Raw genomic sequence first — 88,803 nt, forward strand, 5'->3', positions numbered from 1 at the left:
GCCCAGAGCGGCCCGTTTTCGACCGCGGCGACGAAGTCGTCACCGTGGTTGGCCCAGGTGACCTTCGGCTCCTGGCCGGGCAGCCCGGAGTCGAGCTCCCACTTCCGGTTGGCGTAGGAGTGCACGAAGTAGAAGCGCTCCTCCGGGTCGAGGCCGGCGAAGAGCTGCGAGTCCGCCGGCGCGCGCACGGTGTTCCAGCCCATGTGCGGGAGGACGTCGGCGCTGAGCTTGTCGACGACACCCGGCCACTCGCCGGTGCCCTCGGTCTCCTCGCCGTGCTCGACGCCGCGGGTGAAGAGGATCTGCATGCCGACGCAGATGCCGAGCACCGGACGGCCGCCGGCGAGGCGCTTGCCGATGATCCGGTGGCCCTTGACCGACAGCAGCCCCGCCATGCAGGCGGAGAAGGCGCCGACCCCGGGCACGACCAGGCCGTCGGCTTCGACGGCGGCATGCGGGTCGGCGGTGACCTCGACTTCGGCCCCGGCGCGCGCCACAGCGCGTTCGGCGGAGCGGAGGTTGCCGGAACCGTAGTCGAGGATCACCACACGAGACACGCACCCAGCGTAGCCGTCGCCCTCAGCGGCGCTCGAACGAATAGACGTCCGTCACGGTGTTGCACGGCGCCGGCGGCACGACCTCGACCCGCAGCACACCCGCGTCGTAGTCGACGCCTTCCGGGGTGAAGGTGCCGGTGCAGGTGCTGACCAGCGGAACCTGGCTGATTTCGCGCACCTTCGCCGTGACGTCACGGCCGTTGAGCGGCCGGGCGAGGTCGACCTGGAGCAGCTGCAGGTTCGTCGGGTAGAGGTCGTTGTTCGGGTCGCTCGTGGCACAGATCAACCGCGTCGAGCTGACGAAGTCGCAGCCCTGGGCGCTGCGGATGTGGTGGTCGAGGTGGATGCGGGCGGCGATCGGGAGGTCACCGGCGGTCTTCGGGCCGCGGGGGTTGAGGAACGGCGTCGCGGAGACGTAGAGGCGGTCGATCTCGCCGAGCGGGCCGGAGACGAGCCACTGGCCGTCGGGAGTGGCCGCGACCTGGGCGTTCGCGTTCGCCGCGGGCTCGTCGGGCTGGAGCGGGTGGACGAACTCCGTCGTGGTGCCGTCCGGCTTCGTGACCAGGTACATCTTCTTCGTCGGGGTCGGTGTGACGGTGTCCTGGTAGACGTCGAAGACGTACCCGCGCAGGGAATCGGGGTCGCCGACGTGGCCCCAGCCCTCGTCTTTGAGCGGCTGCGGGATGGTCGCGCCGTTGCGGTAGACGATCTCGGGGGTGCGCCCGGGCAGCCGGAGCGTGGTGAGGCCCTCGCCGCTGACCCGGTTTTCGGCGGTGGTGTGGCCGACCTGGCGCCAGCGGGCGTCGTGCGCCGACGCGACGCCGGTGGTGGTGAGCAGGGCGGCGGTGGTGAGAGCGAGCAGACTGGCCGCGCGCATGTGCGCTCCTCGGAAGTAGAGGCCATGGCGGCGGCCAGGCGATTCTGCCACGGGCGGGTGACGGCCCGGAAGAATCTTGAGGAGACACGTTTCGCCGTCCCGGCCACTGGGTATCAAGCAATCCGATCGTGTGAGGTCAGCCTCCGCGACCGGACGCCAGGGAGGCGTACATGGCCGAGGACGACGTGCTGTCCCAGATGCTGCACGCCTGGCGTGACGACATCGAAAGTGTGCCGTTCCCGCAGTTCAGCGAGCTGCTGATCCCCCGCCAGCAGATCCGGCAGCGATGCACCGCCCGGCCGTCTGCTGTCCGCGTGACGAACGCCACTCAGGGAACAGACGCCTGACTGTGGTTTCCTGCGGGGACCGCACCGACGCGTCCCCTTGGAGCCCTCATGAGCCGCACTCCGGACCCGCACGACTTCCTCGACCTCGACGCCGGGCTCGCCGAGGAGGACCGCGCCATCCGCGACGCCGTGCGCGCGTACGCCAAGGACAACCTGCTCGACGCCGTCGCCGACTGGTACGAGACGGGTTCGCTGCCGGCCGCGGAGCTGGCGAAGGGGTTCGGCTCGCTGGGGTTGCTGGGCATGCACCTGGAGGGCTACGGCTGCGCCGGCACCAGCGCGGTCGCCTACGGCATCGCGTGCCGTGAGCTCGAAGCCGTCGACTCGGGGCTGCGGAGCTTCGTCTCGGTGCAGGGCTCGCTGGCGATGTACGCGATCCACCGGTGGGGCACCGAGGAGCACCGCCAGGAGTGGCTGCCCCGGATGGCCACCGGCGACGCACTGGGGTGCTTCGGGCTGACCGAGCCGGACGCGGGCAGCGACCCGGGCTCGATGCGGACGCGCGCGGTGCGCGACGGGTCCGACTGGGTGCTGTCGGGCACGAAGATGTGGATCACCAACGGAACCGTCGCCGACGTCGCGGTCGTCTGGGCCCAGACGGACGACGGGATCCGCGGTTTTGTCGTCCCGACGTCGACACCCGGGTTCACCGCGAACGAGGTCAAGCACAAGCTGTCCCTGCGGGCTTCGCTCACCGCCGAACTGGTGCTGGACGGCGTCCGGCTGCCTGATTCGGCGGCGTTCCCCGAGGTCAGGGGGTTGCGCGGGCCGCTGTCGTGCCTGAACGAAGCCCGTTACGGGATCCTGTTCGGCGTCGTCGGCGCGGCGCGGGCGTGTTACGAGTCGGCGTTGGAGTACACGCTGTCGCGTTCGCAGTTCGGCAAGCCGCTGGCCGGGTTCCAGCTGACCCAGCGCAAGCTGGCCGACCTGCTCGTCGAGGTCAACCGCGCCGGCCTGGTGGCGCTGCAGATCGGGCGGCTGAAGGACGCCGGGTCGCTGCACCACAACCACGTGAGCTTCGGGAAGATGGCGAACGTCCGCTCGGCGTTGGACGTCGCGCGGACGGCGCGGTCGATGCTGGGCGCGAACGGGATCTCGCTGGAGTACCCGGTGATGCGGCACATGGCGAACCTGGAGACGGTGCTGACGTACGAAGGCACCGAGGAGATGCACGCGCTGTCGCTCGGCCAGGCCGTGACCGGGCTGGCGGCGTTCCGCTGATCCGTTTTTGTCGGTGGTGCGCTTTATGGTGCCGGCATGACCTTTGTCGAGTACGAAACGGTGCTGGAGCTGCGGCGCTACACACTGCACCCGGGGCGGCGTGACGAGCTGATTTCGCTGTTCGAGCGCGAGTTCGTCGAGCCCCAGGAGGAGGCGGGCGCGCACCTGTTCGGCCTGTTCCGGTCTCCGGCGTCCCCGGACCAGTTCGTGTGGCTGCGGGGATTCCAGTCTCTCGAAGCCCGGAAGGCGGCTTTGGAGGAGTTCTACTTCGGCCAGGTGTGGAAGGCCCACCGAGACGCGGCAAACGCCACGATGATCGACTCGGACGACGTGCATCTGCTGCGCCCGGTCCGGCGTGGTCTGGCTTCGCCACCACCGGGTTCCGGCCTGTACTTGACGGTCTCTTCCACGCCGTCACCCTCGGCGTTCGCTGTGTTCGAGACGGAGCCGTCACCGAACAACTTCCCCCAGCTGCCGGTGCGCGAGGACGGGCCGGTGTCGGTGTCGTTCAGCCGCTCGGGCCCGGGAGAGCTGCTGGAGCCGACGGCGCGGTCACTGCTCCGGTGAGAGCAGCTCGGTGAGCCCTTCGGGGTAGAGGATCTTGCTGCCGTTCTTGAAGTCCTCGACGTCGACCCAGCGCGCGGTGGCTGGGTCGTCGAGGATCTTCATTTCGTCTAGCTTGTAGAAGCTCGGATCGACGAACTCGGCGGTGTAGAGAAAGACGATCTCGTGCCCGGGCCGTGCCTGCCAGCCGAAGACGTTCTCGAGCACCCCGACCAGCTCCTTGACAACCACGTCGGCACCGAGCTCCTCACGAAACTCGCGCACGAGCGCGTCCTCACTGAGCTCACCGAACTCGATCCCACCCCCGAGCGGCCGGTAGAAGGTCTCACCCTTGACGTCGTCGTGCCCTTCAAAGACGAGAAGCGCGTTCTTGCGCCGGATGACCCCGAGCGCGAGCGGCCTGATCGTGGACCCCATACCGCCCACGCTATTCCCTCCAGAGGATCCAGCCCAGCCACACCACGCCCGTCACCGCGAACGCCACGGCCGCCCCGCTCGCCCACCCAGGTCCGAACACCCCCGCCACCGCGATCACGACGATCACGACGGGCGGCACCACCCACGGCGAAACCGTCATCCCACCTGCCTCATCTTGTCGACTGAGCCAGCATGCTGACCTAACATGGTCGGATCCTGGAGGGCGGGGTGAGGGCCATGCAGACTCTGCGGCTCGCCATCGCCCTGACAGGTTGGATCATCGGCCTCGGCTTCACCGACCCGCCGGCTCGCATGCCTGGCCGCCGTCGCCGTATCGGTGGCAGGTATTGCCCGCTCGAAGACTGCGGCGGAAGTATGCGCAAGAACAACGACGGCGGCTACACCTGCACGAGGTGCGGTCACCGCATCAGCGGTACGGACCGATGACCGCGCCTTCGTTCGCCGAAAGCACGCTGAACATCGGCAACCGCATCGGCCGCTACTTCGGGCTGGTGAGCATGCTGCCCGCGCTGTTCCTCGTCCTCTGGTCGGCAGCGCTGGTGGCAAGCGGCGCCTGGTACGGACCGCCGCACCCGAACTGGATCGGCCCGAAGGTCGGCAGCTGGTCGATCACCGGCGTCGCCTGGTTGCTGCTGGCAAGCCTGGCAGCCGGGCTTTTCCTACATCCGCTGCAGTTCGCCATGACCCAGGCGCTCGAAGGCTATTGGGGATATTCCCGGGTGGCACAAGTCTTCTTGAGGATACGAATTCGGCATCACCGCAAGCGAGTGCAGGCCGCTCACAAAGCGCTCGAGGATCTCGACTCGATCTTCGAAGATCGGATCACGAAAGTTCTAGAAGAGCTCAAGCTGTCGAAACCTTCTCATCTGGCTGGAAAAACCAACGACGAACAGCGTCGAACGGTCTTGCACACAAAGTACGGCAATGAACTCGGCGGTCTCCTGGCAGCGGCGGAGGCCGCCGAGCACGCGACTGAACGGTATCCCGAAGTGGACCGCATCATGCCCACCCGTCTGGGCAACGCATTGCGGCGCGAAGAAGATCGCCTGGGCCAGCAATACGGCCTGGACGCCATGTTGACAGCACCCCACTTCGTCCTGGTCGCAGCGGACAAGCACGTGCAATATCTCCGGGACACACGCCAGCAAATGGACACGTCGGTGCGACTCTGTGTCGTTTCTCTGCTCGGCGCGCTGGAGGCGGTGACCTGCATGTTCACCGACGGCTGGTGGCTGTTGACCGCGCTCGCACCGTACGCGCTGGCGTATCTCGCCTACCGCGCCGCGGTCGCGGCCGCCGACGAGTACACCACAGCGGTGAAGACCGTGATCGACCTGAACAGGTTCACGTTCTACGAAGCCCTCAACGCCACACGCCCCCACGACACCCGGGAGGAGCGGCGCACCAACAAAAAGCTCATGGAGCTACTCAAGAGCGTGCCGGACGACGGTCCCGTGAACCTCCGGTATCGCAAGCCCGCCACCGATACCCCCAGCACCGGCGCCGCACCGCCTACTCCCCCAGGAACTCCCTGATCGACAACCCCAGCGACCCAGCATCCAGCCCATGCGCCAGATCATGGTCCGCGATCTCCCCGTAAGTCCGCACCTCCGCATCCCGCCGCACCCCCAGCGACTTCACCCGATGCGGCAGATCCGCCAACGCCTCCGCAACCCAATACGCCGACGTCCCAACCAGATACGGCTCCACCACCACAACCGAGGAAGAAGCGGAAAGCACCGCCGACCGCAACCCCGCCCCATCGAACGGCCGGATCGTCGACGCATACAGCACAGTCACATCCAACCCCGCAGTAGCCCGCAGCACCCGATCAAGCATCGGCCCCACAGCCACGACAACCCCACGAGAACCCGACCGCAACCGCGTGAACCCCACTCCCAAATGCGGCGAAGCGTTCGTTTGAGCCGACAGCCGCAGATACACGCGCCCATCCCCCGGGATCGACTCCAGCAGCAACCGCCGCGCCTCAGCAGAATGCCCCGGCACATGGACCGTCCAGCCCGGCAAGGAATCGATCAGCGCCACATCGCCCGGCGACTGATGTGTCCGGCCCGCCGTCGGCATGTCGTACGACGCGCCGTACGACACCAGCACGCCGCCGACGTCCTGGTGGGAAAAATCCAGCTTGATCTGCTCGAACCCGCGCTCCACCAGGAACGACGGGAACGTGTGCACGATCGGCCGCAGCCCCGCCAGGGCCAGGCCGGCGCCCGTGCTGACCAGCAACTGCTCGCGGATCCCGACATTGAGCACGCGGTCCGGGTGCCGCCGGGCGGCGCCGGCCAGCTGGGCGGCCGAAATGTCGGCCAGCACGATCGCGACGTCCGGGTCGGCGTCGAGGATCTGCTCGGTGGTGGCCAGGAACGTATCGCGCATCGACAGCATGGTCAGCCCTTCGGTTCGACAACGGCGACCACCGCGAGCGGCCGGCCGGGGTGGGCGGTGGTGAACGCGCCGTACAGCGCGTCGTGGTCGCGGCCGGACACCGTGCGGGTCTCCCAGCCTTCGACGTCGAACCGGCGCGCGATGCCGCCCGGCCAGCCGCGCGTCGACGACTGGTTGTCGATCACCACCGTGGTCAGGTTTTCGAGCCCGAACCGGGCGGCGACGACGATCGCCTCGTGGTTCGAGCCCTCGTCCAGCTCGGCGTCCCCGATCAGCGTCACGACCTTCGAAGTCAGCCCGCGGGCGCGCAGGCCCAACGCCGTGCCGAGCGCGATCGGCAGGCCGTGGCCGAGGGAGCCGCTCGAGATCTCGACGCCGGGGATCCGCCGCCGATCCGGGTGGTGGCCGAGGCGCGACACCGGGTCGGACCACGTCGGCAGCTCGGCTTCGTCGATGAAGCCTTTCGCCGTCAACACGGCGTAGTACGCCATCGGACCGTGCCCTTTGGACAGCAGGAACCGGTCGCGGTCGGGCTCGCGGAAGTTGTCGGGCGTGATGTCGAGCACGCGGTCGTAGAGCACCCAGAGGACGTCCACAGTGGACTCGGCGGCGGCGCGGTGCTTGTCGTCGCCGGTCATCAGCGAGATCAGCCGGGGCAGCTCGGCGTGGGCCGGTTCGGTCGCAGTGGTCATGCTTCCGACGATGCAACCTCGACTAAACTCGAAGTCAAGGATAGCCTGAGCTGGTGACGAGGCTCGCCGAACATCTCAGCATCGGACAGGTGGCGGACCGCAGCGGGGTGCCGCACACGGCACTGCGGTTCTACGAGGAGAAAGGGCTGATCAGCTCGGAGCGTTCGGCGGGCAACCAGCGCCGCTACTCACGCTCGGTGCTGCGGCGGATCGCGTTCATCCGCGCCGCGCAACGGGTCGGGCTCTCCCTCGAGGACATCAGCTCCGCGCTGGCCACGCTGCCCGTCGACCACGCGCCGACGAAGGCCGACTGGGCGCGGCTCTCCCGCGACTGGCAGCACGAGCTCGACGCGCGAATCGACGCGTTGCAACGGCTTCGCGACCGCCTCACCGGCTGCGTCGGCTGCGGGTGCCTGTCCCTGCGCAGCTGCTCGCTCTACAACAACGACGACGAGCTGGCGCGCTTCGGCCCGGGCGCCGGCAAACTGCGTCCCGCGGTCGAGGGCGGCATCTAAATCGTTTGCCCCCGGCGGGATCCTGGGGAGGAAATGAACGAGAAAGAAATGATCCGCATCTCGAAGCGGCTGGCGCTGCACCTGCGCCACGATCCCGCCGCCCTCGGCCTCACCCTCGCCCCCGGCGGCTGGGTGGCGGTCGACGCCCTGCTGCGCGCGCTGAAGATCACCCGCGAACAACTCGACGAAGTCGTCGAGACGAACAACAAGCGCCGCTTCGCCTTCGACGAAACCGGCACTCGCATCCGCGCGAGCCAGGGCCACAGCGTGTCGGTCGACCTCGGGCTGGCGGACGCGGTCCCGCCGGACGTCCTGTACCACGGCACGGTCCCGAAGTTCCTCGACGCGATCCTGCACGAGGGCCTGCGCCCGATGAAGCGTCACGCGGTCCACCTCTCGGCGACGGTCGACACCGCGCGAATCGTCGCCGCACGCCGCGGAAAGCCGGTGATCCTGCGGGTGGACGCCGCCGGCATGGCCGCTGCGGGCCACGCGTTCCAGGTGAGCGCCAATGGAGTCTGGTTGACCGCCACCGTCCCGCCCGAGCACCTTTACCGAGTCGGCTGAGGCACGACGCAGCGGCCGGGCCGTGTACCCGGACGGTCGGCTCGCGTACCGGAAGGGTCGGCTCACGTACTTGGACGGTCGGCTCACGTACTTGGACGGACGACTCGTGTACCTAGGCGGACGACTCGCGTACCTGGACGGTCGGCTCACGTACCTGGACGGACGACTCGCGTGATCGAGGCCGGATCTTGCGTGATTGAGCGCGTATCTCGCGTGATCAGAGACGGAACTCGCGTGATTGGGCGGGCATCTCGTGTGTCTGGGCGGGCATCTTGCGTGATTGGGCGGGCATCTTGCGTGATCAGAGGGGCGACACGGGGCTCAAGCGGCGGCGGGGACGGCCGAGGAGGCGGCGGCCGACGTCCAGCAGCTCCGTGCGGAGTTCTTCGTCGCCGAGGCGGGCCAGGTCCGGGGAGCCGCCGGCCATCGCGATGCCCGTCAACGTCACCATCGCGTTAACCCGGGCCGTCGCGTCCGGGGCTGGGCCCGCCAGGATGGCCAGCAGCGCCTGGCCGAAGCCCTCCATGCCGCCGTGCGCCGACTTCTCGATCGCCCGGATGAGACCCGGGTCGCTCGAGAACAACGCCACCAGCGCGCGGTGGCGGATCACCAGGTCGACGAAGCCCTCCAGCAGCAGGTCCACCTGCGCGCCCCGGCGCTTCTGCGCGCCCGCGCGCAGCACCAGTTCGTCCAGATCCCGGACGCCCGGCTCGGCGACGGCTTCGGTGATCTCCGCCTTCGTCTTGAAGTGGTAGTAGACAGCCGCCTTCGTGATCCCCAGCGCGTCGGCGATCATCTGCAGCGACGTGCCCTCGACCCCGTGTTCGGTGAACAGCCGCAGCGCGGTGTGCAGCAGTCGGGTCCGGGTGTCCTCGGCCGGGCCGGCGGTCATTCTTCCTCCTCAGCGAGCCGTCGGAGCGTACGTCACTCCCTGTCGATCGGCAAACCGCTTACTTGCCGATCGGCTGGGATAAACCTTGCTGTTCGGCAAGTCACATACTTGCCGATCGGCTTGGAGCAGCCCTTGCCGATCGGCTAGCGTGGGTCGTAACCAGATGGAGTGAATCGACCCCATTCGGGCGAAACGGAGCTGACTCGTGGCGACCTTCCTGTACCGGCTCGGCCGGTTGTCCTTCCGGCGGCGGGCGCTGGTCGCCGCCGTCTGGGCGGCCGTCCTCGTGGCGCTCGGGCTGGGCGCCCTCACGCTCTCCGGCCAGCTGTCGAACTCGGTGACCATCCCCGGCACCGAGTCCCAGCGGGCCGTCGACCAGCTGACCGAGAAGTTCCCGCAGGCCAACGCCGGGGGCGCCACCGCGCGCGTCGTGATCGAGGCGCCGGCCGGCACCACGGTCACCGACGCGAAGGGCAAGGCCGCCGTCGAGGCCCTGGTCGGGCAGCTGAAGACCGCGCCCAAGGTCGCGTCGGTGCTCGACCCGTTCCAGGCGCAGTCGATCTCGCCGGACAAGCGCGTCGCGCTCACCCAGGTCAGCTACGGCGCGAAGGCCTACGAGCTCACCGACGAGGACCGCCAGGCGCTGCTCGACACCGCGAACGCCGGCCGTGCCGCCGGGTTCACCGTCGAGTTCGGCGGTGACGCCGTGCAGGGCGTCCCCGCCACTGGCGCGACCGAAGGCCTGGGCGTCGCCGTCGCCGCGATCGTGCTGATCATCACCTTCGGGTCGCTGATCGCGGCCGGGATCCCGCTGCTCACGGCGCTGATCGGGGTCGGCATCGGGATGGCGGGCATCCTGCTCGCCTCCGGCGTCACCGAGCTGAACTCGAACACCCCGATCCTGGCACTGATGATCGGCCTGGCCGTCGGCATCGACTACGCGCTGTTCATCGTTTCGCGCTACCGGCACGAGCTCAGCATCGGCCGCGAACCCGAGGAAGCCGCCGGACGCGCCGCCGGCACCGCGGGCTCGGCCGTCGTGTTCGCCGGGCTCACCGTCATCATCGCGCTGGCCGGGCTCACCGTCATCGGCATCCCGTTCCTCGGCCAGATGGGCGTCGCCGCCGCGGTCACCGTCGCGATCGCCGTGCTCATCGCCCTGACGCTGCTGCCCGCCATCCTCGGCTTCGCCGGCCACCGGGTCGCCGGTGACCGCATCCGGCTGCGCCGCAAGCCGGTCGGAACGACGCACGGCGAGCGGTGGGCGCGGTTCGTGGCCCGCCACCGGATCCCGGTGCTGCTCGTCGCGCTGGCCGGGATGGCCGTGGTCGCGCTGCCCGCGCTCGGCATGCAGCTCGGCCTGCCCAACGACAGCACCGCCGCGCCGGAGTCCACGCAGCACAAGGCGTACGAGATCGTCAGCCGCAGCTTCGGCGAAGGCGCGAACGGGCCGCTGCTGGTCGTCGTCGACACCGGCGCGAGCACCAACCGCCAGGCCGCGCTCGGCCAGGCCGCGGCCGACATCCAGAAGCTGCCCGACGTCGCCGCCGTGACACCGGCGAAGGTCAACCAGACCGGTGACACGGCGTTGCTCTCGGTGATCCCCAAGAGCGGCCCGAGCAGCACCCAGACCGAGGACCTGGTGTCCGCGATCCGCACCGAGTCGGGGGTGCTGGAGAACGCGACCGGCGCGAAGCTGGCCGTCACCGGGCAGACCGCGGCGAACATCGACGTCTCCGAGAAGCTCTCGGACGCGATGCTCCCCTACCTCGGACTGATCGTCGGGCTGGCGTTCATCCTGCTGATGCTGGTGTTCCGCTCGGTCGTGGTGCCGCTGAAGGCGACGATCGGCTTCCTCGGCTCGGTCGCGGCGACGTTCGGCGCGGTGGTCGCGGTGTTCCAGTGGGGCTGGCTGACCGACCTGCTCGGGGTCGAGTCGACCGGGCCGATCATGAGCATGCTGCCGATCCTGCTGATCGGCGTGCTGTTCGGGCTCGCGATGGACTACCAGGTGTTCCTGGTGACGCGGATGCGCGAGGAGCACGTCCACGGCGCCGAACCGCAGGAGGCCATGGTCACCGGTTTCCGCCACGGCGCGCGAGTGGTCGTCGCGGCGGCGCTGATCATGATCAGCGTGTTCGCCGGGTTCGTGCTGGCCGAGTCGTCGCTGATCCAGTCGATCGGCTTCGCGCTCGCCTTCGGTGTGCTGGTGGACGCGTTTGTGGTCCGGATGACGCTGGTACCGGCGGTCATGTCGCTGCTCGGCCGCGGCGCGTGGTGGCTGCCGAAGTGGCTCGACCGGATCCTGCCGGACGTCGACGTCGAGGGCGAGAAGCTCACGAAGCAGCTCGACGACGCCCCCGGTGACGACCCACGCGAACTGGTCGGCGCCGGCCGCTAGCCCGATGCCATGAAGGGCACCCTCCTGGACTTGAAGCCCAGGAGGGTGCCCTTCATGGCGTTCAGGCCGGGGCGGGAACACCTTCGAGGACGATCACCGGGAACGTCCGGTCGGTGTTCCGCTCGTAGGCCGAGGTGCCGTCGGAAACCTTGCGGTAGAGGCGGTCGCGTTCCTCGCCGGTCGTCACGACGGCCCGGGCTTGGTAGGTCCCGTCACCCAGCTCGACGGTCACGGCCGGGTTGGCTCGCAGGTTGTGGAACCAGGCCGGGTGCCGGGGCGCGCCCGCCTTGGAGCCGACCACGAAGACGCGGCCCTCGTCGACCGCGAAGCCGAGCGGCACGGTGCTCGGCCGCCCGGTGCGCGCCCCGGTCGTGGTCAGCAGCAGGATCGGGAACGGTGGTCGGGCGACCGTGCCGCGGTTGGCGCGGAACTCGCTGATGACGCCTTTGTTGTAGGTCCGGAACTCCTCGTCGGCCGGCACGGCGGTCATGGTTCTCCTCGTTTCTCGTGGGAAGAACCATGCAGACCGCCGGAGCCGGCCAAAGGAATCGGTCAGCTCATGAACCAGAAGATCGCGCCGCCGATGGCCAGCAGTGCCGCGACGGCCAGCACACCGGCCATGAACTTGGCCGTCTTCCACGTCGAATAAACCCCGCCCACCAGGAAACCCCCGAGGGCGAGCAGGAGGACGCCGACAACTCCGCTGTTCACAGAACGCCCTTCGTGGAGGGGATACCGCCCGCGCGCGGGTCCGGCTCGGTCGCCGCGCGCAGGGCCCGGGCCACCGCCTTGTACTCCGCCTCCGCGATGTGGTGCGGGTCGCGGCCGTGGATCACGCGCACGTGCAGCGCGATCTGGGCGTGGAACGCCAGCGAGTCGAACACGTGGCGGGTCAGCACGAACGGGTAGTTGTTGCCGATCGTGAAGGTGTTGAACTGCTCCGGCTCCCCCACGTGCACGCAGAACGGCCGCCCGGAGACGTCGATCGCCGCGTGGGCCAGGGTTTCGTCCATCGGGATCCACGCGTCGCCGAAGCGGCGGATGCCGCTCTTGTCCCCCAGGGCCTGGCGGATCGCCTGGCCGAGCACGATCGCGGTGTCCTCCACCGTGTGGTGCGCGTCGATGTGGACGTCGCCGGTCGCCTCGACCTTCAGGTCCAGCGAGCCGTGCACGCCGAACGCCGTCAGCATGTGGTCGTAGAACGGCACGCCGGTCGAGATGTCGACCTCGCCCGTGCCGTCGAGGTCCAGCTGCACGGAGATCGAGGACTCCTTGGTGGTCCGCTCGACCTTGCCGATGCGCGTCATCGCGAAACTTCCTTACTCGCCTCGAGGAAGGCGTCGTTCTCTTCCGGGGTGCCGATGCTGACGCGCAGGTGCCCTTCGATGCCGGGCTCGCGGACCAGCACACCCTTGTCCAAATAGGACTGCCAGGCCGCGTGCGGGTCACTGAACCGTCCGAAGAGGACGAAGTTCGAGTCGCTCGGCACCGGGTCGAAACCCAGCCCCGCCAGCGCTTCCACGACGCGGTCGCGTTCCGCGGCCAGCTTGTGGACGGTGCTCAATGTCGCGTCCGCGTGACGCAGCGCCGCGCGCGCGGCCGCCTGCGTCAGCCGTGACAGGTGGTACGGCAGGCGCACCAGCTGCAGCGCGTCGACGACCGCGGGCGCCGCCGCGAGGTACCCCAGCCGTCCACCGGCGAAGGCGAACGCCTTGCTCATCGTGCGGGACACAATCAGCCGGGCCGGGTAGTCGGCCAGCAGCTCCACCGCGCTCGGCTGCGACGAAAACTCCGCGTACGCCTCGTCGACCACAACGATCCCGGTGGCCGCGTCCAGCACCACGCGCAGCTCGTCCAGCGGGATCGACCCGCCGGTCGGGTTGTTCGGGCTGGTGACGAACACGATGTCCGGCTGCTTCGAGCGGATGACCGTGGCCGCCGCGGCCGTGTCGAGCGTGAAGTCGTCGCGGCGCGGCGCCGGGACCCATTCGGTGCGGGTGCCCGACGCGATGATCGGGTGCATCGAGTACGACGGCTCGAAGCCGAGCGCGCTGCGCCCCGGCCCGCCGAAGGCCTGCAGGATCTGCTGCAGCACCTCGTTGGACCCGTTGGCGGCCCAGACGTTCTGCTCGGTGAGCACCACCCGCGTCGACACACTGAGGTAGTCGGCCAGGTCGTGGCGCAGCTCGAGGGCGTCGCGGTCCGGGTACCGGTGCAGCTCCGCGGCTTCCGCGCGGACCGCCTCGGCGACGTCGGCGACCAGCTCGGGCGGCGGCGGGTACGGGTTTTCGTTGGTGTTGAGCCGGACCGGGACGTCCAGCTGCGGCGCGCCGTACGGCGACTTGCCGCGCAGGTCCTCGCGCAGCGGGAGCTCGTCCAGCGTGACTTCTTCGCCGATGGTCATCGGGCCTCCCCCGCAAATCGAGCCGTCACGGCCTCGCCGTGCGCCGGCAGATCCTCGGCGTTGGCCAGCGCGACAACGCGGCCGGCAACCTCGCGCAGCGCGTCCTCGGAGTAGTCCACGACGTGGATGCCCTTGAGGAAGCTCTGCACGGACAGGCCCGAGGAGTGGCGGGCGAACCCGCCGGTGGGCAGGACGTGGTTGGAGCCGGCGCAGTAGTCGCCGAGCGACACCGGGGCGTACGCGCCGACGAAGATCGCGCCCGCGTTGCGGACCCGGGCGGCCACCTCGCGCGCGTTCGCCGTCTGGATCTCGAGGTGCTCGGCCGCGTAGGCGTCGACCACCTTCAGGCCGTCGTCCACAGTGGACACCAGGATGACACCGGACTGCTTGCCGCCCAAGGCCTCGGTGACGCGCTCGGTGTGCTTGGTCGCCGAGACGCGGCCCACCAGCTCCTTGTCGACGGCGTCGGCCAGCTCCTCAGAAGTCGTCACCAGGACACTCGCGGCGAGCGGGTCGTGCTCGGCCTGGCTGATCAGGTCGGCGGCGACGTGCACCGGGTCGGCCGTCTCGTCGGCGAGGATGGCGATCTCGGTCGGGCCCGCCTCGGAGTCGATGCCGATCAGGCCGCGCAGCATCCGCTTCGCCGCGGTCAGGTAGATGTTGCCCGGCCCGGTGACCACGTCGACCGGGGTGAGCTCGGTGCCGTCGGTGTCCGTGCCGCCGTACGCCAGCAGCGCGACGGCCTGCGCGCCGCCGACCGCCCAGACCTCGTCGACACCGAGCAGCTCGGCCGCGGCGAGGATGGTCGGGTGCGGCAGCCCGGCGAACCCGGCCTGCGGCGGCGAGCAGACGACCAGCGAGCCGACGCCGGCGATCTGCGCCGGGACGACGTTCATCACCACGGTCGACGGGTACACCGCGAGCCCGCCCGGCGCGTACAGCCCGACGCGCTCGACCGGCACCCACTTCTCGGTGACCGTGCCGCCGTCGACGACGTTCGTCGTGACGTCGGTGCGGCGCTGCTCGGCGTGCACCTTGCGGGCGCGGGTGATCGACTCCTCCAGCGCGGCGCGCACGGCGGGGTCGAGCTGGGCGAGGGCCTGGGTGAGCCGCTCCCGCGGCACGCGCACGCTCATCGGGCGCACCTTGTCGAACTTCTCGGTGTACTCGAGGACGGCTTCGACACCGCGGTCACGGACCGCCTCGACCACCGGGCGCACGTGATGCAGCGCCGCGTCCACGTCGTATTCGGCACGCGGCAGCGTGGCGCGCAGTTCGGCGGCGGTCGGGACCTGCCCGCGCAGGTCGGTGCGGTTCAACATGCCCCCAGGGTACGAGGTCACGCCGAGCGGGTTTTCAGCGATACTCCCTGGTGACGGCAGATCCCAGGATGCAGGAGGCAGCGGTGGCGCGAATCGCGTTGTGCCAGGTCAACTCGGGTGACGAACCGGAGGCGAACCTGAAGCTGGTTCGCACCGGCGTCGAGGCCGCGGCGGCCGAAGGCGCGCGGATCGTCGTGTTCCCCGAAGCGACCATGGCCCGCTTCGGCCGTCCGCTGGAGCCGGTCGCGGAGCCCCTCGACGGGCCGTGGGCGTCCGCGGTCGCCGCGGTGGCCGCCGAGCACGACGTGGTCGTCGTCGCCGGGATGTTCACCCCCGCCGACGCCGGGCGCGTGCACAACACGCTGCTGATCACCGGCGGCGGCCACCACCGCGGGTACGACAAGATCCACCTCTACGACGCGTTCGGCTTCGCCGAGTCCGACACGGTCGCCCCCGGCGCCACCCCGACCACCTTCGAGCTGGACGACGTCGTCTACGCCGTGGCGACCTGTTACGACGTGCGGTTCCCGGAGCTGTTCCGCGCCCTGGCCGACGACGGCGCCGACGTCGTGCTGCTCCCGACGTCCTGGGGCGCCGGCGAGGGCAAGCGCGACCAGTGGGAGGTGCTGGTGCGGGCGCGCGCCCTGGATTCGGGTTGCTGGGTGCTGGGCTGCGGCCAGGCCGACCCGTCGGCGACGGGCACCACGGTGAACCCGAAGGCGCCGACGGGAATCGGGTATTCGACGGCGGCCGACGGCTTCGGCCGGGTGGTCGCCCAGGCGGGCGCGGCCCCGGAGATGCTGCTGGTGGACGTCGACCCGGCGGTGTCGGCCAAGGCCCGCACCGCGACGGGAGCCCTGGCCAACCGCCGGCTCTGACCGACCCGAGCCGGGGAGGCTAGCGGAGCAGGCCTTCGCGGATCGCGACCCGGACGAAGCCCGCGCGCCGGCGCTCGCCCGTCTTGTCGCGGATGCGGTCCAGGTAGGACCGCACCGTCCGGACGCTGATGTTGAGGATCTCCGCGACGTCGACGTCCCGCTCGCCCGCCGCCACCAGCCGGAGCACCTGCTTTTCGCGCTCCGACAACACGATCTTCGGCCCCGCGTGGCGCTCTTCGCTGTCCTGGATGATCATCCCGGCCAGCGTCGGCGACACGTACGCGTTGTCGTCGGCGATGGTGCGGATCGCGCGAAGCAGCTCGTCACCGTCGACGTCCTTGGACAGGAAGCCCTTCGCGCCCGCCTGCATCGCGCCGAGCACCTCCGGCTGTTCCGCGTGCGCGGACACCACCAGCACCTTGTGCCCCATGTGCCCCACTTCCAGGACCGCGGCCGCGTCCTGGACCCCGCGGAGCTTGAGGTCGAGCACGACCACGCTGCCCGCCGGCTGGTCCTGGACCGCGAACCGGGCCACCGAGTCGGCGACCGCGCCGAGCTCGATGTCCGGGGCCTCGGTGAGCACGCGGGTGAGCGCGTACCGGTAGAGCGGGTGGTCCTCGATCACGCCGACCTGGATCCGCTTCGGCGCCGGTGACTCCGCCGCGTCGCTCATTTGCGGCCCCCGCGCCGCGGGCCGGAGCCGCCGATGAGACCGCGCCGGATGGCCTCCTTGACCAGACCCGGGCGCCGCCGTTCACCCGTCTTGTCGCGGATCCGGTCGAGGTAACCCCGCACGGTCCGGACGCCGATGCCGAGGATCAGCGCGATGTCGACGTCCCGCTCCCCCGCCGCCACCAGCCGCAGCACCTGCTCCTCGCGCGGCGACAGCTCGACGTCGGGCGAGGGGGCCCGCCGGTCGGCGTTGTCCTTCATGATCATCCCGGCGACCACCGCCGAGACGTACGCGCCGCCGCCGGCGACCGTCTTGATCGCGATCAGCAGCTCGTCGGCGTCGACGTCCTTGGACAGGAAGCCCCGCGCGCCGGCCGCGATCGCGCCGAGCACGACCTCCGGTTCCGCCTGCGCGGAGACCACCAGGACGTGGTGGCCGAGCTCGCAGACCTCCAGCACGGCCGCCGCGCCCGCCACCCCGGGCAGCCCCAGGTCCAGCAGGACCACGCTGCCCGGCGGCTGCCGGTGCACGTGGAACCGGGCGACCGAGTCGACCACCGCGCCCAGCTCGACGAAGTCGGCTTCGGCCAGTACACGCTCCACCGAGACGCGGTACAGCGGGTGGTCCTCGATGACCGCGACCCGGACCCGCCCCGCGCCCAAGTCGTCTTCGGTCGAACGCTCTTCTGTCATGTGCACGACTTTCACCCCGTTCCACCCGACGGAGCCGGCTGCCCGGCCGTGGCCGGGTCCAGCGCGGGGCCCGTCGGCACCAATGCCAGCAAACTACCTGCGACCGGCTGTCTGGCCACTCCTCCGTAGCCGAGCGAGGCCAACGCCTGCGCGTTCACCACCGGGTACTTCCGGCCGGTGTCGGTCACCAGGTAGGTGGTGGCCGAGCCGGACTCGGAGACGACCGCGCCTCCCGACGGGGGCACGTACACCTCGTCCGCCACCCTTGCTTCGGTCCTCGTCGCGACCTGGATTGCCTTCGCACCAGGGGAAAGCGGGAATTCGGCCGAAACGAGCAACCGGTTGCCCTGGATGCACAGCACGACGGAGTTCCCGGTGATCGGCGCCTTGCCGGGAATGCGGTCGGGGTAGGCCGCCGGGTCGGCGCCGCCCGCGCGGGGCGCGCCGATCTTCGGCGCGGCGGCGACGTCGGCGGCGCGCACCTGGACCGGCGCCGGCGGGCCGGGGTAGGCGGCGGCGTTGGCCTCCGCCGTCACGATCAGGCTCGCCTCGGTCTGGCCGATCGGCTCCAGGCCGTCCCGGCGGACGACGTAGTACGACGTCGCGGTGCCGGGCGCGGCCATGGCGTCCACGACGGCGAGCACTTCGCCGACGCGGGTGTCGCGGCCGCCGACCGCGGGGCCCCGGTCGCCGGCGCCGTCGACCGGCAGCGCGGTGAGGTCACGCCCGGCCGGGACGGTGTCGATCCAGCGCGTGGACACCGCGATCGTCGGGTAGCTGTCGAACTGCAGCGCGGTGGTGGCTTCGTCGCTCAGCTTGTAGCGCCGGCCGCCGGTGAGCAGGAACTTCTCGCCCTGCGGCAGCCGGACGAGCACCCCCTGGTCCCGCGGCAGCTCGACCCCGGACGCGGGTGCGGCGAGCAGGACGGCGGTGCGCGGCTCTTCCGACGCGGGCGCGTCCTGCGTGGTGCGGCTGCAGCTCGTCCACGGCGTGGTGACCAGCGCGGCCGCCGCGGGCACCGAATCGGGCGCGCCCGGGATGCCGATCTGGGCGCCGCGGCCGGCCTTGCCGAGGTTCTCCGAGGAGACGGACACGGTTGCCTCGCCGTTGCCGCCGGCCAGCAGCCGCGCGGAGGCGTAGTTGAGGACCGGGTGCAGCACACCGTCGGCGCCGAGCACGAACCGCGCGCCGGTGCCCTCCTCGACGATCACCTTGCCGCCCCCGAGCCAGTCCTTGCCGCCGGAGGGGTTCAGCAGGCCGATGATGCCGAAGACGGCGGTGACCAGCAGCGCGGCCACGAGCCCCAGCACCGTGCCGAGCACGAGCCGGCGGCTGGGCGAGACGGGGTGGTTGGCGTCGGCGGCGACGAGCGCGGACACGAGCCTGCGGCGGAGGAACTGGTACGCCTGGATCTGATCCCGCTGCGTCCACACGCTGCTGTTCCCCCGGCTGTGTGCGTCGTGCCTCCGAGTGCCCGATGCTAGGCACCCGGTTGCGGCAAGGGGAGGGTAATTTTTACGCCCACGCGGCATCTGGGGAGGCAGTAGCGTCGCAGACCCGGGGAAAGGGGAGCCCGTGTCCGTCGAAACCGCCGGCGCCGTCCGCCCGGCACCGGCCCGGCCCGCGACCACACCGCTGCCCTGGCTGCTGCCGATCCGGCCGCTGCAGGCCGCGGTGTGGGAGATCGCCGCGATCGCCGTCCTGCTCGTGTGGCTGGTGGACGGCGTCGCACAGCCCGTGCAGATCGGCGTCAGCGTGCTCGCCGGGCTGGTGGTGCTGCTGACGTCCGTGCGCTTCGCCGGGCGGCACCTGGGCGGCTGGGCGGTGACCTGGACGGGCTACCGGCTGCGCCGCCACGACACCCGCCGCGACAGTCCCGACCCGCTGCACAACGTCGCCGGGCCGGTGCAGGTGCGCCAGCACGTCGACCGCGCGGGCAACCGCTTCGGCGTCGCCGAGGTCGACGGCGGGTGGAGCGCGATCGTCCGGCTGACCCCCGGGACGGGCTCGCCCCGGGCCCTGGTGGACATCCTGCACGAGGCCTACCGGCGCACCGACGTCCCGCTGGCCTCGGCCCAGCTGCTGACCTGGGCGATCCCGCGCGGCGAGCAGGTGCTGCGGGTGCGCTGGCTGGCCGTGCGCTACCGCCCGGACCAGGCGCCGATCGCGGCCTTGGCTCGGGGCGGCGGAGACCTCGGCGCGCTGCGGAGCACGGCGTCGGCCGCGTTGAGCCTGATGGGTTCGCTCGCCGAGGCGGGGTACCAGAGCACGGTGCTGGAGGCCGGGGAGCTGGCGAAGGAGCTTCGGGTGGCTTTAGGCGTCCAAGGGTCCACGGATGCTCCGCCCGACCGCTGGCGGTCGTGGACGTGGGGCGGCGCGGCCCAGATGTGCTTCCGGCCGCGGTCACCGCGGACGCTGGAGGTTTCGGTGCCGGGAGCGGCCTTCACGGCGACGTCGTACACGCTGACCCGGACCCCGGGCGGGCGGGAGAAGGCCGAAGTGACGATCCGGGTGGGGGCTCGGCCGGGGGCTCCGGTGCCGGCGCCGGGATCGGTGGTTCCGCTGCACGGGCGGCACGGGGCCGCGGTGCGGAAGACTCTCCCCCTTGCATTGGATTCTTAAAGATCATCACTCCCTGCCGCAGCTGTGCGCCAACTCAGGACGCTGCGATCACGCTGGCATCGCAGGACACTGCCGACACTCACTCAGTCCCAAGTCGTTCCTGATCCACTTGTGGATTTCGTCAGCGCAAGAATCATGCTGAGTTAAGTCGACCAACTTGTATATATGACCGACAAGATCAGATGGCATCTTGGGAACACTTTTATCGAGCAAGATCGCACATCGACGCCCAGACATCAGCATTCCACCGATTTCGATCAGGACATTCGAATTTAGAAAACCGTCGACGTTGTCCATAATAACGATGGCATACTTGCACGCCCACATGTAAGTGACCACATTGGACCAAAGCATATCCTCGGCGTTTCCGTCACTTGCCATCTGCAAAACCAGGCCATGCGCCGAAACAGCTTCTTTTAGCCTCGCGATCAGCTTGAGGTAATGATCTTCAGGTCCTCGCGGAAATCGCGTGATAAGCATCACATTATTTTCGAACGAGCTTCGGGTCAATATCTTGGAAAGTCCTCCCGCGACACCAGGCGGTCCAAGAAATGCAGGAATCAAAGCGTGACGTTGCTGACCGAGCTCAGATCCCGCGCCGCGACTGAGATCCGCAGCCAGCGTCTCCACCTGGACATGCGAAGCCTTGGAATCCAAGGTGGCTTCCCCGAGAGGAGTCAGCGCCCAAGTATCAGGGGTGGGGCGCATCAGAAGACCCCCCATTCGCAAGCGCCCGAGTGCCGCACTCAAGTTGCCAACCGGAGGAAGACGTAGCTCCCTCATAAGTTCCGAGACATCTCTGGTACTGAATCGCCCAGCAGCCGCTCGCAGCATAACAAGGGAACCGATAGCTAGCACTTTGACCTGGATCGGCAGCTCCTGCAGACGGAGCCTGATGCTCTTACCGGCGTCCGACTGCCCATTCACCTCAGTCAACGATCAACCCCAGCCAACTCTTTGACCAAGTCCGCCGTACCTTCCAACCCGGGCCTGGTGATTTTAACCTCCCGCTGTTGCCCTTTCCCGCGTACCACTGCGACGTTGTCCATCTGCGTCAGCGTGGCGGCGAAATTATTCACATCAAGACGACCATAGTCGCTGACTACATTTCTGATGACCGCAGCAGCCGTCCACTCATCAACACCAGCGGCCTGCCGACCCGCAGACACAAGCTGCGCCAACTGCCGAGTTGCCAATGCCTTATTGGGAGCAAGCCTTTTGGTCGACACAACAACCTGCAACTCGTCATCCTTACAGGCGTAAACCACCTCGAGGGTGTCGCGATCCACCATGAGGACACGAGAAATCTTGTCAATCAGGTCGCCGTTCGAGCCCTCAAAGCCGCCCATGTCCCGACTGACCCCCTCGCCACCCGAGTCGCCAGACGGCAGATGCGGCTCAACCGCCTTGAACCCGCCCAGCCTGGCCTTTAGAAGCTCCCTGAGGACTATCCTGCGGTCGTCGCCTGTAAGCCTGAGCGCCTCGACGTCCGCCAGAGCTTGCGCGGCAGCCAGGCGGACAGCGTCACCATCCATATCCTCTGACATGATCAATTCCTCCCATGTAAATTGATATGTCGAACTCTCCTCAGACAGGTTCACACAGCCACTCCATCGCGTCAACGGTCTGTAACACGACTGGGTGACCTCGACGATCCCCGCAGCTCAAAGCGATACTTTGAGCACTCATAAGGTCACTCAAAGTGGTAGACCTCAGTCCAATCGCTTTGTCATGTCGGTCAGGATTTTGCCATGTGGCACTTCAGGTCTTGCGATATAGATGATCATGATCCTGAGCTGGTAGTTTCATCACAACATGAGCATGTCCTGAACTGGTCCATGATGAAATGACATCGAGCATGGAAGCTTAGAGGTCGTCTGTTCCGGTCGGTGGCTGTTGCAGGCTTCGCAGCAACTTCCGAAGCGGACTCTTGCTGATCGCATCCACCTGCAGACCATGGTCCTTGCGACTTGCCCATGTGCGCAAGAATTGAGCCGAACCTTCAAGACTCTGGAACTCGCGGTGGACTCACGACAGTGACGGAAACGACGGAGGCCGCCACGATCGCTCGTGACGGCCTCCGGAGGATCGAACCTCAGCCGCGGACGGCTTCGTAAACCCCCGCGATCATGCCCACGAACGGGACCAGCGACAGCAGCACCAAGAACTCCGACACGTCCAAAAGCCGTGACCAGTAAGGGGAACGCAGCCCGCGCGCCACCCGCGTCGCGTACACCAGGCACACCGCCGCCGCCAGGACGACCGCGCAGCCGGCCGCGAAGATCGTCGTCCGCTCGCCCGAAGCCACCAGCCACACCCCGGCGGTCACCAGCCCGACGACGCCGAAGCCCACCAGCACCAGCCGTTGCGCCTTACGCGCGTACGACCTCGACCGCAGGATCCACGCGACCCCGAGCAACCCGGCCAGGCCCGCTTCCCACGGACCTCCCGACGAAAGCACGACGGAAGCGCCGAGCACCACCAAACCCAGGCCCACCAGCAAACCCGTCAGCACACCCTGCGCGTGCGACGTGCGGCCGTACATCTCCGTGCCCAATGACGGCTGTTCGTCCGCGCGGAACGCCTCCATGTCGTCCGGCACGCGCGGGAGGGGCAGGCGGGCCAGGCGCAGCGCCATCATCGGGGCCACCGCCGCCAGCGCCGTGCACACCACCGCAACGACCGCCGCCGCCGAGAGCGCGGTCACGCCGGCCAGCAGGACCACTCCCGCCGTCACCGCGCCGAAGCCGGCCGCGACGGTGATCGCCACGAACCACGGCAGGCGGTCGGCCACCGAGACTGCCGCGAGCACGCCGTACACCGTCACCGCGGCGAGGCCGGCGGCGAGCGGTCCCACCGACAACGAAAACAGCGGGTGCGGCGGCAGCACGGACATCCCGGCCAGCAGCGCGACACCGACGCCGGCCACCGCCCCGGCCGCGCCGGCTTCCGCGTCGCCATAGGCCCGGCTCAACGCGCCGCCGCCGAGCAGCAGCACCAGGGCCAGCAGGCCGGTGCCGACCGGGGCCAGCACGCTGCCGGACGCCGCCGCCTGCACCAGCAGCCCGCCGGCCAGCAGCAGCACGACCGCCGCGACCAGGCCGGACCGCCGCGCGACCGACGGGCCCCACCCGCCGGTCGAATCGGCGACGCTGGCGATCGAGTCGACGACGTCGTCGAACAGCAGCGGACCCCGCGGGCGTTCCCGCGGGGTCAGGTGGAGCACTTCGCCGTCCCGGATCTGGGCCGCGGCAACACTCAGGCCCAGGGCCAGTGGCGCGCCGCCGAGCCGGGAGAGCACCCAGCCGGGATGCTCGGCCGACGCCTGCCCGGCGGCCCCGGCCAGCCGGACCAGCTGCGGCACCAGCTCGGCGAACGTCGACTGCTGCGGCAGCGCGACGTCCACGCGGGCCCTCGGCGTGACCACCGTGACCCGGCGGGTCGTGCCCGTCAAAGACGCGGTTGTCATCAGACGTTCTTCGCGGCCGAGATCACCGGAGCGAACTTCGCGTTCGAAGCCTCGGCGAGCTTCGAGAGCCCCGCGTTCACCGCCTCCAACACGATCTCCGAGAGGTTTCGGGCGTCGTACTCGCGGATGGCACGGGGGTCGATGTCGATCGAGGTGAACCGGCCGTCCCCGCGGAGGGTGACGGTGACCTCGTTCTGCCGCGAGTGCGCCTTGATCTCCATCGCCTCGACCGTGCGCTGGATGCGCTGGACCTCTTCGGTCTGCTTGCGCACCTGAGCGAGCAGTTCGTCCATGTCCGGCACCGCGTACGGATCGGTCACTGTTGCATCCCTTCGTGCTGGCGGACGTGGACGCTGCCCACGAACCGCTGGAAACCGGGTGAGAGCCGCCGCGCGGTCGCGGGCGCGGCCGTGCAGGCGAGCTCGAGCACCAGCCGCTGGTCCGGCGCCGCGCCGGGAACGGTCAGGTGCACCTGGGTCTGGATCAGCTCGTCGCCTTCGCCGGTGCGCAGCCGCAGCAGCTGCATGACGCCGGGCGCGGCCGGGCCGCCGATGTCGCGGCGGCTCAGCACTTCGATCCCGGCCAGCGTAAGGGAAAGGCGTTCGACGGCTTCGGCGGCGATGGCGTCGATCGACGCCTCGTCCGGCCGCTGCTGCACGCTCACCGTGATGTTCGGGACGAACTCGTCGCCCGGCACCGGGTGCACGGCGACGAACACCGCGCCCGAGTCGCCCGGGTCGACGGCCGTCCAGCCGTCCGGGATGACGAAGTCGAGGGGAAGGGTCATCACAGCCCCACGTACGAAACGGCGTCGTCCCAAGCGGATCCGACGGCGTCGGCCGCGTCGTGCGCCGCGCTCCCGACGGCGTCGACCGCCGCCCCGCCGTACTCGCCGATGGTGTGCCCGAGCTTCGGCAGGTCGATGTCGATCTTCGCGCCGACCCCGGCGCCGAAGCCGAGCGCGGCGCCGGCCTTGAAGTTGACCTTGAGGTGCCCGGCGTCGTAGACGGCCTGGGCGTCGAGCTGCGCGCCGATGCCGTACTGCAGCGTGCCGTTCGCGCCGACGCCGATGCCCGCAACGTCCGCGGCGACCTCACCCTCGATCTTGCCGCCGGCGAAGACGTTCGCGTGCGCGCCCACGCCGTGCGCACCGATCGTGCCGGACGCGCTCGCCTCACCGCCGGCGAACACCGTGCCCTTGGCGTGCGCCGAAGAGACGCCCCAGTCGCCCTTGAGCTCGCCCTCTTCCTTCACCGCGGCCAGCTCGGTGTGCCCGGACGCGCCGACGTCCCAGCCCTTCGATGTGATCTTCCCGTCGTACTCCGGGGTGAGCCCGTCCTGCTCCTGCTTGAACTTGTAGTAAGTGATCTCGGTGTTGTTGCCCAGCTTGTCCTTGAGGCCCTCGGGTTTCGGCTGCCCGAACGGCGTGTCCGCCTTCTTCGGCGCGCGGGTGCCCTCCAGGCCGTCCCAGGTGAGCTTCTTCCAGCCCGAGTTCTTGAACCACGACGGCGCGTCCCGTGGCCGCTTGCGCCCGTCGAGCGGGCTGCCGTTGAGCCAGCCGAGCGGGCCCGCGGTCTTCTTGCCCAGCTTGTGTTCCAGCCGCTGGGTGCCCTCGGGCGGGAACAGCTCGGCGAGCGCTTCGGAGAACTCGTCGACCACCTGGCGGGCGGCCTGCACACTTTGTTCGCCGAGCTGCCGCGCGGCCTGGATGAACGCGCCGACCGAAGCGGAGTTCACCGCACGGGCCTGCGCGGTCAGCTGCTGGGCGTACTGGTCGAACTGCGCGAGGACCGAGTCGACCGCGGCCTTCGCCGACTGCACCAGCTGGGACGCCGTCGCGAGCCGTTTCGCCTGGTCGTCAAGCTTCGTGGCGGCGTCGGTCAGTTCCTTGCCGAGCTCGCCGGCCGCCGTCGCGAACGCGGTGTAGGCGTCGCCGTCCCAGTCCGCGTGCAACGTCTTCGCGGAGTCGTCGATTTCGCGGGCCTTGCCGGAAACCGTCGAAGCCTGGGTCGCGACCCGCTGCGATGCGGCACTGAGCGCACCGGGATCCCCGGTGACGCGTCTCTGGCATTCGACCAGGACCTGCCGGTAGCCGGACAGCACGGAGCTGACCACCCCCGACGCGTCGACGACCCCCGAGCCCCACATCGGCTAGTTCCCCGCCGCGTCGTAACCGACGTGCTGGCTGAAGTGCTTGCCGTTGTAGTCCAGGTTGATGTCGAGGTCGAAGTCCTGGCCACCCGGAGCCTCCACAGTGGACTCACCGGTGGTGAGGTTGGTGTGGATGGTGACCTCGTTCGCGCCGCCGATCGCGCCCGCGCCGCCGGTGACCGGAGCGGGCTGCGTGACCGGGGCAGGCTGCGTCGGCACGGTGGTGCCGTTCTGCTGGCCCGGGTTCACCGCGATCCAGCTGTTCGACGGGTCGAGCGGGGTGCCGTTGCCGGTCACCGGCACCCCACCGGCGCCGGTCCCGCTGGAACCGCCGCCGGTGGCGAGCGCGGGCGGGGTGTAGTCGGTGAACGAAGGCTGCTGCGGGATCCCCCCGCCGCTCCCGCCCGCCACCGCCTGCTGCCCGGCCGGACTCGCCACCGACGACGGGGCCTGCGGCGCCGTCACCGGGGTGTTCCCGATCGACGGCGTCGTCGCGCCCGCGCTGCCGGAGTCGTGGTGGAAGAGCTTCTCGATCGCGCCGATCACCTGGGCGAGCTGGGTGATCTGCTGCGCGAGGTCGCCGGCGCCGAGCGCCTTGAGCAGCGCGCCGATCGAGGTGATGAACGCCCGCAGCGACGCGCTCGTCGCGGTCGACAAAGCGACCGCCGCGCCGTAGGTCCACGGGTTCGACATCAGCGAGGCGACCGTCGGGTTCACCGCGGCCACCACCGAGCGGTAGGCCTGCTGCGCGGTCTTGATCAGGGTGCCGGAGATGCCGAGCAGCTCGGCGCCCTTCTGGACGACATTGATGATCGTCTCGAGCTGCTTCAGGGAGTCGCCGATCTTCTTCAGCGCCGACTCGCTCGCCGCGCCCGACCAGATCTTGCCGAGCTGGTCGGCGGCCTTGGACAGCTCGGTGTACATGCTCAGGAACTGCTCGGCCTTCTTCACCAGGTCGAGCACGTGCTGGGCGATCTGCTCCGGCTGGCCGGTGACGATCTGCGGCAGGATGGTGATCGGCCCGCCCGAGGACGCGGTCGCGTCCATCGCGCTGGAGTTCGGGAAAGTCAGCATCGGACGACCTCTCAGAGTTTCAAGGGGCGGCGGACGATCAGACGACGGACGCGGGCCGGTACACGCTGACCTTCGCCAGCCCGCTGATGCGGGCGTCGAGGAGCCCGTGGTTGTACAGGTGGCCGCCGTCGCCGGCAACGCCGATGACCGGTTGGCGGTCGGAGAACAGCAGCGGCTCCACGACCACGACGTCACCGCTGTGCACCCCGCCGGGAACGTCGGAGAAGCCGCGCGCGGTCCCGGCGTAGACCTCGATCAGCCCGACCCGCGCCTGGTTGTCGGCGTCGCCGGCGAGCCAGTCGTTGAAGTCGGCGACACCCTGGAAGCGGGCGTCGGTGATCGGGTGGTCGCCGAGCTTGCCGAAGCTCGCGTCGCCGAGGTAGCGCAGCACGTTCCCGACCGACGACGGCTCGCCGTGGGCGCCCGCGCTGTCGTTGATGGCCACGGTGGCCAGCTCGGAGGCGTGCGAGCTCCCCCAGATCGACGACGCGGACGTCGCCGACCCGTTGCCCGAGCCCCCGCCGTAGCCGGCGGCGGCGTCCTGGTCGGCCGCCTGGTAGGCGTCGGCGCTGGCCTTGACGAGCCCGTTGACCTGCTGCAGCAGCTGCAGGAGCGTCCGGACGGCGGTGACCTGGCTGGAGTGCAGGGCGGCGTTCGCGGCGGCGACGGCGCTGCCGAAGCCCGCGAACGACGTCGGCTGCACGATGAGCCGCTCGAGGTCGCCGACGGCGTTGATGCCGTGGGCGATGATGCCGCCGACGTTGCCGACGGCAGAGCGCATCGCCTCGGGCTCAGCCCGGTACTCGCCGGCCATGGCTCTCCTTCCGCGGGTGGCTGCTCGGCAGAGCGTAAGTTCGGCCCCGGAAGCGGGCGGACGGCAAAAGTACCCACCGCGGCCCGTCGGCAAGTGGCCAAAATACCGGTTGGAAGCACCCCGATCTGGAGCCCAGCCGCATGAGTCTCACGCCAGAGCGCCCGTCCGAGATCGTGCTGCAGTCCCCGCCGATGCTCCCGAAGAGCTCGTCCGGCGGGATGATGCAGCTGATGATGTTCCTGCCGATGATGCTCGGCATGGGCGCGATGTCGTTCGTCTACATCGGACGCGACGGCGGGGTGATGACCTACATCTTCGGCGCGTTGTTCATCTGCGCCATGGGCGGCATGGTGGTGATGTCGCTCGGCCGCGGCGGCATGGCGAAGAAGGCGCAGATCAACGACGAGCGCCGTGACTACCAGCGCTACCTCTCCGGGCTGCGCGCCCAGGTGCGCGACATCGCCGACGGCCAGCGCGCGGCCATGATCGCCGTCCAGCCCGACCCGGCCGACCTGTGGGCCTACGTCGAGAGCGGGAAGCTGTGGGACCGCCGGCGCACGGACTCGCAGTTCGCGCAGGTCCGCGCGGGCACCGGGCCGCAGCGGCTCGCGACGCCGTTGAAGGCGCCGCAGACGGTGCCGCTGGAGGACCTGGACCCGGTGTCCTCCACCAGCCTCAAGTACTTCATCCGCACCTACTCGACGGTGGACGGCCTGCCGGTGGCGTTGTCGCTGCGCTCGTTCGCCGCGGTCACCGTGGCCGGACGGCGCCCGGCCGTGCTCGGCCTGGTGCGAGCGCTGGTGTGCCAGCTCGTCACCTTCCACTCCCCCGCCGACCTGCGGGTCGCGCTGTGCGTGCCGGCGGACCGGCAGCACGACTGGGAATGGGCGAAGTGGCTGCCGCACGCGACGGCGGCCGGCGCGACCGACGCCGTCGGCTCCCGGCGCCTGGCCGCCGACTCGGCGGCCGGGCTGGCCGAGCTGCTCGGCCCGGACCTCGGCGAACGCCCCGCGTTCAGCCGCCGCGCGGCGGCCGAGCTCGACCTCCCGCACCTGGTGGTCGTCGTCGACGGCGGCAACGCCCACGGCGAGCCCCGGCTGATCGGCGAGGACGGCCGGCTCGGCGTCACGGTGATCGAGATCGGGCAGGAGCACCCGCGGACGTATTCGACCGAGCGGTTGCTGAGCCTGCACACCGCGACGGACTCCCTCGGCATGGTCGTCGGCGACGCGACCGAGCAGCGGCTCGGGTTCCTCGGCCGGCCCGACGTCCTCGACCGCGGCGCCGCGGAAGCGCTGGCCCGGATGCTGACGCCGTTGCACACCGCCGCGGCCGTCGTCGGCGAGGCGCCGATGTCGGCGACCTTCGGGCTGTCCGGCCTGCTCGGCATCGGCGATCCGCGCGACACCGACACCGCCGTCACCTGGGCGCCCCGCCCGGCCCGCGACCGGCTGCGGATCCCGCTGGGCGTCAACCCGGAAGGCCGGCCGGTGGAGCTGGACCTCAAGGAGTCGGCCGAAGGCGGGATGGGGCCGCACGGCCTGGTCATCGGCGCGACCGGGTCCGGCAAGAGCGAGCTGCTGCGGACGCTGGTGACGGCGCTGGCCGTGATGCACTCGTCGGAGACGCTGAACCTGGCGCTGATCGACTTCAAGGGCGGCGCGACCTTCGCCGGGATGACCGGGCTGCCGCACACCTGCGCCGTCATCACGAACCTGTCCGACGACCTCGCGCTGGTCGACCGCATGGCCGACGCACTCAACGGCGAGCTGCTGCGGCGCCAGGAGCTGCTGCACGCGGCCGGGAACTACGCGTCGGTGCGCGACTACGAGAAGGCCCGCGCGGACGGCACCCCGCTCGACCCGCTGCCGTCGCTGCTGGTGATCATCGACGAGTTCAGCGAACTGCTGTCCGCGCGCCCGGAGTTCATCGACCTGTTCGTCGCGATCGGCCGGCTCGGGCGGTCCCTCGGCATCCACCTGCTGCTGGCGTCCCAGCGGCTCGAAGAGGGACGCCTGCGCGGGCTGGACTCGCACCTGTCCTACCGCGTCGGCCTGCGGACGTTCTCCGCGGCGGAAAGCCGCGCGGTGCTCGGCGTCGCCGACGCGTACCACCTGCCGCCGGTGCCGGGGTCGGCGTACCTGAAGGCCGACACCGACACGCTGATCCGGCTCAAGGCGGCCTATGTCTCCGGTGAGCTGCCGCCGCGCAGCACGGTCGTGCGCGAGGACGGGCAGGAGCTGGGCGTCCTGCCGTTCTCGCTGGCGCCCGTCGAAATCCCGGTGACGACCGAGATCGAGGACGCGCCGAAAGCGGACGGCACCGGCGAGACGATCATCCACGCGATGCTCTCGCGGCTGGACGGCAAGGGCCCGGCCGCGCACCAGATCTGGCTGCCGCCGCTGAACGAGCCGCCGACGCTGGACCAGCTGCTGCCGCCGCTGGGCGAGGACGCCGCGCGTGGCCTGTGCCCGCTCGGCTGGGGCGGCAACGGCAAGCTGACGATCCCGGTCGCGCTGGTGGACAAGCCGTTCGAACAGCGTCGCGACATGCTGTGGGCCGACTTCTCCGGCGCGGGCGGGCACGCGCTGATCGTCGGCGCCCCGCAGACCGGCAAGTCGACGCTGATGAAGGACATCGCGGGCATGCTCGCGCTGACCCACACCCCGGCCGAGGTGCAGCTGTTCGTGCTGGACATGGGTGGTGGCGCGCTGGCCCCGATCGCCGGGCTGCCGCACACATCCGGCTACGCCACCCGCCGTGACGCGCAGCGCTGCCGCCGGGTCGTCGCCGAGCTGACGACGTTGCTCGAACAGCGCGAGGAGTTCTTCTCCGCCAACGGGATCGAGTCGATCACGACGTTCCGCCAGCGGCGTGCGGAGTTCACCGAGAGCACCGACGGCCGCGAGTTCGGCGACGTGTTCCTGTTCGTGGACAACTGGACCACGATCCGGCAGGAGTACGAGCAGCTGGAGGAGCAGATCACCGGGCTGGCCGCGCGCGGGCTCGGGTTCGGCATCCACGTGATCGTCTCGCTCAACCAGTGGATCGGCGTCCGCGCGCAGCTGCGTGACGCGATCGGCACGCGGTTCGAGCTGCGCCTCGGTGACCCGATGGACTCCTCCATCGACCGCAAGGTCGCGGTGAACGTCCCCGCCGATCGGCCCGGCCGCGGCATCACCGCGGAGAAGCTGCACTTCCTCGCGGCACTCCCCCGCATCGACGGCGACCAGCGCCCGGAGACGATCGGCTCCGGCGGGGTCGACCTGACACGCCGGATTTCCGAGGCCTGGAAGGGACCTCGCGCACCGCAGGTCCGGTTGCTGCCGCCGGAGGTCCCGCTGGACACGCTGGCCGCGGGCCCTGGCAAGCAGGTCACCTTGGGCATCGCGGAGTCGACGTTGCGCCCGGTGTACCTGGACTTCGCGGCGGACCCGCACTTCGTGGCCTTCGGCGACGTCGAGTCCGGCAAGAGTTCCCTGCTGCGCGCGATCGCCCAGGGCATCACGAAGGCGTACACACCGGAGGAAGCGGCGATCATCGTCGCGGACTACCGCCGCGGCCTGCTCGGCGCGGTATCCGATGCGCACCTGCTGGGCTACGCGGGTGCCGAGGGCAAGCTGACGGACCTGATCGGCGAGTGCGCCACGGCGATGCGCAACCGCCTGCCGGGCCCGTCGGTGACCCCGGAGCAGCTGCGCAACCGCTCGTGGTGGCGCGGACCGGAGCTGTTCGTCCTGGTGGACGACTACGAACTGGTGGCGACGGTCGGGCGGAACCCGTTGCAGCCGTTGCTGGAGTTCCTCCCGCAGGCCCGCGACATCGGCTTGCACGTGATCATCGTCCGCGGCTCGGGTGGCGCCGGGCGGGCGCTGTTCGAGCCGGTGCTGCAGCGGTTGCGGGAGCTGGGGTCGCCGGGGCTGATCATGTCGGGGACCAAGGACGAGGGTGCGCTGCTGGCGGACGTGAAGCCGTCACCGCAGCCGCCGGGCCGCGGGACGCTGGTTTCGCGGCGGCACGGGACCGGGCTGGTCCAGGTGGCGTGGACCAAGCCGGTGGAGAGCTGATCAGCCGCGCGCCAGGTCCCTGAGCTCACCGACGGACTTCCGCACCGCGGCGCCGTCCGGGCCCGGGAACTCGGCCGCCACGGCCGGCGGCAGCGGGCCGAGGACGAGGTCGAGCACCTCCTGCCGCTGTTCGGGCGTGACGGCGCCGAGGTCGAAGGTGCGGAAGCCGTGGACCGACGCCGCGTGCAGCTGCTCCGCCAGTTCGCGGTCGGTGACCGCCGCGGCGAGGTGGTCCACGACCCGGTAGTAGACGCCGCTGGACGCGGACCACATCCGCCCGTCCGGCAGCAAGATGTTCCCTGACACGGCTCTCCTCAGCGCGCCGGCGCGGTCATGTCGGCGGCAAAGCGGTAGTAACAAACCGCCCGATGCCGGCCTTCGTTCCAGTTGTCCGTCGTCGGTGTCACGACCTGGACGCGGACACCCGGGATCGGGCGAGCGTCGGCTTCGCACCGGGCCAGGGTGCGGTGGTACACCTCGACGATGTCCGGCATCGGGCCGTTCTCCAGCGGGAGCACCTCGAACGCCTCGCCGGTGTGCGTCTCGGTGCACGACCGCCGGACCACGTCGATGTTGCCCGAAACCGGCGGGGACCAGAAGCAGTCGCCCGCGGTGAGGTCCAGCCCGTGCGCCACGTTCTCGGGCAGCCGATCCTGACGGGACTGCTGCCACCACGCCGTCCCGGTGGCGGCCTGGTACGCGACCACACCCGCCCAGCCGGCGAAGGCCACCAGCCCGCAGATCACCAGGACCCGGCCCCGCTGCCCGCGCTTCCGGATCTGGACCAGCGCGACCACGGCGAACACCGGGGCGAGCAACCCGCCGAGCAGACCCGACACGAGCGTCACGATCGCGAAGCGGTTGACCGGCTGCTGGCGTCGTTCGGACCGCATCAGCTCGTCGAAGAGCTCAGGATCGTGCTGCGGCGCTGACATGGTTCCCCCTCGTGCCCGAACGGGAACCTTAACTCGCGTGGATCACCGAGCCGATCGTCGGTCACGGTCGGCAAGTTACCGACTTCGGTAGGTTCCGAAAAACCTCCCACGGAACTTACTTTGTGCTCGTCGCCCGAATTCGGGACGGACATCCGGATCACCTGGCCGAAGGGCATTTTCATGCGAATGTCGAGGGCTGTTGCCGCGGTCGGAGCGGCCGCCGCGGCGCTGAGCCTGGTCTCAGCGGGGGTTGCGGACGCCCAGGAGGACATCATCGGCGGGAGCACCGTCTCCTCCGCGCCGTGGGGCGCCCAGATCTACTGGAACAACGTCACCACCTACGGCGGTTTCGAGTGCTCGGGCACGATCATCGCCCCGCAGTGGGTGCTCACCGCCCAGCACTGCCTGAACGCGCCGGGCATGCACGTCAAGGTCGGCAACGTGACGCTCCAGCAGGGCACGAACGCCAACGTCGACCAGCAGAAGGCCTCGCCCAACGGCGACATCGCGCTGCTGCACCTGACCACCGCGGTGAACACGACGTTCATGAAGCTCGGCACCGGCAACCCGCCGTCCGGCTCCACCAACCAGATCTACGGCTGGGGCCGCACGCAGGGCACCAGTCCGCCGTCGAGCACCCTCAAGACCGCCAACGTCCGCGTCACCGGCACCAGCACGGACGCGTTCGGCGGCACGGCCATCGCCAGCGTCGGGGTCAACGGCGCGGCGTGGCACGGCGACTCGGGTGGCCCGGAGCTCTACAACGGCGTCCAGGTCGGCGTCTGCTCCACGGGCAACAACTCCGGCTCGAACCCGCAGGGCACGCAGAACTACGCGAGCATCGCGTCGAGCCGCAGCTGGATCCGCACCACGGCCGGCGTCTGACGGCCCGTGCCGGCCTCTCCGCCCGGGAGGCCGGCACGCGGCATACTCGCGGCCATGAAGTTCCGCACGCAGGTGCTGCTCGGCGGCAAGACCGCGACCGGCCTGCCGGTGCCCGCCGACGTCGTCGAGGCACTGGGGTCCGGCAAGAAGCCCGCGGTCACCGTCACCTTGGGCGGCCACAGCTACCGCACCACCGTCGCCAGCCGTGGCGGGCAGTTCCTCGTGCCGCTCAGCGCCGAGAACCGCGAGCAGGCCGGGGTCGCCGCCGGGGACGACGTCGAGGTCGAGATCACCCTCGACACGGCGCCGCGCGAACTGGAGATCCCGCCCGATCTCGCCGAGGCGCTCGCAGCCGATGAAGAGGCTCGAACCCGGTTCGAAACCCTGTCCTACAGCGCAAAACAGCGGTTCGTGCTGCCGATCGGGCAGGCGAAGACCGAGGAGACCCGGAAGCGGCGGGTGGCCAAGGTGATCACGGACCTGCGCGCCGGCAAGTGATGGACGCCCGCACGGTCCTGCGGGTGCTCGCCGCCCTGGCCGGGGCCGAGGTGTGGCTGGCCGGCGGCTGGGGCATCGACGCCCTCCTGGGCCGGCAGACCCGCGAACACCGCGACCTCGACCTGCTGCACCGCCTCGAGCAGGAATCCGATGTCCTGATGCGACTCGACGCGCTCGGCTACCGCGAAACCCTTGACCTGCGCCCGGTCCGGTTCGTCGTCTCCGACGGCACCACCGAGCTGGACCTGCACCCGCTGGTCTTCGCCGAAGACGGCTCAGCCGTCCAAGCCGCTCCCGAAGGGACTTTCCCTTACCCGGCGGACTGTTTTGTCCACGGGCACGTCGACGGCGTCGAAGTGCCGTGCGTGTCCGTGGCCCAGCAAGTCTTCTTCCACCAGGGGTACCCCCCGCAGCCGCACGACCTCGCGGACATGCGCCACCTCCGCGAGGCCTTCGGGGTGCACACCCACTTCTAGTCCACGACGGACGCCCGCAGCGCCGCCTTGTCCGGCTTCCCGGACGGCGCGACGGGCACCGACGAAACCACGCTGAAGCGCGCCGGCACCGCGGCCTCCCCCAGCTCGGCCGCCACCGCCTTGCGCACTTCGTCCAGATCCGGTGAGTGCCCCGGAACCGGCACCACGAAGGCGACCGCGGCCTCGCCGGTCTGCAGGTCCGGCACCGCCACGACGTACGCCTGGTCGACGTCCGGGTGCGCGGCGATCGCCTGCTCGATCGGGCCGGTGTAGTGGATGATCGCATTGACGATCACCACGTCGCGCGCGCGGCCGGACAGGTGCAGGTACCCCTCGGCGTCGAGGTGCCCGAGGTCCTGGGTGCGCACCCAGCCGTCCTGCCGCACCTCGGCCGTGGTCACCTCGTCGTGCCAGTAGCCCGCGAACGCCGACGGCGTCCGGACCCAGATCTCGCCTTCCGTCCCGGCCGGCACCGGCGCCCCTTCGGGGCCGCGGACCTCGATCTCGACGGTGTCACACGCTTTCCCGACGGACCCGGGTCCCTCGGCCGCCCGGGAGATCGTCAGCATCCCGGTCTCGGTCTGCCCGTAGGCGTGGTGCATCGCGGGCCCGATCAGCTCGGCCGCCTCGGCCAGCTTGTGCGGCGGCACCGGCGAGCCGGCCACGATCAGCGTCCGGAGATCACTCAGGTCGACGTCCTCGGCGCGCAGCACGTCCAGGACCTGGTGCAGGCGTGGCACGGTCATCAGCGCCGCGGTCACCTTCAGCCGCGGTAGTACCCACGGGAAGTCCGGCAGCTCCGCCGGGATCACCGCCGTCCCGCCGGCGAACAGGCACAGTGCCAGCTGTTCGAGCATCACCGCGCTGGTGAGCGTGCCGAACAGCAGGAACCGCCCGAACCCCGCGCCGAGCCGTTCGTGGGCCGAGCCGGGCACCGGGGCCTGCCACACCCGGGCCTCGCTCAGAGCGCGGTAGCTGAAGGCGACCCCCTTGGGGACGCCGGTGCTGCCGCTGGTGAACACGACCGTCGCGATGTCGTCCGGCCGCCCGCACGGCACGGGTTCTTCGTAGGCCCCCAGCAGGTCCGGCCCGATCCGCAGGATCAGCGCCCCGGCGACGGTGCCGAGCAGCTCCGGCGACTCCGAAGCCTCGTCGACGACCAGCGCCCGGACGTCGCCGACGACGTGCCGCAGCTGCGGCACCGGCAGGCCCGCGCGCACCCCGACGACCCGGCAGCCGAGCACCTGCGCGGCGATGATCGCCGCAAAACCCTCCGCGGTGACGGCGGTGGCGATGCCGACGCCGTCACCCGGCCCCAGCCCGGCCGCCCGCAGGCCCGCGGTGAGCCGGCCGATCAGCTCCCGCAGCTCGCCGCGTGACGTGACGCGCGAGCCGTGTTCGAACGCGGGAACCTCCGGGGCGCGCCCCAGCTCGTCCAGCAGTGCCTGCGGGTGGATCATCTCGGGCCGCCTTCCGTCCGGGGCTCCCGGTCTACCGGGCGGATCTCAGAATTTCGGCAGAGGAACCGGCCGGGGTGTTGACCACCGTGCGATCATCAACCGTCGACGCCGCGCACGGCACCCCCGGTCACCCCCGGCGAGCGGTGCCGCGGCCGGCGCGTGACCAGCGGATTTCCCTTGTCCGCCAGGGCTTACCGCCGGGCTGGGACCGCGTCGGCGGGCACTGGAGCGCGCCCCCGTCCGGAGGCGGGACCACCCCTGTGGGTATAAGTGCCGTCAGTGCGACCGGCAGTTGTGCCGTTTGACCACACCATGCTCTTTCCTAGCGTGAGTTTCACACCGCGGCGGACCGCCGCGCCAGGGGAATTCGCTTCAGGAAGGAGGTGGCCCGTCGATGTCCAGTCCGGGATTCCAGGCAGATTCCGCTGCCATGACGCGCGCCGTCCAGGGTTTCGAGGAAACCGCGACGAACGCCAAGTCCACGATGGCCAGCTTGGAGTCCGAGCTGACCGAGGCGCTGCGCAACTACAAGGGTGACCAGGCTGTTGCGTTCTGGGACCTGCAGCGCCGGCTCCAGGAGAAGATGACGGTGGCGGTGAAGGAGCTCGACACCATGTCGCAGCTCGTGCACACCAGCCACCAGAACTACGGCCGCGGCGACGCCGACGTCCACCAGAGCTTCCAGGGGGTCGGCAACTCCCTCGAGGGCTCGGGCGTGATCCCCCGCCTCAACCCCTGACCCGAGAGGACGTACCGATGGCCGACGTCGTCGAAATCAACTTCGCCGCGCTGCAGCACAGCTCGGCGTCCCTGGCCGCCAAGGCCAAGGCACTCACCTCGCAGCTGGAGCAGCTGCACCAGAACCTCCAGCCCATCACCGCGACCTGGTACGCCTCCGGCAGCTCCGCCGGTGACGCCGCTCGCCAGTCGGAGACCCGGCTGCGCCAGGCCACCGCGGACATCGTCGCCATCATCGCGCAGTTCGGCGGCAAGGTCGGCGAGGCCCACGACCTCCAGCAGAGCCTGGAGAACCGCAACCAGGGGCTGTTCGCGGGCTGATCCGCGCCCAGACGTCGGTCGGCCGGTGCGGGAAACCCCCCGCTCGCACCGGCCGACCGGCTTTCCTCCGTACCTGAGAAAGTGCGACCAGAGAGCCGGGACCCGATGCACGACCAGTCGTACTACGTCCACCTGGAATCGCTGAAGGACTTCGTGCGGGAGCTGGAGACCCAGATCCACGCGATGTCCAAACCGAACGACTTCCTGCTCACCCTCGGCCAGGAACCGCTGCTGTTCGGCGAGTTCGGCGAGGCCGGGTCGCTGGCCGACGCCCACCGGGCCGCGGTCTCGGAGATGCAGGGCCTGCTCGACCAGGTCCGCAGCGCGATCGGGTTCGCGCAGGACGTCACCACCACGGTCGCCGACGGTTACCAGAACGCCGACCAGTCGGTGGCCGGCGACCTGCACAGCTCGGGCGCGGTCACCGGCCTGCTCGACCCGGTGCTCGGCCTGCTGGGACTCGGTGACTCGGACGGGAGCCGCAAGGGATGACGAACACCGCGCACACCAACTTCGCCGCGTACAGCCACCAGCAGCTCTACGCGATGCTCCAGGCCGGCGACCCGAACAGCGCGCGGCACGCCGCCGACAAGTGGAAGTCCGCCGCGCTGCACCTGCACGAGCAGTCCCACAACCTGAACTCCGAGCTGACCGAGTTCAAGGACGAGTGGACCGGCGGCGCGGCCGACCAGTACCAGCGGATGATCGTCGACCTGGCGAACGGCATCTCCAAGGTGGCGCAGACCGCCGAGGCGATGAACGTGATGCTCGACGACGCCGCCGACGCGCTGGTCAAGGCCAAGAAGGAGATGCCGCCGCCGGTGTCGGTGCCGGACGTCTCGCCCGCCGACGTCGCGCTCGCGGTGAACCCGCCGCTGCTGCCGCCGGACGCCTCGCCCGCCGTGATGCAGGCCGCCGCGCAGCAGCGCCAGCAGGCCATCACCAACGTCGAGGCGCAGCAGGCCGCCGCCAACGCCGCGGGATCCGCGCACGGCAAGGCGATCGTCGTGATGACCGAGCTGGCCGGCCAGTACACCACCGCCGAGGACTCGATCCCGGCTTCGCCGAACGCCGTGCAGACGCCGACCACCCCGCCCGCGGGCGGCGGCGCGGGAACCGCGGGTTCGCCCGGGCTCGTCGGCAACGGCGTCACCGATCCCGGTGTGGTCGTCACCCCGGCCGACGGGCACCCGCTGCCGTCGACGGGCACACCGCAGCAGCCGGGGACGACCGTGCCGACGTCCAACCCGCTGTTCGGCGACATGTTCACCGCCGGGCTGGCCGCGGCCTCGGCCGCCGCGTTCGGCCGGTTCGGCTCGATCATGCCGAAGGTGCCGTCGTGGGCCACCGGCAAGGATCCCAAGGACGGCAAGGAAGAAGAGCCCGGCACGAAGCTCGGCGGTGGCGGCGCGGGGGTCGAAGGCGGCGCCGGCGGCGGCATCCCGATCGGTGGGGGTGACGCACCGTCGATCGGCGGCGGCGTTCCCGGCGGGATCGGCGGCATCGGCGGGGGCGGCGACGGTCCGGCGGCCCACTCCGGCCTGGCCGGCGACGGCGGCGCGGGCAACGCCCTGTCCGGGCTCGCCGGCGGTGCGGCCGGGGCCGCGGGCGCGGCGGCCGCCAAGGGCGCGATGCCGATGATGCCCATGATGCCGATGGGCATGGGCGGCGGCGGGGACATGGGGTCCGGGCGCCGGATCCCGGCGTGGCTCGTGGAGACGGAGAACGTCTGGGGCCAGTCCGCCCCGGTCGCGCCGCCGGTGATCGGCGAAGAGCCGGAAGCCTACTGATCACACGCTGACTCATCGAGAATGGAGGCGGGCCGTGACGGCTGCCGGCTATCGTGTCGCCCCGGCCCGCCTCGACACCGTGGCGGGCGAGTTCGGCACGCGGGCGGAAACGCTTTCCTCGGCGCAGTCCGCGGTGGCGGGTGAGAAGGTGCCGGCCACGGCTTTCGGCCACGTCAGCGCGTCCACCGCCGCGGCCAAGACGTTCGAGAAGACGATGACGGAGCTGGGCGGGAAGCTCGGCTCCGACGTGACGGCGCTTCGCAAGCTCCAAAGTGGACTGACCACGTCGGCCGCCGGGTACCGCCGCGCCGACGCGCAGGTCGCCGCGATGTACCGGGCCCTGATGCCCGAGGATCCGCTGCCGGCCGCCGGGAACCCGGCGGGCATCGGCGGCGCGGCCGACACCGGCGCGTGGGGCCGGGCGATCACCGCCAACCGCGCGAAGGTCTCGGACGCGCTGACGGCCGAGCGCTCCCGGTTGGCGTCGTTGACCGACGCCGACGAGATCAAGCGCTCGCAGGCGCGGATCTCGCTCTACGAAGACATCCTGGCCAACAACCGGCAGATCCTGAAGTTCGACCCGTCGGGCAACGGCCGGATCGCCGAGCTGGTCGGGCACATCGAGCCGGGGACGCGCAACGTCGGGCTGTTCGTGCCCGGCGTCAACACGCAGATGTCCAACTTCGACGCCTACGCCGGCCTCGGGCGCAGCCTGGTGGCCGCGGACCCGACCGGGCGGACCGCGATGGTCGTCTGGGCCGACGGGGTGTTCCCGCAGAACCCGGTGGTGCAGGGGCCGTCCGCGAGCTACGCGGAGGCGATGGCGCCGGACCTGAAGCACTTCACCGACGACCTGCGCGGCGAGATCGCCGGCCACGCCGGTTCCGACGTCACGCTGACCGCGATCGGGCACAGCTACGGCGGCGCGACCGTCGGGCTGGCCGAGACGCAGGGCCTCGACGTCGACCGTGTCCTGCACGTCGAATCGGCGGGCATGGGCCACGGCGTGTGGTCGCCGGCCGACCTGCCGGCGAGCCAGGCGGGGGTGCAGCGGTTCTCGATGACCGCGCCGCTCGACCCGATCGAGGTCGCGCAGGGCAACGCGTGGGGCCTGGAGTGGACCGGCATCGGCCACGGCGCGGACCCGGACACCTTCCCCGGCGTCACCGAGCTGGAAACCGGCCGCTCCGCCGACGGGGAGCAGCTGTGGGGGCTTTCGTCGCACAGTGACGTGCTCAAGCCGGGTTCGGAGTCGTGGACGAACATGTACCGCGTCGTCACCGGCGGGCCGACCACGGCCAACGGCACGTTCGACCCGAATGGCATCCTCGAGAACGGCGTCGAGTTCCTCAACAACGGGGGTGTGCTGCGATGAGCGTCGAACTGGACCGCCTGGCGGGTGAGCTGACGGACGTGATCAACGGCGTCGCGGCGGTGTTCGGCGATGCGGCGGACCCGACGGTGAACGGCGAGCTCGACTGCGACCCGACCCGGCCCGGCAACCTGCTGTGCTGGCAGTACGGCGTCCGGCTCGAACACCCCGGCGAGCCGGAACGCCGCCTGACCGAGGTGATCCTCCCGACGCTGGAGCAGCGCGGCTGGCAGGCCCACGACCGCAGCACCCCGCGCGAGCTGATCGCCCGCTTCAGCCGCGAAGGCGCGGACTTCACGGTGCACGTCGCCCGCGCGAGCCACGCGGTCGCGATCATCGGCTCCACCCGCCCCGTCCCCGCCTGACGAGATGCCCCGCCAATCACGCGAGATGCCCCTCCAATCACGCGAGATCGCTCCCCAATCACGCGAATCCCGCGCCTGATCACCCGACCCGACCCTCCAGGTACGCGAACCGACCGTCTGGGTACGCGAGTCGTCCGTCCAGGTACGCGAGTCGACCGTCTGGGTACGCGAGTCGTCCGTCCAGGTACGCGAGTTCGCCGTTCCGGTACACCGAACTCGCGTGATCAGAGGCGGATCTCGCGTGATTGAGCGCGTAACTCGCGTGATTGGAGGGGCATCACTCGTGATTGGAGGGGCGACACGGCCTACGGAGTGAAGCGGGAGGGGCGCCAGCCTCGCTTGCGGGCCCGTCGAACGGCCGCGACCGCAACCCCGGCAGCCGCGGCCAGGGCCACGCCGGCCAGCGCGATCGTGCCCGCCGCGATGTCCGACGACGCCGGGACCGGCGCCGCGGCCGGGACCACCGCGGGTCCCTTCCCGAGCGAAACGACCGAGCCCGGCGGGGCCGCGTCGGCCGGCAACGTCGAGGACACCGCCGCGTAGGCGTCCAGGACTCCCCAGCCCAGACGCGGGTCGTGGCCACCCGAAGCCGGGCGGTGCGCGGTGAGCGTGAGCCGGGTGAGGACCTGGTCGCCGGTGAGCTCCGGGTGGTACGCGCGGACCAGCGCCGCGACCCCGGCGACATACGCCGCCGCGAGGCCCGGGTCGGTCACCGGGAAGCGGTGCGCGACCGCGCCACCCGCGCCCGCCGACGTGCTGACCAGCTCCGCGCCGGGCGCGGCGACACCGACGTAGTCCCCCGCTTCGGTCTGCACCGGCTCACCCGCGGGGTTCACCGACCCGACGGCCAGGACGCCGGTCGTCGCCGTCGGGTACGTCCGCGTGCCCTGCTGGGTCGCCGACGCCGCCGAGACGACCACCGAGCCTTCCGCACGCGCCCGCGCCACCGCCCCGGAAAGCGCCGGGCTGTCGAACGCCGCCGGGACGGCCACGAGGATGACCCCCGCCCGCCGGTCGACGGCCGTGTCGATCGCCCCGGCCAGCGCGCCCGGGTCACCGCCGTCCCTCGACGAGCTGTCGGTGTACCGGATCGGCAGGAGACGCGCTCCCGGTGCAACACCGGCGAACGTCGTCGACGGATCCGGTTGCGCGGCGACGATCCCGGCCGCGATCGTGCCGCGGCCGTCGCAGTCGGAGCTTTCGGTGCCCGCGCCGCCTTCGAGCTGCCCGGGCGCGAACTGGCCGTTGAGCCCGTCGACGCCGGTGCCGATGACGGCCACCAGCTGGCCGGCCCCCCGGGTCAGCGGCCAGAGCCGCGCGGGGTCGACCAGGCGCTGGCCCCACGGGACCGCGCCGGTGTAGGTGCCGGAGGGGTTCGCGCACTGCGCTTCGGGGGCCGCGGAGGCCGCCACGGGCAGCCCGACCACCATCAGGCCCGCCGCCGCGAGCGCCGCTGCGAACCGCACCCGAATCCTCCCGAAAGCCGGTGGCGGAAAAGGACTTCCGCCACCGGTCAGTCTAGCCGGGAAAGGCCCGTCAGCGAAGGTCCATGCCCAGATCCAACGCGGGTGACGAGTGGGTCAGCCCGCCCACCGACAGATAGTCCACACCGGACTCGGCGTAGGCTTTACCACGGTCGAGGGTGAGCCCACCAGAGGATTCCAGCCGCGTCTTCGGGGAGACTTCGTCGCGGCGCGCCACCGCCTGCCGGCACTCGTCCGGCGTGAAGTTGTCCAGCAGCACCTCGTCCGCTCCCGCGGCCAAGGCCTCCTCGAGCTGCTCGAGCGTGTCGACCTCCACCTCGCACGGCAGTTCCGGCGCGTGCGCCCGGGCCGCGGCGAGCGCCGCCGTCACCGATCCCGCCGCGACGACGTGGTTGTCCTTGATCAGCACCGCGTCACCCAGGCCGAGCCGGTGGTTCACCCCGCCGCCGCAGCGGACGGCGTACTTCTGCAGCAGCCGCAGCCCCGGCAACGTCTTGCGGGAGTCCCGGATCGCGGCACCGGTACCGTCCACTTCGGACACCCAGGCGGCGGTCGCGGTGGCGACGCCGGACAGGTGGCAGAGCAGGTTCAGCGCCGTGCGCTCGGCGGTGAGCAGCCCGCGGACCGGGCCGCGCAGCACCAGCGCGGGCTCCCCCGCGACCAGCCGATCGCCGTCCTCGCGCCCGGCCAGCACTTCGTAGTCCTCACCCAGCACCATGTCGAACACGGCCAGGGCCACCGGCAGCCCGGCGACCACACCGTCGACCCGCGGCGTCAGCTCGGCCAGCGCGGTCGCGTCTTCCGGCACGGTCGACGCGGTGGTCGCGTCGGGCCCGTATCGCAGGTCTTCGCCCAGCGCCGTCGTGACGACGCGCTTCACGTCTTCGACGTCGAGGCCCGAAGCGGCGATCAGGCGGAGGACCGGTTCGGAGATCGGGAACGTCATGCCACACCCTCCAGGGGGATCGGGTCCGCCAGCACCGGCTGGCCGGACGGGCTGAGCCGGACGTGCTGACTGCGCCGCCACCGGTCGTCCGGCGCCGGGAAGTCGGTGCGCACGTGGCAGCCGCGCGACTCGGTGCGCCGGACGGCCGCGGTGAGCAACGCCTGCGCCACCACGGTCAGCGCCGCGTCCTCGACCGCCGCGTGTGTCCACAAGGGACTGTCCTGGACGGACAGGTCGAGCACCGAACCCGCCGCCGCCAGCCCGTCGGCGTCGCGGCCGATCGCCGCGTACCGGCTCATCACACGCTGCAGCGAGTCGCGGTCGGCGGCCGGCGCGGTCGTCCACGACGGCAGCCGACCCCGAGAAGGATCCGCCAGCAGACCTGCGGCCAGGTCCGCCATGACGGCCTCCGCAACGCGCTGCCCGACGACCAGCCCTTCGAGCAAACTGTTGGACGCCAACCGGTTCGCGCCGTGCAGGCCGGTCCGCGCCACCTCACCGGCGGCGTACAGACCGGGCACCGACGACCGTCCGTCCACAGTGGTCACCACGCCGCCGCACGAGAAGTGCGCCGCCGGGGTCACCGGGATCGGGTCGTGTGCCGGGTCGAGCCCCAGCACCCCGCACGCCGCGAACACCGTCGGGAAGCGCTGGGCGAACCCGGCGATCCCGGTCGCGTCGAGGAAGACGTGGTCGTCGACACCGCCCGGCGCCGTCCCCATCCGGCGGGTGATGGCCGCCGAGACGACGTCACGCGGCGCGAGGTCGCCGAGCGGATGCACACCCGCCATGACCGAAAAGCCGGCGCCGTCGACCAGGGTCGCCCCCTCGCCGCGCACCGCCTCGGTGACGAGCGGGCAGCGGCCGCGCGCACCCGGCGTGTAGAGCACCGTCGGGTGGAACTGGACGAACTCGATGTCCGCGACGGTCGCCCCGGCCCGCAGCGCGAGCGCGAGCCCGTCACCGGTGGCGATCTCGGGGTTCGACGTCGCCTGGTAGAGCTGCCCGATCCCGCCGCTGGCCAGCAGCACCGCCGGCGCCCGGACGACACCGAGCACGCCGTTGTGGTCGAGAACCGTCACCCCGGCGACCCGCCCGCCCGGCGTGCGGAGCGCGTCGACGGCGATGTGGTGTTCGAGCACCGGCACCCGCACCTGCCCGGCCTGCGCGACCAGGGCGCGCTCGACCTCGGCGCCGGTGGCGTCGCCGCCCGCGTGGATGACGCGGAACGCGCTGTGCCCGCCCTCGCGGGCGCGGGCCAGCAGGCCGTCTCCGGAAGAATCGAACTTCGCGCCGTCCGCGCGGAGCCGGGCGACCGCGGCCGGGCCGCCGTCGAGGATCGAGCCGACGGCAGCTTCGTCGCACAGCCCGGCCCCTGCGGTGAGGGTGTCCTCCGCGTGCTTGGCGACCGAGTCGTCGAGGTCGTGCTGATCCTCCAGGACCACCGCGACGCCGCCCTGGGCCCAGCGTGTGTTGCCGTCCGCGACGGCCGCCTTGGTGACCACCAGGACGTGCAGCCCGAGAGCCTGCGCGCGCAGCGCCGCCGTCAGGCCCGCGACACCACTGCCGATCACGACCAGATCCGCGCGGGCTTCCCAAACCGGGGTTTTCGCCCGTAAGTCATTAACCGACGTGGTCATTCTCCGCCGCCAGGCTGCCCGATCTCGATCATCCGCTGCACCGACGCCTTGGCGCGGGCGGCGGTTTCGAGATCGACGTGGACCTCGTCGAGACCTTCGCGCAGGCAGCGCAGCAGCGCCGCCGGGGTGATCATCTTCATGTACCGGCAGGACGCACGATCGTTCACCGCGCGGAAGTCGATGCCCGGCGCGGCCTTGCGCAGCTGGTGGATCATGCCGATCTCGGTGGCCACCAGGACCGACTTGGCCTTCGTGTCGCGGGCCTCGTGGACCATGTCACCGGTCGAGAGGATCTTGACCCGGTCCGGCGCCACGGCGCCCTCGCCGGCCAGGTAGAGCGCCGACGTCGCGCAGCCGCACTCGGGGTGGATGAACAGGTCGGCGTCCGGGTTCTCGGCCGCGCGGGCGGCCAGTTCGGCACCGTTGATGCCCGCGTGGACGTGGCACTCCCCCGCCCAGATGTGCATGTTCTCCCGGCCGGTCACGCGCTTGACGTGCGCGCCGAGGAACTGATCCGGCAGGAAGAGAACCTCCTGGTCAGCAGGGATGGAGGCGACAACGTCGACCGCGTTGGACGACGTGCAGCAGATGTCCGTTTCGGCCTTCACCTCGGCCGTCGTGTTGACGTAGGAGACGACGACGGCGCCCGGGTGCTCGGCCTTCCAGGCCCGCAGCTCGGCTCCGGTGATGGAGTCGGCCAGCGAGCAGCCGGCCCGCGCGTCCGGGATCAGGACGGTCTTCTCGGGGGCGAGGATCTTCGCGGTCTCGGCCATGAAGTGCACACCGCAGAAGACGATGGTGGACGCGTCGCTGCTCGCCGCGATGCGGCTGAGCGCGAGCGAGTCGCCGGTGTGGTCGGCGATGTCCTGGATCTCCGGGACCTGGTAGTTGTGCGCGAGCAGGACCGCGTCGCGCTGCTTCGCCAGGCGCCGCACCTCCTCCGCCCAGGCGGCGTTCGCCTCGACCCCGCCGAACGGGGTGAGACCTTCCGGAACCAACGTGGTGGTCATCTGGCCCTCCTGGACCTGTCTCCGGTTTTCGCCTTATAATCGAAAACCGTGCGAAGTCATCTTAACACCCAGGCCCCCCTCGCCCACGAGGTTTTGGGAGCGGTCGTTCAAGTGCGCTCGGACACACTCCGGGTGCTGCTGTGGCGGCGCGCGCTCGATCCGCACCTCGGCCGCTGGTCACTCCCGGGCGGGCGGCTGCGGCCCGACGAGGACGTCGAAACGTCCATCCGGCGCCAGCTCGCCGAGAAAGTCGACGTCCGCCAGCTGAAACACGTCGAGCAGCTCGCGGTGTTCAGCGACCCGCACCGCGTCCCCGGCCCGCGCGTGGTCGCGACGGCGTTCCTCGCGCTGGTCCCCTCCGACGTCGACCCGGAGGTGCCCGAGGACACCGAATGGCACGACATCGCGAAGCTGCCTCGTACGGCGTTCGACCACGAGTCGATCGTGCTTCGAGCACGCGACCGGCTCCGGTCCAAGCTCTGCTACAGCAACCTCGGGTTCGCCCTGGCGCCGGAGGAGTTCACGATTTCCGCGCTGCGCGGGCTCTATTCGGCGGCGCTGGGCTACCGCGTCTCGGCGACCAACCTGCAGCGGGTGCTGTCACGGCGCGGGCTGCTGGTTCCCACTGGTCACACGGCCGCGCCGGGCCGCGCCGGCGGGCGCCCGGCGGCCCTCTTCTCCTTCGCCGGCAAGGGCATGCAGATCACCGATCCGTTTGCGGTGTTCAAGCCGCCGAACCGGTGACCGTGCTGCGGGCGCAGCGTTCTCCCCTTACGGTTGACGCGTGACCGAGCCGGAACCGGAAAGCAGCGCGACGACGACGATCCTGCCGTTGTTCCCGTTGCAGACGGTGCTGCTCCCGGGAACGAAGCTCCCGTTGCACATCTTCGAACCGCGGTACCGGCAGCTGACCGCCGACCTCGTCAGCGGCACGGTGCCCGGCCGCGAGTTCGGCGTCGTCGCCCTGCGGTCGTCGCTGACCCGCGAGGTCCGTGGTCTGGACCAGCTGTACGAGATCGGCTGCAGCACGGTGCTGCGCGAGGCGAAGCGCCTGCCGGACGGCCGTTTCGACGTCGTGACCCAGGCCGTGCGCCGCTTCCGGCTGCAGGATCTGGACTGCGTTTCGGCGCCGTACCTGATCGCGTCGGTCGAGTGGGTCGACGACGACCCGGTGGCCCCGTCCGGCGACATGGCCGAGCGCCTGGCGGTGGTCGCGCGCGGCGCCCACCAGCGCTACTGCGAAACGGCGTGGCGCAGCGACGACTGGACCCCACCGCCGGCGGACACCGAGCTCGCAGAGCTGGCTTACCAGCTGGCCGCGGACTGCCTGCTCCCGCTGGAGGACCGCCAGCGCCTGCTGGAGGAACGCCACCCGCTGCGCCGCCTGCGCATCGCCTGCCGCCTGCTGACGCGCGAGGCGGGCTTCCTGAACACGCTCGGCGCGGTGCCGCTGCCACCGGGCGAGCTCACGGACATGAGCCGCCCGGCCAGCCTGAACTGACCGCAGCCCAGGGCCCCGCCCTTCCCTGGGGGCTGACCCCGGTCCAGTTTATCGACCCGCGCCGACAAAACCGGCCGAGAAGCGGATTCCCGGCCCAGCTGTCCACAACCGGACCTGCCTGGGGACAACTGGCGCCGAACGCACCCAATGTGGCGTTCGGTGCATGCCATGCACCCAATGTGGCGTTCGGTGCATGCCATGCACCCAATGCGGCGTTCGGTGCATCCCACGCACCCAATGTGGCGTTCGGTGCGTCAGATGCACCCAACGCCACATTGGGGCGCATGAGCCGCGGCAGAAGCAGCCAGGAGCAGGTCAGGAACCGGAACCAGACTCGGACCCCGAGCCACCAGAGCCGCCGTTGCCGTTCCCGCCGCCGTTGCCGAACTTGTTCCACACCTTGCCCGCCGCACCCGACACCGCTTCGCCCACATCGCTGAACACCTTCGTCAGCGGGTCCGTGGACGTGTTCCACGAGTCCTTGTACGACTTGGCCGCCGACTTCAGGTCGTCCTTCCAGTCCGAGGACGGGGTGTCGTCGTCGCGGCGCGGGTAGTCGCCCGCGAGGATCGCGCGGTACTCCTCCGACGCCGCCCAGCGCTGCAGCTGCGCCGCGCGGACCACCGCGAACGGGTGGGTCTCCGTCTCGACGAACTTGAGCTTGAGGAAGCTGTCGCGGATGTCCTCGACCGACTCGTACTCGGTCGCCTGCTGCAGGAACGACGGGATGTCGATGCGGGACGGGTCGACGCCGCCGGCGATCTGGATCTGCGCGCGCAGCGCCGCCGTCGGGTCCTGGCCGCACAGCAGCCCGGCGCGGTCGCACGACAGCTCGGCCTTGCGGTACCACTCGCGCAGCGCCGCGATGATCGCGCGAATGCCGAGCGCGCTGACCGGCGTCCACGACAGCGACATCTGCAGGCCGATCAGGCGCACCATGATCGTGCGGTAGACCGTGTGCCCGGACAGCACGTGCCCCATCTCGTGCCCGATCGCGAACCGCAGCGACTCGTGGCTCATCAGCTCGACGAGCCCGGTGCTGACCCGGATGAACGGCTCGTCCATGCCGACGGCCGACGCCTGGATGCGCGGGTCCTGGTAGACGAACAGGTTCGGCACGGCGGGCAGGTCGAGCGTCTCGGCGCATTCGTGGCGGAGCCGGTCGAGCTCCGGGTACTGCTTCGGCCCGACGCGGATCGACGACGCGAGCGCCATCAGCCGCTCGCCGCGCTCGTTGTAGAAGCCCGAAACGGTCTTGACGACCTGGGCGAACCCGGGCACCGCGCGCAGCGTGGCGAGCGCGCCGCGGTCCACCGGGTGTTCGTAGGCGCGCGGGCTGATGCCCGGGAAACGGACGGCGTTGTGCCGCGAGACCTCGATGTCTTCGGTCACTGCTGGAACCCCCTGTGGTCGAGGGCACCAGCCTAGGGGAAAACGGTCATCCGAGGCGGCGGCCCAGATCGTCCCGCCCGTTCCAGGTGGCCAGCATGCTGTAGGTGACCGACACGCCGAGCGGGCCGGTGAGCAGCACCCACCACGAATCCAGGCGCGGCGCCAGCTCGATCACCGAGCCGAGCGCGGGCGGGCTGCCGATCGCGTAGTGGCTGTTCGCCCAGCCGACGCCGAGCAGCATGGCCAGCGCGCTCGCGAGCGCGACGCCGAGCACCGCGCCGAGGAACACGACCGGCCCGCGGCGCTCGCGCAGCAGCCACACGACGACGCCGACGACGATCCCGAGCCCCAGGGTCAGGAAGCCGAACACGGCGAGGTCGTCGAAGCGGTGCCAGCTCTCCAGCTCCAGGGCGCCCTGGGTGCCGTCGGCGGCGATGATGCGGACGCGTTCCGGCGGCGCGAGCCGCGACCACACGAAGGCGAGCGGGAAGCTGAGCACGGTCAAGACCCCGAACACGCTCACCGCGGGCAGGATGTCCGCCTTGACGACGACCTTCGGCCGCCGCTCCCGGAACAGCACGGGCACCGACCACGGACCGGCCACGGCCGACGGCCGGTGCGCGGGCCCCGACGACTCACTCACCCGGACTCCCTCCTGCTGCGCGTTGCCACCGAGGGTAACCGGTCGGTGTGCGAACGCCGTCAGCCGCTCGCCGTGTCGCCGCGCCGCACCTCGGCCGGCGCCGTGAACGACTCGTTCACCGCGCCGGACGTCATGAACGACCCGTTCATGACGTCCTCAGCCGCTCGCCGTGTCGCCGTGGCGGCTGCAGCGGGCCGTCCAGCCGAGCGGGCTCACCTGGACCACCAGCCGGCGCGCGCAGAACGTGCAGTAGCGCGGTGGCTCCAGCGCCGTCCGCGGGTTGTGGCACGCCGGGTGGTCCGCACCACCCGGCGACGTCTGTCCACAGTGGACGCAGAAGGTCGCGGGAACCGGTGTGTCAGAGGCTGTCACTGAGGGCCTTGATGGGCATCTTGAGCTCGTCGAGCATCTCGAGGTCCGCCGAAGCCGGGCGGCCCAGGTTGGTCAGGTAGTTGCCGACGATGATCGCGTTGATCCCGCCGAGCATGCCCTGCTCCGCGCCGAGGTCACCGAGCGTCAGCTCACGGCCGCCGGCGAAACGCAGCATCGTGCGCGGCATCGCGAGGCGGAACGCCGCGACCGTGCGCAGGGCGTCCTTGCCCTCGACGATTTCGTAGTTCTCGTACGGCGTGCCCGGCTGCGGGATGAGGAAGTTCATCGGCACCTCGTGCGGGCTCAGCTCGGCCAGCTGCACGGCGAACTCCGCGCGCTGCTCGACCGTCTCCCCCATGCCGATGATGCCGCCGCAGCAGACCTCCATGCCCGCCGCGGCGACCATCCGCAGCGTGTCCGCGCGCTCTTCCCAGGTGTGCGTCGTGACCACCGACGGGAAGTGCGAGCGCGCCGTCTCGAGGTTGTGGTTGTAGCGGTGCACGCCCATCTCGACGAGCTCGTCGACCTGCTCCTGCGTGAGCATGCCGAGCGAGCAGGCGATCTGGATGTCGTTGCCGTCCTCACGGATGGCCTTGACACCCTCGCGGACCTGCGAAAGCAGCCGCTTGTCCGGACCGCGGACGGCGGCGACGATGCAGAACTCCGTCGCGCCCGTCTCGGCGGTCTGGCGGGCGGCCTTGACCAGGTTCGGGATGTCGAGCCACGCCGAGCGCACCGGCGTCGGGAAGCGGCCGGACTGCGAGCAGAAGTGGCAGTCCTCGGGGCAGCCGCCGGTCTTGAGGCTGATGATGCCCTCGACCTCGACCTCCGGCCCGCACCAGCGCATCCGCACCTCGTGCGCCAGGGCGAGGAGGTCGGGCAGCCGGTCGTCGGGCAGCCGCAGCAGCTCGAGGACTTCGGCTTCACCCAGGCCGACGCCGTTTTCGAGGACCTGCTCGCGCGCGTAGGCGAGGACGTCGGTGTCCGGGACTGCGGTCACGGCATCTCCTTGTTCGGGGCGGTGCGGAAAGCGTCCCTCATCGTGCACGAAGGCACCACACGGGGACAGCGACGCAGGTCACTTCTCGGCAGAAGCGCACCCGGCAAAAAGCTCGGGGTCGAATTCGCCGCCGAACCACGGCGAGAGCCCGGCCCGCGCCGCGGCCAGGAAGTCCGCCGGCGACGCCGTGCCGAGGCCCGCGGGCAGCACGCCGAGCAGCGGCGCCCCGGCCGCGACCGGCAGGTCTTCGAGGTTGGACAGCGCCGCGAGGTCCGGCTCGGCCGGCCAGGCGCCGATGATCACCCCGGCGACGGTGAGGCCGCGCTTGGTGGCGACCTCGGCGGTGAGGGCGGTCGCGTTGAGCGTGCCGAGGCCGGCCTCGGCCACGACGATCACGAGCGAGCCGAGCGACCAGGCGACGTCGGCGAGGCTGGCGCCGGTGCCGTCGAAGCGCACGAGCAGCCCGCCCGCGCCCTCGATCAGGGTGAGGTCGTGCCCGGTGTCGAGGTCGGACGCCGCTTGCGCGATCTCACCGGGGCTGAGCGTGGGAAGGCCACTCCGGCGGGCGGCGGCCTCCGGCGACAGCGGGTCGGGGTAACGGCGCAGCTCACGGGTGGTGACGTCGTCCCCGGCCAGGCGGAGGACGTCCTGCAGGTCACCGACCTCGTCCGGGCGAACACCGGTCTGGGCGGGTTTCAGCACGGCCACCCGCTGCCCGCCGGCCACCGCCAGCGCCGCGATGGCCGCCGTGGTGATCGTCTTGCCGACCCCGGTCCCGGTCCCCGTCATCACCAGCATGGTCACGGACCATGAACATAGTGACTCCGGAGCCGGGTGCGCACCGCGGGCACCGGGTGGCGGCTGTGGCGGCCCGCCTGACCACGCCGAACAGCCGCCCGGCCTGCAGACGGCCGACGGCGGGAGCCGCGCGGGTGCTCCGGGAGCCGCGGGATCAGGTGGGCCGCGGCCGGCGGGTTCGCAGCGCCCCAATGTGGCGTTCGATGCGTCCAGCGCACCCAATGCGGCGTTCGGTGCGTCCAACGCACCCAAGGCGAACCATCATTTGGTTATAGACTTGTGACCTGGGTGAACCAGCAGATGACACGCTGGCTCCGAGGCACGTGTTGACGGTAGTGGTGAACTGTCCCGGCCGGCCCGGTTAAGGATCGGAGAGTAGCTCGGCTCGTAACGTCCCATGCCGCCGCAGGTAGCCATCGCAGCGAACGTCGGCGGACTTGACCAGCGGGTGAGACTGGCTCGAGACGCGTCACTCGCGCGGTCTCGGTCGCGTCGCCGGTGGTGTGGATGGCACCGACGCTATCCAAGAACGTGAGCGATGGCCAGGGCGATTCGCTCAATCCAGTCGACGGCATCGACGGCTTCCGCTTCCGAAATAGGCCGCCGGCGCTTCAGCTCGCCATCTACAAGGTCCGCCTCATGCGCGATCTTGTTCCTCCGCTCGGTGATGGAGTTATACCTCTGCCGTAAGGTTTGGGAATTCATGGATGTACGGCCGTGGTTCCACTCATTGAGCTGAGCTGCAGCCTTGTCCCAGATGTCCTCCTCGGAGACAAGCTTGAGCGCCTCGCTGATCTTGCGTGGGCTTTGGAGAGCGGCATTCGACCACTTCGCCTTGACGTGCTTCGAGACGGCGTCGGCGAGCGTCGTGGTACCCCGCCGTACCTCCTCGACCTTTACAAGCGGCAGCTCGAACTTCGTTAACTGGTAGGGCATCGTGGGGCTGTCCTCAGCCGTCAGTTCAGCTACCCGGCGATATAGCTCCTCGTGGAACCAGTGGTCGATAGCGCTGACTGCCTGCACCCACGCGGCACGATAGAAGTCGTCGATATCGATAACCGGAGATTCAAAGGCGGCAAGACTACGACCTGCGAGGATCATCTTACGGGCGTACTCGATGTTGTTCAGGAATACCCTGAACTCGCGCGTCTGTGGATGTGCGTTGTTCATGAATTTCCCGTCTCACCAATTGAGGTCGACCCACGTCGACTCACTTCATAGCGTTTCTCCTGGCTCACTCGCCTCGTTTTCGAATGAAACTTCTCCACCAAGCGCTTCCGTGATCGCGGCGAACTCACCAAGCGCAGCCTGCAAGTCCTCGACAATTTCCTGGGCGATCACCTCGGGTGCCAGCAGGCTATTAGCGTCGTCGAGCGCCAGGTCCTCCATCCAGGTGATGTCGAGGTTGACCTTATCGCGGGCGACGAGATCGTCATAGTCGAAAGCCTTGAAGCGCGGCGATTCCACTCGCTCGTTACGAGGCTTGCCAGGCAGATATACCTCGACGAAGTCTTCCAAATCCACGCGGCGTAGCGGGTGCTGCTTGAGGGTGAAATGTTTGGCGGTACGCAAGTCGTAGATCCACAGCTTCGAGGTGTTGTGAGCGTCTCCGCTACGGGGAGGCTTCTTCTCGAAGAACAGGACGTTCGCTTTGACGCCGCCCGCATAGAAGATGCCGGTTGGTAGGCGCAGGATCGTGTGCAAGTCGAAGTCTTCCAGCAGACGGCGACGTACTTTCTCGCCCGCGCCTCCTTCGAAGAGCACGTTATCTGGGAGCACAACAGCGGCTCGGCCGTTCATTTCCAGCAGGGACATGATGTGCTGGAGGAAATTGAGTTGCTTGTTAGTGGTCGTGGCGCGGAAGTCGTCTCGCTCGTACGAGATATCCTCCTTCGCCGCTTTGCCGTCTGTGCCGACGATGGTGATCGAAGACTTCTTGCCGAAGGGCGGGTTGGCGAGGACGAGCGAGGCGTGCCGCTTGGGCAGCTCGGCAAGCGCGTCGCCTACGGTGATGAGTGACGGACCGTCGGCGTCGCCAATACCGTGCAACAACATGTTCATTGCGGCGAGGCGAGCAGTGCCGGTGACCAGTTCGTTGCCCCAGATCTTGCCGGAGCCGAGAGCGAGGCGTTGTTCGCGGGAGAGCTCCCGCATGTGATTCTCACGGATGTAGTGGTGCGCAGCGATGAGGAACCCACCGGTGCCGCAGGCGGGGTCGGTTATTGTATCTTCCGGCCCCGGCTGCATTACGTCCACCATGGCGTCAATGAGCGCGCGGGGCGTGAAGTACTGGCCAGCTCCCGTCTTGGTGTCTTCAGCGCCCTTGGCGAGCAGGCCCTCATAGGCGTCACCCTTGAGGTCTGTGCCCTGGATTGTCCAATCCTCCTTGCCGATTAGGTCGACGACGAGCTTTTCGAGTAGTGCAGGCTCGGTAATGCGGTTCTGCGACTTGGCGAAGATCGTACCGAGCGTGGTGCCTGGGTTCTTGGCGAGCGCAGCGAGGATCTCGCGGTAATGGATTTCGAGGTCGATGCCTTTGAGGCGGACTAGCGACCGCCAGTCGTACTTGGCGGGCACAACGGTCTTGGCCTCTTGTTCGGTGAACGGGTCCGAGGCGATCTCGTCGGCCATCTTGAGAAAGAGCAGGTACGAGAGTTGCTCAACATATTCTATGGTTGACAGGCCGTTATCCCGCAGGACGTTACAGTAGTTCCAAAGCTTGACGACCAAGGCGTTAGTTTGCGCGTTGGCCTTGATGTGGGAGACGGTGGTCACAGCGGTAGCTCCTGCTGAACTGCAAAGGTGGATACGGTGGTTGAGGGTGTGGACGGTGCGTCCGTGGAGGCCACCCTCTTCCGAGGTTTACGGGCAGCGCGGGTGGGCGCGCTCCTGCCGCGTTTAACCTCGCGTTCGATATGGATACGGCCTAGGAGTGCGGACGCAGGCTCGTCGGCAGGATCTTGGGGCACAAGCCTGCCGTTGAATGCATGACTGAGTAAGGATTCTCGCAGGTAGGCGGCACGCTCAAGGGTACGTTGAGATGCTTTCGACGTGCGCTCGACCTTGTCGTTCCATTCACGCAACTCTGCAAGTAGTCGGAGCTGTTCTTTATGTGGCGGCAAAGGAATCGGGAAGGACGATAATTTAGTTCCGTTCACGTTGGCTTGCCCTACCTGTTGAGCCGCAACAGAATTGATATATCGACGCCCCTCGGGGCTGTTGATGCACATGTTCACCCATTCCGGCTCAACGCCACTCGCGAGCTGGCAGCGGATGAGATATGAGGCGAAGGTGGCTGGCCCGAACGAGGAGCGATAAACTGCCGACTTGCCGACTAGTTCTGCACTATTGGTGCGATTAAATAGCAGGTCCCCATCACAAAGAGACAGTTTTTGTGTATCCCGATGCTCGGATGACAGATATTTCAGATTCTGCATATCCAGGCGTCCGTCTTGAATATTCCCCATTCGCAATACGGGAATGTCGCCATCGGCTGGATCTACGTGAGCCTTCGCCGAGGAACCGTACTCGATCTTACGAGCAAGGGACCCGAGTGGCCGAATGGACCAGTGCGAAGGTGGACTCACGTAAGGACTGAGTGCAACTTGCTCAGCCGTCTTGCGGCGGTTAGTTTGTGAAACTTGAGAAACTTCATTCTCAACTTGTTGCAAGAGAATGGAGATCGACTCGTCCTCATTGTCCCAAGCGTCAAAGCCACCGTTCATGGCCATCTCAACGGATGCCTTGCGAAGTAACTTGGCTCGAAGTTGGGCGTTACCAAGCGAACTTGCGGCAGCGTCGAGACGAGAAAGGTGGCCTTCGAGGACATCCACGATCCGATACTGCTCCGCGCTCGGCGGCACAGGAATTGGCAGCTTCCGGATCTCACCCAAGCCTAATCGAGGACGTCCCACACCCTTAATCCTGGAAGCTGTATAGCGTCGAACAAAGGGGGACAGTAGTGCATACAGGACCCACTTCGTCGACACGGTCTCGTGTATACGTGCGCGTATTACGTCAGCCTTGACTATTGCCGGACCGTCAAGCTTTGGAACGATCGCCACGCGGGGAAGAATTTCTCCCAATGAGGCGACAATAAGGTCGCCTTCCTTTGCTTCGTGATTCCTGAGTGTTTCGAAGTGCTCAAGGCTGACGTAGGCCCGTTCATCTCGAAAAACGCCGTCGCCCACATTCTGTAGTCGAAGTACACGTGCGCCACTGGGCGTGTAGTGGGCCGACTTAAGGTTGGAGCCGAATGGGCCATCTGTAATGGAACGCGATTCAACTGAAAGGAGCGATTCCAAGGTTGCCCAATCCCAACCCGGCGGCAGTTCGTTTTTGTCTAATTCGCTCAAGCCAACTCTCGATTCAACTCACTCAGCAAAGACCGGACATCCCGACCCGGAAACGCATGCTGGAATCCTCGTCCGCCACCGCGCCCCTTGAAGGGTTCAGCGTTGATTTCGACCGTGCTGATGCCGACATCACTCGCCACCACATCCCGGATAGACCCTAGCCACCACAATTGCTCGTTCGAGAATTCGGCGCCAGCCTGCTGTTGCTTCAGCAGCCATGCATCAAAGCGTTCTTCGACCGTGTCTCGGTATAGTCGCAACTCCTGGTCTACACCTAACTCATATCGAATAAGTGAGATTAGGTCGGGAATTCCCGCCTCCCGTCCGCCGCCAGCGTGCACCGCTGCGCCTAGATCCTCGTAATATGTCCACAAAGCCTGTGGCGTCCACGCGTACTGCGGGCGGCGAATCTCTATTGCCAGCTCCTGGAGGGCAGCGTAGGTTTCCGCGGGCGAAACGGAGCGCGGGCTCGTGAGCGCAATAGTGACCGCAGCGATGCGGTCACGCTCCTCCTCAAGGAGTCGGCTCCAGCGGCCGATCTGTTCCCGGGCGCGCTCCTCGCGCGGAACCTCTCTGACGTCCATCATCTTGACAATCGTGGCGTCGTCGATTAAGTAATCTTTATCCCGTCGGATCTCGATGATGTGTCGACGCAACTCCGGGCTCTCGAAGAGCGGCGCGATCGCGTGCTCGATTAGCTGCCGGGCCGCTGCCTTACCGCCCTGCTCCTGTGCTCGTTCCTGCCGGTCCGGATCCACAGCCTTAACGATGCTGCTCGCGATTTCCGAGAGGGCTCGGCCGCCAGACGTACGTGTCAATTGGTCGCGTTCTTCATCCGTCAACTGCTGGTTGAGGCGCGCTAATCTCCCCGCCAAGATCTCCGCCTCGCCTGCGCTGATCGACTTCGTGCCAGCCTTGTCCAGTAGCTTCGCCAAGGACACCTGCTGTGCACCTGCTGGTACGAGGGGGCGGGCGTCGACCAGGGGTGAGTCTGTTACACCCACCGCGTCCACCAGCACAAAGCGGTCTTTACGCACGGAGGCGTCCGCCTCGGGCGTGACCTCCTGAAGCTCGGTCGGGTCGATGGTTCGGGCACCGCGTCCCTTCATTTGCTCGAACAGCACAGCACTGCGCACTTCGCGCAGGAAGATCACGCATTCCAGTGCCTTGACGTCAGTACCGGTCGCGATCATGTCGACTGTGACGGCGACCCGCATCCGAGATGACGTCCGCAGTGCCCGGATCAACTCGTCCGGGTCCTCGCCGGCCTGTCGACTTTTGTATGTGATCTTCTTCGCGAAGTCGTCTCCGCGCCCGAAGACCTCCTTGACCTGGGCGAGGATGTCCTCGGCATGGTCCTCGCCGACCGCAAAGATCAAAGTTTTCGGCAGTTCACGGCGGCCGGGGAACCAGCGGCGCCAGTTGTCCCGGTAGGCGGTTAGCACGGCTCTGATCTCGTCCACCGTGACTACTGATCGGCCAATCTGCCCGGTCGTGTAAGTGAAGTCGTCGTCCAGTTCCTGATAGCGTTGGCGCCTCGTCTTTCGATCCTTCACCCGAACTGTGGTGCCGGATTCGATCGTCGCAGCGCCCTTCTCTCGGAGGTCAGTCCGTATTCGTACAACGTCGAAGTCGACGTTCACGCCGTCCGCGACAGCCTGTGGGTAGGTGTACTCAGAAACCAGATTGCGGCCGAAAAAGCCGAGAGTCTGCATTGTCGGAGTGGCCGTCAGGCCGACTAGATGGGCGTCAAAGTACTCCAGGACACCCCGCCACAAGCCATAGATGGACCTGTGGCACTCGTCGATGATGATCAGGTCGAAAGACTCGATCGGCACATTCGGGTTGTAGGTGACGTCGATAGGCATGTCTGTTTCGTAAGTGTCCTCGTACGCCAAGCTGTCCGCAGCCTCATCTGCCTGCTCGTCGTCGACGAGTGCTTCTCCGCGCAGCAGCGAGTACATCTTCTGGATGGTGCAGATGACCACTGAAGATGTGTCTTGGAGTCCCGCCGCCCCAAGTCGGTCGATGTTGTAGATGTCAGACAGCTTGCGACCGTCATCAGGTGTGGTGAACTTGCGGAACTGGTCGTAGGCCTGCTTGCCGAGGTTGTTGCGGTCGACAAGAAAAAGGACTCGGCGTGCTTTGGAGTGTTTGAGCAGCCGGTAGGTCTGTGCCACGGCCGTGAACGTCTTGCCCGCCCCCGTGGCCATCTGGATCAGCGCCCGCGGGCGGTCTTCCCCGAGGGATTTCTCCAGACCGCTGATTGCGTCTATCTGGGCAAGTCGCAGCCCGTTCGGTTCGAGTATGGGCAGTTGGCGTAGCGCTGCTCGGAACGTCCGGGCACCTGGAGTTCCGTCTGCACGCAGCATCCAGCCAGCGACCGTCTCCGGGCGATGGAAGGAGAACACCTCGCGGGAGCGGGCATATGGGTCGAGCCGGTTGATGAAGTACGTCTCGGTACCGGTCGTCGCGTAGCGAAAGGAGAAAGGTTCTGGTTCTCGCCAGACGGCGAGACGGTGTTCCTTAAGGACACCGGCTGCGTATCGGTCATTCTGCTCGACGGCGCTGGATAGATGGTCGCCCTCACGTTTGGCCTCCACGACACCGACGATCTTGCCGTCGACATACAACACGTAGTCGGCGCGTCCGGTTGCGAGGGTGAACTCACGAACCGCGACTCCCTGGCCCGCGGTCGGGTTGACCTGGTCGCGATCCTGGACAATCCACCCAGTGGCACGCAGCATCGTGTCGATGGTCTCGCGAGCCTGGACCTCGTTGAGTGGCGCGGGACGTTGGGCGCGGTGGATGATTGCTTCGCGCCGCTTGGCGTCGACTTGTCGAGGTTGTTGTCGAGCGGCGTCGTACTTCGTCTGCTGGGCAGCTCGCAGCTCTTCGATCTGCGCGGTAAGTTGCTCGACTCGATCGAGCAACTGGGCCTGGTTCGTCCCTGCGCTGGAGATCAGGTGTTCAGCCTCGGCCCGCGCCTTGCGCTCGGCCTCCAGGGCATCAGTGGACTCGGCCAGGCGCATGCGGGCCTGGGTCAGGGCTTGGCGGTGGCCATCGAGGGCTTCGCGTAGCTCAGTCAGCTCAGCCGGGCTCGTAACCGGCAGGTGTTTATCGGGTTGCTTGGGCGGAACGAACTCGGCGACCGTTCGGCGGCCTTCGATCGCATCATGGAACCAAAGGCCGAGCTTGTAGCAGAGCCGCACGGCGGCCAAGGCGTTCGCTGTGTCGAAGAGGTGCCGGTGGGCGGCCTTGTTTCGGTCGCGACGCAGCTGGTCGAAGTCGTCGCGGATGCCACTGACGAGCACGCCAGCCTTGGTCAAAGCGGTCAGGCGGTCGACCTGGCGATCGCCGTCGATGCGCATTCCGATGCGAGTGATGAGCTCCTCGGCCAGGACTTCACCGAACTGGCCAGCCTGAATCAGTGAGGAGTTCGGATTCGTGAAGACAGTCGCCTCGGCGAGAGCGCCATAGATCGACAAGAGAGGCTGATGTGGGTAGAGGAGCCCGAAGTTCGGTGACCCCTTCGCGACATCACGAAGTCGCTCGTCCACGTGACCCCTTCCTGCCCTGAAAGCAACGGCAAGCCTACGGAAGCTGTCTGAACTCGGTGCGGCTGCCCAGACATACGAACCGTAGAGACGTCGGATCTTAACTATGTGGTCGGCGACGGGCTGGGCTTCGCTACCAACGACCTATGGGCCAAATGGGTGGCTCTCATCGGAGGTTGTCGGTCGCGCGAACCGTCTTCGGTTGTGACCTGCGGATCTAGCTGAGAGCGGCTCGCATGCCGCACGAACAACCTGGGACGGGAGGCGGGCGGCCGAGGCGAGTCCCCCCGTGACCTGCGGTGGCCCGCACTACTTCCTCGACGACGTCGCCGCGGCGCAACTCCCGTGGGCAACGGCCGGGTACAGAACGGAGCCCCGGCGTTCACGCATCGCCGGGGCCCCGCTGTTAGCCGGTCACTTCGCGGCGACACACCCGCGGAAGGCGGACCAGGTGGCCGGCGTGACCACGAGGGTCCCGCCGTCGCGGTCCTTGGTGTCCCTGATGCCCACAACCGGGGCGCCGAGGGCCACCTCCACGCAGTTGTTCTCACCGCCGCTGGATCGGCTGGACTTGCGCCACGCGGCGCCCGACAGCTCGTCGTAGCTCACTGTCATCCTCCTGCCACCAGAGCGTCTATGCGTTGCTCTAGCAGCGCGATCGTCTCACGCTCGCCGGCGGCGTTGATGGCCAGGGAGTCGAACGTCAGGCGGTAGACCTCGATGTCGCTCGCGCCGGACAGGCAGTCGGCTCGCGTGAGGTCTTCAAGGTTGACCCAGTGCGTTGCCGTGCCGCCGAGGTCGAGCGTCAAGAACGTGAAGCCGACGCCCAGCGACGCGTGCTCGCCGGCGCTGAACGGAAAGATCTGCATCGTCACGTGGTCGAGGTCGGCGAGTTCCTGCAGGTACTTGACCTGCTCGGTCATCACCTGCCGACCGCCGGTCATGATGTGGAGCGCGGCCTCGCCGAGCACGAGGTGGACCCGAGGCGGGTTCTCGCGGTGGAGCAGGCTACGTCGCCGCATCCGCGCTTCGACGACCTTCTCGACGTCGGCCGCCGCGACCACGGGTGACCGCGAGATCAGCCGCCGGGCGTACTCCTCCGTCTGGAACAAGCCGGGGATCAGTTCGCCCTGGAAGATCTCCAGCTTGGCCGCGTCCTGCTCGAGGCCAAGGAACGGCCTGGACCACTCCGGGACCTTGCCGTAGCTCCCGCGCTTGCGTGCCTGCTGGCCGATCTCGCGCAGCTCGGCCGCGGTCGCCTCGTCGGCACTGAAGAGGTCGAGCAGCTTGTCGACTTCGGCCACCTTCAGGGTGGCCTGGCCGTTGTCCACCCGGCTGAGCTTCGAGAGGTCCCAGCCCATCGCGTGAGCGACCGTCTCGCGATCCATGTCGCGGTCCTCGCGCAACGCCTTGAGCTTGCGTCCCAGCGATACGCGGTACGCGGCCGGCCCGGTTCCACTCATGGCGCAAAGGTTACCGCGCGTGAACCTTGCATCGCGTCCCGGTTGTGTAACTCACATATGTAGGTTTAGTGTGTGACTTACATCAACCATGTTCAGTGTGGGTAGAGGGCCGATGATGAGCGACCAGGTGATCACGACCAAGGGCAACGCGACGGCGACGACGGACCGGATCGAATACGCGGGCGCAAGCTGGTACGCACGGCAGCTCATCCCGTCCGGTGAAGTCCACTGGTTCTATGGTCCCCGGCTTCGCCCCGGCGTCGAGAAGGCGTTGGCCTGGTGCGACATCCGCGAGAACCACACGCCGGTCTTCATCGACGCGGAGCAGGTCGGCGCGACTCCCGGAAACGCCGCGCCGTGCGCGACGTGCGCGCACCTTGCGCCCCTTCCTACCAGGAGTGACCGGTGACCATCCTCGACGAACGGCCCCGGACACCCACCCCGCGGCCGAAGTGCACCCGCTGGGAGTGGCACTTCTTCGAGGCGGACGGATGGGCGCACCTGTACCCGGTCGCCGAGTTGGCGGATCCACGGCTGGAACTGCTGCGCCCGTCGTGCCTGCGGGGTGCGCCTTTTCCGCTCGAACACGATCGGCCGAGCATCGATCGGCGTCGCCTGCCGGCGCCAGGGCGCGGCTGGACGTGCCCGGCGTGCGCGGCTCATGCCTCGGCGAGCATTCCGCTCCCGCGGCCCGGAACGCCGGTCGTCGGCCAGTTCGTCGGCGACCTGTTCGAGGTGGTGACCCGCGATGGACGCACGTGACCGCCAACTGCTCGCTGGACTTGCGCGGGTGAACACCGAGATCGGCAACGTGACGGTGCAACTGCTGCGCCTTCAGTCCGCCGACGCCGATTATGCGGCCGGGCTCCGCATGCTCGGCCGGGACTTGGCACGAATCGGCGCCGAGCTGGCCGCGCGTGCCGGCGAGCTGGACGGGAAGGAACTCGATCCGGCAACGCTGTTTGACGAGCCAGATGAGCATGCCCAACGACCGAACGGAGCGGTCTGACCTGTGACCGACGCAGCACCCTTACCAGCTCTCATCGTCCTTGCGAGCGGGCTCCGCGAGGCCCGCACCCGACGCGGTATCAAGCTGCGCCGGCTCGCTGACATGGTCGACCTCCACCCGGGTGTGCTGTCAGCCTTTGAACTCGGCAGACGCGTACCGCCGGACACCACCGTGGCGCACATCCTCGGCGTTCTGAGGTCGCCGAACACCGTGCGCGAACAACTTGTCGACCTTGCCCGCCGTGCTCATGAACGCGATTTTATCGACCACACCGGGCGCGACGAAGACCTCCTGCGTGCGACGTACGAACAGCGAGCGACGCACGTGACCGAGTGGTCGCCGTCGTTGATTCCGCAGGCGCTGCAAACCGTCGACTACGCCCATGCGTTGCGGGAGACCAACCTGCTCGACCCGGACACCGCCGACATGCGATCCCTCGCCCGAACAGTGCAGCAACTCTCTGCGCTGAACGAGCCGGGGCCGCGACACACGTTTCTGATCGGCGAAGCCGCCACACGAACCGAAGCCAGTTCGCCAACCATGCTCCGCGACCAGCTCGACGCGGTGACCACCATGACACGGCACCCACGCATGTCCGTGCGCCTTGTCCCGGCGATCGACTGCCCGCCAGGCCTGGTCGAACCGTTCACCTTGTACGAAGACCGCGCCGGCGCCTTTGCCGTCGCGGTGCGCCATCACCAGGGCGCCGTGTTCCTGACCCACGACGCCGCCTTGGCGACCTACAAGAAGACCGCCAAATCGCTACAACGCCGCGCCACGGACAACGCGTGGCCCTGACAAAGCTCCCGGTCGGCGCGTCCTGTCATCCCTCCAGACGGCGCGCCGACCCGGGCGCCAACTTCCCCGCCCTGCGGGGAAGGCCAGTGCCCCCGGCGGTTCACGCAGCCGGGGGCACTGCGCGCAGGAAAGCTGACGTTTTGCCGGACAAGCCGGCATCGCTCCCAGAACATTTGCCCCGGCGCCCGACGTCGATGTCCAGTGATCTTCGAGTCGAGTGTTACGAGCGAGTCGTTGTCAAGGGGTAACTTATCTCAATGACGTGATACGCGTCACAATTGACAAATTCTTCTTGATCTTTGCGGATTGGTTGTGCAACCTAGGAGGTCCTAGCTTGTGATCGCCGTCACGGGCCTGCGTGAGTGGGTTGGTGCTGGTGGTTGCGGGTTGGGCGCTAACTCGGTTGACCGGCCGTCCGATCCTCAGCATAGGGACGCATGGAGTTGAGGTGTCACCGGTAGCGCGCAGTGCCAGGTTGACCGGACCTGATGCGGTACGCCCCTCGTGGCTAGGCCGCTGCCGGTCGAGGGACCGAGCCCCCGGATGCCGGGGTGCCGCCTCGCGAGCCCCGTTCGGGGCTGTGCAACCGCTGCACTGCTGATCGCCTCCCCCGGAGATGCCTGTGTTCGTGGCGCGCCTGCGTGATCACGCACGGGATTTTCCGGTCAATTTCCGATAACGGCCTGTCCTCAAGACGCTGTTTTTTCGGAACTAGTAGGTGACCAGGGCAGCTCTGCCGCTGGTTGCGGCGGCGGGGTTCGAGAGTCAGGAGTGATGGTCATGGCTGAGTACGGCTACTACTGCGGAGATTCCCGGTACCGGGACACGGATGTGCGCCGCGATGCGGCGATGCCGTCCGGGTTCGCGCCGGAGGAGGCGTTGCCGGTGGCGTTCCGGCGCGCGGAGCGGTTGCAGGGCCGGGAGGTCGGCTACCGGCTCGCCGAAGCGCTGTTGGTGCACGGCGCGCCGGTGTCGGTGGCTACGTCGTTGATGGAGGTTCCGCGTCACCTGCCGGAGCAGCGTCGGCAGGCGTGGCGTAAGCGGGAAGCACGGTTGTGCGGTGACGTTCGGGTGTGCTCGATGCCGGTGACCGGCTGCCGCACCCACGGCGACACCCTGGCGTGGCACAAGGGCGCGTGGCGCTGCACGGTGCCGACATGCCCGAGTGAGCGGGCGGCGAAGGATCAGCGGCGGCACTGCCCGGAACCGGCGGCCGCGCTGATCGACTACCCGTCCGGGCACAACCGCCGCGTCTGCGCCGGGCATCTGGCATCCGAACGCGCGCTGTGGGCCGACGCCCCGGCCGAGGCCACTATCCGCGTCTCACCGTCGCTGCTGACGATCCTGCGGAACGCGCACGCGAGGGAACGTGTCTGAGGTGAGCCGCGTGCCCTGCCCCGGCCCGACGGCCGGGGCAGGGTGGCGGCGCTGGTTGCAACGCGGTGCGGCCGGGCTGGTCGCGGCCGTGGCGGCGTACGCGTCGTATGAGCATCAGCGGGCGTTCGCGCTTGGTCACGGCGCGCACGGGATCGCGGCGGCAGTGTGGCCGCTGAGCGTGGACGGGCTGTTGGTCCTGGCCAGTCTGGCGTTGCTGGACCCCGGGTTGCCGCTCGCGCGGGGATGGGTGCGGCTGGTGGTCCGGGTGGCGTTCGCGGCGGGGATCTGCGTGTCGCTGGCCGCGAACGTGGCCGCAGCCGGCGGGTGGAGCGCCGCGGGCGTGCTGGTGGCGGGCTGGCCCCCGGTCGCGCTGCTCCTGTCGGCGGAAATCCTCATCCACTCCACCACCCACCACCCCGACGCCCCCGGGACACGCACCGATGTCCCGGGACACTCCCGCACGCTCACCGTCGCGGGAGTATCCGGCGAGACCGTCTCGCCGGAGACCGAGACCGGAACGGCCATACCCGGGGATGGCCCCGCCGTGTCCTCCGCTTCGGGTGAGGTACTGCGTCCGGGGCGGGTGGTGCGGCGGGGTGAGGCACAGCGGTTGATGTGGGAGCACTACCGGGCCGCTCTCGCCGCCGGGCACACCCCGACCGGGGCGGAGTTGGATCGGGTCGCGGGCACCAACGACTACGGGCGCGCGGTGCTGGCACGCTGGCGCCGAACCGGCCGCATCCCCACCACCGAACCCGACGAGACCGGCTCCACTGTGGACACCGAGAGTCCGACAGACCCGGCGACCGATCCGGGGACGCGCGGGAGTGTCTCGGACATCCCCGGGAACCCGGTACGACTGTTCGGGACACGTCCGGATACTGCCGATCGTCCCGGGGCTGCTGTCGAGGACTCGCACACGGGGCCTGCCGGGGAGTCGGGCAGGGCCGCCGCATGACGCCCGAGACGCGACGCACATGGTCCGGTCGTCCCGGCGACGGAACGGCGGGACAGTCCCGGACGTGACGGGAGAACCGGGAGCGCGGGCCGCCGGATGCGCCTGGCTCCCGACCGCCTAGGTGAATAGCGCTTGCGTCGTGCTGACCGTGTCTTGAGAACGCATTCGGTCAGGACCGTGATTCACGCTGCTCGAAAACTCAGTCAGAGAAGGGAATCCGTCATGTCCACAACCGCGCTGGTCTTGTCATCCGGTTGCGCCATCACTCAAGCCTGCACACTCGATTGAGGAGGTTTCCCATGCTGTACAGCGACTTTAACACACTGTTGGTGTCGGCCGCGACATCACCGACACCGACCCCATCGGGTTCCGCATGCGCGGACGCGCACGGGATCGGGTCGTTCCTCTGTGATCCGTCCACGGCGAACGGATGGCTCTCGGCCCTGTCCTTCATGCTCTGGCGGTGGCTGCAAGCCTGGTGGCCGCTGCTGGTGATCGCTGCCGTGGTGGCGTTGACCGCAGGCGCGCTGCTGGCGGTCGCGGTCCGCCGGGCGCGTCGGGAAGCGCGGGAATCGGCACAGTGGGTGGAGATCGTGCCGCCCGCATCGATGCCCCGTGATGGTGCGGCCGCGTTGTGGCACGCGTTGGCGGGACTGCTGTATCGCACCCGGCGGGGCGGGATCGCGCCGCGTCAACTCGCGGTGGAGTTCGCCGCCGACGCCGGCCGGGTTCGGGCCGGGGTGTGGGTGCCGCCCGCCCTGCCGGTGGGGCCGGTCGCGGACGCGATCGCCCACGTGTGGCCCGGCGCGCGGGTCCACGCCACCGAACCGCCCGTATGGACAGCCGACCCGGACCGTCCGCGCGGCCGGGTGAGGGCAGCGGAGATCTTCCCTGCGGGTGGGCCGTGGGTGCCGCTGACCGACCCCGGCCCGCGCACGCGGCCGGTGGATGCCGGGGACGCGGACCCGTTGCGCGCCATGCTGGCCAGGTTGGCGCGGCTCGGTCCGGGGGAACGGGCGTGCGTGCAGCTGACCGTCACCCCGGAGCGGGCCACCACGGCCGGGCGCGGCCGGTCGTCGGCGTGGTGGCGCGCGGGCTGCTCGCGGTGCTCACCCTGCCGTTCAAAGCGGTGCTGGCGGTCGTGGATCTGTTCCTGCCCGGCCCCTCCGGGGCAAGCGGACCGCAGGTCCGTCCGCACGGTGACCGGCCCGACGTGGAGGACCCGGCGACCGAGGCGCGGCGGAAGGCGGTCGCGGTCAAGCAGGGGCACGGGCCGCACCTGCGGGTGACGCTGCGCGTCGCCTACACCGGACCCGGCGGCGGGCACAAGGTGCACCGTCGTGCGGTGGGCGTGCTGGCGGGCGGGTTCGATCTGGTCGCGCCGTTGGCGTCCCTGCGCACCCACACCACCCGTCATGCCCCGGCCCGCCTCGACGGGCGGCGTCCCGCGCGTGCCCGCTACAGCTTCGCCGCCACGGTGGGCGAGCTGGCGGCGCTGTGGCATCTGCCGGACGAGCCCACGCAGTACGGCATGGCCGACACGGTGACCCGCGTCCGCCCGGCGGGCTGGGCACTGCCGCACGTGCGTCGCACGCGGCCGCGCCGCACTCCGCACCTGCCGACCGACCCGAAGGGGGCTCGCGATGAAGCAGCCTGACACCCGATCCGCCACCGGACCGACTCCGTGCGCCGACCGGGCACGTGGTGGGCAACGGCGGGGGCCGCGCCGGCTGCGGCTCACCCCGGCGGAACATCCGGCACGTCAGCACCCGAAGGTGCTCGGTGCGTCCAACTGGGACGACTCGGACGACCTGATCGGCGTGGAAGTGGCCGACGCGCGCCATCACGTCCACGTGCAAGGTGTCACAGGCTCGGGGAAGTCCACGTGGCTGGCCAATCACGTACTCGGCGAAGCCGAAGCGGGGCGCGGCGTGGCCCTGCTGGACTGCCAAGGCGACCTCGCCCGGCACGTGCTCGACCGGCTCCCGGCCCGCTGCGGGGACCGGCTGATCATCCTGGACCCGGCCGAATCCGCGGCACCCCCGGCGTGGAACGTGCTCGCTCCCGCGCCGGGGGCGCGGACGGCGGCGGCCGGGCGGGAATGGGCTGCCGAGAACGTCGTCGGCGTCTTCCGGCGGCTATACGTCGCGTGGTGGGGTCCGCGCATGGACGACGTGATGCGCGCCGCGTGTCTGACGTTGGCGCGGCGGCCGGGCTCGACCCTGGCCGACGTGATCCCGATCCTGACGCGTCCGGAGTTCCGCCGCATCCTGCTCGCCGAACACGGCGAACCGGATGGGCTGGACGGCTTCTGGGACGGCTTCGACCAACTCAGCGTGGGGCAGCGTGCTCAGCTGTGCGGGCCGATCCTGTCCCGGTTGCGCGGGGTGCTCTCGCGGCGGTTCGCCCGGGACCTGCTCGGCACTGCGCGGTCCACGATCGACCTCACCGACGTGCTGGACGGCGGAATCCTCATCGCCCGACTGGCGAAAGGCGAAATCGGGGAGAACACCGCCCAACTCGTCGGGTCGCTGCTGCTGTCGGGGTTGTGGTCGCATGCCATTCAGCGTTCGGCGCTGTCGCCGGAACAGCGACGCGACGCGACGATCGTGGTCGACGAATGCCACAATTTTCTGCACCTGCCCATCGGGGTTGACGACACGTTGGCCGAGGCGCGCGGCTATCGTATTTCGCTGGTGCTGGCGCACCAGCATTTGACGCAGCTGCCTGTGGAGGTGCGGGATGCGGTGAACGCGAACGCCCGCAACAAAGTACTGTTCACCGTGTCGCCCGATGACGCTTCCAAACTCGTCCGGCACGTGGCACCATATTTTACCGACCAGGATTTGTGCCGGCGGGGCGCGTTCGAGGTCGTCGCGAGGGTCGTGCACCACGGCCATGACGCGCCGCCGTTCACTCTCGCCACCGAGCCCCTGTCCCCGGCGATAGCGGGCCGGGCGCAGGCGTTGCGGGCCGCCGCCCGGACCCGGACCGGGCTACCTCGCGGTGAGCGTGCCGCCACCTCCATGACCCGCAAGGTGGACACCAAACCCGGCGTGGCAGACCTGCGCCACGCCGGCCAGTCCACACCGGACGAACCCGGGGGCAGTTCCTCCGACTACTCCGGTAGCAGCCCGCTCGGCAACTCCCTCGGCACCTTAAGGGCTGCCGGGGGAGCTGCTATCCCGCGCGGGGGTCTTTCCGCTGGTCAGCGCTCGGAGGAGGAGTCATGGGGCGAACCCGACTGGCTACTGTAGCCACCCGCTCAAGCATCAATATCACCCCCGGCAGTGTGGCTGAGGCCATCGACGCGGGGCGTCACCTCGCCGACCGGGACCGGCTCCTGATCGGCCTGCTCGCCGAGCACCGCGTGCTCACCACTGAGCAGATCACCCGGGTGGCGTTTACCAGCCCGATCACGGCGCAACACCGCCTCGCCAGGTTGACCGCGCGGGGCGTGCTGGCCCGGTTCCGTCGCTGCCTGCCCTACGGTTCCCAGTCGTGGCGCTACACGCTGGGAATGCTCGGCGTGATGATGCGCGCCGCGCACACCGGCCGCCCCATTCCGCGCCGGTCGCGGATCACCGAAACCATTCTGTCTCTGGCAGAATCGCCCCGGTTGGACCATTTGATCGGCATCAACGACTTCTTCAGTCGTCTTCATCATACGGCGAACAATAGTGAAGGAAACATGCTCGCCGAATGGTGGCCTGAACGGAAGGTTGCGGAGTCCGTGGGTGAAATCGTGCGCCCGGACAGCTACGGGCAATGGCGAGAATCGGGTCGGAGCGTGAGTTTCTTTGTCGAATACGACAACGGGACGGAAACCCTGGAAAGGCTGGTGAACAAGTTTGAAGGGTATCGGAATCTTGCGATGGCCGACATTAGCCATCCGATTCTGTTCGTGTTCTCGAACTCTGAACGGCAGAACAACTTTCACCGTGTGGCGTCCGGGCGGTACCGGGACCTGGCCGGGTTGTCGGTGGCCAGCACCGCCGCCGCCGACTACGTCGACACCAGCCCCGCCGGGGCGGTCTGGCTGCCCGTGGCCGCGCGCGAGCGCCGCCGACTGATCGACCTGCCCCACCCGGTCGCGCACCGCCGCGCCGCGTGAGCCGTCCGACCGCCCGACGGAGAGGAGCCGACAGACAAACCGTGCCCGTGCCCCGCCCGCCGAACCTGATGAGAGGAGCCGCTGCGATGCTACCCCGGCCACAACCGCGCCCACACCGATCGCACACCGCGCCGAGTGCCCGCCGCCACCTCACCGCCGTGCCCGATCCCGCCGCCCCATGCCGGCCGACACCGGCCGGGGACGAGGTGTTCTCACCCGGCCGCCTGCGCGCCTACCGGGACCTGTCCGGCTACACCCGGGTAGCCCTGGCCGCCCGGGTCGGGATACCCGCCGACACCCTCACCGCCTACGAACAAGGAGCCGCCACACCCGACACCGCCACCCTGACCGCCCTGGCCGACGCGCTCAACCTCGGCGCCGGTGACCTCACCGGGCCGCCCGGCGCGGACGACTCCTGGGAGTACTGGGGGCTGATCTGCGCCGCCATGCCACCGATGACCGAGAACCAGATCGCCACCGTCGCGACCGTGCTCCGCCGGATCGACAAACACCGCCACCCCGGCGACGACCCGGCCGCCGAACCGCCCCGCGCTGCGTAGCCGGGGCTGACCACAAGCGTGAGGGGTGTTCTCCGGCTCTGCGCCGAGGAACACCCCTCACGGTCTGTCTGCGGTTGTCGAGGCTCCCGGGGGCAGGTCACCCGGCCTGCACCTCGATGTCCGGCCGTGTGTCCTCGTCGGCTTCGATGTGCTTGACCCGGTCCTTGTCGAACATGCGCTTGCCGTTCTGCTCGTACCGCTTGATCACCAGTCGGTCCCGGCCGAGCGCGCTGATCAGCATCGCGCGCTTCTCCGCATAGCCACCCGCTTCCCACTGCGCGTCCAGCGTTTCCACGCTCTGCGCCTCGGTCGGCCCCTCCGGGTTCCCTCCGGACAGCGACTTGCGTTCCGCCGTGAGCTTGGCCAAGTCGGCGGCGAGGGGTTCGTTCGCGGCGTCGAACGCGTCCAACGTGATCTGCCGCGACCCCAGCCGCTCCGACAACGCGCGCTGCAAGGATTCACACCGCGCGATCTCCTCGTTCACCTCGGCGAGCCGTTCGGCCACCTGTGAGCGGGCCGCCGAGATAGCCGCCGCGTGCCGCGAGTCGGACAACCGCTTGAGCGTGAAGATCCGCAACTCCCGGTCCACGCTGCGCACGTCGGCATACACCCGCCCGCACCCGCGCCGGTCCTTGTTACAGAAGTACGTCGCCCGCGTCGTCCCGTCCGGGTAGGTCTGCGGGGCCTGCGCGTGCGCCGAGAGCTTGGTGTTGCACACCCCGCACCGCAGAATCCCGGTCCCGATGTAGCGCTCACCGGCCACCCGGCCGCGCTTGCGCCCGGCGAACAGCGCCCGCAACCGCTCATACGTCCGCTGGTCCAAGATCGGCTCGCCCGCCAGCCGTCCTACCGGCTTGCCCTCGTGCTCGATCACCCCGCCCAACGTCGAACGCTTCAACGTCTCGCGCACGGTCACCTGCACCCATTCCCGCCCGGCCGCCGTGCGCAACCCGGCCTTGTTCCACCGCCGCGCAATCTCCCTGACCGACACCCCGGTCAAGATGTCCTTCGCCGCATCCCGGATCGCCTGCTGCTCGCGCGCCACCAGATCGGCCGGGACCGTCGGCTGATCGGCCTTGGTCTGATCGGGACCTGGTTTCCAGGTCTGGTCCTTGCCGGGGAACCCGAACGTGCGCGGCCCGCCGGTCGGGCGGCCCTGCTCCCGGAACGTCGCGAACCGGCGCTTGATCCGCCGCGACGTGTCATCCGACGACCGCGCCGCGTGCGCGACCTCGATCCGCATGATGAACCGGTCATCCGGATCGGCCAAGTCCCGCTCACCGTGCGCGGAGTAGACCTTGAACCCACGTTCGCCAAGCTCGATCAGCTTTTCCAGGTCGCGCGGCTGCCGGAACAGGCGGTCGGTGTGCCAGACCACGATCCCGTCTGACTCGCCCGACTCCACCCGCTCCAACAGCCGCTGCCACCCCGGCCGCCGGACACTGCGCTTCCACGCGGACAGGCCGTCTGACAGCTCTTCACCCAGAGACGCGTCAACCCGGTCGATCACCTTCCGGTTGTCGGCCCACTGCGTGTCGATCTTCTCCAGCTCACCCGTCTCCGGCACCCGCGACAGTCGCCCGTACGAGTCCAACACCGGCGGCCGGGTACCCTGACCTGCGTCTTTGCGCTCGTTGTTGACCATGAAATCCACGGTACGACCGCAAATGTCGACCCGCCAATGCGGCGTTCGGTGCGTCCAACGCACCCAATCTGGCGTTCGGTGCATCCAGCGCGGCAAGGCTCGCGCAGGTACTCCACAGCCACCCGCGCGAGCCCGCCGCGGGCGTCACGCCCCCGGCACCACCACCGGAGCCCCGGCCGGGCGGAACGTCCGCTCGGCCGCGTCGAACAGGTACACCTGCGCGGTCCCGACGGCGAAGTACATGCCGGTCAGCTGCAGCTTCCCGCCCGCCTCGGCCGCCGCCACCGACGGGTACTCCCGCAGGTGCTCCAGCTGCTGGAGCACGTTGTGCAGCGCGAGGCGGTCGCCTTCGCGTTCGGGGACCGCGTCGTCCAGCGTCGCCGAGCCGAGGCGGTGGGCGCTCGGCTCCGCGTGCTGCAACCACACCGACAGCGGTCCCGGCGGCGGGCCGTCGGCGAGCGCGGCCATCGCGCCGCAGCCGGAGTGGCCGCACACCACGATCTCCTCGACGCCGAGCACACCCACGGCGTACTCGATCGACGCGTTCATCGACGGATCCGCCTGCCCGGGCGGGACGAGGTTGCCGATGTTGCGGATGGTGAACAGGTCACCCGGGCCGCTGGTGGTGATCAGGTTCGGCACGATCCGGGAGTCGCCGCAGGTGATGAACAGCGTGCGCGGGCGCTGGCCGTCGGCGAGGCCGGACAGCGTGTCGCGCAGCAGCGGCGCGGCCCGCCGGTGGAACTCGGTGGCGCCGCGGCGGGTCTGCTGGGCCGGGATGTCGACGGCTTCGGCCGCCTGCCACTCCGACCACGGCGCGAGCCAGCGCGGCACCGCGCGGCTGGCCGCGAGCCGGGACCGCGTCGGACGGCCGGCCTTGCCTTCGCCGAACCACGGGTGGCCGACCTCGTCGACGTCCACCGTGCCGCCGGCGCGCTCGTGCGCCTGCTGCCAGGTGGTGAGGCTCTCGAACGCGGCGTGGTCGAGGTAGTCGACGACCAGCTCCAGCCGCACCGGCACCCCGGCCGGGATGGCGCCGAGGATCTTCGACAGCCGCGGCACGGACAGGAACGTCAGGACGCCTTCGACGACCACACGCCAGTTGTCACCTTCGGTTTCGACGTGGATGCCGGACCAGAGCGTGCGGCGCAGCATCAGCACCAGCGCCAGCCCGATCCCGGCGAGCACACCGGTGAGCAGGTCGAACACGACGACCCCGGCGAGGGTGAGCAGGTAGACGGGCAGATCGCCGTGGGCGAGCACCTGCTTCATGTGGCCCGGGTTGACCAGCTTCGCGCCGACGTGCACCAGCAGCCCGGCCAGCGCGGCCAGCGGGATGTTCTGGATCACCCCGGCGAGCAGGACGACGAACACCAGCACCCAGACGCCGTGCAGGACCGCCGAAAGGCGGGTCTTGGCGCCCGCGGCGACGTTGGTCGAGCTGCGGACGATGACACCGGTGACCGGCAGGCCGCCGAGCGCGCCGGACACCATGTTGGCCGCGCCCTGCCCGACCAGCTCGCGGTCGAGGTTGGCGCGCGGGCCGGTGTGCAGGCGGTCGACCGCGACCGCCGAGAGCAGGCTTTCCACACTGGCGATCAGGGCGATGGTGACCACGGCGAGCGCGAACCCGCCCCAGCCCTCGGGCAGTTGCGGGACGAGGTGGACGTTCAGCAGGTCACCGGGCAGCTCGACGCGCGGCAGGGTCATCCCGAAGACCAGCGACACCACCGTGGCCAGTGCGATCGCGGCCAGCGGGCCCGGCACCTTGCGGACCGCCGCCGGCAGCTTCGGCCAGATCAGCAGGATCGCGATGGTGAGCAGGCCGACGACGGTGGCGGAGTCGTGGTGGGCGACGATCTGGCCGGGCAGCTCGGCGATGTTCTCGATCGCGGAGCTCTGGGCCTTGCCGCCGAGGATGACGTGCAGCTGGCCGAGCACGATCGTGACGCCGATGCCGGCCAGCATGCCGTGCACGATCGCCGGCGAGATGGCGAGCGCGGCACGGGCGATTCTGCTCAGCCCGAGCAGGATCTGCAGGGCGCCGGCGGCGACGGTGATCGCGCAGGTGACGGCCCACCCGAACGTCTGGATGGTTTCGGCCATGACGACGGTCAGGCCGGCGGCGGGCCCGCTCACTTGGAGCGCGGAGCCGCCGAGCGCACCGGCGACGACGCCGCCGACGACGGCGGCGACGAGCCCGGCGGCGACCGGCGCGCCCGAAGCGAGGGCGATGCCGAGGGACAGGGGGACAGCGACGAGGAAGACGACCAGTGAGGCCGGCAGGTCGTGGCGGAGCACGGCGAGGGGTCTCATGATCACCATGCAACCGGAAATCGTGTGAAATGTCCGCTATGCACCACCCGATCGAGTGAACAACTGGCCACATTTTGCCCGGATGTCACAAATCGGACGGGTCGTTTACACCTCGTTCACGAACTTTGCCTGTCACGTGACAGTTGAAAGCCGTACGACACAAGGGTTTCCGAGCGCCCCGATGCGACCCAGGCCACATCGGGGCGCTCCCCCACCTCAGTGCTCCAGCGCACCCGCCGGGACGAACCCGCGCGCTCCACCGTCCAAAAGGGACACCTGCGCGGCGCCGACGTCGAAGTACATCCCGGTCAGCCGGAGGCCGCCGCGCGCGAGCGCCGCCGCGACCACCGGGTAGCCGCGCAGGGACTCCAGCTGCTGCACCACGTTCTGCAGCGCGAGCTGGTCGGCCTCGGCGGCCGGCCGCTCGCCGCCGAGCAGCAGCGGCGCCTCGCGGGCGCGGCGGCGCAGCGTCGCTTCGCCGTGGCGCAGCCAGCTGCCGAGCTGGACCAGGCCGTCCGGCGCCTGGCCGAGCAGCGCCTTCATCGCGCCGCAGCCGGAATGCCCGCACACCACGATCTCGGCGACACCGAGCACGCCGACGGCGTACTCGATCGCCGCGCCGACCGAGGAGTCGTCGCCGTCCGCGGGCGGCACGAGGTTGCCGATGTTCCGCACGGTGAACAGGTCACCCGGGCCGCTGGTGGTGATCAGGTTCGGCACGATCCGCGCGTCGCCGCAGGTGATGAACAGCGTGTGCGGCTGCTGGCCGTGCGCCAGCCCGCTCCAGGTGTCCCGCAGCAGGGGCGCGGTGCGGCGCTGGAACTCCGAGGCGCCGCGGCACAGCAGCGAGCTGGCTGAGCGCTGGGCGGGCAGCACGACGTGCTCGGCCTGCCACTGCGACCACGGCGCGAGCCACCGCGGCACGACCCGCGCGGCGACGCTGCGGCGCACGGTCGGCGCGCCCGAGCTGCCGCGTTCGAACCACGGGTGCCCGATCTCGTCGACCGTCACCGGGCCGGCGTGGGCCTGCTGCCAGCCGCGCAGGCAGTCGAACGCGGCGTGGTCGAGGTAGTCGACGAGCAGCTCGAGCGTGACTTCGGCGTCCGGGGGCACTTCGGCGAGCACGCGGGTCAGCCGCGGCACGGACAGGAACGTCAGCGCGCCTTCGATGACGACGCGGTGGCGGTCGCCTTCCCTTTCGGCGTGGATCCCGGAGAAGATCATCCGCCGCAGCATCAGCGCGAGGGCCAGCAGGATCCCCGCGGCGACGCCGGTGAGCAGGTTCACGGCCACCGCGCCGGCCAGCGTGACGGCGTACACCGGCAGGTCGCCGTGGCGGCGGACTTCCTTGAGCGCCGGGAGGTTCACGAGCTTCGCGCCGACGTACACCAGCAGCGCGGCGAGCGCGGCCAGCGGGATCAGCCGCAGCACCCCGGTGAGCAGCAGGCAGGCGGCGAGGATCCAGACGCAGTGCAGGATCGCCGACATCCGGGTGCGCGCGCCCGCCTCGTGGTTGGTCATGCTGCGCACGATGACGCCGGTGACCGGGAACCCGCCGAGCGCGCCGGCGGCGACGTTCGCCGCGCCCTGCCCGATGAGCTCACGGTCGAGGTCGGTGCGCGGGCCGCCGCGGAGCTTGTCCACCGAGACCGCGGACAGCAGGCTCTCGAGGCCGGCGATCAGCGCGATGGTCAGCGCTGTGGCCGCGAAGCCGCCCCAGCCGCCGTCCGGCAGCTGCGGGACGACGTGCAGGGCGGGCAGCCCGGCCGGGAGGTCGACCCGCGGCAGGGTCAGGCCGGCCGCGACGGCCAGGCCGGTGGCCAGCGCGACCGCGGCCAGCGGGGCGGGCACACGGCGGACCGGGCGCGGGAGCCGCGGCCAGGCCAGCAGCACCGCGAGGGTGACCACGCCGATCAGCACGGCCTGGTCGTGGTGCGCGGCGATCTGCCCCGGCAGCGCGACGACGTTGGCGAGCGCGGAGCCCTGCGCCGAGCCGCCGAGCACGACGTGCAGCTGGCCGAGCACGAGCGTCACGCCGATGCCGGCGAGCAGGCCGTGCACGATGGCGGGCGACACCGCGAGCGCGGCGCGGGCGAGGCGCGTCAGGCCGAAGAGGATCTGGAGCAGGCCGGCGGCGACGGTGATCGCGCAGGTGACCGGCCAGCCGTAGGTGGCGATCGTGTCGGCCAGCACCACGGTGAGCGCGGCGGACGGCCCGCTGACCTGCAGCGGCGATCCGCCGAAGACGCTCGCGACCAGTCCGCCGACCACGGCGGAGATCAGGCCCGAGAGCAACGGCGCCCCGGCGGCGAAGGCCACGCCGAGGGACAGGGGAACAGCAACGAGGAAGACGACGAGCGAAGCGGGAAGGTCGTGTTTCAGGTTCTCCAGGAAGGAAGTGCGGGACGGCGGGCCGGTGTCGTGTTCACCACGAACGATCTCGATCATGGGGGCAGGATCGCCGAAACCCCGCAAAAAGTCCGCTACGCAAGCATTTCTCGCGTTTGGCGCGGTACGGATCGGTTCGGTTTCCCGGGGTTTTCAGGTGAAAGCGGCCCGGACCGGCTCCGCCTATCGCGTGGTGTGAAACGCACTCCGGCACGCAGCGCGACGATGAGGGACCTTCGGGTCTCGGTGTGCGCGTGGTCACACCCGATGTGCTGAATTCAGGCCTTGGCGGCGGCCGTGAGCATCGCCCGGGTGATCACGGCTGCGCTGCCACTGCCCGGATCGCCCGCGCGGCTCGCCGCCAAAATCCGGACCCTCACCCCCCCTGCGCCGGACTCAAGCCTTCGCGGCGACCGCGGACATCGCACAAGTGATCACGCCGCCGCCCGGGTCACCCGATGCGCCGCGAAGTCGGTACTCGAAACACGCGACCCATTGTCGAAATCCGGAACCTCACCCCCTGCGCCGCACTCAAGCCTTCGCGGCGACCGCGAGCATCGCACCGGTGATCACCGCGAGGTCGTCGTCCGTCGAAACGTAGGGCGGCATCGTGTACACGAGGTCGCGGAACGGGCGCAGCCACGCGCCGTGCTCGGTGACGACCTTGGTCGCCACCGCCATGTCCACCGGGTGGTCGAGCTGCAGGACGCCGATCCCGCCGAGCACCCGGACGTCCACCACCGAACCCAGGTCTCGCGCCGGGGCGAGGCCGTCGAGGAGGCCCTTCTCGATCCGGGAGACGTCTCGCTGCCAGCCGCCGTCGGCGAGCAGGGCCAGGGAGGCGTTCGCGACCGCCGAGGCGAGCGGGTTGCCCATGAACGTCGGGCCGTGGGCGAGCACCGGGAGCGCGCCGCGGGAGATGCCCGCCGCCACCTCCGGGGTGCACAGCGTCGCCGCCATGCTCAGGTAGCCGCCGGTCAGCGCCTTGCCGAGGCAGAGCACGTCCGGCGTCACCCCCGCGTGCTCCGCGGCGAACAGCGCGCCGGTGCGGCCGAAGCCGGTCGCGATCTCGTCGAAGATCAGCAGCACGTCGTGGGCTTCGGTCAGCTCCCGCAGCGCACGCAGGTACGCGGGGTGGTGGAAGCGCATCCCGCCGGCGCCCTGCACGACCGGCTCGACGATCACCGCGGCCAGTTCCCCGGCGTGCCGGGAGATCTCCGCCGCCAGCGTGTCCAAATAGGACTCGTTGGGTGGTGTGTCGAAGCCCGAAGGCGGCGCGGGCACAAAAACCTGCTCGGGCAGGATCCCGCGCCACAGCGAATGCATGCCGCCGTCGGGGTCGCAGACGCTCATCGGTGTGAACGTGTCCCCGTGGTAACCACCACGCCAGGTCAGCATCCGGCGCTTCTCCGGCAGCCCGCGGGAACGCTGGTACTGCAGGCACATCTTCGCCGCGACCTCGACCGACACCGAACCGGAGTCGCAGAGAAAAACGTGCTCCAGCCCGGCCGGCGTCAGATCGACCAGCGTCTTGGCCAGCGTGATCGCCGGTTCGTGCGTCAGGCCGCCGAACATCACGTGGCTCATCCGCCCGGCCTGCGCCGCGAGCGCGGCGTCGAGGGCCGGGTGCCGGTAACCGTGGATCGCCGACCACCACGACGACATCCCGTCGACCAGCTCCCGGCCGTCGGCGAGCTTCAGCCGCACCCCGCTCGCCTCGGTCACCAGCAGCGAAGGCACCTTCGCCGGCATCGGCGCGTACGGGTGCCACACGTGCTGGGCGTCCAGGGCGAGCAGGTCGGCGGAGTCCATCCGCCGATTAAATCAGCGCAGCCGGACGGGCAGCGACTCCAGGCCGTGGACCAGCGAGCTGGGCCGGTAGACCAGCTCGTCCGGCTTCGCATCCAGCGCGAGGTCCGGGAACCGCGCCAGCAGGCCGGCCAGGGCGATCTCGGCCTCCAGCCGGGCCAGCGGCGCGCCGACGCAGTAGTGGATGCCGTGCCCGAACGCGAGGTGGCCGCCCGCGGCGCGGGTGACGTCGAGCCGGTCCGGCTCGGCGAACCGCGCCTCGTCCCGGTTGGCGCCCAGCAGCGAGATCAGCACGAACTCGCCTTCCGGGATCGTCACGCCGCCCGCCTCGACCGGCTCCGCGGTGAACCGCAGGGTGGCCAGGTGGATCGGGCCGTCGAAGCGGAGGAACTCCTCGACCGCGCCCGGCAGCAACGCGGGGTCGGCGCGCAGCAGCGCCGCCTGCTCCGGCTCACGCAGCAGCGCCAGCACGCTGTTGGCGATCAGGTTGACCGTGGTCTCGTGCCCGGCGACCAGCAGCAGGAACGCCATCGACACCAGTTCGGGCTCGGACAGCGAGTCGCCGTCGTCACTCGCGTGCACCAGATCCGACAGCAGGTCTTCGGCCGGCTCGGCGCGCTTCTGCGCGATCAACCCGGTGAGGTAGCCGAACATGTTCTGGGCCGCGGCCTGCGCGTCCGCCGGCTCCGACGCGCTCAGCAGCGTCTTGGACCAGGCGGCGAACTCCGTGCGGTCGTCCGCACGGACGCCGAGCAGCTCGCAGATGACCGTGATCGGCAGCGGCGCGGCGAACGACGGCAGCAGGTCCGCCCGCTCCTGCCCGGCGAGCCCGTCGAGCAGCTCGGCGGTGATCTCCTCGATCCGCGGCCGCAGCCGGGCCACCGTCCGGCCGGTGAACGCCTTGTTGACGAGCTTGCGCAGCCGCGAGTGGTCCGGCGGGTCCGTGTTGAGCATGTGGTGCCCCAGCGCCTCGCCGAAGCCGCCCTGGGTGGTCGCGCCGGCCGGGAGCTTCGCCTCGAACAGCTCGTGCGCACGCCGGTTGTCCTTCTGCAGCCGGGCGTCGGCCAGCAGGGCCCGGGCCTGCGCGAAGTCGGTCACGATGTAGCAGTCCAGGCCACGCGGCATCCGGACCCGGCGCACCGGCCCGCCCGCACGCAGCAGTTCGGCGAACAGGTGCGCGTCCTGCGCGAAATCCTCGGCCACTTCTACCGTCGTCATGCTTCCCCCTGGAAGTCGACCGCGTCAGCGTTCGGCGAGTGCCGCCACCACGCGGTCGGTCACGTCCTGCCAGTATGCCCGCTGTTCCTCGCGCTCTTCCGCGCCCGCAAGCCATTCCTGGTGGAAGACGAGCTTGGTCTTGGCGCCGGCGGCGCTCAGCCGCACCTGGACCGTCGAGTCGTGGTCCCAGTCGCTCGGCCGCCAGGTGAGCCGCACCCGGTCGCCTTCGACGAAGCTGCGGATCTCGCCGACCGTGCCGTTCTCCGTCTCGTACTCCGCACCCTTCTCCCGCGGCAGCTCGACGCCGGGGCCGAGCCAGATCGCGACGCCGTCCCGGCTGACCAGGAAGTCCCAGACGTCCCCGCCCGGGTACGGCACGGTGCGCGAAACGCCTATCTCCCAACCGACATCGGCCGTCTTCCCCACTGAAGAAGTCATGCCCGCATCATCCCACCGGGGTACGACGAAAACCGTCCCCGGTCCGGGTGCAGGATCTGAACCCGTGCGCTACCGCCCGATTTCCCCCGCCGTCCTGGCCGAAGAGCTGACCGAACGCATCAACGCGCTCACCGAGCGCCGACGGATCGCGGTCGCCGTCGACGGCGCGGCGGGTGCGACGGAAACCACAGAACTCGCGGACGCCCTGGCCGGCCCGCTGCGCCTGCGCGGCCGTGCGACCCTGCGCGTGTCCGCGCACGACTTCCTGCGTCCCGCGTCGCTGCGCTTCGAGCACGGCCGCACCAACCCCGACGCCCGCTACACCGACTGGCTCGACCTCGGCGCCCTCCGCCGCGAGGTCCTCGAACCCCTGGGCGAGGACGGTTCCGGCGAGGTCCTGCCGTCCCTGTGGGACGCCGAGCGCGACCGCGCCACGCGGGCGGAGCGGGTGCCGGTCCCCGAAGGCGGGGTGGTGCTCGTCGACGGCGAACTGCTGCTGGGCGCCGGTTTGGCCTTCGACCTGGCCGTGCACCTGTGGCTCTCCCCCGCCGCCCTGCGCCGCCGCGTGCCGGACGCCTGGGCGATCCCGGCCTACGAGCGCTACGAGGAGGAGGTGGATCCGAGTTCCCTGGCCGACGTCGTCGTGCGTGTCGACGATCCCCGGCACCCGGCGCTCTACACGCCGTGAGCGCTCAGCGGACGACGGCCACCGGGTCGCCGTCCAGCAGCCCGGACAGCCGGTCCGCCATGACGTCCCACCGCCAGTTCGCGGTGACCCAGTCCCGGCCCGCCTCGCCCATCCGGCGCGCCCGCACCGGGTCCGAGAGCAGGGCGGAGAGGGTCTCGCCGAGCTGGTCGACGTCGCGGCCCTCGACGACGTGCCCGGTGACCTCGTCGAGCACCGCCTCGGGGGCGCCGCCGGAGTTGCCCGCCACCACCGGCAGGCCGGTCGCCGAGGCCTCCAGGTAGACGATGCCGAGGCCCTCGACGTCGAGGCCCTTGCCGCGGGTGCGGGCCGGCATGGCGAAGACGTCACCCGCCGCGTAGTGCGCCGGCAGCTCGGCCCACGGCACCGAACCGGTGAGCACCACGTCGCGCTCCAGGCCCAGCTCGGTGACCATTTCCGTCAGCTTCTTGCGGTACGGGCCCCCGCCGACGATCAGCAGCGCCGCGTCCGGGACGCGCCGGCGGATGCCCGGCAGCGCCCGGATCAGCTGGTCCTGGCCCTTGCGCGGGACCAGCCGCGACACGCAGACGACGGTCGGCCGGTCGCCGAGGCCGTGCCGGGCGCGGATCTCGGCCCGCCCCGCCGGGTCCGGTTTGTACAGTTCGGTGTCCACCCCGGACGGCAGCAGCTCGAGCCCCGCCATCGGGCCGAACGCGGCGGCGAACCGGCCGCGGGTGTAGCGGCTGACGTAGGTGACTACGTCCACGGTGTCGCCGATGCGCCGCAATGCCTGCCGCGAGCCCGGGAGCATGGACCAGCCGACCTCGTGGCCGTGCGTGGACGCCACGATGCGCCGCGCCCCCGCCTGCCGCAACGAGTGCCCCAGCAGCGCCAGCGGCGCGGCAGCGCCGAACCAAACGGCTTCGCAGTCCCGCGCGCGCATGATCTGCTTCGCCCGGCGAAGCACGTCCGGCGTCGGCAGCATCAGCGACGTCGGGTGCCGGACGACCTCGAACGGCGCCTCGGCGTCGAACTCCTCGTGCGACCCCGTGCGCGACTCCCACGACGGCGCGTAGACGACCAGGTCGTCCGCCGGCAGCCGGGTGGCGAGGGAGTTCAGGTAGTTCTGGATCCCCCCGGGCCGCGGCGGGAAGTCGTTGGTCACGAGGAGGGTCTTGAGCACGCCCCAGAGGCTAGCGGCCGCCGGAGACGGCGAAGGGGCGGCACCGCGTGTGCGGTGCCGCCCCTTCGAAGAGCTGCCGGATCACGACGTAGGGCGTCGCGCTCCCGCGTACTGGCTCTGCAGCGGCGAAATCTTGACCACGTCGCCGGTGTCGGGCGCGTGCACCATCTTGCCGTTGCCGACGTACATGCCGACGTGCGAAACGGGCGAGTAGTAGAACACGAGGTCGCCCGGCTGCAGCTGGTCCCGCGGCACCGCGGCGCCGAAGGTGGACTGCTCCCGGCTCGACCGGGGCAGCGTGATGCCGGCCTTCTTGTAGGCCCAGAGCATCAGGCCCGAGCAGTCGAACGAGCTGGGGCCGGTGTCGCCCCAGCCGTACGGGCTGCCGAGCTTGCTCAGGGCCGCGTCGAGCGCGGTCTGGGCGGCCGCGGTGGGGGCCTTGAGGCCCGGGGCCGCGGAGCCCGTGTCGCGCTGCGAGGCCTTGTCGAGCGCGCTCAGGTTCTTGTTGGCCGCCTTGAGCTGGTCGATCTGGTCGTTCAGCGTCTTCTGCTTGGCCTGGATGTCCGAGGTCAGCTTGGCCGCGGCGTCACGCGCGTCAGTCGCGCGCTTCGCCGCATCGGCGGCCTTGTTGGTGGCATCGGTGGCCTGCTGGACGGCGCCGGTGAGGTTGCCCATCGCGCCGTTCTTCTCGGTCGCGATGACCTCGAGCGCCGACGAGCGGTCCAGGAAGTCCTGGGTCGAGGTGCCGGCCAGCAGCGCGGACAGCTTGTTCAGCTGGACGCCGCTGGTGAACGACGCGCCGGCGAACTTGTCGACCTCGGTCTGGTACTTCTTCTGGTTCTGGCTCGCGACGGCGGCCTGGTCCTTCGCCGCGTTGACGTCGCCGGTGGCCTTGTCGAGCTCACCCTGCTTGGCCTTCAGGTCGTCCTGGGCCTTGAGCAGGTCTTCGTTGAGCTTCTCGGCCTGCGCCGCGAGGTCGCGGTACTGGGCCAGGGCGTCCGAGCCGGTGGGCGGGGCCTGGAGGACGGGGATGGGGGCGGCGGTGGCCGACGGCTGGGCGACGGTGACGAGGGTGATCACCGAAGCCGCGGCGAGGGCACCTGACACCACGCGCCTGACTGGATGCGACTGCACGGTCGCGCGGGTCTCCTTTGCGTCTCGGCCGCCGAGGGGGACCGGGCTCGAAGAGGTCGGGGGTTCCTCTTCGCCGCTTGTCCCGCCATCACACGCGTTCTCCCGCAAGAGGTGAAGCCCGCGATGGTGGTTCCGGTTCCCAGCTTCCCGACAAAGCTGCGTCCGGCGGCGATCTCGCGTCGCCGTCTCATCGACGGCCGGGGGCCACGAGATCTCGGACAGGTTACGAAAAGACCGCCACCACGTCCACCACCTCCCGGCCAAAAACTCTCCGTAGCGCCGCTAAACACCATCGGACCAGCGCGGGAGAAATCATGTGACGGGCGTTACACGCTGGGGTTTCTTCGGAGGCCGTTTCGGCTACCTACCGTTCACCTGATCCGATCGACCATTCGGCGCGCCGACACGAAACGGGCGTGTCAGGCGGTGCGCGGAAGCGGTCCCTCGACCAGGCGAAGCCGGGGCACCATCCCCGCCTCGGCCAGCGCGTCGATGGCGCGGCGCTCGTCGGCGTCCCACACGACGGCGGGCGGCGCGCCGAGCAGCACGGTCACCACGCAGTCGTGGCAGGAAATGCCGCGCACCACACAACGGTCACAATCGACCACGACGTTCTCGATGTCGGAAACGGAAATGTGCGAGACGTCCACTTCGGACAGCTCGGGGGTGTCGGCCATGTGGTCCTCCTCACGTCGGAACTGCTGCTCCGCACGTTAGGCGCCACCACCGACAGTTTCGGCGCGTCAGACCCGGCTGAGGCGATTGACCAGCACCGCGGACGGCGTCGGATGCGCCCCGCCACCCCGCACCGAGTCCGCGACCGCGCGGTCGGAGGTCGCCACGACCATGGGCCGCCCGGCGGGTTCGGCCGCGACGGCCGGCTGATGCAATCGGGCTCGGATTCGACCACTCGATCGCGCATCCGAGGCGCTATCCGACCGTTCGCGGCGTCAGGCGACTCACCGCGCCGGCACGAAACCGCGTCAGACCCGGCTGAGGCGATTGACCAGCACCGCGGACGGCGTCGGGTGCGCCCCGCCACCCCGCACCGAGTCCGCGACCGCACGGTCGGACGTCGCCACCACCATCGGCCGCCCGGCCGGCTCCGCGGCGACGAGGTTGCGGATCACGTCGTCGGCGAGGACGCCGCGGTCGGAGAACAGCACCCGGACCCCGCGGGGCACCGAAGCCGGGACCGAGAGCACGCCGGCGCCGTCGAAGACCACCGTCACCTCGGCCGAGGTGCGCGCGGCCAATGCGGACAGCTGGTGGATCAGCCGGTCGCGCTGGTCGGCGAGGGCGAGCTCGGGGTAGCCGGTCTTGGTGACGTTGTAGCCGTCGACGATCAGGTGCACGTTGGGCAGCGCGAGGTAGCGGTCCAAGGTGGACACGTCGGCGATCTTGCCGCCCTGGCCGAGGCCGGAGCTGGCGCCGCGGACCATGTCGGCCGGGCGCGCGCCGCGGGCGCCGAGCGCGAGCTCGCGGCGCAGGCCGGTGACCGCGCCGTCGATCGTGTCGACGAGCAGAGCGAGCCGCACTTCGTCGGCCTCGCGGGCCTCGCGGGCGGATTGGCGGGCGATATCGGCGTCGGCGACGGCGCGTTCGGCGCGGGCGCGTTCGCTGGCGACGCGCTGGCGTTCACGGGCGAGCTGCGCGCCGAGGGCGGCGATCTCGTCCACGTGGGCGGCGGTGCCGCGCTCGGCCTCAGTGGACGCTGCCAGGGCCGCGTCCTTCGCCTGGCGAAGCTGGACGCCTTGTTCGCGAAGGCGCTTCAGGAGCTTCTCGACTTCGCCCTCGCGCTCACCACGGGCGTTCTCCGCGGTGTGCTTCGCCTCCGCGAGTTCGGCGCGGACCTGGGCGAGCTCGGCTTCGAGCCGCTGGGTGCGGGCGAGCGCCGCGTCGCGTTCGGCGCGCAGCGCGTTCTCCTCGGCGTTCTTCGCGACCAGGCGGACCCGCCCGGCGGCGCCGGACTCCCCGAGGAGGACGGCGGCGGCCGCGGCCGCGACGGAGTCACCGGCGTTGGGGTCGAGGGCGTCGGTGCGGTGCTCGCGCAGCCACTCGATGACGGCGGTGCGGAACTGCGAGGACTCGCCGAGCGAGGTCAGCAGGGCGCCACCACCGAGCTTGGCGCGCTTGGCGGGGGCGAACTTGGCGACGGGCCGCAGCTGGCGCGGGACGTCGGTGGCGGGCAGCTTCGCGACGGCGGCCGCGGCGAGCTCGGCGATGCGGTCGCGGACGGGCTCGGGCAGCGTCGGCCAGGTGGCGGGCTCGGGACGCTCGCCGTCGGCGTCCGCCGGCGCCGCGCCCGCGTCCACGGCCGGCTCCGGGCGCGGCGCGACACCCGAAGGACCCACGGGGTCCCCGGGCGGCTCCGGCACGAGCGGCTGCGGGTGCATTGGTCCAGGGTAGGCCCCACCCCCGCATCCCGCCCCGCGCGCCACTCGTACCGCGTCGCGACCAGCGTGTTCGTGCGTGCCCGGCCGGAAACTGTCGGTGGTCGCCTCTAAGGTCTCGCACATGCGTTCGGTTCAGGCACAGCTCGCGTTCGACGAGCTCGGAACTCCGTTGCGGGACACCACTTTCGTCGTGTTCGACCTCGAGACGACCGGGGCGGCGCCCGGGCCGTCGGGCATCACCGAGATCGGCGCGGTGAAGGTGCGCGGTGGCCAGGTGCTGGGCGAGTTCGCGACCCTGGTGAACCCGGGGATGCCGATCCCGCCGCAGATCGTGTCGCTGACGGGCATCACGCAGGTGATGGTCTACGATGCGCCGCCGATCGAGGAGGTGCTGCCGGCGTTCCTCGAGTTCATCGGCGGTGCGGTGCTGGTCGCGCACAACTCCGGGTTCGACACGTCGCACATGCGCGCGGCGTGCGAGGGACACGGTTATGCGTGGCCGAAGCCGACCGTGGTGTGCACGGTGCGGCTGGCGCGGCGGGTGGTCCCGCGGGACGAGGTGGGCCGCTACAACCTGACGGCGCTGGCGCTGCTGTTCGGGGCGCGGACCCGGCCGACGCACCGCGCGCTGGACGACGCGCGGGCGACCGTCGACGTGCTGCACGGGCTGCTGGAGCGCGTCGGCAACCTGGGTGTGCATTCGCTCGAGGAGCTGATGGGCTACCTGCCGGAGGTCACGGTCGCCCAGCGCGCGAAGCGGCACCTGGCGGCGGACCTGCCGTCTGCCCCGGGCGTCTACCTGTTCAAGGGGCCGAAGGAGGAGGTCCTGTACGTCGGCACGGCGAAGGACCTGCGGCGGCGGGTGCGGTCGTACTTCACCGGCTCGGAGGGGCGCAGCCGGATCCGGGAGATGGTCGCGCTGGCGGAGCGGGTGGACCACGTGGTGTGCTCGCACGCGCTGGAGGCGGAGGTGCGGGAGCTGCGGCTGATCGCGGCGCACCGGCCCGCGTACAACCGGCGGTCGAAGAACCGGCACCAGGGCTGGTGGGTCGGCCTGACGGAGGAGGCGTTCCCCCGGCTGTCGGTGGTGCGGCTGCCGCGGGCGGGGGTGCTGGGCCCGTTCCGCAACCAGGCGGACGCCAAGGCGACGGCCGACACCCTGGCCGGCGCGTCGGGGCTGCGGACGTGCACCCAGCGGATCTCGCCCCGGACGGCGAACGGGACCCCGTGCGTGCTGGCGGAGCTGGGCCGGTGCGGGGCGCCGTGCGCGGGCCGGCAGACCGTCGAGGAGTACGTCCCGGCGGTCGAATCGGTGTCGGGGCTGATCGCGGGACTGGACGGCCGCCCCTTGCATACGGCAGCGGCGCTGGTGGAGCGGCTGGCGGAGGGCCGGCACTACGAGCAGGCGGCGCGCCACCGGGACGAGCTCGCGGGCTTGATCCGCGCACTGGGCCGCGCGCACCGCCAGGCGTCCTTGGCATCGATCGGCGAGCTGATCGCGGCGAGCCCGGACGGCGCGGGCGGCTGGGAGCTGGCGGTGATCCGCTACGGAAGGCTGGCTTCGGCCGGCGTGGCCCGGCGCGGGGTGCCGCCGATGCCGGTGGTGGAGGCGCTGGTGGCCTCGGCGGAGACGGTGCTGCCGGACCCGGGCCCGTTGCACGGCGCGCCGCCGGAGGAGGTCGGGGTGTTGTTGCGGTGGTTGGCGCGGCCGGGGGTCCGACTGGTGCGGACGACACGGCCGTGGGCGGAGCCGGCCGCGGTGGCCGGGTGGCGGGGCTGGCTGGATCTGGTGGCGGAGGCGCATTCGCTGGAGCACGTGAGCTGAGCTGCAGCAGATACGAGAATGCCGGTGGTGGGGCGAACGGGCCTAGGTCACGCCCCAGGTGAGGAGGTCCCGTTCTGCCTGACCGGGCCCCTCAGCTCACCGAGCAGTCCAACGCATCAAGCAGCCAGGTGTGCGTAACCCCCATCGGCGCGGCCTCACCGGTGACTTCGCCTGCCAAGTGCCAATACCGCCGCAACCGCGGGTTCCGATCAGCCGCTGTCCGGTGGTTCAACGCCCGGCGGAACTCCAGCGAGTCCCCCGCCCCCAGCGAAGCCGCGTGAGCCGCCACGAATCGGTCCAGCGCCGCCCCCGGCGAGGGCCGCTCCCCCGCCGCCACCAGCGGAAACGCCAGTTCGCACGCCGCCGCTACCTCGGCGTGGAGTGCGGCCAGGTCGGGGATTCGCGCGTGGTCCACCAGCGTGCTGTCCCGCAGGCCCGTCGCCAGCCGGTGGTCCGATGCGAGCAGCACCAGCTCCGCATACGCCACGACCTGCGCCGTCGTCGGCTGCTCCGGGGGCCGGGGTGCGCTGATGTCGAGGAACATGCGGACCGTGTCGGCCGGGACGCCGCCGGCGGTCATCGGGTGCCAAAGCCGGACCAGAGTCTCGTGCGCGGAGAACCCGTCCTCCACCGCGGACAGCAGCTCGAGCCGGACAGCCCGGTCCGCCGGGGAAGCCTCCTCGACCGCGCGGAGCACCGAGCGCCGCCAAGCCAGCGTCGCCACTTCGCGATCCAACGCGGCTCGCTCGGCGGCCACCGCGTCCGACAAGGACCGGGCGCCGGCGAGGACGTCGGTGATCGACCGGAGCCCCAGGCCCAGGCCACGGAGACGCCGCACCAGGACCAGCCCCGGTCGACCGCCGCGACCTCGAACCGGCGGTGTCCGCCGACGCTGCGGGCGGGCTCCAGCAGACCCTCGTCGCAGTAGAAGCGGATCGTGCGGACCGGCACGCCCGTCCGCTGCGCCAGGTCGCCGATCCCGAGTGTGTCGCCGGTCACCTTCGGTCGAACCTCCAGCCGGGTGGAGTTCCTACGGTACGGCCATGAACAGCGCAAGACTCGCCGAGGGACTCCACCACCAGACCGCCGGGTTCGCCGAAGCGGTGGCCGGCGCCGACCCGGACACCACCGTCCCCACCTGCCCCGACTGGCCGCTGCGGGTGCTGGTCGGCCACATCGGCCAGGCCCACCGCTGGGCCGCGAGCATCGTCCGCTCCGGGCCGTCGCCGGTCCCGGATCCCGTCGACGCCGACCCCGGCGCCCCCGACAAGTGGGCCGATTGGCTGCTCGAAGGCGCCGCGGAACTCACCGAAGCGGCACTGGAAACTAAAGAAACCCCCGTCTGGACGTTCTTCGGCGAGCAGCAGGCCACGTTCTGGCTGCGCCGGATGCTCCACGACACGACCATCCACCACGCCGATGCCGCGTTCGCCACCGGCAAGCCCTTCGTCGTGGCACCGGAGTTCGCGGCCGACGCGATCACCGAGTGGCTCGAAATGCTCTCCAACCCGATCACCGCGCAGCTCAAGCCGGCCTTCGCCGAACTCCGCGGCACCGGCCAGACCCTCCGGCTCGACCCCGGCACCGGCGAGGGCTGGCTGATCACCCGCACCCCCGACGGCGTCCGCTGGGCCCGCGAAGAGGGCGATGCCGACGTCACCCTGGCCGGGCCGCTCCGGGACCTGCTGCTGGTGTTCACCCGCCGGCTGCCGGCCGATCGCGTCACGATCACCGGTGACCGCGCCCTGGCCGAGCACTGGCTGGCCCGCACGGCGGCTTGACGCACCGGGGCTCACTAGGATCGCGGGGACACCCGCAGACGAGTCTTGGAGGACCCAGGTGATCACCGCGATCGTGTTGATCCAGGTAGAGGCGGAGTCGATCCCGGACGCGGCGCAGGCGATCGCCGACATCGACGGCGTCGGCGAGGTGTACTCGTGCGCCGGGGACGTCGACCTCATCGCCACCGTGAAGGTGTCCGCGCACGAGGAGCTGGCCGACCTGATCCCCGGCCGGATCGGGAAGGTGCCGGGCGTGCTGGACACCGTCACGCACATCGCGTTCCGGTCCTACTCACGCGCCGACACGGAGTCCGCGTTCGCGATCGGCGTCGAGGACTGACCGAGACCCTCACAGCGGGCGTGAACACGCCCGGTGGGGCCCGGGTAGCCCGGACACACCGAAAGGCCCCCTCCGGCGAACCGGAGGGGGCCTTTCGGGTGCGGAGAACTAGTGTTCCGAGTTGTTAGTTCGCGTCTTAATTGTTGGTAGGGTTGCGGGATGGCGCGCACAGGCCGCCCGAAGGCGGAGCTTGTTCTGTCCGA

General features: G+C 69.9%; 87 protein-coding genes and 2 pseudogenes (1 of these 89 cut by a window edge). 35 read left to right on the top strand and 54 right to left on the bottom strand.

The genetic code is table 11. From position 1 onward, the window contains the following. Together hisH and ACIA5G_RS19050 are read right to left on the bottom strand one after the other, a co-directional pair. On the bottom strand, positions 1 to 548 hold the 5' portion of the coding sequence (hisH, locus tag ACIA5G_RS19045) for an imidazole glycerol phosphate synthase subunit HisH (RefSeq protein WP_395924963.1). Its footprint begins 73 nt before the window's first position; only the first 548 of its 621 coding nucleotides appear in the window; it begins with the start codon at positions 546 to 548; its stop codon lies beyond the left edge, outside the window. Positions 549 to 579: 31 nt separating this feature from the next. Continuing rightward, positions 580 to 1,434, bottom strand: a complete 855-nt coding sequence (locus ACIA5G_RS19050; RefSeq protein WP_395924725.1) for a hypothetical protein — start codon at positions 1,432 to 1,434, stop codon at positions 580 to 582. Positions 1,435 to 1,604: 170 nt separating this feature from the next. Between ACIA5G_RS19050 and ACIA5G_RS19055 the strand changes: the two genes are divergently transcribed. The 3 genes from ACIA5G_RS19055 to ACIA5G_RS19065 are packed head-to-tail and all read left to right on the top strand — an operon-like array spanning position 1,605 to position 3,569. After that, positions 1,605 to 1,781 carry a hypothetical protein gene (locus ACIA5G_RS19055; protein ID WP_395924727.1) on the top strand — a complete coding sequence of 59 codons (177 nt, stop codon included), beginning with the start codon at positions 1,605 to 1,607 and terminating at the stop codon, positions 1,779 to 1,781. Positions 1,782 to 1,829: 48 nt separating this feature from the next. Further along, positions 1,830 to 3,002 (top strand): acyl-CoA dehydrogenase family protein, encoded by a 1,173-nt coding sequence (locus tag ACIA5G_RS19060; protein ID WP_395924729.1) that lies wholly within the window; start codon positions 1,830 to 1,832, stop codon positions 3,000 to 3,002. A gap of 36 nt (positions 3,003 to 3,038) precedes the next feature. Then, complete coding sequence (locus ACIA5G_RS19065; RefSeq protein WP_395924731.1) at positions 3,039 to 3,569, top strand: NIPSNAP family protein; 531 nt, start codon at positions 3,039 to 3,041, stop codon at positions 3,567 to 3,569. On the opposite strand, the gene ACIA5G_RS19070 is transcribed toward ACIA5G_RS19065, so the two are convergent. Next, on the bottom strand, positions 3,555 to 3,983 hold the full coding sequence (locus tag ACIA5G_RS19070; protein WP_395924733.1) for an NUDIX hydrolase: 429 nt from the start codon (positions 3,981 to 3,983) through the stop codon (positions 3,555 to 3,557). The genes ACIA5G_RS19065 and ACIA5G_RS19070 overlap by 15 nt on opposite strands. 10 nt (positions 3,984 to 3,993) lie before the next feature. After that, positions 3,994 to 4,143: a hypothetical protein gene (locus ACIA5G_RS19075; protein WP_395924735.1), complete on the bottom strand. Its 150-nt coding sequence runs from the start codon at positions 4,141 to 4,143 to the stop codon at positions 3,994 to 3,996. 283 nt (positions 4,144 to 4,426) lie between these two features. Between ACIA5G_RS19075 and ACIA5G_RS19080 the strand changes: the two genes are divergently transcribed. Beyond that, positions 4,427 to 5,539 (top strand): hypothetical protein, encoded by a 1,113-nt coding sequence (locus ACIA5G_RS19080; protein ID WP_395924737.1) that lies wholly within the window; start codon positions 4,427 to 4,429, stop codon positions 5,537 to 5,539. Here the strand turns inward: ACIA5G_RS19080 and ACIA5G_RS19085 are convergent. Both ACIA5G_RS19085 and ACIA5G_RS19090 read right to left on the bottom strand, forming a co-directional pair. Continuing rightward, entirely contained in the window at positions 5,517 to 6,410 is an 894-nt protein-coding gene (locus tag ACIA5G_RS19085) for a transketolase family protein (protein WP_395924739.1), read from the bottom strand. The two genes, ACIA5G_RS19080 and ACIA5G_RS19085, sit on opposite strands and share 23 nt — an antisense overlap. 2 nt (positions 6,411 to 6,412) lie before the next feature. Next, positions 6,413 to 7,102, bottom strand: a complete 690-nt coding sequence (locus tag ACIA5G_RS19090; RefSeq protein ID WP_395924741.1) for a thiamine pyrophosphate-dependent enzyme — start codon at positions 7,100 to 7,102, stop codon at positions 6,413 to 6,415. Between the two features lie 53 nt (positions 7,103 to 7,155). Between ACIA5G_RS19090 and soxR the strand changes: the two genes are divergently transcribed. Both soxR and ACIA5G_RS19100 read left to right on the top strand, forming a co-directional pair. Further along, on the top strand, positions 7,156 to 7,617 hold the full coding sequence (gene soxR / locus ACIA5G_RS19095) for a redox-sensitive transcriptional activator SoxR (protein ID WP_395924743.1): 462 nt from the start codon (positions 7,156 to 7,158) through the stop codon (positions 7,615 to 7,617). Between the two features lie 33 nt (positions 7,618 to 7,650). Beyond that, a complete protein-coding gene (locus ACIA5G_RS19100) occupies positions 7,651 to 8,184 on the top strand; it encodes an RNA 2'-phosphotransferase (protein ID WP_395924745.1) in 534 nt (177 codons plus the stop codon). A gap of 301 nt (positions 8,185 to 8,485) precedes the next feature. Here the strand turns inward: ACIA5G_RS19100 and ACIA5G_RS19105 are convergent, their stop codons facing one another. Continuing rightward, the gene (locus tag ACIA5G_RS19105) at positions 8,486 to 9,076 is read right to left on the bottom strand and encodes a TetR/AcrR family transcriptional regulator (RefSeq protein ID WP_395924747.1); all 591 of its coding nucleotides are present in this window, start codon (positions 9,074 to 9,076) and stop codon (positions 8,486 to 8,488) included. 205 nt (positions 9,077 to 9,281) lie between these two features. On the opposite strand from ACIA5G_RS19105, the gene ACIA5G_RS19110 reads away from it, so the two are divergent. After that, positions 9,282 to 11,477: an MMPL family transporter gene (locus tag ACIA5G_RS19110; protein WP_395924749.1), complete on the top strand. Its 2,196-nt coding sequence runs from the start codon at positions 9,282 to 9,284 to the stop codon at positions 11,475 to 11,477. A gap of 61 nt (positions 11,478 to 11,538) precedes the next feature. Here the strand turns inward: ACIA5G_RS19110 and ACIA5G_RS19115 are convergent, their stop codons facing one another. The 5 genes from ACIA5G_RS19115 to hisD all read right to left on the bottom strand — a co-directional run bounded on the left by ACIA5G_RS19115 (position 11,539) and on the right by hisD (position 15,203). Continuing rightward, on the bottom strand, positions 11,539 to 11,967 hold the full coding sequence (locus tag ACIA5G_RS19115) for a nitroreductase/quinone reductase family protein (RefSeq protein WP_395924751.1): 429 nt from the start codon (positions 11,965 to 11,967) through the stop codon (positions 11,539 to 11,541). A 62-nt stretch (positions 11,968 to 12,029) separates the two neighbouring features. Then, on the bottom strand, positions 12,030 to 12,188 hold the full coding sequence (locus ACIA5G_RS19120; RefSeq protein ID WP_395924753.1) for a hypothetical protein: 159 nt from the start codon (positions 12,186 to 12,188) through the stop codon (positions 12,030 to 12,032). After that, positions 12,185 to 12,784 carry an imidazoleglycerol-phosphate dehydratase HisB gene (hisB, locus tag ACIA5G_RS19125; protein ID WP_395924755.1) on the bottom strand — a complete coding sequence of 200 codons (600 nt, stop codon included), beginning with the start codon at positions 12,782 to 12,784 and terminating at the stop codon, positions 12,185 to 12,187. The genes ACIA5G_RS19120 and hisB overlap by 4 nt, the downstream gene beginning before the upstream one ends. Continuing rightward, positions 12,781 to 13,881 carry a histidinol-phosphate transaminase gene (locus ACIA5G_RS19130; RefSeq protein WP_395924757.1) on the bottom strand — a complete coding sequence of 367 codons (1,101 nt, stop codon included), beginning with the start codon at positions 13,879 to 13,881 and terminating at the stop codon, positions 12,781 to 12,783. The genes hisB and ACIA5G_RS19130 overlap by 4 nt, the downstream gene beginning before the upstream one ends. Further along, positions 13,878 to 15,203 carry a histidinol dehydrogenase gene (hisD, locus tag ACIA5G_RS19135; RefSeq protein ID WP_395924759.1) on the bottom strand — a complete coding sequence of 442 codons (1,326 nt, stop codon included), beginning with the start codon at positions 15,201 to 15,203 and terminating at the stop codon, positions 13,878 to 13,880. Before hisD ends, ACIA5G_RS19130 begins: the two co-directional genes overlap by 4 nt. Positions 15,204 to 15,286: 83 nt before the next feature. Between hisD and ACIA5G_RS19140 the strand changes: the two genes are divergently transcribed. After that, a complete protein-coding gene (locus ACIA5G_RS19140; protein ID WP_395924761.1) occupies positions 15,287 to 16,081 on the top strand; it encodes a carbon-nitrogen hydrolase family protein in 795 nt (264 codons plus the stop codon). Between the two features lie 19 nt (positions 16,082 to 16,100). Here ACIA5G_RS19140 and ACIA5G_RS19145 read toward each other — a convergent pair whose 3' ends face one another. Genes ACIA5G_RS19145 through eccB form a run of 3 tightly spaced genes read right to left on the bottom strand, consistent with a single transcriptional unit; the run spans position 16,101 to position 18,879 of the window. Next, a complete protein-coding gene (locus tag ACIA5G_RS19145) occupies positions 16,101 to 16,754 on the bottom strand; it encodes a response regulator (protein ID WP_395924763.1) in 654 nt (217 codons plus the stop codon). Then, the gene (locus ACIA5G_RS19150; RefSeq protein ID WP_395924766.1) at positions 16,751 to 17,446 is read right to left on the bottom strand and encodes a response regulator; all 696 of its coding nucleotides are present in this window, start codon (positions 17,444 to 17,446) and stop codon (positions 16,751 to 16,753) included. Before ACIA5G_RS19150 ends, ACIA5G_RS19145 begins: the two co-directional genes overlap by 4 nt. Positions 17,447 to 17,457: 11 nt before the next feature. Beyond that, on the bottom strand, positions 17,458 to 18,879 hold the full coding sequence (eccB, locus tag ACIA5G_RS19155; protein WP_395924768.1) for a type VII secretion protein EccB: 1,422 nt from the start codon (positions 18,877 to 18,879) through the stop codon (positions 17,458 to 17,460). A 142-nt stretch (positions 18,880 to 19,021) separates the two neighbouring features. Here eccB and ACIA5G_RS19160 point away from each other — a divergent pair, with 142 nt between their 5' ends. Then, positions 19,022 to 20,068 carry a type VII secretion protein EccE gene (locus ACIA5G_RS19160; protein ID WP_395924771.1) on the top strand — a complete coding sequence of 349 codons (1,047 nt, stop codon included), beginning with the start codon at positions 19,022 to 19,024 and terminating at the stop codon, positions 20,066 to 20,068. A 48-nt stretch (positions 20,069 to 20,116) separates the two neighbouring features. Here the strand turns inward: ACIA5G_RS19160 and ACIA5G_RS19165 are convergent, their stop codons facing one another. The 8 genes from ACIA5G_RS19165 to ACIA5G_RS19200 all read right to left on the bottom strand — a co-directional run bounded on the left by ACIA5G_RS19165 (position 20,117) and on the right by ACIA5G_RS19200 (position 27,576). Further along, positions 20,117 to 20,776, bottom strand: a complete 660-nt coding sequence (locus tag ACIA5G_RS19165; protein ID WP_395924773.1) for a hypothetical protein — start codon at positions 20,774 to 20,776, stop codon at positions 20,117 to 20,119. Between the two features lie 224 nt (positions 20,777 to 21,000). Beyond that, positions 21,001 to 21,669, bottom strand: coding sequence for a hypothetical protein (locus ACIA5G_RS19170; RefSeq protein WP_395924775.1), 669 nt, complete (start codon positions 21,667 to 21,669; stop codon positions 21,001 to 21,003). Between the two features lie 494 nt (positions 21,670 to 22,163). After that, positions 22,164 to 23,537 carry a type VII secretion integral membrane protein EccD gene (gene eccD, locus ACIA5G_RS19175; RefSeq protein ID WP_395924777.1) on the bottom strand — a complete coding sequence of 458 codons (1,374 nt, stop codon included), beginning with the start codon at positions 23,535 to 23,537 and terminating at the stop codon, positions 22,164 to 22,166. Beyond that, positions 23,537 to 23,857, bottom strand: a complete 321-nt coding sequence (locus ACIA5G_RS19180; RefSeq protein WP_395924779.1) for a YbaB/EbfC family nucleoid-associated protein — start codon at positions 23,855 to 23,857, stop codon at positions 23,537 to 23,539. The genes eccD and ACIA5G_RS19180 overlap by 1 nt, the downstream gene beginning before the upstream one ends. Then, on the bottom strand, positions 23,854 to 24,324 hold the full coding sequence (locus ACIA5G_RS19185) for a hypothetical protein (RefSeq protein ID WP_395924781.1): 471 nt from the start codon (positions 24,322 to 24,324) through the stop codon (positions 23,854 to 23,856). The genes ACIA5G_RS19180 and ACIA5G_RS19185 overlap by 4 nt, the downstream gene beginning before the upstream one ends. Beyond that, positions 24,324 to 25,685 (bottom strand): WXG100 family type VII secretion target, encoded by a 1,362-nt coding sequence (locus ACIA5G_RS19190; RefSeq protein WP_395924783.1) that lies wholly within the window; start codon positions 25,683 to 25,685, stop codon positions 24,324 to 24,326. The genes ACIA5G_RS19185 and ACIA5G_RS19190 overlap by 1 nt, the downstream gene beginning before the upstream one ends. Before the next feature lie 3 nt (positions 25,686 to 25,688). Next, the gene (locus ACIA5G_RS19195; RefSeq protein WP_395924785.1) at positions 25,689 to 26,762 is read right to left on the bottom strand and encodes a hypothetical protein; all 1,074 of its coding nucleotides are present in this window, start codon (positions 26,760 to 26,762) and stop codon (positions 25,689 to 25,691) included. A gap of 37 nt (positions 26,763 to 26,799) precedes the next feature. After that, entirely contained in the window at positions 26,800 to 27,576 is a 777-nt protein-coding gene (locus ACIA5G_RS19200) for a WXG100 family type VII secretion target (RefSeq protein ID WP_395924787.1), read from the bottom strand. A 140-nt stretch (positions 27,577 to 27,716) separates the two neighbouring features. Here ACIA5G_RS19200 and eccCa point away from each other — a divergent pair, with 140 nt between their 5' ends. Next, on the top strand, positions 27,717 to 31,643 hold the full coding sequence (eccCa, locus tag ACIA5G_RS19205; protein WP_395924789.1) for a type VII secretion protein EccCa: 3,927 nt from the start codon (positions 27,717 to 27,719) through the stop codon (positions 31,641 to 31,643). Here the strand turns inward: eccCa and ACIA5G_RS19210 are convergent, their stop codons facing one another. Further along, positions 31,644 to 31,949 carry a hypothetical protein gene (locus tag ACIA5G_RS19210; protein WP_395924791.1) on the bottom strand — a complete coding sequence of 102 codons (306 nt, stop codon included), beginning with the start codon at positions 31,947 to 31,949 and terminating at the stop codon, positions 31,644 to 31,646. Positions 31,950 to 31,957: 8 nt separating this feature from the next. Continuing rightward, positions 31,958 to 32,578, bottom strand: a complete 621-nt coding sequence (locus ACIA5G_RS19215; RefSeq protein WP_395924793.1) for a DUF4190 domain-containing protein — start codon at positions 32,576 to 32,578, stop codon at positions 31,958 to 31,960. 180 nt (positions 32,579 to 32,758) lie between these two features. Here ACIA5G_RS19215 and ACIA5G_RS19220 point away from each other — a divergent pair, with 180 nt between their 5' ends. From ACIA5G_RS19220 to ACIA5G_RS19230, 3 genes are read left to right on the top strand one after another with little or no spacing between them, the layout of a single operon-like run. Further along, the gene (locus ACIA5G_RS19220; RefSeq protein ID WP_395924795.1) at positions 32,759 to 33,463 is read left to right on the top strand and encodes a S1 family peptidase; all 705 of its coding nucleotides are present in this window, start codon (positions 32,759 to 32,761) and stop codon (positions 33,461 to 33,463) included. Between the two features lie 54 nt (positions 33,464 to 33,517). Beyond that, positions 33,518 to 33,961: a YdeI/OmpD-associated family protein gene (locus tag ACIA5G_RS19225; protein WP_395924797.1), complete on the top strand. Its 444-nt coding sequence runs from the start codon at positions 33,518 to 33,520 to the stop codon at positions 33,959 to 33,961. Then, positions 33,961 to 34,437 (top strand): nucleotidyltransferase domain-containing protein, encoded by a 477-nt coding sequence (locus tag ACIA5G_RS19230; protein ID WP_395924799.1) that lies wholly within the window; start codon positions 33,961 to 33,963, stop codon positions 34,435 to 34,437. The genes ACIA5G_RS19225 and ACIA5G_RS19230 overlap by 1 nt, the downstream gene beginning before the upstream one ends. On the opposite strand, the gene ACIA5G_RS19235 is transcribed toward ACIA5G_RS19230, so the two are convergent. Then, the gene (locus ACIA5G_RS19235) at positions 34,434 to 35,897 is read right to left on the bottom strand and encodes a class I adenylate-forming enzyme family protein (protein WP_395924801.1); all 1,464 of its coding nucleotides are present in this window, start codon (positions 35,895 to 35,897) and stop codon (positions 34,434 to 34,436) included. The two genes, ACIA5G_RS19230 and ACIA5G_RS19235, sit on opposite strands and share 4 nt — an antisense overlap. Before the next feature lie 394 nt (positions 35,898 to 36,291). Between ACIA5G_RS19235 and ACIA5G_RS19240 the strand changes: the two genes are divergently transcribed. From ACIA5G_RS19240 to ACIA5G_RS19265, 6 genes are all read left to right on the top strand, one after another. Continuing rightward, the gene (locus ACIA5G_RS19240; RefSeq protein ID WP_086856673.1) at positions 36,292 to 36,636 is read left to right on the top strand and encodes a WXG100 family type VII secretion target; all 345 of its coding nucleotides are present in this window, start codon (positions 36,292 to 36,294) and stop codon (positions 36,634 to 36,636) included. A 17-nt stretch (positions 36,637 to 36,653) separates the two neighbouring features. Further along, positions 36,654 to 36,956, top strand: coding sequence for a hypothetical protein (locus tag ACIA5G_RS19245; protein WP_020644701.1), 303 nt, complete (start codon positions 36,654 to 36,656; stop codon positions 36,954 to 36,956). Between the two features lie 105 nt (positions 36,957 to 37,061). Next, positions 37,062 to 37,448, top strand: coding sequence for a hypothetical protein (locus ACIA5G_RS19250; protein ID WP_395924804.1), 387 nt, complete (start codon positions 37,062 to 37,064; stop codon positions 37,446 to 37,448). Further along, positions 37,445 to 38,746 (top strand): WXG100 family type VII secretion target, encoded by a 1,302-nt coding sequence (locus ACIA5G_RS19255; RefSeq protein ID WP_395924806.1) that lies wholly within the window; start codon positions 37,445 to 37,447, stop codon positions 38,744 to 38,746. The genes ACIA5G_RS19250 and ACIA5G_RS19255 overlap by 4 nt, the downstream gene beginning before the upstream one ends. Positions 38,747 to 38,780: 34 nt before the next feature. After that, on the top strand, positions 38,781 to 40,121 hold the full coding sequence (locus tag ACIA5G_RS19260; RefSeq protein WP_395924808.1) for an alpha/beta hydrolase: 1,341 nt from the start codon (positions 38,781 to 38,783) through the stop codon (positions 40,119 to 40,121). Then, positions 40,118 to 40,483, top strand: a complete 366-nt coding sequence (locus tag ACIA5G_RS19265; protein WP_395924810.1) for a hypothetical protein — start codon at positions 40,118 to 40,120, stop codon at positions 40,481 to 40,483. The genes ACIA5G_RS19260 and ACIA5G_RS19265 overlap by 4 nt, the downstream gene beginning before the upstream one ends. A gap of 305 nt (positions 40,484 to 40,788) precedes the next feature. Here the strand turns inward: ACIA5G_RS19265 and ACIA5G_RS19270 are convergent, their stop codons facing one another. The 4 genes from ACIA5G_RS19270 to nadA all read right to left on the bottom strand — a co-directional run bounded on the left by ACIA5G_RS19270 (position 40,789) and on the right by nadA (position 45,563). Beyond that, positions 40,789 to 41,913 (bottom strand): S8 family serine peptidase, encoded by a 1,125-nt coding sequence (locus tag ACIA5G_RS19270; protein ID WP_395924965.1) that lies wholly within the window; start codon positions 41,911 to 41,913, stop codon positions 40,789 to 40,791. Positions 41,914 to 42,019: 106 nt separating this feature from the next. Next, positions 42,020 to 42,913: a carboxylating nicotinate-nucleotide diphosphorylase gene (gene nadC, locus ACIA5G_RS19275; RefSeq protein WP_395924812.1), complete on the bottom strand. Its 894-nt coding sequence runs from the start codon at positions 42,911 to 42,913 to the stop codon at positions 42,020 to 42,022. Continuing rightward, on the bottom strand, positions 42,910 to 44,553 hold the full coding sequence (locus ACIA5G_RS19280; protein WP_395924814.1) for an L-aspartate oxidase: 1,644 nt from the start codon (positions 44,551 to 44,553) through the stop codon (positions 42,910 to 42,912). The genes nadC and ACIA5G_RS19280 overlap by 4 nt, the downstream gene beginning before the upstream one ends. Then, positions 44,550 to 45,563 (bottom strand): quinolinate synthase NadA, encoded by a 1,014-nt coding sequence (gene nadA, locus ACIA5G_RS19285; protein ID WP_395924816.1) that lies wholly within the window; start codon positions 45,561 to 45,563, stop codon positions 44,550 to 44,552. Before nadA ends, ACIA5G_RS19280 begins: the two co-directional genes overlap by 4 nt. A gap of 111 nt (positions 45,564 to 45,674) precedes the next feature. Here nadA and ACIA5G_RS19290 point away from each other — a divergent pair, with 111 nt between their 5' ends. Further along, positions 45,675 to 46,307 (top strand): NUDIX domain-containing protein, encoded by a 633-nt coding sequence (locus tag ACIA5G_RS19290; protein WP_395924818.1) that lies wholly within the window; start codon positions 45,675 to 45,677, stop codon positions 46,305 to 46,307. Positions 46,308 to 46,347: 40 nt separating this feature from the next. Next, complete coding sequence (locus ACIA5G_RS19295; RefSeq protein ID WP_395924820.1) at positions 46,348 to 47,064, top strand: LON peptidase substrate-binding domain-containing protein; 717 nt, start codon at positions 46,348 to 46,350, stop codon at positions 47,062 to 47,064. A gap of 315 nt (positions 47,065 to 47,379) precedes the next feature. On the opposite strand, the gene ACIA5G_RS19300 is transcribed toward ACIA5G_RS19295, so the two are convergent. The 11 genes from ACIA5G_RS19300 to ACIA5G_RS19350 all read right to left on the bottom strand — a co-directional run bounded on the left by ACIA5G_RS19300 (position 47,380) and on the right by ACIA5G_RS19350 (position 60,644). Beyond that, positions 47,380 to 48,456, bottom strand: a complete 1,077-nt coding sequence (locus ACIA5G_RS19300; protein WP_395924822.1) for a M48 family metallopeptidase — start codon at positions 48,454 to 48,456, stop codon at positions 47,380 to 47,382. Between the two features lie 46 nt (positions 48,457 to 48,502). Then, positions 48,503 to 49,099, bottom strand: a complete 597-nt coding sequence (locus tag ACIA5G_RS19305; protein ID WP_395924824.1) for a DUF2567 domain-containing protein — start codon at positions 49,097 to 49,099, stop codon at positions 48,503 to 48,505. A 156-nt stretch (positions 49,100 to 49,255) separates the two neighbouring features. Beyond that, the gene (locus tag ACIA5G_RS19310; protein WP_395924826.1) at positions 49,256 to 49,471 is read right to left on the bottom strand and encodes a hypothetical protein; all 216 of its coding nucleotides are present in this window, start codon (positions 49,469 to 49,471) and stop codon (positions 49,256 to 49,258) included. Continuing rightward, positions 49,458 to 50,471 (bottom strand): biotin synthase BioB, encoded by a 1,014-nt coding sequence (bioB, locus tag ACIA5G_RS19315; protein ID WP_395924828.1) that lies wholly within the window; start codon positions 50,469 to 50,471, stop codon positions 49,458 to 49,460. Before bioB ends, ACIA5G_RS19310 begins: the two co-directional genes overlap by 14 nt. 78 nt (positions 50,472 to 50,549) lie before the next feature. Next, positions 50,550 to 51,275 carry a dethiobiotin synthase gene (bioD, locus tag ACIA5G_RS19320; protein WP_395924830.1) on the bottom strand — a complete coding sequence of 242 codons (726 nt, stop codon included), beginning with the start codon at positions 51,273 to 51,275 and terminating at the stop codon, positions 50,550 to 50,552. Between the two features lie 513 nt (positions 51,276 to 51,788). Next, positions 51,789 to 52,439 (bottom strand): hypothetical protein, encoded by a 651-nt coding sequence (locus ACIA5G_RS19325; RefSeq protein WP_395924832.1) that lies wholly within the window; start codon positions 52,437 to 52,439, stop codon positions 51,789 to 51,791. Between the two features lie 45 nt (positions 52,440 to 52,484). Continuing rightward, entirely contained in the window at positions 52,485 to 54,044 is a 1,560-nt protein-coding gene (locus ACIA5G_RS19330; RefSeq protein ID WP_395924834.1) for an N-6 DNA methylase, read from the bottom strand. Further along, the gene (locus ACIA5G_RS19335) at positions 54,041 to 55,624 is read right to left on the bottom strand and encodes a restriction endonuclease subunit S (RefSeq protein ID WP_395924837.1); all 1,584 of its coding nucleotides are present in this window, start codon (positions 55,622 to 55,624) and stop codon (positions 54,041 to 54,043) included. Before ACIA5G_RS19335 ends, ACIA5G_RS19330 begins: the two co-directional genes overlap by 4 nt. Beyond that, a complete protein-coding gene (locus ACIA5G_RS19340) occupies positions 55,621 to 59,184 on the bottom strand; it encodes a DEAD/DEAH box helicase family protein (protein WP_395924839.1) in 3,564 nt (1,187 codons plus the stop codon). Before ACIA5G_RS19340 ends, ACIA5G_RS19335 begins: the two co-directional genes overlap by 4 nt. A 411-nt stretch (positions 59,185 to 59,595) precedes the next feature. Then, positions 59,596 to 59,790: a DUF397 domain-containing protein gene (locus ACIA5G_RS19345; protein WP_395924841.1), complete on the bottom strand. Its 195-nt coding sequence runs from the start codon at positions 59,788 to 59,790 to the stop codon at positions 59,596 to 59,598. A 2-nt stretch (positions 59,791 to 59,792) separates the two neighbouring features. Continuing rightward, on the bottom strand, positions 59,793 to 60,644 hold the full coding sequence (locus ACIA5G_RS19350) for a helix-turn-helix domain-containing protein (RefSeq protein WP_395924843.1): 852 nt from the start codon (positions 60,642 to 60,644) through the stop codon (positions 59,793 to 59,795). Between the two features lie 115 nt (positions 60,645 to 60,759). Between ACIA5G_RS19350 and ACIA5G_RS19355 the strand changes: the two genes are divergently transcribed. The 10 genes from ACIA5G_RS19355 to ACIA5G_RS19400 all read left to right on the top strand — a co-directional run bounded on the left by ACIA5G_RS19355 (position 60,760) and on the right by ACIA5G_RS19400 (position 69,460). Then, on the top strand, positions 60,760 to 61,053 hold the full coding sequence (locus ACIA5G_RS19355; RefSeq protein ID WP_395924845.1) for a hypothetical protein: 294 nt from the start codon (positions 60,760 to 60,762) through the stop codon (positions 61,051 to 61,053). Beyond that, a complete protein-coding gene (locus ACIA5G_RS19360; RefSeq protein ID WP_395924847.1) occupies positions 61,050 to 61,406 on the top strand; it encodes a hypothetical protein in 357 nt (118 codons plus the stop codon). The genes ACIA5G_RS19355 and ACIA5G_RS19360 overlap by 4 nt, the downstream gene beginning before the upstream one ends. 28 nt (positions 61,407 to 61,434) lie before the next feature. Next, positions 61,435 to 61,653, top strand: coding sequence for a hypothetical protein (locus ACIA5G_RS19365; protein ID WP_395924849.1), 219 nt, complete (start codon positions 61,435 to 61,437; stop codon positions 61,651 to 61,653). Between the two features lie 3 nt (positions 61,654 to 61,656). After that, positions 61,657 to 62,451, top strand: coding sequence for a Scr1 family TA system antitoxin-like transcriptional regulator (locus ACIA5G_RS19370; protein ID WP_395924851.1), 795 nt, complete (start codon positions 61,657 to 61,659; stop codon positions 62,449 to 62,451). A 780-nt stretch (positions 62,452 to 63,231) separates the two neighbouring features. Beyond that, on the top strand, positions 63,232 to 63,828 hold the full coding sequence (locus ACIA5G_RS19375) for a hypothetical protein (protein ID WP_395924853.1): 597 nt from the start codon (positions 63,232 to 63,234) through the stop codon (positions 63,826 to 63,828). A gap of 1 nt (position 63,829) precedes the next feature. Further along, positions 63,830 to 64,786 (top strand): DUF2637 domain-containing protein, encoded by a 957-nt coding sequence (locus ACIA5G_RS19380; RefSeq protein WP_395924855.1) that lies wholly within the window; start codon positions 63,830 to 63,832, stop codon positions 64,784 to 64,786. A 1,018-nt stretch (positions 64,787 to 65,804) separates the two neighbouring features. After that, on the top strand, positions 65,805 to 66,443 hold the full coding sequence (locus ACIA5G_RS19385) for a hypothetical protein (protein WP_395924857.1): 639 nt from the start codon (positions 65,805 to 65,807) through the stop codon (positions 66,441 to 66,443). Then, on the top strand, positions 66,430 to 68,043 hold the full coding sequence (locus ACIA5G_RS19390) for a type IV secretory system conjugative DNA transfer family protein (RefSeq protein WP_395924859.1): 1,614 nt from the start codon (positions 66,430 to 66,432) through the stop codon (positions 68,041 to 68,043). The genes ACIA5G_RS19385 and ACIA5G_RS19390 overlap by 14 nt, the downstream gene beginning before the upstream one ends. Beyond that, positions 68,016 to 68,900 carry a replication-relaxation family protein gene (locus tag ACIA5G_RS19395; RefSeq protein WP_395924861.1) on the top strand — a complete coding sequence of 295 codons (885 nt, stop codon included), beginning with the start codon at positions 68,016 to 68,018 and terminating at the stop codon, positions 68,898 to 68,900. Before ACIA5G_RS19390 ends, ACIA5G_RS19395 begins: the two co-directional genes overlap by 28 nt. Positions 68,901 to 69,058: 158 nt before the next feature. Then, positions 69,059 to 69,460 carry a helix-turn-helix domain-containing protein gene (locus tag ACIA5G_RS19400; protein WP_395924863.1) on the top strand — a complete coding sequence of 134 codons (402 nt, stop codon included), beginning with the start codon at positions 69,059 to 69,061 and terminating at the stop codon, positions 69,458 to 69,460. A gap of 97 nt (positions 69,461 to 69,557) precedes the next feature. Here ACIA5G_RS19400 and ACIA5G_RS19405 read toward each other — a convergent pair whose 3' ends face one another. From ACIA5G_RS19405 to ACIA5G_RS19430, 6 genes are all read right to left on the bottom strand, one after another. Continuing rightward, positions 69,558 to 71,105, bottom strand: coding sequence for a recombinase family protein (locus ACIA5G_RS19405; RefSeq protein ID WP_395924865.1), 1,548 nt, complete (start codon positions 71,103 to 71,105; stop codon positions 69,558 to 69,560). Between the two features lie 144 nt (positions 71,106 to 71,249). Beyond that, positions 71,250 to 73,430: a SulP family inorganic anion transporter gene (locus ACIA5G_RS19410; RefSeq protein ID WP_395924867.1), complete on the bottom strand. Its 2,181-nt coding sequence runs from the start codon at positions 73,428 to 73,430 to the stop codon at positions 71,250 to 71,252. 207 nt (positions 73,431 to 73,637) lie between these two features. Next, positions 73,638 to 75,869, bottom strand: a complete 2,232-nt coding sequence (locus ACIA5G_RS19415; protein ID WP_395924869.1) for a bifunctional SulP family inorganic anion transporter/carbonic anhydrase — start codon at positions 75,867 to 75,869, stop codon at positions 73,638 to 73,640. Between the two features lie 471 nt (positions 75,870 to 76,340). Further along, a complete protein-coding gene (locus ACIA5G_RS19420) occupies positions 76,341 to 77,621 on the bottom strand; it encodes an adenosylmethionine--8-amino-7-oxononanoate transaminase (RefSeq protein WP_395924871.1) in 1,281 nt (426 codons plus the stop codon). 12 nt (positions 77,622 to 77,633) lie between these two features. Continuing rightward, positions 77,634 to 78,836 carry a cytochrome P450 gene (locus ACIA5G_RS19425; protein ID WP_395924873.1) on the bottom strand — a complete coding sequence of 401 codons (1,203 nt, stop codon included), beginning with the start codon at positions 78,834 to 78,836 and terminating at the stop codon, positions 77,634 to 77,636. 24 nt (positions 78,837 to 78,860) lie between these two features. Next, positions 78,861 to 79,274 carry an SRPBCC domain-containing protein gene (locus tag ACIA5G_RS19430; protein WP_395924876.1) on the bottom strand — a complete coding sequence of 138 codons (414 nt, stop codon included), beginning with the start codon at positions 79,272 to 79,274 and terminating at the stop codon, positions 78,861 to 78,863. A 64-nt stretch (positions 79,275 to 79,338) separates the two neighbouring features. On the opposite strand from ACIA5G_RS19430, the gene ACIA5G_RS19435 reads away from it, so the two are divergent. Next, the gene (locus tag ACIA5G_RS19435) at positions 79,339 to 79,962 is read left to right on the top strand and encodes a uridine kinase (protein ID WP_395924879.1); all 624 of its coding nucleotides are present in this window, start codon (positions 79,339 to 79,341) and stop codon (positions 79,960 to 79,962) included. A gap of 4 nt (positions 79,963 to 79,966) precedes the next feature. Here ACIA5G_RS19435 and ACIA5G_RS19440 read toward each other — a convergent pair whose 3' ends face one another. From ACIA5G_RS19440 to ACIA5G_RS19460, 5 genes and pseudogenes are all read right to left on the bottom strand, one after another. Continuing rightward, the gene (locus ACIA5G_RS19440; RefSeq protein ID WP_395924881.1) at positions 79,967 to 81,124 is read right to left on the bottom strand and encodes a glycosyltransferase family 4 protein; all 1,158 of its coding nucleotides are present in this window, start codon (positions 81,122 to 81,124) and stop codon (positions 79,967 to 79,969) included. An 81-nt stretch (positions 81,125 to 81,205) separates the two neighbouring features. After that, positions 81,206 to 82,258 carry an NlpC/P60 family protein gene (locus ACIA5G_RS19445; RefSeq protein ID WP_395924883.1) on the bottom strand — a complete coding sequence of 351 codons (1,053 nt, stop codon included), beginning with the start codon at positions 82,256 to 82,258 and terminating at the stop codon, positions 81,206 to 81,208. A 419-nt stretch (positions 82,259 to 82,677) separates the two neighbouring features. Next, entirely contained in the window at positions 82,678 to 82,935 is a 258-nt protein-coding gene (locus ACIA5G_RS19450; RefSeq protein WP_395924885.1) for a hypothetical protein, read from the bottom strand. Positions 82,936 to 83,001: 66 nt separating this feature from the next. After that, positions 83,002 to 83,133, bottom strand: a pseudogene (locus ACIA5G_RS19455) (RNA-binding protein); the annotation flags it as partial. Between the two features lie 108 nt (positions 83,134 to 83,241). Further along, the gene (locus ACIA5G_RS19460; protein WP_395924887.1) at positions 83,242 to 84,654 is read right to left on the bottom strand and encodes an NYN domain-containing protein; all 1,413 of its coding nucleotides are present in this window, start codon (positions 84,652 to 84,654) and stop codon (positions 83,242 to 83,244) included. Positions 84,655 to 84,775: 121 nt separating this feature from the next. Here ACIA5G_RS19460 and ACIA5G_RS19465 point away from each other — a divergent pair, with 121 nt between their 5' ends. Then, positions 84,776 to 86,479 carry a DEDD exonuclease domain-containing protein gene (locus tag ACIA5G_RS19465; RefSeq protein ID WP_395924889.1) on the top strand — a complete coding sequence of 568 codons (1,704 nt, stop codon included), beginning with the start codon at positions 84,776 to 84,778 and terminating at the stop codon, positions 86,477 to 86,479. Positions 86,480 to 86,570: 91 nt separating this feature from the next. Here ACIA5G_RS19465 and ACIA5G_RS19470 read toward each other — a convergent pair whose 3' ends face one another. Further along, entirely contained in the window at positions 86,571 to 87,317 is a 747-nt protein-coding gene (locus ACIA5G_RS19470) for a MerR family transcriptional regulator (RefSeq protein ID WP_395924970.1), read from the bottom strand. Positions 87,318 to 87,388: 71 nt separating this feature from the next. Continuing rightward, a pseudogene (locus ACIA5G_RS19475) lies at positions 87,389 to 87,478 on the bottom strand (MerR family DNA-binding transcriptional regulator); the annotation flags it as partial. Between the two features lie 44 nt (positions 87,479 to 87,522). Here ACIA5G_RS19475 and ACIA5G_RS19480 point away from each other — a divergent pair. Together ACIA5G_RS19480 and ACIA5G_RS19485 are read left to right on the top strand one after the other, a co-directional pair. Next, positions 87,523 to 88,260, top strand: coding sequence for a maleylpyruvate isomerase family mycothiol-dependent enzyme (locus ACIA5G_RS19480; RefSeq protein WP_395924891.1), 738 nt, complete (start codon positions 87,523 to 87,525; stop codon positions 88,258 to 88,260). A gap of 58 nt (positions 88,261 to 88,318) precedes the next feature. Next, positions 88,319 to 88,600 carry an Lrp/AsnC family transcriptional regulator gene (locus ACIA5G_RS19485; protein ID WP_395924893.1) on the top strand — a complete coding sequence of 94 codons (282 nt, stop codon included), beginning with the start codon at positions 88,319 to 88,321 and terminating at the stop codon, positions 88,598 to 88,600. Positions 88,601 to 88,803: the final 203 nt, after the last annotated feature.

The organism is Amycolatopsis sp. NPDC051758 (assembly GCF_044453095.1).
Taxonomy (GTDB): Bacteria; Actinomycetota; Actinomycetes; order Mycobacteriales; family Pseudonocardiaceae; genus Amycolatopsis.

What these genes read in the sequence shown, in the direction of transcription:
- ACIA5G_RS19270 (WP_395924965.1), bottom strand. Translation starts at nt 41,913, where the DNA reads ATGGTGGTCGGGCTGCCCGTGGCGGCCTCCGCGGCCCCCGAAGCGCAG.
- ACIA5G_RS19405 (WP_395924865.1), bottom strand. Translation starts at nt 71,105, where the DNA reads ATGGTCAACAACGAGCGCAAAGACGCAGGTCAGGGTACCCGGCCGCCG.
- ACIA5G_RS19350 (WP_395924843.1), bottom strand. Translation starts at nt 60,644, where the DNA reads ATGAGTGGAACCGGGCCGGCCGCGTACCGCGTATCGCTGGGACGCAAG.
- ACIA5G_RS19265 (WP_395924810.1), top strand. Translation starts at nt 40,118, where the DNA reads ATGAGCGTCGAACTGGACCGCCTGGCGGGTGAGCTGACGGACGTGATC.
- ACIA5G_RS19065 (WP_395924731.1), top strand. Translation starts at nt 3,039, where the DNA reads ATGACCTTTGTCGAGTACGAAACGGTGCTGGAGCTGCGGCGCTACACA.
- ACIA5G_RS19415 (WP_395924869.1), bottom strand. Translation starts at nt 75,869, where the DNA reads ATGATCGAGATCGTTCGTGGTGAACACGACACCGGCCCGCCGTCCCGC.
- ACIA5G_RS19220 (WP_395924795.1), top strand. Translation starts at nt 32,759, where the DNA reads ATGCGAATGTCGAGGGCTGTTGCCGCGGTCGGAGCGGCCGCCGCGGCG.
- ACIA5G_RS19430 (WP_395924876.1), bottom strand. Translation starts at nt 79,274, where the DNA reads ATGACTTCTTCAGTGGGGAAGACGGCCGATGTCGGTTGGGAGATAGGC.
- nadC (WP_395924812.1), bottom strand. Translation starts at nt 42,913, where the DNA reads ATGACGTTCCCGATCTCCGAACCGGTCCTCCGCCTGATCGCCGCTTCG.
- ACIA5G_RS19090 (WP_395924741.1), bottom strand. Translation starts at nt 7,102, where the DNA reads ATGACCACTGCGACCGAACCGGCCCACGCCGAGCTGCCCCGGCTGATC.
- ACIA5G_RS19215 (WP_395924793.1), bottom strand. Translation starts at nt 32,578, where the DNA reads ATGTCAGCGCCGCAGCACGATCCTGAGCTCTTCGACGAGCTGATGCGG.
- ACIA5G_RS19075 (WP_395924735.1), bottom strand. Translation starts at nt 4,143, where the DNA reads ATGACGGTTTCGCCGTGGGTGGTGCCGCCCGTCGTGATCGTCGTGATC.
- ACIA5G_RS19460 (WP_395924887.1), bottom strand. Translation starts at nt 84,654, where the DNA reads ATGCACCCGCAGCCGCTCGTGCCGGAGCCGCCCGGGGACCCCGTGGGT.
- ACIA5G_RS19195 (WP_395924785.1), bottom strand. Translation starts at nt 26,762, where the DNA reads ATGCTGACTTTCCCGAACTCCAGCGCGATGGACGCGACCGCGTCCTCG.
- hisD (WP_395924759.1), bottom strand. Translation starts at nt 15,203, where the DNA reads ATGTTGAACCGCACCGACCTGCGCGGGCAGGTCCCGACCGCCGCCGAA.
- hisB (WP_395924755.1), bottom strand. Translation starts at nt 12,784, where the DNA reads ATGACGCGCATCGGCAAGGTCGAGCGGACCACCAAGGAGTCCTCGATC.
- ACIA5G_RS19145 (WP_395924763.1), bottom strand. Translation starts at nt 16,754, where the DNA reads ATGAGCGACGCGGCGGAGTCACCGGCGCCGAAGCGGATCCAGGTCGGC.
- ACIA5G_RS19055 (WP_395924727.1), top strand. Translation starts at nt 1,605, where the DNA reads ATGGCCGAGGACGACGTGCTGTCCCAGATGCTGCACGCCTGGCGTGAC.
- ACIA5G_RS19050 (WP_395924725.1), bottom strand. Translation starts at nt 1,434, where the DNA reads ATGCGCGCGGCCAGTCTGCTCGCTCTCACCACCGCCGCCCTGCTCACC.
- ACIA5G_RS19325 (WP_395924832.1), bottom strand. Translation starts at nt 52,439, where the DNA reads ATGAACAACGCACATCCACAGACGCGCGAGTTCAGGGTATTCCTGAAC.
- ACIA5G_RS19100 (WP_395924745.1), top strand. Translation starts at nt 7,651, where the DNA reads ATGAACGAGAAAGAAATGATCCGCATCTCGAAGCGGCTGGCGCTGCAC.
- eccCa (WP_395924789.1), top strand. Translation starts at nt 27,717, where the DNA reads ATGAGTCTCACGCCAGAGCGCCCGTCCGAGATCGTGCTGCAGTCCCCG.
- ACIA5G_RS19150 (WP_395924766.1), bottom strand. Translation starts at nt 17,446, where the DNA reads ATGACAGAAGAGCGTTCGACCGAAGACGACTTGGGCGCGGGGCGGGTC.
- ACIA5G_RS19235 (WP_395924801.1), bottom strand. Translation starts at nt 35,897, where the DNA reads ATGATCCACCCGCAGGCACTGCTGGACGAGCTGGGGCGCGCCCCGGAG.
- ACIA5G_RS19060 (WP_395924729.1), top strand. Translation starts at nt 1,830, where the DNA reads ATGAGCCGCACTCCGGACCCGCACGACTTCCTCGACCTCGACGCCGGG.
- ACIA5G_RS19080 (WP_395924737.1), top strand. Translation starts at nt 4,427, where the DNA reads ATGACCGCGCCTTCGTTCGCCGAAAGCACGCTGAACATCGGCAACCGC.
- ACIA5G_RS19355 (WP_395924845.1), top strand. Translation starts at nt 60,760, where the DNA reads ATGAGCGACCAGGTGATCACGACCAAGGGCAACGCGACGGCGACGACG.
- ACIA5G_RS19165 (WP_395924773.1), bottom strand. Translation starts at nt 20,776, where the DNA reads ATGCGCCCCACCCCTGATACTTGGGCGCTGACTCCTCTCGGGGAAGCC.
- ACIA5G_RS19420 (WP_395924871.1), bottom strand. Translation starts at nt 77,621, where the DNA reads ATGGACTCCGCCGACCTGCTCGCCCTGGACGCCCAGCACGTGTGGCAC.
- nadA (WP_395924816.1), bottom strand. Translation starts at nt 45,563, where the DNA reads ATGACCACCACGTTGGTTCCGGAAGGTCTCACCCCGTTCGGCGGGGTC.
- ACIA5G_RS19230 (WP_395924799.1), top strand. Translation starts at nt 33,961, where the DNA reads ATGGACGCCCGCACGGTCCTGCGGGTGCTCGCCGCCCTGGCCGGGGCC.
- ACIA5G_RS19200 (WP_395924787.1), bottom strand. Translation starts at nt 27,576, where the DNA reads ATGGCCGGCGAGTACCGGGCTGAGCCCGAGGCGATGCGCTCTGCCGTC.
- ACIA5G_RS19395 (WP_395924861.1), top strand. Translation starts at nt 68,016, where the DNA reads ATGGGGCGAACCCGACTGGCTACTGTAGCCACCCGCTCAAGCATCAAT.
- ACIA5G_RS19070 (WP_395924733.1), bottom strand. Translation starts at nt 3,983, where the DNA reads ATGGGGTCCACGATCAGGCCGCTCGCGCTCGGGGTCATCCGGCGCAAG.
- ACIA5G_RS19465 (WP_395924889.1), top strand. Translation starts at nt 84,776, where the DNA reads ATGCGTTCGGTTCAGGCACAGCTCGCGTTCGACGAGCTCGGAACTCCG.
- ACIA5G_RS19255 (WP_395924806.1), top strand. Translation starts at nt 37,445, where the DNA reads ATGACGAACACCGCGCACACCAACTTCGCCGCGTACAGCCACCAGCAG.
- ACIA5G_RS19225 (WP_395924797.1), top strand. Translation starts at nt 33,518, where the DNA reads ATGAAGTTCCGCACGCAGGTGCTGCTCGGCGGCAAGACCGCGACCGGC.
- ACIA5G_RS19375 (WP_395924853.1), top strand. Translation starts at nt 63,232, where the DNA reads ATGGCTGAGTACGGCTACTACTGCGGAGATTCCCGGTACCGGGACACG.
- ACIA5G_RS19115 (WP_395924751.1), bottom strand. Translation starts at nt 11,967, where the DNA reads ATGACCGCCGTGCCGGCCGACGAGGAGTTCCGGACCTACAACAAAGGC.
- eccD (WP_395924777.1), bottom strand. Translation starts at nt 23,537, where the DNA reads ATGACAACCGCGTCTTTGACGGGCACGACCCGCCGGGTCACGGTGGTC.
- ACIA5G_RS19085 (WP_395924739.1), bottom strand. Translation starts at nt 6,410, where the DNA reads ATGCTGTCGATGCGCGATACGTTCCTGGCCACCACCGAGCAGATCCTC.
- ACIA5G_RS19245 (WP_020644701.1), top strand. Translation starts at nt 36,654, where the DNA reads ATGGCCGACGTCGTCGAAATCAACTTCGCCGCGCTGCAGCACAGCTCG.
- ACIA5G_RS19185 (WP_395924781.1), bottom strand. Translation starts at nt 24,324, where the DNA reads ATGACCCTTCCCCTCGACTTCGTCATCCCGGACGGCTGGACGGCCGTC.
- ACIA5G_RS19480 (WP_395924891.1), top strand. Translation starts at nt 87,523, where the DNA reads ATGAACAGCGCAAGACTCGCCGAGGGACTCCACCACCAGACCGCCGGG.
- ACIA5G_RS19390 (WP_395924859.1), top strand. Translation starts at nt 66,430, where the DNA reads ATGAAGCAGCCTGACACCCGATCCGCCACCGGACCGACTCCGTGCGCC.
- ACIA5G_RS19250 (WP_395924804.1), top strand. Translation starts at nt 37,062, where the DNA reads ATGCACGACCAGTCGTACTACGTCCACCTGGAATCGCTGAAGGACTTC.
- ACIA5G_RS19425 (WP_395924873.1), bottom strand. Translation starts at nt 78,836, where the DNA reads ATGACGACGGTAGAAGTGGCCGAGGATTTCGCGCAGGACGCGCACCTG.
- ACIA5G_RS19190 (WP_395924783.1), bottom strand. Translation starts at nt 25,685, where the DNA reads ATGTGGGGCTCGGGGGTCGTCGACGCGTCGGGGGTGGTCAGCTCCGTG.
- ACIA5G_RS19130 (WP_395924757.1), bottom strand. Translation starts at nt 13,881, where the DNA reads ATGACCATCGGCGAAGAAGTCACGCTGGACGAGCTCCCGCTGCGCGAG.
- ACIA5G_RS19240 (WP_086856673.1), top strand. Translation starts at nt 36,292, where the DNA reads ATGTCCAGTCCGGGATTCCAGGCAGATTCCGCTGCCATGACGCGCGCC.
- ACIA5G_RS19105 (WP_395924747.1), bottom strand. Translation starts at nt 9,076, where the DNA reads ATGACCGCCGGCCCGGCCGAGGACACCCGGACCCGACTGCTGCACACC.
- ACIA5G_RS19280 (WP_395924814.1), bottom strand. Translation starts at nt 44,553, where the DNA reads ATGACCACGTCGGTTAATGACTTACGGGCGAAAACCCCGGTTTGGGAA.
- ACIA5G_RS19450 (WP_395924885.1), bottom strand. Translation starts at nt 82,935, where the DNA reads ATGGCCGACACCCCCGAGCTGTCCGAAGTGGACGTCTCGCACATTTCC.
- ACIA5G_RS19410 (WP_395924867.1), bottom strand. Translation starts at nt 73,430, where the DNA reads ATGGTGATCATGAGACCCCTCGCCGTGCTCCGCCACGACCTGCCGGCC.